The following is an 86,290-nucleotide window of genomic DNA, read 5'->3' as shown; positions in this document are numbered from 1 at the left end:
CCCCAAAGGGAGGCTTTGTTGCGGCCGGACGGCTAGAAATCCGCGCGCATGACCAGGCGCGGATCGTTGTCGCCGAAGTAATGAGGCTGATGTTCGACGACGACAAAGCCAAGCTGCTGGTACAGCCTGACCGCGGGATTATCGGGGTGAACCGTCAGTTTCGCGTGGCTGGCCTGGCGCGCCCGCAGCGCCTGCAGCAAGGCCTGCAGCAGTTGCTTGCCTACGCCTTGTCCGCGGCAATGCTCGTGGACCGCCAGCGACATGATCCAGAATTCGCCTTGCCCGCTGCCCGGCGCGCCGATGATGTAGCCGCCCAGTGCCCCGTCTTGCGCGCCCGGCGCGACGAAGAACAGGTCCGGCCACAGGTCGTGGGCCTGGCGGAAGAAAAAGTCCGGGTAGACGTGGTGGCCGAATACCGCTTGCTCGATCTGGAAGACCGGGGCGACGTCTTGGAGTTGCGCCGGGCGTGCCGTCATCTGAAAACATCCTCTTCTGTGGTGCGTTTGAGCGGGCAAGCCTACTGCAATGCCCGGCGCTTGCAAAGCGCGGGGCAAGAAAAAAGCCGCGCTGGGCGCGGCTTGGCGGGAGCGCGGCGGCTCACCACATCACTTTGACCTTGTCGCTGCCCAACCAGTCCTGCAGCGCCAGCAACAGCCCGTCGTCCAGCCGGACGCCCCAGGGCGGGGGCAGCATCAGGTCGCCGCTGGCCGCGCCGTTGTTGTAATGGATGCGCACCGGGCAGCCGGCGTCTTCGCTGCGGAACGGGTGCAGCTGGGCCTTGAGTTTGCTGACGTCCACCTTGCCGGCCAGTTTCAGCGACAGGCTGCGCGCGTAGCGGCTGCGCGCCTCGCCCAGCTCATAGACTTTGTCTGCGATGATGCGCAGGCCGCCGGAGAAGTTGTCCTCGCTGACCTTGCCTTCTATCACCAGCACCACGTCGTCTTTCAAGCGGCTGCGGTTGGCTTCGAAGCTTTCCGCGAACAGGCTGACTTCCAATTTGGTGCTGCCGTCGTCCAGCTGCACGAAGGCCATTTTGCCGCGGTTGCCCACTTTGACGCGGATGCCGGTGACGAAGCCGGCCAGCAACTGGGGCTCCTTGCGCGGGCTGAGCCGGGACAGCGGGGTCTTGATGAAGCCGCGGATTTCCTTGGCGTAGGCGGCGAAAGGGTGGCCGGACAGGTAGAAGCCGATGGCCAGCTTTTCTTCCGCCAGCTTGACCGCGTCGCTCCACGGCTTGATCTCGACCATTTCCACGCTGGGGGCGACGTCGTCGCCGAACATGTCGAACAAGCCGCCCTGATTGGCGTTGGCGTGCTCCTGTTCGGCGGCGTCCATCGCCAGCCCGACGTTGCCGAACAGCTTGGCCCGGTTGGGCTCTATGCTGTCGAAGGCGCCGGCGCGGATCAGAGCTTCGATCACGCGCTTGTTGACGATTTTCTTGTCGGTGCGGCTGCAGAAGTCGAACAAGTCCTTGAACGGCCCGGACTCGGAGCGGATCGCGACGATGTGGTCGACGGCGGCTTCGCCGGTGCCCTTGATCGCGCCCAGCGCGTAGCGGATGTGCTTGCGGTCCACCGGCACGAAGCGGTAGTAGCTCTGGTTGACGTCGGGCGGCAGGAAGATCAGGCCATTTTTGCCGTCCACACTGTCGTCGTAGAACACCTTGAGCTGGTCGGTGTTGTCCAATTCCGAGGACATGGTGGCCGCCATGAAGGCCGCGGTGTGGTGGGCCTTGAGCCAGGCGGTCTGATAGGAGACCACGGCGTAGGCGGCGGTGTGCGACTTGTTGAAGCCGTACTCGGCGAACTTGGCCATCAGGTCGAACAGCATTTCGGCGAGCTTGGGGTCGTAGCCCTTGGTGGCCGCGCCCTGGGCGATCTTGCCGCGGTGCTCGGCCATTTCCTCCGGTTTTTTCTTGCCCATCGCCCGGCGCAGCATGTCGGCGCCGCCCAGGGTGTAACCGCCGATGATCTGCGAGATCTGCATCACCTGTTCCTGGTAGACGATCACGCCGTAGGTCGGGTCCAGGCAGGCCTGCAGGTCCGGGTGGTAGTAGTCGACCTCTTGCTTGCCGGCCTTGCGCAGGATGAAGTCGTCCACCATGCCGGAGCCGAGCGGGCCCGGACGGTACAGGGCCAGCACAGCGATGATGTCTTCGAAACGGTCGGGCTTCAGTTTTTCCAGCAGCCGCTTCATGCCGTCCGATTCAAGCTGGAAGACGGCGGTGGTGTTGGCCTGCTGCAGCACTTTGTAGGCAGCGGCGTCGGTGAACTCGAGCAGATTGAGGTCGGTGTCGAAGCTGGGGTCCAGGTCTTTGATGTAGCCGACCGCCAGTTCGATAATCGTCAGGTTGCGCAGGCCGAGGAAGTCGAACTTCACCAGGCCCACTTTTTCCACATCGTCCTTGTCCAGCATGGACACCGGCACCGAGCCGTCGCCGCTAGCCTGGTACATCGGGCAGAAGTCGGTGATCTTGCCCGGCGCGATCAAGACGCCGCCGGCGTGCATGCCGATGTTGCGGGTCAGGCCTTCCAGCTTCTTGGCCAACTCCCACAGCTCGCGCAGCTCCTCCTCGTTTTCCAGCCGCTCGCGCAGCACCGGCTCCATTTCCACCGCGTCGTCCAGCGAGTATTGCTTGCCGGGCGCGGCGGGAATCAGTTTGGAGATGCCGTCGCAGAACATATACGGCAGGTCCAGCACCCGGCCGACGTCGCGCACCACGGCCTTGGCCGCCATGGTGCCGAAGGTGGCGATCTGCGACACCGCTTCGGCGCCGTATTTCTGGCGCACGTATTCGATCACGCGGTAGCGATTGTCCTGGCAGAAGTCGATGTCGAAGTCGGGCATGGAGACCCGCTCGGGGTTGAGGAAGCGTTCGAACAGCAGCGCGTAGGCCAGCGGGTCGATGTCGGTGATGCCGATGCTGTAGGCCACCAGCGAGCCGGCACCGGAGCCGCGGCCGGGACCCACCGGGCAGCCGTTGTTCTTGGCCCAGTTGATGAAGTCCGCCACGATCAGGAAGTAGCCGGGGAAGCCCATCTGGATGATGGTGTCGCACTCGATCTTCAAGCGCTCGTCGTAGCGCGGCCGCTCTTGGGCGCGCGTTTCCGGATCGGGATAGAGCTTGGCCAGCCGTTCTTCCAGTCCTTCCTGGGACAGATGCACCAGGTAGTCGTCCAGCGTCATGCCGTCCGGCGTCGGGAATTGCGGCAGGTAGTTCTTGCCCAGTTGCACGCTGATATTGCAGCGGCGGGCGATTTCCACCGAGTTTTCCAGCGCTTCGGGGATGTCGGCGAAGCGCTCCAGCATCTGCTCGGTGGACAGGAAGTATTGGTTTTCCTCGAAGCTGCGCGGCCGGCGCTTGTCGCCCAGGGTGAAGCCCTCGGCGATGCAGACGCGGGCCTCGTGGGCCTTGAAGTCGTCCGGGTCCATGAACTGGATGGGGTGGGTGGCCACCACCGGCAGGCCGGTCTCGCCGGCCAGCCACAGCGAGGCTTGCAGCGCGTGCTCCACCTGCGGGTTGTTCAGGCGCTGCAACTCCAGGTAGAAGCTGTCCGGGAAGCAGCTCTCCCAATATTCGGCGCGGCGGCGCGCCTCGTCGCGCTGGCCCATCAGCAGGGCCTGGCCCACGTCGCCCATGTGGGCGCCGGACAGGCAGATCAGGCCGCTGTTGTCGCCGTTTTCCAGCCAGGCGCGCTTGAGTTCGGCGCGGCCGCGGTACTGATTGTGGGTGTAGGCGTCGGCCAGCAGTTCGCACAAGCGCCCGTAGCCCTGGCGGTTCTTCACCGTCAGCATCAGGCGATAGGGTTTGTCGCGGTCATCCTCGTTTTCCAGCCAGACATCGCAGGACACGATGGGCTTGACGCCTTTGTCCCGGCAGCCCTTGTAGAACTTGACCATGCCGAAGATGTTCATCAGATCGGACATGCCCACCGCGGGCATATTGTCCTTGATGGCGCGCTTGATGGCGTCATCCAGGCGTACGATGCCGTCGGTGATGGAGAACTCCGAATGGAGGCGCAGATGGATAAAACGAGGTGAGTTCATCGCGTCATTTTACCTGCCGAGCGGTTGCGACACCATCGCCGGGCGCAATTGGCGGCGCTGGTATTTTGCTGCTATGCAGCATTAGAATGATGGCATCTAGGAGGAATCCCCATGGACTGCGACATCAAGAGCTTGCCGCCGGAGGCGGTCTACCCTTTGCTGGTGGGCAGCGTGCAGCCCCGGCCCATCGCCTGGGTCAGCACTCAGGACTTGCGGGGCGTGGCCAATCTGGCGCCGTTTTCCTTCTTCACCGTGGCCAGCGTGAAGCCGCCGGTGCTGGCGCTGAGCATTCTGACGCCGGCCAGCGGCGGCGAGAAGGATACCCTGGCCAATATCCGCGCCACCGGCGAGTTCGTTGTTAATGTGGTGCCGGAGCGCTTGGCGGAGGCGATGAACCTCAGCTGCGGCTCTTATGCGCCGGAGGTGGACGAGTTCGATCTGGCCGGCGTGAGCAAGGCGCGCAGCCGGCAGGTGAGGGCGCCGGGCGTGGAACAGGCGCCGCTGCGTTTCGAATGCGTGCTGAGCCAGTGCCTGGTGCTGGGCGAAGGCGCGGGCGCCGGCAATCTGGTATTGGGCGAGGTGCGCCACGTGCATGTGGCGGACGAGGCGTGGCGGGACGGCCGCGTGGCGAGCAAGGCCCTGGACTTGGTGGGCAAGCTGGGCGGCGACGAGTTCAGCCGCGCGAAGACGGCTTTCAGTTTGCGGCGGCCCGGCGCGTGACGGCGCTGCGGCTCTGGCTGACCAGTTCGTCCAGTAAGGCGTAGCGGCGCTGATATTCCGCGCGTTTCTTGCTGGCGATCTCGCTCAGGGGCTTGCGCGGCAGTTGCAGCGGCAGGCTGAAGAAGCGCTTGCAAGCGGTGGGCTGGGCGTCGAAGGTGTCCCAGAAGCTGTCGTAATCGGCGAAGAACTGGCGGCGATAGCGCCAGGAGCTGTAGATATGCTGCCATTTGCTGACGGCCAGCACCTGGTTAGCGCCTATTTCCTGGGCCAGCGCGACCAAGGCCTCAACCGCCAAACGCTTGGGAAACAGGCCGTGGCTTTGCTTGGTGAGCTGGTGCACGGCTTCCGCGCCATGGGGTTTGCGCGGGCCTTGCAGGCCGCCGATGATGATGGCGGTTTCGCCTTGATGGCGGGTGATGGTGAAGGTCAGCGTGGCGATGGCGATCCCTTCCTCCGAGCAGATCTGCAAGGACAGCTCGCCTTCTTTGTCGAAGCTGTGGCGGTGCGTCAGCACCGCCGTGATCGCGGCCTCGTTTTTGCCGAGCAGCGCGGCCAGCGGCAGACCGGCGTCGCTGAGCAGGCTGCGGTAGGCGGCGGGAGACACCCGCGTCGCCAGCGTCTGATAGTGTTCGCGCAGAGCCCCCAGCTTGCCGCTTGGGCCAAGAGCGCGGTACAGATAGGGGCGGTGCAGCTTGCAGGCCAGCCGCGGATTGGCCTGCAGATGGCGGCGCAGCGCGGGTTGGCCCCAGCTGTCCAGCCAGCGCAGCGTCCAGGGCAGGGTCAGCAGTCCGCGCAGCGCGAATTTGCAGCGATTCTTCCCTTCGTCGAATCCGTCCTTGCGGGAGAAGCGCCCGCTGGCCAGAGACCAGAATAAATCCACCGCGTTCAGCGCCGACATACCATAACCTCAAGAAAAAAAGGGTTAAGGCTACGTTATCGCGGCGCTGTGATTGTTAATGAATATGGGGCAAACTGTGACGAATTGTGACGATTTCGTCTGAAATTAAATACATTGTAATTATTTTCCCGTATCCAACAGCTGGCCCAGAGGTTGTTCCAGCCGATACAGGCGGAAGCGTTCCTTCGGGTCGCCCGGACGCTGGAAGCTCGCCATCGGCGTCAGACCGCGGAGAAAGGCCGGCAGCTGGTCGTGAAGAGACTGGACCAGCAACCAGCGGCAGTCTTTGGCTTGCGACGTGCTTTCCAGCCGCAGCGTGCGGTAATCGGCGTAGTAGTCCAGCAGCGCGCGTTGGGGTTCGCCCAGGCCGACGCTGGCGACGCATTCGCCTTGCCGGCCGATGTCGGCCAGGACAGGGCGCAGCGGGGCGAAGGTTTCGCGGTAGCGCATGCCGTGATCCAGCGCCGGCAGCCACAGCGTGGCCAGGCCGCCCCACAACAGCACGATGGTCAGGCTCCAGCGCCAGGCGAAGCCGGGCGCGGTATCGGCCGGAAAGCGTCGCCATAGCCAGGCTGCGCCGCCGGCGATCAGGCCGAAGGCCAGCCAGGTCCATGGATGCCACTGCGGGTGCCAATCGGTGAACTTGCGGTGTAGCAGGTGACGGGACCATTGTGCCGGTTCGCCGGTGGAAAGCACCCAGGCGACGGCGAGCACGAAGGCGCCAAGCGCCAGGCAGAGAAATAGGCTGAAGCCGGACAGCGCGCGCCAGCCGCGATGGGATTCGCCGGCGCGCAAACCGGCGATGGCCAGCAGCGCCAGCGGCAGCAGCAAGGGCATCGCATAGAGTTCGCGGGCGTCGCCCGCCAGCGACAAGACGGTCAGCGTCACCAGCCAGAGCAGCGCCGGCGCCGCCGGCCAGGCGTGGGTCCATTGTCGGCGGCCGCGCCACAGCCCCCACAAGGCCAGCGGCAAGACCGGGATGCCGTACCAGGGCAGGGTGCGGCCGTAGAACAGGCGCGGCGCCTTGGGGCCCAGATGGGCGCTGCCGTCGAAGCGGCCGAAGTTGTTCACTTTGAACCACAGCTGGAACAAGGCCGGGTCGCGCAAGTACAGGCTCAAGCCCCACAGCGCGGTCAGCGGCAGGCCGATCAGCGCGGCCAGCAGCAGGCCGCCGGCGTAACGGCGGTTGCGGTAATCCGGGTGCAGCGGCAGCAACAAGGCGGTCAGGCCCAGGCAGCCGGGGCCGAGCAGGCCCTTGCTCAGGAAGGCGACGCCGCCGCCCAGGCCCAGCAGCGCGCCGCCGAGCAAGGCGCGCCGGCGCAGCAGCACCAGTCCGGCCAGACCCCAGGCCACGCCGGCCAGCAGGGCGGTGTCCGTGATCATTTGATGGGCGCGCATCGGCAGGCCCAGGCAACCCAGCAGCAGCAAGGCGCCCCAGGCGGCGGCGCGGCGGCCGTACAAGGCGCCGGCGGAGACGGCGGTGCCGGCCAGGGCCAGCGCCATCCAGCCGCCGGCGGCCAGCCGCGCGGCGTCCGGCGCGCTGAGCCAGCCGCTGAACAATTGCATGGTGAAGGCGGCGCTGATGAAGAACAGCGGCGGCTTTTCCATGAAGGGCTCGCCGGCCAGCGTCGGCACGATCCAGTCGCCGGTCTGAGCGATATGGCGGATCAGGCCGAAGGTGTAGGCTTCGTCCGGCTTCCAGGGCTCATGACCCACCAGGCCGGGCAGCAGCCAGGCGACGGCGATGAGCAAGAACAGCCAGACGGGGATGGAAGGCAGGCCGGAATCTGCGGGCTGCGCGGCGTAAGGAGTGGAGAAACGCATGGAGTCCGCGGAAAAGTGGTCGTTAATTGTTATGGGAAAGGGGAGGGCGAGCCGTCCCGTTCATCACCTTGAGGCATGGCGACCGCGGGCTTCTGCCAGGAAGATCCGCGGCCGGACGGTAGAGTGTAGCGTTGTTTGCGCGCCAAGCAAACTTGAGCGCGGCCGCATCGGGGCGGGGGCGGTTTCAATTGTGCGGCGGGTCTTTAGGCCGCATCGAGTGCAGCGCGGACTTCTGCATTTCCAGGGCTTTGATCTGCATGCTCAGCATGCCCATATTCATGGTCAGCCAGCTTTCCACCACGCGCAATTCCGCCAGCTTGCGCTCGATCTCCTCCTCGCTCATCGGCGGCAGAAAGGGCTGCATGCCCGGCGGCGTGGCGGTTTGCCAGAACTGGCGGAATAGGGAGAAGGGGTCGTTGGGGTTGAATTCGTTGCTCATGAGCGGCTCCCTTGGCGAAGAAAAAACGGGCAAGCTGTGCTTGCCCGTTCAGTATATGCCTTAAATGCCAGGCAAACGCTTACTTGCTGTTCTGCGCGTCCACGGCGGCCAGGGCCACCATGTTGACGATGCGGCGCACCGAAGCGATCGGGGTCAGGATGTGAGCCGGCTTGCTCATGCCCATCAGGATGGGGCCGATGGTCACGCCGTCGGAGGCGGAAACGCGCAACAGGTTGTAGCTGATGTTGGCGGCTTCCACATTCGGCATGATCAACAGATTGGCCGAGCCTTTCAGCGTGCTGTCCGGCATGGCCTGGTTGCGGATGCTTTCCACCAACGCGGCGTCGCCCTGCATTTCGCCGTCGATCTCCAGATCCGGCTGCGCCGAGCGGATCTGGTCGAAGGCGGCGCGCATCTTCTGCGCCGACGCGCTGTTCAGCGTGCCGAAGCTGGAGTTGGACAGCAGCGCGGCCTTGGGCGCAATGCCGAAGCGCTTGATCGATTCGCTGGCCATGCGGGTGATGCTGGCCAGTTGCTCGGCGCTCGGGTCGGCGTTGACGTAGGTGTCGGCGATGAAGATGTTGCCGGTGGGCAGGATCAGCGCGTTCATCGCGCCGGCCACTTGCTCCGGGTTGTTGTAGCCGAGCACGGTTTCAACGATGTCGAAGTGCTGGCGGTACGGTCCGTAGGTGCCGCAGATCATCGCGTCGGCGTCGCCGCGGCGCACCATCATCGCGCCGATCAGCGTGGTGTTGCCGATCACGCGACGGCGAGCCTGCTCCTGGGACACGCCCTTGCGCTTGGTCAGCTGATAGTACTCTTTCCAGTACTCGGCGAAGCGCGGATCGGATTCGTTGTTGACGATCTCGAAGTCCTTGCCGGCCACCAGTTTCAGGCCCAGCTTCTGGATGCGCATGTCGATGACGCTGGGTCGGCCGATCAGGATGGGCTTGGCCAGGCCTTGGGTGACGATTTCCTGAGTGGCGTGCAGCACGCGCTCGTCTTCGCCCTCGGTCAGCACCACGCGCTTCTGGTCTTTCTTGGCCTGGGCGAACACCGGCTTCATGAACAGATTGGTCTTGTACACGAACTGGGCCAGTTGATCGGCGTAGGCGTCGAAGTCCTGGATCGGGCGAGTGGCCACGCCGGAATCCATCGCGGCCTTGGCCACGGCGGGCGCGATCTTGACGATCAGACGCGGGTCGAACGGTTTCGGAATCACGTATTCCGGGCCGAAGGACAGTTCCTGGTCGCCGTAGGCGGTGGCCACCACGTCGTTTTGCTCGGCCAGCGCCAGGTCGGCGATGGCGCGCACCGTGGCCAGTTTCATCTCTTCATTGATGGTGGTGGCGCCCACGTCCAGCGCGCCGCGGAAGATGAAGGGGAAGCACAGCACGTTGTTGACCTGGTTCGGATAGTCCGAACGGCCGGTGCCGATGATGGCGTCCGGGCGCACTTCCTTCACCAGCGGCGGCAGGATTTCCGGTTCCGGGTTGGCCATGGCCAGGATCAGCGGCGAGCGGGCCATGGATTTGACCATGTCCTGGGACACCAGCTTGGGACCGGACAGGCCCATGAAGATGTCGGCGCCGGCCATGGCGTCGGCCAGCTTGCGTTGGCCGTTGTCCTTGATCGCGTAGCGTTTCTTGGAGTCGTCCAGTTTCTCGTCGCGGCCTTCGTAGATCACGCCTTTGGAGTCGCAGACGGTGATGTTGTCGCGGTTCACGCCCAGCGCCACCAGCAGGTCCAGGCAGGCGATGGCGGCGGCGCCGGCGCCGGAGGCCACCACGCGCACTTGTGCGATGTCCTTCTCCACCAGACGCAGGCCGTTGAGCACCGCGGCGGCGGCCACGATGGCGGTGCCGTGCTGGTCGTCATGGAACACCGGAATGTTCATGCGTTCGCGGCACTTCTTCTCGATGTAGAAGCACTCGGGCGCCTTGATGTCTTCCAGGTTGATGCCGCCGAAAGTGGGTTCCAGCGAACAGATGATGTCCACCAGCTTGTCCGGATCCAGCTCGTTGACCTCGATGTCGAACACATCGATGCCGGCGAACTTCTTGAACAGCACGCCCTTGCCTTCCATCACCGGCTTGCCGGCCAGCGCGCCGATATTGCCCAGGCCCAGCACCGCGGTGCCGTTGGAGATCACCGCCACCAGATTGCCGCGCGCGGTGTATTTGTAGGCGTTCAGCGGATCTTCCACGATGGCGTCGCAGGCGGCCGCCACTCCGGGGGAGTAGGCCAGGGCGAGATCGCGTTGGGTGGTGAGAGGCTTGGTCGGGGCAACCTGGATTTTGCCCGGGTTGGGGTACTGGTGGTATTCCAGTGCGCTCTGGCGCAATTGCTCGTCCATTCTCTGGGACTCCTGAGGTTGATCTTTAGGTGGTTGGTTGGTGTAAGAGAGTAACTACACATTATACGGGCTTAAGGGCAGGCGGGGCTATCGCCTTGTCGGACAAAAAACGCGATGGCGCATGCCATCGCGTTTTCACGCCTGTCAGGCGGATGCTAATTCACCATGCCCAGCGCGCGCGGCAGCCATAGCGAGATCTCCGGAATGTAGGTGACGGCCACCAGGAAGCCCAGCATGGTCAGCAACCAGGGCCAGACCGCCACCGTCAGTTCGGTGATGCCCATCTTGGTGATCCCGGAAGCCACGTAAAGGTTCAATCCCACCGGCGGGTGGCACATGCCCACTTCCATGTTCACCGCGATCAGAATGCCAAAGTGGATGGGATTGACGCCCAGTTTCACCGCCACCGGATAAAGGATGGGCGCCATGATCAGCACGATGGCGGACGGGTCCATGAAGTTGCCGGCCGCCAGCAGCAGGATATTGGTCAGCAGCAAGAAGGCGACGATGCCCAGGCCCTGGCCGGTCATCCAGGCCGCCATCGCCTGCGGAATCTGCTCGGACGCCAGCAGGAAGGAGAACAGCACCGCGTTGGTGATGATGTAGAGCAGCATGGAACTCATGGACGCCGCGTTCAGCAAGACCTTGGGCACATCCTTCAGCCCCATGTCCTTGTAGACGAAGACCGCGATCACGAAGGCGTACACCGCCGCCATCGCCGCCGCCTCGGTGGGCGTGAAGATGCCGCTGTAAATGCCGCCTATCACCAGCGCGATCAACAACAAGCCCCAGACGCTGTCGCGGAAAGCCTGCCAACGCTCGCCCCAGCCGGCGCGGGGCAGGCGCGGGTAGTCGAACTTCTTGGCGCGGAACCAGGTGGTCAGGCCCAGCAGCAGGGACAGGCACAGGCCGGGCAGCACGCCCGCCATGAACAGCTGGCCCACCGAGGCGGTGCTGACGCTCATGCCGTTGGGGCCGGTGACATCCATGCCGGCGGTGGCGATGCTGTACATCACCAGATTGATCGACGGCGGAAACAGAATGCCCAGCGCGCCGGAAGTGGTGATCACGCCGGCGCCGAAGCGCTGCGGATAGCCCTGCTTGACCATGGCCGGCAGAATGATGGAACCCACCGCCACCACGGTGGCGACAGATGAGCCGGTGATGGCGGCGAACAGCGCGCAGGACACCACGCCGGCCAGGCCCAGGCCGCCGTACCAGTGGCCCACCAGCGTAGTGGCGAAGCGGATCATCCGTTTGGCCACGCCGCCGTGCATCAGGAAGTTGCCGGCCAGGATGAAGAAGGGAATGGCCATGATTTCAAACTTCTCGATGCCGGTGAACAGCTTCAGCGCCACCGAGGTGACCGGCACATCCGTCATGGTGAACAGGAAGGTCAGCACCGTCAGGCCCAGGGAGATGGAAATCGGCATGCCGGTCAGCATCAGCAGCATCAACAGGCCGAAAATGATCAAGGCGCTCATGGGCGGCCTCCGTGATGCATATCGTGGGGGTGCATATTGTCCAGCTGCTCGTCGCCGTCCAGGCCGTCCACATGGCCGTGGTCATGCTTGGGCAGCGAGCCGGTCCTGAGGAAATTCCAGGCCACTTGCAGGAAGCGGAAGCACATCAGCGAAGAACCACAGGGAATGGCCAGGTAGACCAGCCACATCGGCGCCTCCAGATCCGGCGAGGTTTGATCGGTGTGGGCGATGTCCCAGACGAAATCCGCGCCCATGACGGCGACGGTGCCGGTGAACAGCGCGCCGGCCAGCAGGCCGAAGACGATGAAACGTCCGCGTCGTTTGTCGCTGAGCCGGTTGATCAGCACATCCACGCCGACATGGATGCCGGTGCGCACGCCGTAAGCGGCGCCGAACTTGGCCATCCAGACGAAGAGGTAAATGGTCAGCTCCTGCGCCCAGGACATATTGATGTGGGCGAGCAGCGGTTGCAGAGTGGCGATGCCCGAACCGTAGCGGTGCAGCACCGCGGTAAAGGTGATGAGGGTGGCCGCCCCCATCAGGCAGGCGATCATCCACTCCTCAAGGTGATCGAGGAATTTCAACATATCTGTCTCCGCATGGAACAAGAGCATGCTTGAGGGCATGCTCTTGAACCGGGCTGGCTTTATTTGGCCGGATTGAAACCGGTTTCTTTATAGATCTGGTTTAGCAGATCCTGGCCAATGCGGCCGGCCATCTTGGCGTGGACCGGCGCCAACGCCTTTTTGAAGGCGCTGCGTTCCTGCGGAGTGGGGGTGTAGATCTGGGTTTTGCCGGAAGCCTTGATGCCGGCCAGCGCGCGTTCGTTTTCCTTCTTCGCGATATCGTTGGCGTAGGTGGACGCATCGCGGATCGCGCTGTCCAGCTGGGCGCGCACGTCGGCCGGCAGGCCGTCCCAGAACTTCTTGTTGACGATGACGGCGTAGCCGAGGAAGCCGTGCTGGGTCAGCGTCAGCTGTTTTTGCACCTCATAGGCCTTGCTGGTGTACAGATTGGACGCTTCCAGCTCGGTGCCATCCACCACGCCGGTCTGCAGCGCCTGATACACCTCGGAGAAAGCCATCACTTGCGGCAGCGCGCCCAGGGTGCGCATTTCCTCTTCCAGCACCTTGGACGACTGGATGCGGATCTTCAGGCCCTTGAGGTCGGCCGGGGTGCGGATGGGCTTGTTGGCGGAGAAATTCTTGAAGCCGTTGTCCCAATAGGCCAGGCCCTTGATGCCCTTGCCCTCCAGCTTGCCCAGCAACTGCTTGCCGATGGGGCCGTGCATCACCTTGTTGACCTGGTCGTAATTGTCGAACAGATAGGGCAGATCGAAGACCTCGAACTCCTTGACCCCCAGCGGACCGAACTTGGCCAGGCTGGGCGCCAGCATCTGAACCGCGCCCAGCTGCAGCGCCTCCAGTTCTTCCTTGTCCTTGTACAACTGGCTGTTGGGATACACTTGCACCTTGACCTTGCCCTTGGTGCGTTCCTCAGCCAGTTTCTTGAAATATTCGGCGGCTTTGCCCTTGGGGGTGTCCGGAGACACCACATGGCTGAATTTGATGAGGATCTCGCCGGCGGCGTTGGCAACGCCGGACAAGGCGAACGCGGCGCAGAGGGCCACGGCGGCAGTCTTCAGTTTCATTCTCTATCTCCATCGTACTTGTATAGTGTTGTATGGAATCCACCAATCCCTTGGCATTTTATGGCCGGCAAAAGCGATTTGGCCGGCGCCGTGGGCGGTTTTTCCTTATGCGCTGTCCTTGTGGACAGTCTGCTTGTTCCGTGTAAAGTAGGATTTCCTATTTCTTTCAACTATTAGGGACTTCCGCATTAGGGCTTTCCCTAGAATGCCATGCAGATAAAAAATTTATTGTCGCGCCGTTCCCCCGGCATGCTCTGGCTCAGCGCCGGCGCGCTGTTGCTGGCCCTGCTGTTGGCGCTGGGCAGCCTGTTCTACCTGGTTTACCGGGACTGGCGCGACGAGCAGCAAGACAATCTGATCCAGGAAGTGCTGTGGCTGGAGCAGTCCTTGCGCATGTATCTGGAAGGGCAGCAGGAATGGGCTGAAAATCTGGGCCGGGAAATCGAGGACGGCAATATCGACAGCCAGCGCTTTGCCCGGCAAGCCGCGTTTTACCTGCGGGGCAACCCGGAACTGCTGAGCATCGAGCAGGTGGACGTGGACGGCAGGGTGGTGCGCGACCAGCACGGCACCCGCCGCGACGGCAGCGTGCTGACCGGAGAAACCTTCGACGCGCTGTGGCGCGCCAACCGCCTGCTGCGGCCCAGTTACGGCGAACCCTATCAGGGCGGCGACGGCAAATACCGCTTCGATCTGGCCGTGCCCATCGTCCACGACGGCAAACCCCTGGGCGGGCTGAGGCTGGCCTACCAGATGGACCTGCTGTTGTTCAACCAGGTGCCGTGGTGGATCGCCTCCAAGAACTACATCAGCATCCAGGATTTGAGCGGCAAAATCCTGGCCAGCAAGTTCGATCCGGCGGAGCGTCCCGGCACCCTCTCGCATCAAACCAGCTTCGACCCGCCCGGCTACGGCCTCTATCTGCACGCGACCAGCTACCGCGCCGGCCTGGGGCTGACCCTGCCGGTGCTGTCCGGCCTGATCGCGCTGCTGGTCAGCGCGCTCTTGTACGCCGCCTGGCGCATCCGCCGCCACGTGCGCGAACGCGCGCACGCGGAACAGGCGCTGGCCAAGGAAGTGTCCTTGCGCCAGGCGATAGAAGACTGCATGAAAAGCGGCCTGGTGGCTTTGGAGGACGAAGGGCGCATTGTGCGCGTCAACCGCGCCTTCTGCGACATGCTGGGCTTCGGCGCGGACGAACTGGTGGGTCAGGCGCCGCCGCATCCGTTCTGGCCGGAGGACGACCACGCGGCCATGACCGCGGCGATCGCCGCGGTGCGCGACAACCGCCAGCCGGAAGAGGGCTTCGAACTGCGCTTTGCGCGCAAGGACGGCGAATTCATCGAAGTGCGGCTCTACGCCACCCCGCTGGTGGAAGCCGACGGCAGTCAGCGCGGCTGGATCGCCTCCCTGTTCGACATCACCGAGCGCAAGCGGCAGCGGCTGGCGCTCAACGCCTCCCATCAGCGCTTCCTCACCGTGCTCAACGGCCTGGTGGCCGGCGTCTGCGTGATGGAAGAAAGCGGCGGCCTGCTGCTGTACGCCAATCCGGCGTTTGCCCGGCTATGGCTGACGGTGGAGCCGGACGGCCCCTGCTGCGTGCTGCTGCCCGGCCTGCAGGAACAGCCGGAACAAGACGAGTACGGCCTGGAATTCACCACCGACGGCGGCGGCAGCTGGTTCCAGATGCACCGCCGCCGCATAGACTGGGTGAACGGCGAATCCGCCTGGCTGGCCATCCTGGCCGACGTCAGCGAAGACAAGGCGCGCGAAGGGCGGGAACTGGCGCAGCAGGAACGGCTGCAAAACACCTCGCGCCTGATCGCCATGGGCGAAATGGCCTCCACGCTAGCGCATGAACTGAACCAGCCGCTGACCGCCATCAACACCTACGCCGCCGGCGTCAGCCGCCGGCTGCCGGCGGAACTGGAACTGCCGGCCGGCGTGCGCGAAGCGATTCAGGAAATCGCCGGACAGGCCAAGCGCGCGGCCCAGATCGTCAGCAGCATCCGCGCCTTCGTCAAAAAGCACGAGCCCCAATTGCAGCGCGTGGAACCGGGGCCGGTGGTGCTGCGCGCCGTCGGCCTGGCGGAAGGCCTGGCGGTCAAAGCCGGGGTCAAGCTGCAGGTGGAACAAGACCCGGCAGGCTGCCTGCTGGACATGGACCCGGTGCTGATCGAGCAAGTGCTGCTCAATCTGATGAAAAACGCCATTGAAGCGATGCAGGAAGCGCAGACCAAGCGACCGCGGGTCAAAGTGCGCACCTCCATCGGCACCGCCTTCTGGCGGGTGGAAGTGGTGGACAACGGCCCCGGCCTGTCCGAGGCGATGAAGAGCAATCTGTTCACCCCGTTCTACTCCACCAAGCCGGAAGGCATGGGCATCGGCCTGAACATCTGCCGCTCCATCGTTGAATTCCACCGCGGCGAATTCGGCGCCAACAGCACCGTGGCCGGCGGCTGCGCGTTCTGGTTCACCCTGCCGCTGGCCAAGTGAGAGCCCTGCCTCCGCATGGGACAGAGAGGGCAGGCGGCGGACGGGGGCGGTGAAGGGCCGTTTTGAATAAGCCGCTGCCGGGCTCACGTCTGTTTCCCGGCGGCGGATTGGCTTATGCTGTGGCGGCGCGCCGGAATGTCCGCCGCGCCCGCCTTCCCGCATCCGACAGGAGCCCGCCATGTCCGTTTCCATGTACCAAGCCTCCGTCCCGGCGCTGATCCGGGGCCTGAACAATCTGTCCGCCATCCTGGACAAGGCCGCCGCCGACGCCGCCGCGCGCAACATCGCGCCGGACGTGCTGCTGAACGCCCGGCTGGCGCCGGACATGTTCGCGCTGACGCGCCAGGTGCAGATCGCCAGCGACAGCGCCAAAGGCTGCGCCGCGCGGCTGGCGGGCGTCGACGTGCCCAGCTACGCCGACGACGAAGCCAGCTTTGCCGATTTGCAACAGCGCATCGCCAAGACCGTGGCGTTTTTGCAGGGTTTTAACGCCGCGCAGATCGACGGCAGCGAGACGCGGGAAGTGGTGCTGAAAGTGCGCGGCGACGAAATCCGCTTCAGCGGACAGAACTATCTGCTGGGCTTTGTGCTGCCCAACTTCTACTTCCACCTCACCGCCGCCTACGCCATCCTGCGCCACAACGGCGTGGCGCTGGGCAAGATGGATTACTTGGGCGGCGTGTAAGAACCTGTTTACGATCTGCTGCGCGTCGGCGATACGGCGTTGAAACCAAGCTCAAAATGCTCATGTACCACGTGTACATTCCGCTTTTTCGCTCGTTTCCGCCTTGTCTCGCCTTAGCTCGCGAGATCGTAAACACGTTCTAAGTCTTGGGGGCCGCCGCCGCTCAGCCGCCGGCGGCCGGCGCCTCCGGCGTCAGGATGGTCTCCTGCGCCTGCTCCAGCTTCTCCGGATAGTCGCGGCTGTAGTGCAGGCCGCGGCTCTCCTTGCGCAGCAGCGCCGAACGCACGATCAGCTCCGAAGTCTGCACCAGATTGCGCAGCTCGATCAGATCGTTGCTGACGTGGAAATGGCGGTAATACTCGTTGATCTCCTCGGACAGCAGGCGGATGCGGTTTTGCGCCCGCATCAGCCGCTTATTGGTGCGCACTATGCCCACATAGTCCCACATCGCCCGGCGCAGCTCGTCCCAGTTGTGGGAAATCACCACCTCCTCGTCCGGGTCCGTCACCTGGCTGTCGTCCCAGTCCGGGATCTTGGGCAGCTTGATCTCCGGCGCGGCCAGGATGTCCGCCGCCGCCGCCTTGCCTATCACCAGACATTCCAGCAAGGAGTTGCTGGCCAGCCGGTTGGCCCCGTGCAGGCCGGTGCAGGCCACTTCGCCCACCGCGTACAGCGCGTCCACATCGGTGTGGCCGGTCAGGTCCGTAACCAGGCCGCCGCAGGTGAAATGCACCGCCGGCACCACCGGGATGGGCTGTTGGGTGATGTCTATGCCCAGCTCCAGGCAATGGGCGTAGATATTGGGGAAATGCTCGCGGATGAAATGGGCAGGCTTGTAGGAAATGTCCAGGTAGACGCAATCCAGGCCGTGCTTCTTCATCTCAAAGTCGATGGCGCGCGCCACCACGTCGCGCGGCGCCAGCTCGGCGCGCGGATCGTGCTCCGGCATAAAGCGGGTGCCGTCCGGCAGCTTCAGGATGCCCCCCTCGCCGCGTACCGCCTCGGTGATCAGGAAGGACTTGCTGTGCGGGTGATACAGGCAAGTGGGGTGGAACTGCATGAATTCCATATTCCCCACCCGGCAGCCGGCGCGCCAGCCCATGGCGATGCCGTCGCCGGTGGCGGTGTCCGGGTTGGTGGTGTACAGGTAAACCTTGCCGGCGCCGCCGGAGGCCAGGATGGTGTGCTTGGCGGCGATGGTCACCACCTGATCCGCCAGCTTGTCCAGCGCGTACACCCCATAGGCGCGGTTGCCGGGCAGGCCCAGCTTGCGCGAGGTGATCAGATCGATGGCGATATGCTCTTCCAGCTCCGTGATATTGGGGTGGGCCTTGATCTTCTGCCCCAGCGTGCTGGTCACCGCCGCGCCGGTGGCGTCCGCGGCGTGGATGATGCGGCGGTGGCTGTGGCCGCCCTCGCGGGTCAGGTGATAACCGGTGCGGTGGGTTTCATCCTTGGTGAAGGGCACGCCCAGCGCAATCAGCCAATCAATGGCTTCCTTGGAATGCTCGACAATGAAGCGCGTGGTCTCCTCATTGCACAGCCCTGCGCCGGCAATCAGCGTATCGCGGATGTGTTCCTCCACCGAATCCTCGGTGTCCAGCACCGCAGCGATGCCGCCCTGGGCGTAAGTGGAACTGCCTTCCAGCAAATCGCGCTTGGTAATCAGGCCCACCTTGCGGCTTTCCGCCAGGTGCAAGGCTAAGGTCATCCCGGCCAGACCGCTGCCGATGATCAGAACATCAAACTTGAGCATGATGAAATCCTGCAGGACGCAGAGTCGAAATGGATAGGCAGCGTAGCAGACTTCATGCTGGTGTGACAGATGGGGGAGGGGACGGATGGGGACTGGTCAAATCCAAGGGGATTAATGAGCCGATACGATAAAGGCCCAGGATGCCAGCGTTGTCGTCGCCATAGTGGAGCTGCGGGTAGATCGTTTTGAGTGGGCATGCCTTTGATTGTTGGAGGCTTGCTATGGGCTTTGGCAATATATTCTGAAGGTGTGACGGTATGCTCTGTTGTATATGATTTATGGAAAGAAAGTTACGCCAAAATCTTTAACGGGAACCAGCTCTACTCCGGGCTTGTGAAAGAAGTCCGCAATGCTGCTGTGTACAAGTAGCCAGCCCTCAGTCGTCGCTCCCATTTTGAAGAGTCTGCGTTCTGCGAGCGGTATTGAGTCAAGAGTGGCTTTGTCGAGATGATAACTAATCACTTCATAACGGATGTCATCAAAGCCGGTTAAGGGTTCTGGGGCGTAAAGAGATTTATTTCTGTCCCAGCAGTCCAGTTTGTTTGTGAAGGTCAAAAACCAATAGCTGTCATGGTGTACATTATTATGGTCTATGTAAATTGCCGGTTGTAATACAAGGTTGGGTATTTCAATGAGGGCAAGCTGCTTATATGTTTCTGCCTTAACGGCAATGTCAGAGCCGTGGAATAATATTTCTGGAGGCTCTTCATTAAATAAATGCTTGTTTTTATTGTTTGCCGCGCCATTGTTGAATTTTAATGGCAGGCTACTTAATGGTAGTGCTTCTGAGGTGTATGCAAGAGCTGCTGTTTCAGTGTCTGCTGAAAGGATAGGGCGATTGTTTGTGCTTTTATAGCTTATGAAGCAATACTCAGAATGGTAGTTTTTCATGGTCGTACGCTTAGTAGACTGATTTAGCTGCTCTGCGCCTACGGGGTGAGCAGATGGCCGGAGCGATAGTAGTGCACCGTTGCGGCTTTGTGCAGTAGGCCGGAGTCTGAACGGTTGGTCTCATGTTGCTTCCTACAGGCACTTTGACGGCACGCATAGATTCAGCATCGGCCAAGGGGATGCCGCAGAAGGCGACGGCGTCTTGCCTCCCGGCCCCAAGCACGTGATAATCCGGCCGTGCTGTGCATCAGCACCGGAATTAGCGTTCCGAACATCAGGGCGGACAGCCGCACATGCGGCATCTCATGTCCGGACACACTATTGATGCGTCTACTCTCAGGCGGGTCATGGTGGGAGCGTGCTTGCACGCGCCGGGTCCTTGATGCCGGTAACGCTAATCCTGCCATGTTCCCGCCGCCTCCGCTTAGCGTCGGAGGGCGGGCATAATGCTCATCAAGGAGTTGCCATGACTAGCGCCACTCAAACCCTCCACAGTCCATCGCTGTCAACTTTGCTGTCCCAGCTGAAAAGCTTGCGTCGGCAAAATCCCTCACTACACCCGATTGACCCGCTGTTGCCGCAGCTTGACGAATACGAAGAGCGCTTCCATCACAGCGCCCAACTGATCTGTCTGGAACTCGGCCAGGTCAGCCATGCCTTGAGCGCGCTGGTGGCCATGCTGGACCAACCCAACTTGGACACACTGGAGTGCGAGCAGCTGTATTGCCTGCTGGAGCCTTTCGCCCGCCGTTTGCAGCAGACCACGGTGCAAATGCAGGAACTGGCTTAACCCTTCCAAACGACCAAAGCCCCGGATGGGGCTTTGGGCTTATTACGGCTTGGGTTTAATTCGGTTTTTGTGCATCAGGCGGCCGCAGGACGATTTTGCCTTTTGCGCCAGCGGATTGATGTCGCCGCTACGATTCTCTGTGCCTGACTCCAGGCCTCGTAGTCCATTTCTAGCTTCGCGTCCTTGCGCGTCGGGCAATGCCCGTGGAGGGCTAGGTGGTTGGTGTGGTGGTGGTAGTACTCTGCTATCAGTTCGGAGGGGGCCGATGGTGACTTCAGGCCGGAGTTGTAGGGGCGGTACTGGCTCCAGCTTTGCGCTAGGACGTCGCGCACGGCTGTGGTGTGGACTTGGGCCGGCAGCACGAAGCTATCCGGTTCAAACAGATGGCCCGTCGGTCTGTCACGGACTTTGAAGGCTCGCAGGTCACCGTTCAAGTTGTGGTGAGTTGTTTGTTTGGTTAAGTATTGGTGACTCTGGGAATGAAGCTGGGTCTATTCACTTCATCAAAATTTAAACATTATTATAAGCTACTGAAACATACGATCCAAATCCGTAAAGCTTGTGGCTACCTTTGCCATATTACCAAAAAAAGGCTCCGCCGAGCAGTCGGCTTCATCGTTGTGATCCCAATAATAGACTTCCCCTTTATTGTTCCCGATGCAACTTAAAAGAAGCAAGCTTCCACCTGAGTCATGAGCAATAGGAATGTATCCAAGAGGGATACGACCTTTGTACATCGTTATTGCATAATCAAGGGTGCAAGAAGCTAATGGGGTAGAATGCGCATAAAAGTACTGTATGGAGATGCTTTTTGTTTTTATTTTTATGGCGCTCGGCTCTGGCTTGCCTCCATTGTATTTTGACAAAAACTCTAAATAATCTTGGGCTGGTGAAATGTCAAGTTTTCCAAAAAAATCTATCAAAGTGGTCGTCGATGGCCTTTCTTTAAAGTTATAAGCTTGGAGCATCTGCTGCTTTTTTCGCTTGTCGAGCTTTACTCCATGTTTGATCAGAAAATTCAGATCCTCTGAACTAATGCCAAGGGGTAGATATTGTGTCATTTTATCTCTTGTATTTGGTGTTGAGTGTCAGATGGATCGTATGGTTGCATTTACTTCATTAAAGAAAATTCTTGAAATTTAATATTTAACTTATGGGTTTGGCAGATTGTTTTGAATGATTCTGTTGTGAAAAAAATCTGTGGGTTGTTGATGTCTCTTATGATGAGGTCGTCTTGAGTGATTTTGGCATCTTTTTGGATTTGAATTTTATAATCGTCAACGCGCTCAAAAACTGCTTTCCTGTTTAGTATTATTCCGGCATGGGCATCAATTGTATGTGCACCTATTTTTATTCTGCAAGGGTGTATTTCCATTTGGGGGCTTATGACTTCGCCAATACTGTTAATGGCATGGTCTGAAAAAATTGGAAATGCCATTGTGGGCTCAAAGTAGTCGTAATTCTTTATGGTTTCTGGGGTGAAAAAAGACTGGGCCGTAACATTTAATGGGTGGCCATTTTTAAAATTATTACTTTCTATTCCAAGCATAAAATGATCTAAAATGACTCCGTTGGGGTCTTTCAGGTCTAGCAGAGCGTTTTCGCATTTCCCTGTGGTATACACACTATATATTTTCATCGCTTTGCTTTCGTGTTTTGACCTTTGGGGGATGGAAGGTGATGCGCAAGTTAGTTTTCCTGAATTTAGATCCACTCTTAATTTTAATTGTTCCCCAGATGCTTACTGTGTGGCCTTGACTGTGCCACACTTTAGTCTGTTACGGCCAACCCTGTTGGCCCCTTGAAATAACCCGTCCAATCTCCGGGTCATAGTTGCGGTGATGGTTGTAGTGCCGCCAGGATTTTTGGTACTGGCCTTGGAAAGGGGAGCGGATGCCGGTCTTTCTGGCGGCGTCGGTGATGATTTCCCTCGCTTGCCCCCAGGCCTGGTAGTCCATTTCCAGCGCCAGCGCGCCTTGTTCGCCGGTCAGCGCCTGCGGGGTGCCCTGGTGGTCTGTGTGGTAGGAGTACACCGCCGTCGGTTCGCTGGGTTCCGACGCGGGTTTGCACGGTTGGTCTAGGTCGGCGTCGTAGGGATGGCGCTGGCTTCAATGTGGCACTTTGATGTCTGTGCATAGCCCAGTGTGAACCAGGCTATTAGGCTTTTATCCCTGCTACTAACAAGCTTTTCGATTGAAATTTAAAAATCATGTTGATCAATATTTACGTGTGGCAAGAAACTTTCAAAGTTATTGGCGGGAAACTCGTTGGTGGGCTAAATTTATATTTCACAATTGCTTATTCTGCATCAAAGCCGAGCAACGAAAATGATATTTCTGAAATGAGTGGTGTTTTATAAGCAGTAAAGTTTTTGCAAATAATGGATAGCTGATGGTCGTGACTGTTCACAATGTAATGATGGTAGTCTTCTTTTGCTAAATCCTCATGCGACCATTCTTTGATGGATTTTATGTGTTCTGAGACCCAGTCAGAGTCGATGGCTTCGTATATGGATGACCTATATTCAAAATCATCAGGGAGGTAGGGTTTGGTTTTGCTATGTACTTGTGTTGCAATAACGTCGGTAAATTTGACGCATCCAGAGTGGTGTAGCTCTGGTTTGGTATCATCATCCCAGCATCGAAAAATTGCGTAAGCTATATCTCGTTGATGTACAGTAATGATGTGGAATTGAGGGTTTTGCCAAAACGGAAGCGCTATTTCAATAATTTTCATGAGTTTTTTAATTGTTCATGTTCTGTTTCTTATTTTGGTGAATTTAAAAGGCAACGGATTGAATAGGTTCTTTGGGGGGTAATTGATATTTGTGATGTTTGTTGAGTTTAAATAGTAATATCCCTTGCCAGATCGGAGAGGTGTAAGGCGGTTTTGTATATGCTCTCCGACATTGCTGTTTGTTTTTTCTCATTTTTATGCCAGTCCGCGCTTGTTATCAGGCTGGCTTGCATGTCAATAAGAACATTTACAATCGCCATCGGCAAATATTTTTTGCCTTTATAGTTTGTAATTAACTGGTTTGTGCTGCTAATGGCTTGGTTGATTTCTATGTCTGTGATGCCAGTATTTGATCTGGAATTTAATATTAAGGTGGTGATGTGATCAATCCAAACCTCATCTATGTTGGCCATGGACTTTCCTCGATGCTAGCATGCACAAAACATCTGTTCGCGCGTATGGGGTGTTCGGTGCTAGGTAGCACTCAAGCATAGAAATGCGTTGATGTAATTTTTCAAATCGAAATCTATTTAAATGGCTGTTGGCCTATTTTGTCGGTGCGTTAACTTTTAAATGTACTTGTTTTTCCAAGTGATGATGTCAGGGGCGCCATCCCTTCCCTTGGTTGTAATGCTTTCTACTTGATTATCATCAGTGTAGTGTAAGTCATAACGGATAGGGTTTTGATGTCTGGATCCCAGTACGTAAATATGCTCGACTAAATTTTTTTCATTAAAGGAGAATGCCTTAAAACCGTAGTCGCCCCGTGTTGATATGCCTACGCTTACTTCTAGATCACTGGATAGTTTTTTAATTGCTGTCAGAGAAACAAGCTCGGGCTTTTTGCCTGGCTTGTCAGTGAAATCATAATGATGCGTTCGGCGAATAATGATTTCAGAGTTTTTATATGATACGAGGTTTGCAGTTAGCCTTACAAAGTCAGGGTCTTCTTTCTCAGAGTCTATTGTTAGAACAAGCCTGTCATCGATGAAGCCTGCGCTTTCAACGCCATTTTTTCTAGCTTCTAATGGCGATGTGAACTTCTTCTGTAGCGGTTTTCCCGGGTTTTCTTCTAAGAGCTCTTTGAAGAAATGTTCTGGAGTATAGAGTATGCCGCGGGAGTACTTCCATTCTGTGATATTGCTTACTAAGTGAACGGTAGCGTTAAGTGCATCTGTGTCGTTTTTTAATGAGGCTAGTTCCCTGGTTATATTTTGCCTCGTACTGATGGTGTGCTCAATGCCTGGAAAAGTGTTCTTCATGTCTACGAAGAAAAGACTTTTGGTGGTGACATTAATTAATGGCCTAAAGGTAAATTATTTTTCCAGTTGGTCGAATAAAGTCGTCTTCACGACTCTTTGAGTACCCGCAAGGGATTTTCCCAGATTTGTATATGTCAAATAGACGACTAAAAAGCATTTTCTTTATGCCAACACGCTTTGTGAAGTATCCCTCAATGATGATGTGTACGATGTCATATCCGATATCGTCATTGAGATTTTTTAATCCATGTGTGTCTTCGAATGGCTTCAGTTTTGGTTCTATTTTTTCGTTAAAATATTGACGAGCTTCTTTAGCGACTGTATTCCATTCCTGATACTGATTTTGGAATTTTTTGTTGAGCATTGTGCTTAGTTGTGCTGCGGCTTCTGCTCTAATGTCCTCCCACTCTTCTGAGTGAATCGATTTTTCAAAAATGGCAACTCCTTTGCACAGGGTCGCATCGATGTTGATATCTGCTTCTTCTGTGTTGAAGCTCTCAAAAAAAGATATCGTATCTAGTGTTTGAAATAGGGTTTGAAGTATTTCTTTTTTCATTATGAACACTTTCTCTGATTTATTCTTCCAGGGATTCTCGGTACCTGCATGCCCCCCAGCTGTCCATATTCAACACGCTGTTTTGCTGCGGATTTTACGGCATCGTTAACTTGCTTATCTGCTAGGCCTGCTGAGCGTAATGAGGTTTGCAGGGCTTTGCTATACTCTAGGTTTGTTGGAATTTGCCCATATTTTGCTCCCCCCTTTCTATATTGGTCCCAAAATTTTTCAAGAGACTGGTGGGCTCGGTAGTGACTGGACTTGCAATCGCAGAAAGCATTGCCTTTCAATGCAATCGCACAGCCTTCATTTGTTGGGATTACATCTCTATAAGCAGCATCTTGATTTAGATGGTGTGACTGAGTGCTGCCAGCCGCATTTTTCAGGTCGCCGTGTCTACCTAGAGTTCCTTCTGCTACAGCAGGCCCTCTACGGCGCAAACCAAATGGGTCAATCCATTCTATTGGGTTTGGGGCATAGCTGTGGGTATTTATATCCCCCATCAACCCAATCGGATCCCTCGAAATAAACCGCCCAATCTCCGGATCATAGTAGCGATAACGGTTGTAGTGCAGCCCAGATTCTTCATCCTGGTACTGGCCCTGGAAACGGAAGGGGTTGCGGATGCCGGCCTTGTTGGCGGCGTCGGCGATGATTTCGCGCGCTTGCCCCCAGGCCTGGTAGTCCATTTCCAGCGCCAGCGCGCCTTGTTCGTCGGTCAGCGCCTGCGGGGTGCCCAGGTGGTCGGTATGGTAGTAGTACACCGCAGTCGGTTCGCTGGGTTCCGGCGCGGGTTTGCGCAGCGGGTCCAGGTCCGAGTCATAGGGGCGGTGCTGGCTCCAGCGCGGCACTTTGACGCCGCGCACGGCTTCGGTGTGGACTTGGGCCAGCGGCACGAAGCTGTCCGGTTCAAACAGATAATGCACCGCTTGTTCGTCGCGGGTTTCAAAGGCCAGCACGTCGCCGTCCCAGCCGTAAAGCGTGGTCTGGCCGGCCTGGGTTTTGGCGATGCGGCGGCCCAGCGGGTCGTAGTGGTAGTCGGTGTTCTGGCCGTCCGGCGCGGTCAGGCGGGACAGGCGGTTGTGGCTGTCCCACTCCAGCTTGGTGAGCGCGCCGTTGACGCGTTTTTCCACCAGGTTGCCGCGGCTGTCGTAGCGGTAATGGCGGCCGGCATATTGGCTGAGCAGGTTGCCCAGCAGGCTGTTGTCCTGGTGGCCGTCGGCGGCCGGGGCGTTGTCCAGCAGGTTGCCGGCCGGGTCGAAACGGAAGCTTTCCACGCCCTTGGGAGTGGCGGCTTCCAGCAGGCGGCCCACCGGGTCGTAGCGGTAGTTGAGCTGGCCGGCGCGGCTGTCCGCGATGCCGGTGAGCTGGCCGGCGACGTCGTACTGGTATTGGCGGTTCCACTGGGTGGAGCCCATCAGCCGCTGACTGGTCAGGCGGCCGGCCTTGTCGTAGCTCTGGTGCTGTTGCAGCGCATTGCCCAGCACGCGCTGGGTTTCGCGGTGCAGCTTGTCGCGCTCCAGATTGACGATGTCGCGCTGGCCGAACAGCAGGCCGTGCACGTGGCCGCTGCCGTAGCTGAGGATGTCGACGCGGCGGCCGTCCGGGCGCACGCTGGCGACGCGGTTGCCCAGCGGGTCATGCTCATGCTGCCAGCGGTAGGTTTCCTTGACGCCGGCCACGCTGTAGCCGTGGTGTTCTTCTATGACATTGCCCACCGGGTCGTAAATCCAGCGCAGGCTGGCGTAGCGGTTCTTGGCCTGGTACAGCCGGCCGGCGGGGTCGTAGCCGAAGCTTTCCAGGCTGCCCGGCGCGCTGCGCTCGATCAGGCGGCCGGCGCCGTCGTAACGGTAGAGGGTGGCGACATCGCCTTCCTGTTGTTTTTCCAGCTGGCCGGCGGCGTTGTAGTGATAGCGGGTGGGGCTGCCGTCAAAACCGGTTTCCGAAATCAACTGGTCGCCGGCGTCGTATTCGAACAGATACTGGCGGTGGTTTTCATTGCGCAGCGCGGTCAGACGGCCCAGCTTGTCGTATTTGTAGGCCAGGCTGTGGCCGTTGGCGTCGGTGCGGGTTTGCAGCCGGCCGGCTTTGTCGTAGTCGTAATGGGTGGCGCGGCCCAGCGGGTCGGTGAGTTTGAGCAGGCGCGCTTCGGCGTCGTGCTCCAATTGCGTGGCCTGGCCGTCCGGCTGGACGATGGCTTGCAGCGTGCCGTTGGCCGCGTATTGGTAGCGGGTGGCGCTGCCCATCGCGTCGATGATCAGCTGCGAGCGGCCGCGTTCGTCGTACTGCCACTGGGTGGCGCTGCCGGAGCAGTCGGTATAGCTCTGCAGCAGGCCATCCGGGCGGTAGGCAATCTGCTTCTTGCCGCCCTTGGCGTCGGTGATGGCCACCGGCAGGCCCTGCTCGTTGTAGGCGTATTTGGTTTTGTGGCCCAGCGGATCGGTTTCCTCGATCAACTGGCCCTTGTCGTCGTAGGCGCGCAGCCATTTTTCGCCCAGCGGATCGGTGATCTCCACCAGATTGTCCTGGGCGTCGTAGGCGAAGGCCACTTCGCTGCCGTCGCGGCGCTCGTGCAATACCAGATTGCTCTTGTCGTCGTAGGAGAAGCTGTCTTGCGAGCCGTCCGGGTAGATGTGGTTGACCAGGTTTTTCTGGGCGTCGTAGTCGAACCATTCTTCCTTGTGGTCCGGGTAGATGATGCGGTAGTTGTAGCCCTTGTCGTCGAAGTAGTACTCGGTGGTGCGGCCGTAGGCGTCGGTGACGTAGGTGAGGTCGATGTTGTCGTCCCAGGCCAGGCGGATGTCCTGGCTGCCGTCGTCGGCGTATTCGCGCACGGCGCGCGCGTCCAGGTGCTTGCCGTCCCACTCCAGATGGATGCCGCGGCCGGTGCGGTCGGTGTAGCGGGTCAGCAGGTGGTGCTGGTACTGGTAGCTCCAGCTTTGACCGTTTTCATCGCTGGCGGCCAGCAGGTCGCCGGCGTCCGCGGGCAGCGGGCCGGCGTCGTCGTATTGGTATTGCGCCAGCGTGCGCAGCGGCAGGCCGGTTTCCGGGTTTTGCAGGCTGATGCGGACAATGCGGCCGCGCGCGTCGTGGCTGAGGTCCGCCACGTAGCCGGCGCTGCTGAGCAGCTGGATCAGCCGGCCGTCGCGGAAGTTCATCGCGATGCTGTTGCCGGCGCGGTCCTTGATCAGCGCCAGGCGGAAGCTGTCGCCGTGGCGTTCGTATAGTTGCACCAGATCGTGGCCGTAGGTCTGGGAGATCAGGGTGTCGGATAGGCGGCTGAGGGTGAAACCTTCCAGCTCGTCCTTCAGGGATTCGCCCACCGGCAGCAAGGGGTAGTCCAGCGTGCGGCAGCTGTCGTCGTGGAGCTTCAGCGCTTCGCCTTCGATGTCGAAGCGCGCGCCGTAAGCCACGCCCCAGCGTGCGCCCAAGTCGCCGCGGGCGTCGTTGCCGTCGAAGTTGGAGCGATATTGCCGGGTCCAGATGATGGGCAGCACGCCGGGCAGGCTGAAGTCGGTATGTTGCAGCGATTCTTCGCCCAGCACATAGCCGATGCTGTTGGGCGAGGCGGCGCAGGCGCATTTGGGCGGCGGCTTGATCTTGCCCTTGAAGCGGCTGGTGACCTCCTGATAAAGCTGCTGGGTGCCTTTCTTGGCCTTGTTGGTGACTTTGTTGGCCACCGCGGCGGCCTTCTTGGGCAGGTGCTTGAGGAAGGCTGCCAGCAATTTGTTCAGCAAGGGCTTCAGGTGGCTGGAGTACATGGACAGCAGCTTGGCGGTGAGCTGGCCGGCCCAGGCCAGCAGGGTGCGGCCCAGGCTCAGCATCATGCGGGCGGCGGCGCTGCCTTTCAGCGCCATGTCTATGCCTTTGGCCGCGGCCACGGTCATGCCGGCGGCGGCTTCTTTCTTGGCGCTGGCGGCGGCGCGGTTCAGCGCGTCCAGTTCCGCGCCCACCGATGCCCAGAAGCCTTGCTTATTGGTTTTCTCCAGATGGTATTTGACCGGCGCTTGCGGCACGTGTTGTTTGACGTAGCCGCTGAAGTTGCCGGAGCCCAGGCTGATCAGCAGATTGGCCAGGTCCGAGATGATGACCTTGCCCTTGCCGCCGCAGGTTTCCAGCGTGCTCTGCATTTTGCTGTCTACGTGCTTGACCCATTGGTCCGGCATATTGCGGAAGTCGGCCGGCAACATATTGGCCACTTTTTGGGTCAGCGAGGCGGACAGCTCCATTTTCAGCCAGTCGCCGCCGGCGCGGCGCACGCTGCTGGCGCACAGCTTCAGCGTGGGGCGCGCGCCCATTTTGAACAGGCCGCCTGCGGCCGGCACCACGCCCACCAGATCCACGCCCAGAAACAGCCAGTCGAAGACGTCGACTTCCTGTTTTTTCTTGCTCTTTTCCGACATCTCCATCAGGTCGACGATGACGTCGCCCACCGAGATCAGGTTGCCGACAATGGGCACCGCGCTGCCTATGGTCTTGAGGCTGTCCACCGACAGATGCCCGTCGCTGATGCTTTGCAGCCATTGATCGAAGGTCTTGCCGGTTTGCTGGATGACCTGGGCTGCGTTTTGCGGCGTGCCGTTGATTACGGCGACGGGTTTGGCTTGGGCTGCGGTGCTCATGTCGGAGGAGGGCTCTTAAACGATATTCTTGATCATGCCGACGGCGGCGGGGAGGGATGCGCCGGAGGCAAGTTGTTTGATGTCGCGCGCTTGTTGCAGCGCGGCCTGGGCTTGGGAGGCCATGGCTTTGGCCTGGTCCACGGCGCCTTTGGCCTGGGCCAGGTTTTGCGCCAGGCCGGCGGCGCCGGGCGGCAGCGCCTTGCCTACCAGGCTGCCCAGCTGGCTCATGGCCTGCTGCTGCACCGCGGCGCCCATTTTTTGCAGCGCCGCTTCCGGCTGCGGCACAAAGGGGAAGATGTCCGCCTCGCTCTTGTGCGGACGGCCCAGGAATTGCACTTGGGCCGGCCCGGTGGGCAGGCCGTTGACCATGGCCTTGCCGGCGGCGTCCAGCACGCCGCTGTGCTTGATGCCCAGCGCGTCGGTGAGCACGAATTTGCCCTGGTCCATGGAGTAGCCGTTGGCGAAATCGTGAATCACTTGCAGATTGCCCATGCCCGGCTTGTTGAAGGTAGGCGTGGGCGTGCTGAGGCTGGCCGGGCCGGTGAGCGCGTGGCTGGCGCCCTTGACGCTGACTTCGCCCGGGCAGTGCACTTCGATATTGCCGCCCTTGAGCCGGATATAGCCGCCGCCGCTGGTGAGCAGGATTTCCTGGCCGGCGGCGATTTCCACCTTGCCCTTGCAGGCGGTGACGGTCACATCCTTGTCCGCTGTCACCTCGATGCTGTCGCTCTGCGCTTGAACCTGTACCTTGCCCTTGGCGGCAATCAGCTTCAGCGCGATCTGGTCCTTGACCCCGGTGACGAACAGGCTGATGTGCTGACCTACATTGTGAATCCAGCGACGGCCCGAGGTTTGGTTGCTGTCCCGCTGCGCCACCAGGTCCAGATTGGTGCCGGCGGCCACGGTCTGGCTTTGCTGGCTCAGGCTGGCGATGCCGGCTGGGGCCGATAGCACGATCAGCGGTTGTTGGCCGGCTTGGTCCTTGGCGGTTTTGCCGTCCGGCGGCGGCCCGCCCCCTCCCTGTTCGCCGCGCGGAAAGCGGCACCTAAATCAATATCCGCGTAGCGGATTCAACAGATTAATCATTAAAAAACGCTGCACCTGCCATATTCGGCTCAGCGAAGCGTTCACAGTCCCCCACTCAGCCGCCAGCGGTACGCGCCTGCCAGGCCGGATCGCTGGCGAACCGCTCCACCAGAAAATCCAGCATCGCCCGCAAGGTGGCCGGCATCTGCCGGCGCGAAGCGTAAATACCGTAAATGCCCAACTCCTGCGGCTGGTACTCCGGCAACAAGGCCACCAGCTGACCGCTGGCGATCAGCGGCGCGGCGGAATACAAGGGCTGCAAGGCGATGCCCGCGCCGGCCGCGGTGGCGGACAACAAGACCATGGACTCATTGGCGCTCAGATTGCCGCTGACCGGCACCGCCAACTGCTCGCCGTGACGCTGGAAACGCCACAAGCTCTTGCCGAAATAGGAATAGGTCAGACAGTTGTGCAGAGACAAATCCTCCAGCCGCTTGGGCGCGCCGTGGGCGGCCAGATAGGCGGGAGAGGCGCAGATTACCGACGCGCAACTGGCCAGCGGCCGGGCGATCAGACTGGGGTCCAGCGCATTGGTGATGCGGATGGCCAGATCGATTCTTTCTTCCACCAGATTGACCGCGCGGTTGCTGATCTGCAGATCGATGGCGGTTTGCGGATAGCGGCGCAGAAACTCGGTCACCGCCGCCGCCAGCGCGTCCTGAGCCAGAGACTGCGCGCAGCTGATGCGCAGCAGGCCCTGCGGCTGACCGGGGTCCGCGCTGTTGGCCGCCGGCATCTGCCCGGCGATTTCCAACATCTGCCGGCAACGCGCCAGCGTCTCCTCACCGGCCGGAGTCAGGCTCAGCCGCCGGGTGGTGCGGTGCAGCAGCCGGGTGCCGGCCCATTCCTCCATTTCCGCCAGATAGCGGGTGATCATCGCCCGCGACATGTCCAGCGTATCCGCCGCGGCCACCAGGCTGCCGCGTTCGGTAATGGTCACAAACACTTGCGCCGCGGTGATCCTATCCATGATTCGCTCGATTCATGCAACCAACCATTGCTTATTATCCGGTTTTTGATTCGAAAATAGCAATCTATGATTCACATCAGGCTTGCTACCAAGCCGACCGATCTCAAATTCACCAAATGGAAACCATCATGATCCAACACCGCATTTCCGGCAGCTTTGTAGCAGGCGCCCTGTTGATGTCCGCCGCCTTCGCCCAAGCCGACGCTTTGAAAGTCGATGTCTACAACCCCGGCGCCAAGAGCCTGTTCCCGGTGTCCTCGGAATTGGTCACCGGCAAGAGCGAGGCCGTGCTGATCGACGCCCAGTTCCAGCGCAACGACGCCGAGGCCCTGGTGGCCAAGGTCAAGGCCAGCGGCAAGAAGCTGACCACGGTGTTCATCTCCCATCCGGACCCGGACTTCTACTTTGGCCTGGATGTGATCAAGGCCGCTTTCCCGGACGCCAAGGTGCTGGCCACCGCCGCCACCATTGAAGCGATCAAGGCTTCCAAGGACGGCAAGATGGCCTACTGGGGCCCGATCCTGAAGGACAACGCGCCCAAGACCGTGATCGTGCCGGAACCCATCCAGGGCGACACCCTGAAAGTGGACGGCCAGAAACTGCAGGTCATGGGTCTGAAAGGCCCGACTCCGGACCGCACCTATATCTGGGCGCCGTCGATCAAGACCGCGATGGGCGGCGTGCTGACCTACGGCAATATGCATGTCTGGACCGCGGACACCCAAACCCCGAAAGACCGCGCCGACTGGCAGAAGTCGCTGAAAAACCTGCAGGCGCTGAAGCCCAAGGTCGTGGTGCCCGGTCATTTCCTGAACAACGCGCCGCATACCCTGGCTTCGGTGAAGTTCACCAGCGACTACCTGAAAACGCTGGAAGCAGAACTGCCCAAGGCCAAGAACTCGGCCGAGCTGGTGACGGCGATGAAGCAGCGTTATCCGAAGCTGGACGGCGTGGCGGATCTGGAACTGAGCGCCAAGGTGCTCAAGGGCGAGATGAAGTGGCCGCAATAAGGCTCTGAGGGCAGCCAGCGAAAGTCCTGATGCTGCGCGGCGCCGACTTGCCGTACTCCATGTACTGCCGGCGTCGGCGCGCCTTGCCTCAGGATTCGTTTGCCGCCCTTGATGCTTTCTACGTCTGATGATTTGAATGTATGGCCGCCCGCGTCGCGGGCGGCGCAAGAAAGGAAACCGCCATGTCCGGCATTATTTTGCACACTATTTTCGATCCGCTCTGCGGCTGGTGCTACGGCGCCGCGCCCTTGCTGGAAGCCGCGCGCGGCGTGCCGGGCCTGACGGTGGCGCTGCACGGCGGCGGCATGATGGTGGGCGCCAATCGCCGCCGGGTCAGCCCTGAGTGGCGCCAATTCGTGCTGCCGCACGACCGCCGCATCGCGGAAGTCTCCGGCCAGCCTTTCGGCGAAGCGTATTTCGACGGCCTGCTCAAGGACCACGGCGCGGTGATGGATTCCGCGCCGCCCACCACCGCCGTGCTGGCGGCGGAGGAAGCGGCCGGCGGCGGGCTGGCACTGCTGCATCGCATCCAGCGCGCCCACTTCGTGGAAGGCCGTCGTATCGCGGAATTCCCGGTGCTGGCTGAACTGGCCGCCGATATCGGCCTGGACGCGGAGGCTTTCGCCGCGGCTTACCATCGCCTGGAAGGCTCGGCCACCGACGCCCACTTCGAGGAAAGCCGCCGGCTGTTGGCCCAAGTGGGCGGCCAGGGCTTCCCCACGCTGGCGCTGGAGGAAAACGGCCGGCTGACGGTGTTGGACCTGGGCGCTTATCTGGGCCGGCCGGACGCTTGGCGCGCCCGCCTGAGCCAGGCCGCGTCCAGCGCGGCGCCGGCCGCGGCGGAGACGCTGGCTTGCGGGCCGGACAGCTGTGTGTTGCCGCAATGAAGGAAGGGCATGAGCAAACTGATTTTTGGATGGAACACCATGAACGCTAATCAAACCCCGGGCCAGGGCCACCTGAGCAATGTGGACATCGTCCGCGCCACCTATGAAGGCGATTCCGAGGCCAATGGCCGCAATCTCTTGGCCGCGCTGGCGCCGGACGCGGAATGGACCGAAGCCGCCGGCTTCCCTTACGCCGGCACCTATGTCGGAGCGGAGTCCATCGTCAAGAACGTGCACGAGCGGCTGGGCCGCGAGTGGGAAGGCTACCGCGCGGCGGTGGACAGCTTCTACGACGCCGGCGAGCATGTGATCGCCCAGGGCTTCTACCACGGCGTTTACCGCGCCACCGGCAAGGGCTTCGTCGCCTCTTTCGCCCACATCTACACGCTTCGCGACGGCAAGATTGTCAAGTTCGTGCAGATTGTGGACAGCGCCAAGGTGCTGGAAGCGATGTCGCTCTGAAAACCAGGTCCGCCAATGAAAAAACCGCCAGCCGGTAACGGTTGGCGGTTTTGTTTTGCGTACAGCAGGCGCTCAGGGGCTGATGGCGAAGAACACGAAGGACGCGAAGATCACCAGGTGGACGATGCCCTGCAAAATGGTGGTGCGGCCCACCGCCAGCGACATCGAGCTGACCAGCAGGGTCAGCACCAGGAAGATGGTTTCCTTGTTTTCCAGGCCCAGGATCAGCGGCTCGCCCATCGCCACGAAGATCATCGCCACGGTGGGAATGGTCAGGCCGATGGAGGCCAGCGCCGAGCCCAGCGCCAGGTTGAGGCTGGTCTGCACCCGGTCCGCGCGCGCGGCGTTGGCGGCGGCCAGGCCTTCCGGCAGCAGCACCAGGGCGGCGATGATGATGCCCACCACGGCGGCCGGCGCGCCGGCGGCGGCCACGAAGCCTTCGATCGACGGCGACAGCAGCTTGGCCAGGCTGACCACGCCCACCAGGCAGACCAGCAGCAGCGCCAGGCTGGTCAGCGTGACTTTGACGGACGGCGGCGGCGCGTGCTCGTCCTCGCTGCGGCTGCCTTCCAGCAGGAAGTAGTCGCGGTGGCGTATGGTCTGCACAAAGACGAAGGCGCCGTACAGCACCAGCGACACCACGCCGGTGAAGGCCAGTTGCGAGGAGGAGAGCAGCGGGCCGGGCTCGCTGGTGCCGTAATTGGGCAAGACCAGCGCCAGCACGGAGATGGCGGCCAGCACGGTCAGCGCCACCTTGGCGCCGCTGAGCTGGAAGTTCTGTTCGCGATGGCGCAGGCCGCCCAGCAGCAGGCAGATGCCGACGATGCCGTTGCAGGTGATCATGATGGCGGAAAAAATGGTGTCGCGCGCCAGCGCCAGCTTGCTTTCGCCGCCGGCCAGCATGAAGGAGACGATCAGCGCCACTTCGATCACCGTCACCGCCAGCGCCAGGATCAGCGTGCCGAACGGTTCGCCCACCTTGTGCGCCACCACTTCTGCGTGATGGACGGCGGCGAAGACGGTGCCGGCCAGCAAGACGGCCAGCAAGGCGGTGAACAGCGCGGAGGCGGCAAAGGTGGGCGCTGCCACGATTGCGGCCCAGGCGACAAGCGGGGCGGCGACGGTCCAGCGGGGAATGGTGGTCAGAGACATTGTTTTCCTTGTTATTGACGGGTTGGAGTCAAGCCGCGGCGCGGGCGCCGACAGACGGGTGCTATCACTATACGAATCGGCCCGGGATCCCGCGACCCCTAAGAACCTGTTTACGCTCTGCTGAGCGTCGTGAGACGTCACACGGCGAGTGCGCCTTCGAAATGCTCGTGTACCCCTGTACATTCCGCTTTCTCAGCCGCAAGGTCTGGTCCCGCCTTAGCTCGCGAGATCGTAAACACGCCTTAAGAAGCTGTTCAACGCCTTGTCTGAGACGTGGAGCAGGCTTTAAGCGCGGCGGGGCGCGGCCGGGGGCCGAAGCGGGGGGCAAGAGCAAGGAGGCGCGACGTGCGCGCGAAGGATATAGACAATGGCAATTGGAACCGGTTCGCCAATGTCTAAAAAAAATGGCCGGAAATCCGGCCATTGGTTGAGAACGGAGGCGATCAGGCTGCGGTCGCCGGCTTCTCTTCGCGTTTCAGCCGGCGCAAGGCGCTCCACAAGGCCAGCGCGGCGGCCGTGCCCAGCAGCAGATTGACCAGCGGCATCGCCAGCCAGACGCCGTCCAGCGCCAGCCACAGCGGCAACAGCCACAAGGCCGGCAGCAGCAACAGGGTCTTGCCTATGGTCAGCAGCAGCGCCGCCCGCGTCATCGCCATCGCCTGCAGCGCGAGAATGCCGATGATCACCAGGCCGTCGAAGGGCATGGCCAGCAAGTGCAGGCGCAGCGCGTGGCTGCCGGCGGCGATCAGCGCCAGGTCTTCGCTGTTGTACATGCGCACGATCAGGGTGGGGAACAGCTGCACCGCCGCCAGCGCGGTGAACCCCAGCAGCAGGGTGACGCGCAGACCGTAGCGCAGCGCTTCGCGGGTGCGTTCCGGCCGGCCGGCGCCGGTGGAGTGGCTGAGCAGCGGCTGCAGGCCCACCGCCAGCCCGTGCACCACCAGGGTGAACAAGGCCTCGCTGTAGCCGGCGGTGGCGTAGGCGGCCACGCTCAGGTCCGTGCCCCAGCGCAGCAGCTGGAAGTTGTGGGCGAACATCAGCAAGGCCAGATTGAACTCCATCAGCAGGCTGGACAGGCCCAGCGCCAGGACGGGGCCGCAGCAGCGCCAGTCCAGCCGCAGGTGCGTCAAGCGCAGACGCAGCCGCGCGTGGCGGGTGAAGAAATAGCCGAGGCCGCCCAGCATCACCACCGATTCGGACAGCAAGGTGGCCTGGGCCGAGCCGGCCAGGCCCAGCTTGAACACGCCGACGAACAGGTAATTGAACACCACGTTCAGCAGCGAGCCTATCACCATCAGCAGCGTGGCCAGTCGCGGGCGGCCGTCGTTGCGCAGCAGATAGATGGCCACCATCTGGCCCATGGTGAACAGCGCGCCGCCCAGCATCCATTGCAGGTAGTTGCGCGCTTCCGCCATCACGATAGGCTGCTTGTCGGCTTGCAGCCATTGCAGCAGGGTGTCCAGATAAGTAAGGCCCAGCAGCGGGATGGCCAGGCTGATCAGGGCCAGCAGCGCCAGCGCCGCCAGCAGGGTGGAGCGCGCGCGATTATAGTCGCCGCCGCCTTGCAAAATGGCGATGCGGGTGGCCGCGCCCATGCTCAGCATGGCGCCCAGGCCCACTTGCATCATCACCAGCGGGTAGGCCAGCGAGATGGCCGCCAGGCCGTGGCTGCCGACGAAGTGGCCGACGAAGATGCCGTCTATGACCACGTAAAGGCCGGTGGCCAGCATGCCGGCAAGGGAGGGAATAGCGTATTGCCAGAACAGTTTGGATACTGGCAACGTGTCCAGATCGCGGTGGTTTGTTGTTGTGTGTGACATGGGTAGTGCCTAAGAAGAGTTTCAAAAGATCGAGGGACGCCAGGCCGGCACGCCTTGCCTTGAGCGCGCCGAGTGTCGTCCGTTTAATTAATCAATCACGCTTGATTAATTAATCCTTTGAGGTAGCATCTGGGGAAAAGTTCAGAGGCGGATATGGCCAGGAAAACCAAGGAAGAATCGCAAAAAACCCGGGACGCGATCCTGGACGGCGCGGAGCGGGTGTTTCTGCGGCAGGGCGTGGCCAACGCCACCATGGCGCAAATCGCCGACGAGGCGGGGGTGTCGCGCGGCGCGGTCTACGGGCATTACGACAACAAGATGGAAGTGTGCCGGGCCATGGTGGACCGCGTGTTTGAACTGGATGCGCTGCGTTTCCCGGCGGAGCGGGCGTCGGCGGGCGAGACCCTGGTGGCGGTGGGCATGTATTACCTGCGCCAGTTCCACGAACCGGGGCCGGCGCAGCGGGTGACGGAGTTTCTGTACCACAAGTGCGAGCGCAACCGGGAGAACCGCGGCATCCTGCGCCGCCGCGAACTGATGGACCGCGCCACCATGCACTATGTGCGCCGCCAGCTGCGGCGCGCCATCGCCCAGGGCGAGCTGCCGCGGGATATCGAGGTGGGCATCGCCGCGGAGTTCCTGGTGCGCTTGTTCGAGGGCATGTACGGGATGCTGGACGGCGGCAAGGCGCCGTTTGCGGCCTGCGAGCGCATTCTGCGCGCGGCCTGGCAGAGCGTGGCGACGGTGGCGGCCTGGCGGGGCGGGGCCTGAGAAGCCGTTCGATGTCTGCTGCGCGTCGGCGGGATGAATAGATAAAGGGCGTTGAAACCGGCTTCGAAATGCTTACGCACTCCGCTCCTTCAGCGGTTTTCGCCTTGTCCCGCCTTAGCTCGTGAGACCGTGAACCCGTTCCGGGAACCCGTGCGAAGTCCGTCGCGCGACGGCCTGGTCAGGGGCTGGCGGCCCAGGCGGCCGCGCCCATGGTCGCCGCGGAGGGCGGCGTCCGCAGCCGCAATTGGCGCGGACTGAGGCCGAACATTTGCCGGCACAGCCGGGTCAGCGCGCTTTGATCGGAAAAGCCGCAGCTGGCGGCGATGTCGGCCAGCGGCCGGCCGCTGTGCTGGATGGCGTGGCAGGCGGCTTCCATCCGGGTGCGGCGGATGAATTCGCCGACGCTGGCCTGGAACACCCGCTTCATGCGGCGGTCCATCTGGCCGACGCTGAGGCCGGACAGATCGCACAGCTCCTCCAGGTGCAAGGGGCGGTCGAAATGGGTCTGGATGTGATCGACGCAGGCGGCGAAGCGCTCGTCCAGCAGTTTTTCGCGGGTCAGTTCGGTCAGGTCTTTGGAGATGCAGACGAGTCCGAGCAGGCGGCCGTCCGGGTCGTGCAGCGATTGCTTGTTGGTCAGGCACCAGCCGGGCGCGCGGTCGTGGTAGATGGTGAGGTCCAGCCGGTTGCGCACCGGCCGCCGTTCAGAGAACACCTGCAAATCCTGGCTGCGGTAGCGGTTGGCCATGGCGCTGGGAAACAGTTCGTGCGCGGTCTTGCCTTCCGCCTGCCATTTGTTGCGCAGCGCGCAACGGCCGACGCAGCCCTCGCTCAAGGCCAGGTAGCGGCTGTCCAGGTCCTTGACCGCGAACACCACGTCGGGCAACTGATCGAACAAGGCCGCCATCGCCTGCATGGCGTTCAGATCGCTGACGATGTAGGGGCGTTGCGGCGGCATGGACATGGCGGGCGGCCTTTTAAGCGGTTTACGGTGTGTTGCGCTCCAAGGAAACAGCCGGCCGCCTGAGGCGGACCGGGCTATCCAATCTTGATGTCATTCATTAAGCATTGTTTGAAAACAAAATGCATTAATTCAACCCATTTTGCAAGTCCGCCGCGGAAGGGCCGCGGCGGCTTGGCTTGGCGAGGCGGGCGCCGGGCTTTGAACCGGCTTGGGAGCCTGCTCACGGTCTCGCGAGCGAGGGCGGGGCAAGGCGAGAACCGCCGAGAAAGCGGGATGTGCAAACGGCACATGAGCATTTCAAAGCCGTACTCACCGCGTAAGGCCCCGCGCCGCAGATCGTAAACGGACTCTTAGTCGTAGCTGGCGCTGACCGTGACGTTGGCGAAGGGCTGACGCGCCTGCAGCGTCAGGTAGTACCAGCGGCCGGTTTGCGGCGCGGCGATGGCCACGCTTTCCTCATTGCCGGCGACGGCGGACGCGTAGTCGTAATTGCCGGGCGTCGGGTAGCGGTCCAGCGCCACGTAGAGATCGACGTCGCCGCTGCCGCCGCTGGTCCACAGCTTGAGGTTGCGCGCGCCGGCCGGCAGCAGGATGGTGGCGTAAGCCGCGCCGGACGCGGAGGCGGAAAGGCCGCCGATAGAGCAGTTCTTGCCCAGATAGCTGGGCGAGGCCTCCTTGCACGGCGGCAGGCCGGGTTCGGACGGCAAGGGCGGCTGGCCGGCGGTGGTGGCGCTTTGCGCCCAGCTGGCGAACTCGGCGTCGTAGCGGCTGCCTATCAGCTGGATCTGGCTGCGGTAGCCGTTGTAATCGCCGCTGCGGAAGCGGGCGAGGAAGCCGTCCACGTCGCCGCTGTGGCGCTCCATCATGAAGCGGGTGGCCATATAACCCCAGCGATAGGCGCGGGTCACGTAGTCCGTCATGTCGTAGGTGTTGCCGAAGATCTGGCTCAAGGTGTAGTTGCCGCTGCGGGCGGCGTCGATGGCCGGCTGGTTGCCGTTGCCCAGCGACAGGTATTCGGCCAGCCCTTCAATCCACCAGACCGTGGGCAGACGGGTGCTGGCGCCGAAGTCGCCGTACATGTCGAAGCGGCCGTCCAGGTAGTGGATGTATTCGTGCTCCAGGTTCCAGACTTTGAAGGCGGGGCGCAGCCAGGAGGCTTCGTGGGCGATGAAGCGGGCCTGGTTGACGGCCGCGGCCGGGTCGCCTTCCAGATACATGCCGCCGTTGTCGGTGCTGATGCCGTAGATGATGGAGGCGTATTTGGCGTAGTTGTTGTAGTCGTCGAACACCACCACTTCCAGCGAGCTGTTGTTGTCGTTGGCCACCGGCTGCTTGCGGGTCTGCAGCATCTGATGGAAATAGGACTCTTCTTTTTGCAGCAGCGCGCAGGAGGACTGCAGTTGCTCGGCGCTCATTTCCTGGGCGCGGATGCGGATGCTGGCGCTGCAGGTGTAGCGGTTGACCAGGATGGCGTCGGCGAGCCGGGTTTCGAAATTGCAGGTGCCGTAGTCGGCGCAGTTGGCGGCGTCGTAATACTTGACCGCTTCGGCGGCGGCCAGCCACAGCTCATTGTCGTTGCCGCTCATGCTGCTGCCGGACAGTATGGCCTGGGCTTGCGGCTTGATCGCCGGCTTCAGCGCCGGGTATTGCATGAAGCGCAGCCCTTCGCGGGTGGCGTCGCCCAGCTGGAAGGCGCTTTCGGTGCCGAGCAGGCTGCTCTTGTTGGCCAGGGCGAAGCGGATCAGCGCCGCCGAATAGCTGCCGTCGTTCTGCAGCAGCGGCGCGGCGTTGGCGCGGCCGTGGGCGTAGAAGAACACGGTCAGCGCGCCGGTGAAGCCCTGGTTGGCGGTGGTTTCGCGCAGGGACTGGGCGGCGTTGGGCTGGCTGGCGCTATTGGTGTAGCGCTGCACGATGGCGCGCATGCTGGGCAGGTAATAGGCCTCGTCCGCCATATTGGTGATCAGCTTCATCACCTCGCCGGCGGTGGTGGAGGCCTGGGCGTTGGCGGAGAACAGCGCGTTGCCGTCGGCCAGTTGCTTGATGCCGGGACGCAGCACGGCGAGCAGATTGGGGTCCAGCGCCGGCAAGGCGCCGCCGCTGGCCAGGTAGTAGCCGGCGCGCAGATAGAGGGTGAGGTTGACCAGGGCCATGGAGCCGGCGTTGTAGGCGGCGGCCTCCTGAGCGAAGCGGCCGGCGACGGCGTTGAGATTGGCCGCGCTGTAAAGCGTGGCGGCCAGCTTGCTGTCCAGCGAGAACAGGCCGTAGGTGCAGGTGTAGTCGGGCAGGCCGGCCAGGTAGTTGGCCAAGGCCGCGCCGCTGTAGCCGGCCATGGCGCCGACATCCGGGCATTGCGCGACGGCGGCGCGTCGGATCAGCTTGCTTTTGGGCTTGCCGATCACCGTGCGCTCGTCCGGCAACTGGTAGCGGGATTGAGCGTCGCTTGGCGGACGCTGTTGCCATTGCCGCGGCGGCGGCGCTTGTTTCGGCCGGGCTTGCGCCTGGTGCGGTGCTTTTTGCAGCTTGGGCGCGGCCAGCGCCGGCTGCGCCAGCAAGGCGGCGGCCAGGCTCAGGCACAGGGCGGCGAGAGAAAGGGTCTGCATGGCTTGTCTCCGTATGTCGGGGCGTGTCCCCGATGGCGAGATCATGCCAATGGCACGGCGCGCTTTCTTGGCGCGCTTGAGCGTCCGCGCGCGCAGATTTGCCAAATCCGCGGCTGGAGACGGCGCGTCGGCGGAGGGGATTGCGCGCAGGTGATTGACGCCGTCGCCGCGGAGCTATATTATCCGCCTCTCTCTGGAGGGGTTCCCGAGCGGTCAAAGGGATCAGACTGTAAATCTGACGGCTCTGCCTTCGAAGGTTCGAATCCTTCTCCCTCCACCAGATTCAACAAAAAAGCCAGGCTCTGCCTGGCTTTTTTGCGTTCCGCCGTCTCACAAGCCGAGGTGGCGCGCGTGGAAGCGCAACTGCTCCTCGATCAGGCTGGCGACGAAGTAATAGCTGTGGTCGTACTCGGCGTGGCGGTGCAGTTCCAGCGGGTAGCCGCAGTCCCGCGCCGCCTTCTCCAGCGCCTCAGGTTGCAATTGTACGTCCAGAAAGCTGTCGGCCAGACCAATGTCCACGCGCAGGGGCAGCTGCCGCGGCGCGTGCTTGAGCAGCAGGCTGGCGTCCCAGGCTTCCCAGGCGGCGCGGTCTTCGCCCAGATAGGCGGCGAAAGCCTTCTGCCCCCAGGGCGCGTTGACCGGGTGGCAGATGGGGCTGAACGCCGATGCCGAGACATAGTCCTGCGGCCGCTTCAGCGCGCAGATCAGCGCGCCGTGGCCGCCCATGGAGTGGCCGGCCACCGCGCGCAGCCCGGTGACGGGGAAATTGGCCTCGATCAGCGCCGGCAGTTCCCGGCTGACGTAGTCGTACATCCGGTAGTGACGGTCCCACGGCGCCTGGGTGGCGTTCAGGTAGAAGCCGGCGCCCTGGCCCAGATCGAAAGCTTCGTCGTCCGCCGCCTCCGCGCCGCGCGGGCTGGTGTCCGGCGCGACGATGGCCATTCCCAGTTCCGCGGCCACGCGCTGCGCGCCGGCCTTTTGCATGAAGTTCTCGTCGGTGCAGGTCAGGCCGGACAGCCAGTACAGCACCGGCACGCGCCGGTTGGCGCCGGCCTGCGGCGGCAAGTAGACGGCGAAGCGCATCCGGCAGCCCAGCGTCGTCGAATCATGCAGATACTGCCGATGCCAGCCGCCAAACGATTTGTTGGCGCTGATGTTTTCCAGGTTCACGCGGCTCTCCGGCTCAGTAATGGATCACGGAACGGATGCTCTTGCCCTCGTGCATCAGATCGAAGGCTTCGTTGACGCGCTCCAGCGGCATGGTGTGGGTGATGAAGTCGTCCAGGCGGAATTCGCCCTTCAGATAACGCTCCACGTAGTCCGGCAGCTCGCTGCGGCCGCGCACGCCGCCAAAGGCGGAGCCGCGCCATACCCGGCCGGTGACCAGCTGGAACGGGCGGGTGGAGATTTCCTGCCCGGCGCCGGCCACGCCTATGATCACCGATTCGCCCCAGCCCTTGTGGCAGCACTCCAGCGCCGCGCGCATCACCTTGACGTTGCCTATGCATTCGAAGGAGAAGTCGACGCCGCCGTCGGTCATGTCCACGATCACGTCCTGGATGGGCTTGTCGAAATCGTTGGGGTTGACGCAATCGCTGGCGCCCAGCTTTCTGGCCAGTTCGAACTTGCTCTCGTTGATGTCGATGCCGATGATGCGGCCGGCGCCGGCCATGCGCGCGCCGATGATGGCGGACAGGCCGATGCCGCCCAGGCCGAAGATGGCCACGCTGTCGCCGGCCTTGACCTTGGCGGTGTTGATCACCGCGCCCATGCCGGTGGTGACGCCGCAGCCCAGCAGGCAGACCTCTTCCAGCGGCGCGGCCGGATTAACCTTGGCCAGCGAGATTTCCGGTAGTACCGTGTATTCGGCGAAGGTGGAGGTGCCCATATAGTGGTAGATGGGCTTGCCGTCCTTGGAGAAGCGGGTGCTGCCGTCCGGCATCAGGCCCTTGCCCTGGGTGGCGCGGATCTTCTGGCACAGATTGGTCTTGCCGGACAGACAGAATTTACACTCGCGGCATTCCGGGGTGTACAGCGGGATCACGTGATCGCCCACCGCCACGCTGCTGACGCCGGGGCCGACGGATTCGACGATGCCGCCGCCTTCATGGCCCAGGATGCAGGGGAACACGCCTTCCGGGTCTTCGCCGGACAGGGTGAAGGCGTCGGTGTGGCAGACGCCGGTGGCCACCATTTTCACCCGCACCTCGCCGGCGCGCGGCGGCTGCACTTCCACTTCTTCTATGCTCAGCGGCTGGCCGGCGGCCCAGGCCACGGCGGCCTTGCACTTGATGATGTCCTGGCTCATGAGCCCTCCTTGGTGTTGGATAGCCGCCGCGGGCCATAGGCCGGGCGACGGCAAAACTTTGATTGTATTTCTCGTGTTTGAATAGATAATCGTGGCAATTGGTAAATGATTTTTTCCGAGGTGGAATAATGCTGGGTTGGGAAGGCATCTGCGAATTCGTCAGCGTGGCGGAACAGGGCAGTTTCACCAAGGCGGCCCTGGCGCTGGGCATTTCCGTCGCCCAGGTCAGCCGCCAGGTCACGCAGTTGGAGCAGCGCTTGGGCGCCAAATTGCTGTACCGGACCACCCGCCATCAGGCGCTGACCGAGATCGGCGCGTTGTATCTGCGCCACTGCCGGCAGCTGCTGGATTCGCTGGAGGAGGCGGAACAGGCGATCTCGCGCCATCAGGCGCAGCCGCAGGGCAAGCTCAAGCTGACCGCGCCGCTGGCTTACGGCCAAAGCCATATCGCGCCGCTGTTGACCCGTTTCCTGCAACGCCATCCGCAGCTGGAGGCGAGCTTGAACCTGTCCAACCAGGTGCTGGACCTGGTGCAGGACGGTTACGACCTGGCGATCCGCATCGGCCATCTGAGCGACTCCACGCTGATGGCGCGGCGGCTGGCCTCGCGCCGGCATCATGTCTGCGCGGCGCCGGCCTATCTGGAGCGCTGCGGCGCGCCCTTGGAGCCGGCGGACCTGGAGCGCCACAACTGCCTGTCTTTGAGCGGCGAACACTGGCATCTGCTGGACGGCGGCCGCAGGCGGCAGGTGCGGATCAAGGGCAGCCTGCGCTGCAACAGCGGCCACGCGCTGGCGCACGCGGCGCGGCTGGGCCTGGGGCTGGCGCAATTGCCGGATTACTATGTCGCCGCCTATTTGAGCAGCGGCGAGCTGATCGAGGTGCTGGCCGATTACCGCGAGCCGGAAGAGGGCATCTGGGCTTTGACGCCGCATAACCGCCAGCTGTCGCCCAAGGTTCGGCTGCTGATGGACTTTCTGGCGGACTCCCTGACCGACGATCCGCTGGCCTTGCCGGAATAGCCGGCCGCTTTCGCGGTTGCCAAGCCCGGGCGCAGTGGCAATAATCGCGCATTCGATTTTTAGGCGGGAGCGCGGAAATGTTGGCGATTGGCGAATGCAGGGTGGAGCGGCTGGTGGTGCACCGGGTGGGCAATGCCGCGCGCGGCGAGGGCGCGCGCCTGTCCGAGCGGGCCAGCTCCGTGGACGAGGAAGTGTCCTCGCTGTTGCTGGGCGGTTATCTGAAGAACATTGTGTCGGACAAGCGCCAGCATCAGTTTTTCCATGAGTCCGACCTGAATCTGAACGAAATCTACCATTACACCCGGCAGTTCTTCCGCGGCGAGCTGGATTTCCTGGCGGTGTCCCAGCGTATCGCCAAGCATTTGTACGCACGTTCGCAGCACCCCAACATCAATGCCGGCGACCTGTTGGTGATCCTGTTTTCCGGTCTCAACGACGGCGATCGCGAACTGCGCGCGCTGGGGGTGTTCAAGTCCGAAATCCGCGACGACTTCCTCACCGTGGTGGAGTCCGGCGACGTGTTCGACATCAGCCACGCGTCCGGCATCAATCCGCGCTTGATCGACAAGGGCGCGCTGATCCTGGAGCACGGCCCCACGGTCTACGCGGTGGACCGGCTCAGCCGCGAGGCCAAGTTCTGGCTGGACGATTTCCTGAAAGCGATGCGGGTGCCGGACAAGGCGTCCAGCAGCAAGATGATGGCCAGCGTGGTGGAGCAGCTGTCGGAGGAGATAGAGGACCCGCTGCAACAGGCGCGCTTCAAGGATGAATTCCTCAATCTGGTGAGCAGCGAGGAAGACGTGTCGGCCCGCCAACTGGCCAGCGCCGCCGAGAAGTTCGTGCCGCGCGAGCAGGTGGACCAGGCCATGGGCTCCGCCGCCGAATCCTACGGCTTCGCGCTGGACGAGGAGGCGAAGCTGCCGGCCAAGGGCATGGCGCGGCAGCTGGAAAAAACCCTGTCCAAGTACGGCGTCGGCCACGGCATCAGCGTGCTGCTGCCCACGGGCATCACTTTGAAGAATATCCAGTCGCAGAACGACGGCGAGGGCGAGTTGACCCTGACCCTGCGTCTGAACAAGCGCGGCTGACCGCCCGCGGAGTCTTGCCGCGCCGGGCTAGAGGTCCGGCGCGAAACCGTCCGCCAGATTTCAGGCCAGCGAGCGTTGCCGCTTGGTCCTGCGCTAAGCTGTTCAAAGCCCGCTGCGCGGATAAAGCCTTGCACGGCGAGTTCAGCTTAGCCATGCCCATTCCCTCCTTGTGATTCCGCTTGCTGCGCCATAAGGCCTGGTCTCGCGCTTGCTCGCAGGCGCTTATTGTTTCCCTTTCCCAATCCATTGCCGGCCGCGTTTGACCATGCCGCTTGGAGTCCGCGTGCGCGTTTGACGCTTTCCATTCGTGATGATGCCGGTTTTTAATGTTTAATTGATTCCTGTTTTTATATTGTAAATATATTTAAAAAACAAAAATGACAATTGGATTTGTTTTTAAGATAAATCCTATATTTGATTTCAGCGGATTTTCTTATCATGGCGTCTACAAGCCCTAAATAGAACGGCGTGATTCAGTTTGATTCCACACCCGAGCAGGCGTCTCCGGAACGATGACCATAGGACGCGCGGGTGTGCTGCGCGCTGTGAATTGAACCGATATGGCCGGCTCCTTGAATGACGGCTCTTGCTTGGCGATGTCAATTAAGCGGGCAGCGGCAGCGTGGTTTCCCGCCGCTGCCGGGCGAGGGCGGAGAAGCTTGCCGGACCGGGTTTTCGGCCTTGAATGATTTTTTTAGATTCATTGACCTTGGCCGCGTCCTTCCGGCAATGTGCCGCCACATTGTCATTATCGAATTAGCTAAAGCAAGTCCGGAAATTAAGCTGATCAATCGTATGCTTTTTGGGATGTTGAAACGTGACAGCGCGCCAACGCGGGCGTGGCGGATATTCAGCTGTCGGTATTCCAAATGGTAGGGAATCCATGGAAAATCTTAATGTCATGGTGGTGTCCGGATCATCGCGGGACAATGAGCGCCTTCAGCGCATGCTGTCGCAGGCCGGCATTCGCAATATTCGCCATTGCGGCCATATTCGCGAGGCGGAACAGCAATTGCTGCGCGAGCCGGTGGATTTGCTGGTGTGCGATATTCAGATGCCGGACGGCGGCGGCGCCGAATTGATCGCCAAGGTGCATGCCGGCGTGCGTCGCGGCGAACTGGCCGACGCGCCCATGCTGTTGTGGCACAGCGCCGCGGGCAAGCTGTTGCAGGAGTCGCACGTCAGGCTGGCGCGCGAGGCCGGCTTCAACTACGTCTGGGCGGCGCATCCGACCATGGACGACGGCGAATGCGCGCAGTTTTTGCGCCAGGTTGAACTGGCGCGCGCGGCCATGGCCGAGGCGGCCAGAGTCAACGGCGTGCCGGGGCGCTTGGGAACCCGGCCTTTCAGCGAGCAGGAGGTGATCGAGGCCTTGTGCTCCAAAGGCAATATCTCGATAGACCTGCAACCGCAGGTGCGCTTGAGCGACGGGGTGGTGGTCGGCGCCGAGGCGCTGGCGCGCTGCATGCACCCGACGCGGGGCAATATCCGGCCATCGGTGTTTCTGCCGGTGGTGAGCAAGCTGGGGCTGGATCTGTTGCTGTTCTTCCATGTGCTCAGCGGGGTGATCTCCACCCAGCAGGCGCTGAACGCGAAGGGCGTGCGCTTGCCGATTTCCATCAACGCGTCGGCGGCCACCCTGGCGTCGCCCAATCTCGTGCGCGAGATCACCATGCGCTGGGACAAGACCAAGCTGGAACGCTCGCTGCTGGTGATCGAGCTGACGGAAAACCTGGAGCCGGAAATCGGACTCGATTTGATGGTGGCGCTGAACCAGCTGCGCGCCAATGGTTTCGACATTGCCTGCGACGATTACGGCATAGGCATCTCCTCGCTGAAGATGTTGTCCGCCATGCCGTTTTCGTCCTTGAAGCTTGATCAATTATTCGTCGCCTCGATGCTGGAGAGCTCGCGGCATTATGAAATCGTCCGCTCCTCCATCCTGCTGGGCAAGGAGTTGAATCTGCAGGTGGTGGCCGAGGGCGTGGAGAGCACGCGCCACGTCAAGGCCTTGCGGGAGATGGGCTGCGAGACCGGCCAGGGCTTCGGCCTGTACCGCCCGATGGCGCCGTCGCGCTACATAGAGCTGGCGCGGCAGGTGCCGGAGGAGTGGAGCGCGCGCGGCGCGGGCGATTAGGCGCGGCCCCAAGGCGTTCCGCCGGGACAGGGGATGCGGCGGGAAGCGAATTGGTCAACTTTAACGAGAACGGCATGAGAAAAAGAATATCGCTGATGATTCTGGATGACCATGACGTGGTCAGGGTGGGGCTGGAGGCCAAGCTCAAGCAATACCCGGAGTTCGAGATTGTCGGCAGTTTCGCGCAGAGCACCCAGTTGCTGGCGGTTTTCCGCAAGCGGCTGCCGGATGTCTTGTTGATGGATTTCTCCCTGGGCAGCAACGAGGTGGACGGGCTGAACCTGATTCAGTCCATCAATGTCCGTTATCCGGAGTGCAAGGTCCTGGTGCTGTCGTCGGTGGACCTGGTGGGAACGGTCAATCTGATGCTGCGCGCGGGCGCCAGGGGTTTTTTCAGCAAGTCGCAGCCGGTGGACGCGCTGGCGGGCGCCATCCACAGCGTTTATGCCGGGCGGGTGTACCTGACCGTCAAGATGATGAGCGAGATGAATCTCTTGCTGTCGGGCGACATCAAGCTGGAGGAGGGGCGGACGCTGGACCCGTATGCGCGTTTGTCGCCGCGGGAGCGCGAGGTGGTGCGCTGCTGTCTGGACGGCATGAGCACCAGCCAGATCGCGGAGAAGTTCTCGCGCAGCATCAAGACGGTCAGCACTCAGAAAAAAGCGGCTTTCCAGAAACTGGGCATCAATACGGACAGGGAGTTGTTTTTATTGAACTCCAAATTGGAGTAGCGGTGCGATTTCAACATTTGAGCGGCCTGCTCGTCCTGTGCGGCGTTTTGTCCGCTTGCGCCGACCAGGGCAGCAAGATCCCGCTGAGCCGGGAGGAAGAGGCCTGGGTCAGCCGGAATCCGGTGGTGGACGTGTACGTGCTCAGGTCCAAACCGGCGGCCAAGCGCAAGAACAGCAACGTCCATTACAAGGGGGTCGAGGCTTTTTTCCTGCAGTACGTCAGCGAGAAAAGCGGTTTGCGCTTCAATATCGTGCAAGTGCATTCGGCGCAGGCCCTGATCGAGGCCAGCGGCAATGGGCGGGCGATGATGCTGGCCAGCATCAATCAGGACGCGATCGGCGAACTGAACCTGAACAAGAATTACTACTTCACCCAGCCGTATTCCTCGCAGCCCTTGATGGCGATCACGCGCCGCGACTACCCGGTGGTGTTCGACCACGACAATCTGCACGGGCGCAAGCTCGCCTTCATCTTCAACGACAACTCGCGCTCCTGGTTGCTGGGCGATCACGCCAACCCGGACCTGGTGGCGGCGGAGACGCCCACTCAGGCCTTGCTGGCGATCCAGGACCGGAGGGCGGACATCGGCCTGGTGCCGGAAAGCTATGCGCGCTTCCTGCTGAATTATCGTTTCCCCGATCTGAGCAGCTCCGGCGCGCTGCCCGGCTATTACGCCATTTACCGAATGGGGGTCAGCAAGCACCAGCCCTTGCTCTACGCCATCCTGCGGCGCAGCCTGGACACGATGTCGGCCGACGACGTCGACGCCGCCCGCTCCGCCTGGGAGGAGCAAGTGGCGCCGCGGCCGTCCGTCTCCAGCGTGTTCAGGAGTTACGCCGGCGAAGGCACCCTGCTGGTGCTGCTGTTCTTCGTCCTGCTGCTGGTGATACGCACCACTACCTTGCTGCTGCGCAAGGCGAGGACGGGCGAAGCGGCCAAGAGCGAGTTTCTGGCGGTGGTCAGTCATGAAATCCGCACGCCGATGAACGCCATCATCGCCGCCGGCGAACTGCTGCAGACCATGTCCTTGGGCGAGAAACAGCGGGAGCTGGTGCTGCAATCCAATCTGGCGGCCAGCAGCCTGCTGCAACTGCTCAATAATATTCTCAACGCCTCGCGGCTGGACGCGGGCCAGGAAAGCCTGGACCCGTCCTTCGTCAACGTCGGCTCCATTCTGGAAGACCAGGTCAGGCTGTACGCCTTGGCGGCCAAGATGAAGGGACTGGAGCTGCGCTACGTCCATGCACTGCCGGAGCGCGCCTTCTGGCTGGACGCTTCGCATTTGCAGCGGGTGCTGCACAATCTGATGTCCAACGCGATCAAGTTCACCGACAAGGGCACGGTCACGCTGAAGGCGGACTTGCGCCGCGGAAAATCAAGCCGCAAGCGCGGCGTGCTGGTGTGCCAGGTGATAGACACCGGCATAGGCGTGCCGCTGGCGGCGCAGAAGAATATTTTCGACGCTTTCGTGCAGGCGGATTCCGTCGCCACCCGCAAGTTCGGCGGTTCGGGGCTGGGGCTGAGCATCTGCAAGCGCTTGGTGGAGTTGATGCAGGGGCGCATCACGTTGGACAGCGACGGCGCGTCCGGGACCATTCTCACCATCAAGCTGCCGGTGCGTTTGGGGCCGGCGCTGGTCAAGGAGGCGGCGGAGGAAGAAGCCTCCGGCCCGCCGCAGGCGGTGGGGCAGGGGCAGCTGGTGCTGGTGGTGGAAGACCATCCGGCCAATCAGCTGATGATTTGCGAGCAGCTGCGCCAATTGGGCTGCCGCGCCACGGTGGCCAGCACCGGCATGAGCAGCTTGTCCATCCTGAAGGAACACCCGGAGGTGCGCTTGATCCTGATGGACTGCAGCCTGCCGGACATCAGCGGTTACGAGGCGACGCGGCGCATCCGCGCATGGGAGCGCGAGGAGGGCGGCGCCTTGCTGCCCATCGTGGCGATTTCCGCGGCCAATGACGATCTGCACCGGGAACGGTGCATGGACAGCGGCATGAACGGCGTGCTGGTCAAGCCCCTGAGGCTCAGGGATTTGCAGCATATCTTGCTCATGTGGCTGCCGGACGCGGCGCCGGTCTCCGAGGCCGTCGAATCTCCGCCCCAGGTCAGCGGTCTATGGCAGATGTTCATCGAGCATAACGAGCGCGATTACCGCCAGGCGGTGCGGGCGGTCCAGCACGCTCACTGGTCCACGGCCAGCCAGCATCTGCACCGGATCTCCGGCGCGGCCTTGACCATGGAGCAGCGCGAGCTGGCGGAATTGGCGCGGGAACTGGAGGGCATGCTGTTGCAGGGCGGCGCGGAAGGCTTGGACGAACGCATGGACGCTTTGCGCGCGATGCTGGACCAACTGGCCGCGCAGACGCCGCCGGCCGGGAAATGAAACCGGGCGGCGGCTGGGTGGGCTATCGTTTCAGCCCTAAAAGATAGAGCACTGGTTCTTAGGCTTGCAGCGCCAGCGTGCCGCTGCGGCCGGGAATCTCTCCCATCACCACGCGACCGGCGGGCAGCGCGGCCGCGTCCAGGCTGCTGAACAGCTCGATGCAGCTGCACAGCTGATAGCCCTGGGCTTGCCAGCCCACCAGCAGATGCTCGAAGGTATAGCCCAGACGCAGGCCTTCCAGCTCGGCGTGCAGGGTGTACACATGGCCGGTGGCCGGCGCTTCTTCGGTCAGCGCCAGGATATGGTGATGGACGTTGTCGGCGGTGAGGCCGTCCAGGCCTATCAATTCGTCCAGCGTCGGCAGCGTGGTGGGCAGCTGCGGCACGCCCAGGGGCTGGCCGGCGGCGTCCACCGGCTGGAAGGGGTGGCTGCCGCGGCCGTCGGACGCGTAAAGCATGCCCAGTTCGCGCTCATAGGCCAGCGCCGCGTCGTTGATCTGCCAGCCGGCCGCGCCGTGGGTGCGCGCCGGTTCGCCGAAGATCTGTTCGAAGCGCTCGGCCGCCTTGCGCATTTCGGCGCGGGTCCAGGCGGCGTCCTTGCCGGCGACGTAATCCTGCCACTTGATGTGGTCCCAGGTGTGAATGCCGACCTCGAAGCCCTGCGCGCGCACTTCGCGCATCAGTTCCGCCTCGCGCTTGCCGATGTCCGGGCCGGGCAGCACGGTGCCGTAGAGCAGGGTGCGGATGCCGTAGTGCTCCACCACCGAGGTGCGCGACACCTTGGACAGGAAGCCGGGACGGAACACCCGCTTGATCGCGCGGCCGGTATGGTCCGGGCCCAGGCTGAACAAAAACGTGGCCTTGGCGTGATGCTGCTGCAGCATGTGCATCAGCCGCGGCACGCCGTCGCGGGTGCCGCGCCAGGTGTCGACGTCGATTTTAAGGGCGAGTTTTTTCATGGGGTATCTCTGAAACCGGCGCCGGGCTTTCTATCTCGCCTGGCGCCGGGAGCCGCTTACTCGGACAGGTCGCGGCTGGCGGCTACTTGGTCGCGGTAGTAGTCGTAGATGCCGCGCAGCGCGTCGGCCATGGTCACGCTCGGTTTCCAGTCCAGGTCCGCCATGGTGTTGGCGATCTTGGGCACGCGGTTCTGCACGTCCTGATAGCCTTTGCCGTAGTAAGCGCCGGAGGTGGTTTCCTCGATCTTCACCTTGTCGGCGTTCAGCTGGTATTCCGGGTAGACGCGGGCCAGGTCCAGCATCATCGCGGACAGTTCGCGGATGGAGTAGTTGTTGGCCGGGTTGCCGATATTGTAGATCTGACCGGAAGCCTTGCCGTCCTGGTTTTCGATGATCTTCATCAGCGCGCTGATGCCGTCGTCCACATAGGTGAAGGCGCGCTTTTGATGGCCGCCGTCCACCAGTTTGATGGTCTCGCCGCGCACGATGTGGCCCAGGAACTGGGTGATCACGCGGCTGGAGCCTTCCTTCGGCGTGTTGATGTTGTCCAGGCCGCCGCCGATCCAGTTGAACGGACGGAACAGGGTGTAGTTCAGGCCTTCCTGCATGCCGTAGGCGTGGATCACGCGGTCCATCAGCTGTTTGGAGCAGGAGTAAATCCAGCGCGGCTTGTTGATCGGGCCGCAGATCAGCTCGGAGTTTTCCGGGTCGAACTCTTCGTCATGGCACATGCCGTAGACTTCCGAGGTGGACGGGAACACCAGGTGTTTCTTGTACTGTACGCACTGGCGCACGATGGGCAGGTTGGCTTCGAAGTCCAGCTCGAACACGCGCAGCGGATTGTTCACATAGGTGGATGGGGTGGCGATGGCCACCAGCGGCAGCACCACGTCGCACTTCTTCACGTGGTACTCGATCCACTCCTTGTTGATGGTGATGTCGCCTTCGAAGAAGTGGAAGCGCGGATGGTCTTTCCACTCGGCCACGCGGTCATCGTGCATGTCCATGCCGTAGATGTGCCAGTCGGTGGTTTCGATGATGCGCTTGGTCAGGTGGTGGCCGATGAAGCCGTTGACGCCGAGGATCAGTACTTTTTTCATTGAGATTTCCTTCATCGCCCCCCGGAAGGGAGCTGTGATTTGCATGTGTATTCCGTGAGTCCGCCGCCTCAGGCCAGCGTCAGCGTCAGTGTCGTCGCCGGATCCAGCGCCGCGCCGTCCAGCGTGGCGGACAGTACCTTCAGGCGGCCGCCGTCCACGGCGTCCAGCCACAGCGCGCCGTGTTCTGAGTGTAGCCGGGCCGCTTGCAATTGCTGGCCATGGCCGCCGGCGCGCAGGGTTTTCCAGATCACCAGCCGTCCGTCTTCGGTGTCGGCGAAGGCGCCCGGGAACGGGTGGGTCAGCGCGCGCACGAAGTTGTGCAGCTGGGCGGCGCCGGCCCGCGGATCGATGCGGCCGTCTTCCGGCTTGCGGCCGCCGAAATAGCCGCCCTGGCTCAAGTCCTGCCGGCGGAACTCGGTCTGACCGGCGAGCAGGGCCGGCAGGCTGCGGGCCAGCACCATTTCCGCGGCCACGGTGACCTTGGCGAACACTTCGTCGGCGTTGTCGTCCGGCAGAATGGGCACCGCCATCTGGTCGACGACGGGGCCGTTGTCCGGTTTGACGTTCATCACGTGCAAGCTGGCGCCGGTTTCGGTTTCTCCGTGGATGATGGCCCAGTTGATCGGCACCCGGCCGCGGTATTTGGGCAGCAGCGAGCCGTGCATATTGAAGGCGCCGCGCGCCGCGGATTCCAGCAGCGGGGCCTTCAGCATGTGGCGGTAATAAAAAGAGAACAGGAAGTCCGGCCGCGCGGCCTGCACTTGGGCCAGCGTTTCCGGCGTGTTCGGGTCGTCCGGGGTGATCACCGGAATGCCGTAGTCGCGGGCGACTTGCTCCACGCTGGCGAACCAGATGTTTTCCTTGGGATTGTCGCGGTGGGTGACCACCAGCGCCACTTCCACGCCGCCGCCGATCAGTGCCTTCAGGCAGCGCACGCCGACATTGTGATAAGCGAAGACCACGGCTTTCATGGCTTGTCCTTTTGCTCCAGCACCGCGCCGATCACATAGCGCGGCCTGTCCCGCACTTCCTGGTAGATGCGGCCGATGTACTCGCCAAGCAGGCCGATGCCGAACAGCGCGATGCCGATCAGCAGGAAGGCGATGGCGAACAGGGTGAACAGGCCGCCCACTTCCGGTCCGACGATGAGGCGGCGCAGCACCAGATAGACCACCAGCACGCCGGAGCCGGCGGAAACCAGCATGCCCAGCAGCGAGAACAGCTGCAGCGGCACGATGGAGAAGCCGGTCATCAGGTCGAAGTTCAGGCGGATCAGGCTGTACAGCGAATACTTGGATTCGCCGGCGAAGCGCTCTTCATGGCCGACGGTGACTTCGGTCGGGTTCTGCGCGAACTGATAGGCCAGCGCCGGGATGAAGGTGTGCAGTTCGTTGCACTGATTGATGGTGTCGATGATGCGGCGGCTGTAGGCGCGCATCATGCAGCCCTGGTCGGTCATCTTGATGCGGGTCAGCTTCTCGCGCAGGCGGTTCATCGCGCGGCTGGCCAGATGGCGCCACAGGCTGTCGTTGCGCTGGCGGCGGATGGAGCCGACGTAGTCGTGTCCCTTGTCCATTTCCGCCAGCAGCAGCTTGATGTCCTCCGGCGGGTTCTGCAGGTCGGCGTCCAGCGTCACCACCCGCTCGCCGCGGCTGTATTCGAAGCCGGCCAGGATGGCGCGATGCTGGCCGAAATTGCCGTTGAACAGCACCACCCGGGTCACGTCCGGGCGCAGGTCGAACTGCGCGGCGAGCATGGCCGGGCTCTTGTCGCGGCTGCCGTCGTTGACGAAGACGACTTCATAACGCACGCCCAGCGCGTCCAGCGCCGGGTAGAGGCGGTCGAACAGCGCCGGTAGCACGTCCTGCTCGTTGTATACCGGGATGACGACGGAAAGATCGATTACGCTTTTCATAATGTTTTATACGCTCAGCACGGGCTTCAGCACGCCGCTCACGGCGGCGCACACGCGTTCCACGTCCTCGTCGGCCATGGCCGGGAACAGCGGCAGGGTGACGGTGCGGCGGCCGATGTCTTCCGCCACCGGGAAGTCGCCCGGCTGGAAGCCCATCTCGCGGAACAGGGTGAACAAATGCATGGCGGGGTAGTGCACGCCCACGCCTATGCCCAGGTCTTTCATCCGGGCGATGAATTCGCCGCGGTCCATGCTCATCCGATCCAGCGGCAGCAGCGGCTGGAACATATGCCAGTTGCTCTGGGCCATGTCCTCCAGCGGCAGCTCGCAGCCCAGCTCGCGGTCGAAATGGCGGAAATACAGCGCGGCCAGTTCGCGGCGGCGGGCGTTGAAGCCTTCCAGCCGCGGCAGTTGGCCCAGGCCGATGGCGGCGGCGATGTCGGTCATATTGGACTTGCCGCCCAGCACGTCCACGTCCATGCCGCCGTCGGCGTGGCGGGTCACGCCCTGCAGCCGCAGCTTCTCGAACAGGCGCGCCTCGTTCTCGTCGTTCAGCACCAGGCAGCCGCCTTCGCCGCTGGTCATGTTCTTGTTGGCGTGGAAGCTGAAGGACACCAGGTCGCCGTCGCTGCCGATGCGGCGGCCGCGCCAGTTGGCGCCCATGGACTGGGCGGCGTCCTCCACCACGCGCAGACGGTGGCGCTTGGCGATGTCGTACAGGCGGTCGCGGTCCACCGGCAGGCCGGCCAGGTCCACCGGGATGATGGCGCGGGTGCGCGGCGTGATCGCTGCTTCCACCAAGTTCAGATCGATATTGCGGCTGGCGCGGTCGGCGTCGACGAACACCGGCTTGGCGCCCACCTTGAGAATGACGTTGGCGGTGGCCACCCAGCTCAGCGGGCAGGTGATCACCTCGTCGCCGGGGCCGACGCCGGCCACCTGCAAGGCCATTTCCAGCGCGGCGGTGGCGGAGGCCACCACCCGCACCGGGCGGCCGCCGACATGGGCGGACAACTCGGCTTCCAGTTGGCGGGACTTGGGACCAGTGGTGATCCAGCCGGAGCGCAGCACCTCGCCGACGGCGGCGATGGTGGCCTCGTCGATGTCCGGGCGGGTAAACGGTAGAAAATCCATATTCAAACCCTGAAAATTAGCCACGGAAGCACACGGAGATGCACGGACAAAAACAGTCATTCAAATTCGTTTTGCGCCATTGAATCTTGTCGGCTGCTGAGCGGGCGTTTTATTTTCCGTGTCATTCCGTGTGTTTCCGTGGCAAAAATAAGCCTTAACTACGTGCCACCAGCACCACGCCGATGATGATGACGCCGATGCCGATCAGTTTCTGCGCGCTCAAGGCCTCGCCGAACAGCCAATAGGCCAGCAGCGCGTTGACCACGTAGCCGATGGACAGCATGGGATAAGCGATGCTGACCTCTACCCGCGACAGCGCCATGATCCAGACCACCACGCTGACCACGTAGCAGGACAGGCCGCCGACGATGGGCAGATTGGTGGCCAGCGACCAGCCTATCGGCAACACGTTGGCGGCGGAAAAGTCAAAGTGGCCGATTTGGCGCACGCCGGCCTTCAAGCATAGCTGGGCGGCGGCGTTGAGCAGCACGCCGAGCAGAATCAGGCCGAATTCGATCAACTTCATATTAGAAGGGGTCCAAAGGTTGGCGGTTTCACGGCTTGGCCACGACGAGGCGGCGCGGATCTTGGTAGACCACCCGCATCGGCAGGCCCTGGGCTTGCAGTTCCTGATAGGTGGCGGGGTTGGTCATCGCCAGCGCGCGCGGCGCGGCCTTCCAGGCGGCGACGAATTGTTCCAGCCGCGGCATCCAGCGCTGCGGCTCCTGACCCTCGCCGAACTCGAACTCGTCGACGAACTGCACCAGGGTGACCGGGCGGCCCAGGTAGAAGGGGAAGGTCTGATCGTAATAGCGCACCGAGAACACCGGGGTGTCCTGCCCCAGATAGGGCTGAATCTGGCGCACGATTTCCTTGCTGCCCTTCAGCCGGCCGTAGCTGTCGTGGCCGGCGGCGGCGACGCTGACGGCGAGCAGGCTGCCGAAGGCCAGCCAGCACAGCGCGGCCAGTTTGCGCTCGCGGCCCAGCAAACGCCAGGCGACGACGGCGCAGACCAGGAACAGCAGCGCGGCGGCGACGACGAAATGGGCGAAGCCGTGCAGCACGTCGAGGGGGATGTCCTCGGATGCGAAACGGTCGACGAAGGGGTAAAGACCAAGCGCGGCCAGCCACAGCAGCAGCGCCGGCAGCAGGTGCTTCTTCAGCGCGGCGGCCGGTATGCGCAGCAGCGTGGGCGCCAGCAGCAGCGCCAGCGCCGGGAACAGCGGCAGGATGTAGGACGGCAGCTTGGAACTGGACTTGCTGAAGAAGGCGAAGATGAAGACCGACCAGATCAGCAGCAGGCGGCCGGCGCGCAGCCGCGCGCCCGGCTCGCGCCAGCCGTCGCGGCACAGCGCCGGCAGCAGGCTGGTCCAGGGCAGCAGGCCCAGCAGCAGATAGGGCACGAAATACCACGGCGCGCCGGTGCGCTTGTGCTCGGTGGTGAGGAAGCGCTCCAGGTGCTCGCGGATGAAGAAGAAATGCGCGAAGTCGGGATTGCGCTGGGACACCAGGATGAACCAGGGCGCGGTCAGGAGCAGGAACAGCGCCAGGCCGCTCAGCCAGTGCATGCGTTTCCAGAAGCCCCATTGCCAGTTGAGCAGGCTGTACAAGACCAGGGTGGCGCCGGGGATCAGCAGGCCGATCAAGCCCTTGCTCAGCGTGGCGGCGGCCATCGCCGCCCAGGTCAGCCACATCCAGTGGCGCGTTTCGCGCGGGCCGGCGTCGTCGCGCTGGGCCAGCAGGAAGCCGCACAGCGCCACGGTCAGGAAAAAGCTGACGCCCATGTCCAGAGACAGGAAATGACTGTTGGCCACGATCCAGGCGCAGCTGCCGGCGGCCAGCGCCGCGTAGCGGCCGGCGTCGACGCCCCACAGCCGGCGCGCGGTGAAGCCGCACATCGCCACCGTCAGAAAGCCGGTCAGGCCGGGCCAGAAGCGGGCGGCGAACTCGTTGACGCCGAAGGCGGCGAAACTCAGCGCGCCCATCCAATATTGCAGCGCCGGCTTTTCGAAATACAGCAGGCCGTTCAGCCGCGGCGTGATCCAGTCGCCGCTGTGCAACATGAACAGCGACAGCGTGGCGTAGCGGCCCTCGTCGGCGTGAATCAGCCCGCGGTAGCCGAGGGAGCCGAACCAGACGACGGCGAACAGCAGCCACAGCGCCGGCTCCAGCCAGGGACGGGCGGCGGGGCCGGAGAGCCCGGCCGAAAAATGGGGTTGATTCATGCGGAACGGATAGTCATTGGATTATTATGGACAGCTGCGCAAGGATACCCGATTTCGCCGCCCTTGTGATTGGCTAAACTCATGTGCGGGCTGGAGAAAGCGGCGGCATCCGGCTTGGCCGCGGCGCTTAGGCCAGCCAGTCGCGCGGGGCCAGAAAGCGCTCGGTCAGCGCCGCTTCCGGGCTGCCCGGCTCCGGCTGATAATCGTACTCCCAGCGCGCCAGCGGCGGCATCGACATCAGGATGGATTCGGTGCGTCCCCCGGACTGCAGACCGAACAGGGTGCCGCGGTCCCAAACCAGGTTGAATTCAACATAGCGGCCGCGGCGATAAAGCTGGAACTGACGTTCGCGGTGGCCCCAGCTATCGCCTCTGCGGCGCTCGACGATGGGCAGGTAGGCGTCGGTGAAGCCCTTGCCCACCGCCTGCATGAAGCGGAAACAGGAGTCGAAGCCCCAGGCGTTCAGATCGTCGAAGAACAGGCCGCCGACGCCGCGCGCCTCTTGGCGGTGCTTCAGGAAGAAATACTCGTCGCACCAGCGCTTGTAGTCCGGGTAGACCTGTTCGCCGAAGGGCCGGCACACATCGCGGGCCACGCGGTGCCAGTGCACCACATCGGCCTCCACCGGGTAGAACGGGGTCAGGTCGAAACCGCCGCCGAACCACCATACCGGCGTTTCCCCTTCTTTTTCCGCGATGAAGAAGCGGACATTGGCGTGGCTGGTGGGAATGTGCGGGTTTTCCGGATGGATCACCAGCGACACGCCCATAGCCTGGAAGCCGCGGCCGGCCAGCTCCGGCCGGTGGGCGGTGGCGGAGGCGGGCAGCGCGTCGCCGTGGACATGGGAGAAATTGACGCCGGCCTGCTCGAACAGCGCGCCCTTGGTCAGGACCCGGCTGCGTCCGCCGCCGCCGCCCGGACGCTGCCAGGCGTCCTCGACGAATTGAGCGCCGCCGTCGGCCTGCTCCAGCGCCGCGCAAATGCGGTCTTGCAGGTCCAAGAGAAAGGCTTTGACATCATTGACGCGCGGCTGGCTCATCGCAGTATCCTGAAGGCTTGAAATGGGCTGCATTGTAGCAGACGGGGCGGCGCGCGCAGGCGCGCCGCCCGGGCTTTGAACATGGGAGACGCGCATCGTGATTGATCTGTATACCTGGGGCACGCCCAATGGGCGCAAGATTTCCATCATGCTGGAAGAACTGGAGCTGTCATACGCCGTGCACACCGTGGATATCGGCAAGGGCGAGCAGTTCGCCGAGTCCTTTCTGGCCATCAGTCCCAACAACAAGATTCCGGCCATCGTCGACAGCGAGGGGCCGGATGGCCGGCCGCTGGCGATGTTCGAGTCCGGCGCCATTCTGCAATACCTGGCGGAAAAGCACGGCCGCCTGCTGCCGGCGGCGGGCGCGGCGCGCTACGAGGCGCTGCAATGGCTGATGTTCCAGATGGGCGGCTTCGGGCCCATGCTGGGGCAGGCTCACCATTTCCTGCGCTATGCGCCGGAAAGCCTTCCCTATGCGCAGAAGCGCTACCACGACGAAGCCTTGCGCCTGTACGGCGTGCTGGACCGGCAGTTGGCCGGGCGGGATTACGTCGCCGGCGAGTACGGCGTCGCCGATATCGCGCTCTATCCGTGGGCGGCGCGCCATGATTGGCATCTGGTGGATCTGGCGGCGTTTCCGCGGGTAAGCGATTGGTTCCAACGCGTCGGCGAGCGGCCGGCGGTGCGGCGCGGCATGGCGGTGCCGGCGGCCTGAAACGCAAAACCAGCCGCGGACACAGGGGCCGCGGCTGGCGATGGAAGGGCGTGGCAAGGCTGAGATTAGAAGTGGTAGCTGATGCCGGCCTTCAGCACGCTGGTGCCGGACGTCTTGACCACGCTTTGGCCCGCTATCTGGAAGTCATCGCCGGCGATGTATTCGTATTCGCCACGCAAGGACAGGTTTTTGTGCAGTTGATACTGCGCGCCGAAACCAAGACCCAATCGGGTGTCGTTGAAAGTTTTGTTGACAACGTGGTCGATCTTGAGCGTGGTGTGCACGTTGTTCAGGCTGGCCTTGCCGAAAACTTCCAAATCCTGGGTCACCGGCAGAATGCCCAATACGGCGATGCGCTCGGCCTTGTTGGCGACGGAGCCGTTGCCAACAAGGCCGAGGGCGGAGGCGTTGGCCGTGGATTTTCCGAAATCGGCGTAGGACAGTTCGGTAGCCAGGTATTGGTTGAAGCGGTAACCGGCGCCCAGTTCCCATACCGTGCCGGCGGCCTTGGCGTCTTTCAGGGCGATGTTGCGGTTGCCGGACTCCGGCTTGGAGAAGTTGTAACCAGTGTTGCCGAAGACGTAGAAGCCCGGATCGGCTGCATGCGCGGACAGAGCTGCCAGGCTCAATACGGAAGCGGTGATTAGTTTTTTCATTTTTGCGACTGTTTGCTTTGTTGATAACTACAATATTGTGCGAATAAGAAGCAAGTCAGTCTGTTGAGCTTGTAAGCGCTCTTTGTGTGGAAGGTAAATGATTTGTGTAACAGTCTGTAACAAAACAGGGTGGGTGGCTGAAAGAAAAGATGCCCGCCGAAGCCGGCGGGCACGCAAAGTCACACAAAGGGAAGAGAACGGAACCGTTGCAAGACCGGCTGGGGGCCGATCCGGCTCGTGCAAACAGTTTGCTTCAGCCGGTCCTCGTCTTCCATTGTCGCTGTGTTCTGGCTTGATGACGGTTGATGACGGGGCGGCCGGGAAGTTTGCGCAGCTGTTAAATTCAATGTTTAGTTGTGATTGCTTGCAACTTTAGTTGAAGAAGGGGCGGGCGCGGCTGGCGCAGGCAAGAAAAAAGGCAAGCCTGAGGCTTGCCCTGATGGCAGCGACGCGGCGTTCAGGCGGCGGCGAAGACGGCCCAGTCGGCGTGTTCAGCGGCGGCGGCCCGGGCTTGGGCGCGCTGGTTGAAAAACTTCAGGCTGCGCTTGAGCACCTCGCCGCGTTCATTGTCCACCATCACCATGTGGTAGCTATTGGACAAGGGCATGAAGTCGACCTTGCCGCCCAGATAGCGCTGCAGGTAGCGGGCCGAGCGCGGGCTGGTGATGTCGTCCTCGTCGGCATGCACGATCAGCGTCGGGCAGGTGATCTCTTCCAGCCGCGACATCAGCTGGCGGCGCAGCCCATCCACTTGGCGGATGCAGGCCAGCGGGATGTAGGCGTAGTGGAAGCGTTCGCCGCGTTCGAAGCGCTGCTGGATGGCCTTGCGGATGCGGGCGTTCTTGATGCCGAAGGGTTCGACTTCCGGCACGCGCATCTTCTTGGCCAGGCCGGGAATGCGGTAGACGATGTGGCGCGCCCAGGTCAGCTTGGGCAGGCTCCAGCCGTCCAGGAACAACGGCGGCGCGTACAAGGCGAGGCCGTCCTGATGGTTTTCCAGCCGCGCCACTTCCAGCGCCACCAGGCCGCCCAGGCAAACGCCGGCCAGATGCACCACCTTGTGGCGTGTCTTCAGTTCCAGGTATTCCTTGCGTATGGTTTCCACCCAGTCCTGCCAGCGGACGGACAGCAGATCTTCCGGCTCGCCGCCATGTCCCGGCAACAGCGGGGTGTGCGTGACGATGTCCGCCTCCTCCAGCGTGCGTCCAAGCGCGCCAAGGTCGTATGCGCTGCCGCCCAGACCGTGTACCAGCAGGGCGGCCGGTCGTGAAGAAACCATGGGAAATACCCGAATCCAAGTTGAGATGCTGGCATTATCCCGGCGCGGCGGCTTGGGGTCTGTTGGCTTCCTGTCCCCGCTTTGTGACGGCGCGTGACCCCATTCAGATTGCTTAACAAACTGCGGCTTTACTTTTCGCCGGCGCCGGCGTTCTTGGCCGCCTCTTCAAAGTCTCGCGGGCAAGAGCGAGACAAGGAAGAAGCGGAGAAGCGGTCGATGCGTATTCTGAAGCCGTGCTCGCCGCGTGAGGCCCCGCGGATCGCAAGCGGGCGCTGAGCCGCTCTTAGAGCCGCTAACTAAACCGCGCAGCGCAGGATCAGGGGTTGGTTTAGCGGGGCTTATTGCTGTGGTTGCATGATGCGCAGAGTAAAGCGCGCGCCGCCCAGTTCACTGGCGCTCACGCTGGCCTGGCCGCCGTGGTGTTCGGTGATCAGCTTGACGAAGGACAGCCCCAGGCCATAGCCGCCGGTGGCGCGGTCGCGGCTGCGGTCCAGCCGCAGGAAGGGTTCGAACACCTTGTCGCGTTCAGCCTCGGGAATGCCGCAGCCGTCGTCGTCGACATGAATCAGCAGCTGGCCGGAAGCGTTGTGACACACGGTCAGCCGGACCTGAGCGTTGGCGTATTTGAAGGCGTTGAGCAGCAGGTTGCGGCTGGCCACATACATCAGCTTGCGGTCGAACGCGCCGTTGCCCAGCGCGCAGTCCAGCTCCAGCGCGATGCCCGGCGGTTTCAGCGGCGTCACCAGGTCGACCAGATCGTCGAACCAGTCGTAGAGGTCCACGGTTTCCCAGTGCAGCGGCACTTCGTTGCGGTTGAGCTTGGCGAACTCCATGCTGGTGTTGAACAGCTCCTCCAACTCCTGCATATCGCGCTCCATGCCTTCGCGGTAGCGCCGCCATTCCTGTTCGTCCTCTTCTTCCTCCAGCATGGTCAGACCGAAGCGCAGCCGCGCGATCGGGGTGCGGATCTCGTGGGCGATGGCGTGGGACAAGGCCTGACGGGTTTCCATCTGCCGCTCCAGCCGCGCGGCCATGCTGTTGAAGGCCAGGGACAGGGGGGCCAGCAGCCGGCTTTTGGACGGTTGGGCGCGGGCGCTGAAGTCGCCGTCGGCGAACACCTCCGCCTTGCGGCGCACTTCCAGCAAGTCCTTCCACAGCGGGCGCAGGCTGAAGTAGATCAGGGTGCCCAGCGTGGAGCCGGTCAGCAGAATCCACAACAGCAGGATTTCCATGTCTTCGCTGATCCAGCTGCTGTTGCTGGCTGGGGCTTCCAGCGGGCCCAGCAGCAAGAGATGCGGATCATGGGGCAGCGGCACGTAGAGCAACTGGCTGTCGAAATCCAGATAGGGGCGGCCGCCTTGCAGCGCGGCATGGCCTTCCGGTTCGAAATCGTCGGGAGGATGGGCGATCAGTTTGACCGGATAGCTGAAGGCGCGGGCGATGTCGGCGAGCTTGCGGTCCCAGTCCCGATGCGGCGTCTGAGCCAGCTGCTCGCGGATCAGGCTCACGGTGCCGTTCATGAATTGCAGCTTGCCGTCGCGGTCGCTGTTCTCGTACAGCTTGGTGACCAGGAAGCCGAAGCCGATGATGATGATCAGCTCCACCAGCATGGTGGCGAAGAAATAACGGGCGAACAGGGTGCCCAGCGACGGCTTGAGCCAGCCGCGCAAACGACGAGTGCTCATGCCTTATTCCCAGTCGCTGCGTGAGAACAGATAGCCTTTGCCGCGCACGGTCTTGATTCGGGCCGGCGCGTCGGGATTGTCGCCCAGCTTGCGGCGCAGCCGCGAAATGCGCGCGTCGATGGAACGGTCCAAGCCGTCGAAGCCGATGCCGCGCAGTTCGCTCATGATGTCGTCGCGGGACAGCACCTGGCCGGCATGGGAGGACAACAGCCACAGCAGGTCGAATTCGGCGGTGGTCAGATCGATCAGCTCCCCGTTCAGCGTGGCTTCGCGCGTGGCCTGGCTGATGCAGAACTGGCCAAAGGTGAAGCTGTCTTCGTCGCCGGCCTCGCCGTCGGCCTGCGCCCCCGGCCCGCCGCGGCGCAGCAGCGCGCGCACCCGCGCCAGCAAGCGGCGCGGCTCCACCGGCTTGGCCAGGTAGTCGTCGGCCCCCAGTTCCAGTCCCAGGATTTCGTCCACGTCCTCGTCGCGCGCCGTCATGATCAGCACCCGGCCGTTATAGCGCGGGCGGATTTCACGGCAGACGTCGAAGCCTTCCTTGCCCGGCAGCATGATGTCCAGGATCACCAGGTCCGGCTTTTCTTCCAGGATGATGGCCGGCGCGGTGTCGCCGCGGCCGTGCTGGGAGATGCGATAGCCGTGCTTGCTCAGATAAGCGCCTATCAATTCGGCTAGTCTCACGTCATCTTCGACGATGAGAATATGGGGGGTATCGCTGTTCATGTCCGTCGACGGGATTTCGGTGGTTCAAATCAAAATATTAGCACGCGAGGTTTGCCAGCGACTTTAGCATTATCGTGACTGCTATTCGTCATAAACTATCGATAGTTTTTACAAATGATTTGGCCTGCTTGATTTTCCGGCGCTATCAATCCAGAATCGGTCAGGCACAAAAAGCCGGCCGTGGCCGCCGTTGCCGCCAGGGACCGATAAATTAAAACGGGATAAAGAGAATAGGAACTTGCCATATGCAACAGATAAGAGAATGGGCCGTGTGGCTGGCCGTCGCCCTGGCGGGCGCGGCGGCCTTCGCCGTGGTGGCCCTCAATCGCGGCGAGCCGGTCAACGCGGTCTGGCTGATCGTGGCGGCGGTGTCTGTCTACTCCATCGCCTATCGCTTTTACGGCCGCTTCATCGCCCACAAAGTGCTGGAACTGGACGCTCGCCGGCTGACCCCGGCGGAAAAATACAATGACGGCCTGGACTACGTGCCCACCAATAAATGGGTGTTGTTCGGCCACCACTTCGCCGCCATCGCCGGCGCCGGGCCGCTGGTGGGACCGGTGCTGGCCGCGCAGATGGGTTATCTGCCGGGCACGCTGTGGATTCTGGTCGGCGTGATGCTGGCCGGCGCGGTGCAGGATTTCCTGATCCTGTTCCTGTCGGTGCGCCGCGACGGCAAATCGCTGGGCGAGATCATCCGCACCGAACTGGGCGCCATCCCCGGCGTCATCGCCTCCATCGGCATCCTGATGATCATGGTCATCCTGCTGGCGGTGCTGGCGCTGGTGGTGGTCAAGGCGCTGACCGGCAGCCCGTGGGGCACCTTCACCATTGCCGCCACGATACCGATCGCGCTGTTCATGGGCGTTTACACCCGCTACATCCGGCCGGGCAAAATCGGCGAAATCTCCGTCATCGGCTTCATCCTGCTGATGCTGGCCATTGTTTACGGCGGCGACATCGCCAAGAACGAAACCCTGGCGCCCTTGTTCACCCTGAGCGGCACCACGCTGGCCTGGACGCTGATCGGCTACGGCTTCGTCGCCTCGGTGCTGCCGGTATGGCTGTTGCTGGCGCCGAGGGACTACCTGTCCACCTTCCTGAAAATCGGCACCATTGTCGGCCTGGCCATCGGCATCATGATCGTGGCGCCCAATATGCACATGCCTGCGGTGACCAAATTCATCGACGGCAGCGGCCCGGTGTTCGCCGGCAATCTGTTCCCCTTCCTGTTCATCACCATCGCCTGCGGCGCGGTGTCCGGTTTCCACGCGCTGGTGGCTTCGGGCACCACGCCCAAGATGCTGGAGAACGAAACCCACGCCCGCATGATAGGCTACGGCTCCATGCTGATGGAAAGCTTCGTCGCCATCATGGCGTTGATCGCCGCCTGCGTGCTGGATCCGGGCGTGTACTTCGCGATGAACAGCCCGGCGGCGGTGATAGGCAAGACCGCGGAAGAAGCCGCCCAGGTGATTTCCAGCTGGGGCTTCCTCATCACGCCGGACATGTTGACCCAGATGGCCAAGGACGTGGGCGAGAGCACCATCCTGTCCCGCGCCGGCGGCGCGCCGACCTTGGCGGTGGGCATGGCGCACATTCTGTCCAATGTGATAGGCGGGCCGGCGATGATGGCCTTCTGGTATCACTTCGCCATTCTGTTCGAAGCCCTGTTCATCCTCACCACCATCGACGCCGGCACCCGCGTGCTGCGCTTCATGATCCAGGATCTGCTGGGCCTGGTGGTCAAGCCTATGGCCAACACGGAGTCCTGGGCGGCCAACTTGATCGCCACCGGCCTGGCGGTGACCGGCTGGGGCTACTTCCTCTACCAGGGCGTGGTGGATCCGCTGGGCGGCATCAACACCTTGTGGCCGCTGTTCGGCATCGCCAACCAGATGCTGGCCGGCATCGCGCTGATTCTGGCCACCGCGGTGCTGATCAAAATGCAGAAAACCCGCTACATCTGGGTCACCGCCGTGCCCACCTTGTGGCTGCTGGTGGTGACGTTGACCGCCGGCTGGCAGAAGCTGTTCCACGCCAGTCCCAAGATCAGCTTCCTGGCCCACGCGGACAAATTCTCCGCCGCCGCGGCCAAGGGCGAGGTGCTGGCGCCGGCCAAGAATATGGCGCAAATGCATCAGATCATCTTCAATGACTATGTGGACGCCACCTTGACGGCGCTGTTCATGGCGGTGGTGATCGCCATGCTGGCGTTTGCGCTGAACGTGATGCGCAAGTCCCTGGCGGTGAAATGGTCCACCGCCAAGGAGGTGCCGGCCATGTTCCGGGAGGAGGGCGCGTGATGGGCAAGCTATGGCAACAATGGGCGAAAACCGCCCGGCTGATGGTGGGGGTCAAGGATTACGACGCTTACGTCGCCAGCCGCCGCCGCTTCGATCCCAAGGCGGAGGTGATGAGCCGCGAGGCTTTCTTCCGCCGTTGTCAGGATGAACGCTATGGCGGCAAGAGCATGAAGAAGTGTCCGTGCTGAGTTCTAACGGTTAGTCATACTTGATAGCGCCCGGCTTGGCCGGGCGTTTTTCATTGCATGCGCGGGCGCGCTCCGTGGAAATTGTGTTTCTATTTTTTTGGCATTTTTTTGTGGATTTTAAATCCAAATTGGCTTGAGTTTTAGGCGTGGGTTATGCTGAGCGCCCTTTCCACTAGCCCGGCTGCGTATGCGAAATGCGCGCCGTTGATGGACGATATGAGCGATTCCACGTTTGCAAGCCCGATTCTTGACCGTCTGCTGGCGGGCGGAGTGATTGACCAGGCGATTTACGAAGCCGCGCGCGACAAACTGCGCGAGCAGGACGCGGAGCCCTTCTCCACCTTGGGCGGAGGCCTGGACTGGTTGGAAGAGGAGGAAGTGCTGAGCTTTGAGCAAATGATTGAAATCGAAGCCAAGGCGGATGCGGACGAAGGTTTCACGTCCAATGCGGTGCGCAGGCAGGCGGTGGATGAATACAACCAGGATCTGGAGCTGGAATTGGCGCTGCTCCAGCGACAAAAGGCGACGACATGGCGCGGGAAGCTGGCTTGGGGGCTGGGCGGCGCGGCGCTGATCGGCGTGGCCGGCTGGTACTTTCTGACACCACCGCTGGTGCCGAGATGCGAAGCGTCCATGGTGAAGAAAAGCATACGGGCCTCTTTGATGTCTGAGAAGTTGCACCAGATATCGTCAAAGCTCAGCGCGAGTGCGCCGGAAACCATCAATCTGCGAAATCTCAAGTTGGAGCAGGTCAAGGAGCTGGGATACATCAAGATGGAGCGCGCCCGTGGCTGCGTGGCGGTTCTGGTGGCGGATGAGCAGCAGCGCGCGCCCATCGCCTACGAGGTACAGGGAAAAGACGACGCTATCCATGTAAAGGGAAGCGATGAACGTGTGCTGCGCACACGTTATGCTCAGTTGGACGCGGATGGTATGTTGCCGGAGTTGGGCAAGCCTTTGGGCCGGCTGGGCGTGAGGCAGGCGCTGCAACAAGGCGTGCTCGATTTTCGCAAGCTGGGTGGGCCAGGTGTCGACCCTTTGACCCGTGCGCTGGGTGCGTTGGGGAAGCCGGAATTTGCGCTCGGTGAAGTACTGCCCTTGAGCGACTGCGTGCAAGGCGCAGGCGGCGTCTGGAACTGCAAGTTGATGGTTCAGTATCGCGACCCATTCATGACGATGATCGGCAAGAAGGGCCGTTTGTTATTGGAAGGCGAGTTCAGCTTTGTCCGGGACGGCAAAGGCTGGCGCCCGGCGGACAACTTCAAGAGACAGTTCACGACGGCCTTGGTTAAAAGCCAGCAGAAGGTTATGCAGGGGCAGTCACGCGAGCAGGCATGGGAGTGATAGGGAGTGCGTTGGAAGGAGGCTGAACAGGAGCAGAGCTGAGGCCTGGTCGTAATACAAGCCACTGCCACCGCCCGCGCGTAAGCCGGGCGGTTTTGTTTTGGCTTGGGATGGGCTCCGACCGCGATTTCATTGTCCTATCCTTTGGCATGTCGCAAAATAATGTCATTATTAACCACATGTGGAAAAGCCATGTCAGAACCTTCCGCTTACACCGCTTACAGTGACAAATGGCAGATGCGCTTTGCCTTCTTCGACCTGCACGGCGCGCCAAATAGCGCCAGTTACAAGGAGGCGTTCAAAGCCTTGTCGTTTGGCGACCGCCTTAAGGTGCAGATGAATTTCATCGCTTTTTTCTTCTGGCCAATCTATTACCTGGTGCTGGGCTTGTGGAAGAACATGCTGTCCTTGTTGGGTGTGGCGCTGCTGATCAACCTGTTCCTCGTCTTGCTGGATGTGCCTGAGTCGATCACCCGCGGGCTTGGTTTCGGCTTTAGCGCGCTGGCTGGCATGTCGGTGAATTATCTGTATTACCAAAAGAAGGTCAAAGGCTATAAGGGGTGGAACCCTTTCCGTGGCTTGTTCTAAACCATGATGGCCGCTCAGTGAAAAAAACCGCCCGGCGCAAACCGGGCGGTTTTGATTTTGCGCGAGCGGCGTTTAGTGCAGCAGATGGCTGACGCCGAAGTTGATCAGGCCGCCGCCGACGATCAACCAGCCAAACAGGATGGACGCCAGCAGCATCGGTTTGGCGCCGGCCTGACGGATGGCGGAGAAATGGGTGGTGATGCCCAACGCGCCCATCGCGGCGGCCAGCAGCAGATTGTCCAGGGAGACGATGGCGTTGACCCATGCGGCCGGCAGCAGATTGAAGGAGTTGAAGGCGGCCACGCCCAGGAAGGCGACGGCGAACCAGGGGATGGCGATGCGGCCCTTCTGCTGACGGCTGCCGTGCGGCTTGGCGGCCAGCCAGCTGGACAGGGCGATCAGGAAGGGCGCCAACATCATCACCCGTATCATCTTTGTGATCACCGCGGTGGTCATCGCCGCCTCGCTGACCGATTTGCCGGCGGCAACCGCCTGCGCCACTTCATGGATGGTGGAGCCGGCGAACACGCCGTAGCTGAACTCGGAAATGCCCAGATGGCTGGTCCACTGATACAGCATCGGCCACAGGAACATCGCCACGGTGCCGAACACCACCACGGTGGCGACGGCCACCGCCACTTTTTCCGCGTGGGCCTTGAGCACCGGCTCGGTGGCCAGGATCGCGGCCGCGCCGCAGATGGAGCTGCCGGCGCCGATCAGGATCACGCTTTGCTCGTCCATGCCCAAATACTTGCGGCCGATGCGGAAGGCCAGCAGGAAGGTGGTGCACAGCACCAGGGTGTCGATCAGCACGCCGGCGAAGCCGACGGCGGCGATGTCCTGGAAGGTCAGCTTGAAGCCGAACAGGATGATGCCCAGGCGCAGCAGCTTCTGCTTGGAGAACTGGATGCCGTGGTGGCTGGCGCCGGCGAAGTAGCGGTAGACGGTGTTGCCTATCAGCATGCCGCCCAGGATGGCGAGGGTGAGGGCGGAGAAGCCCAGATGTTTCATCGCCGGCAAATCCGCGGCGTAGAGCGCGGCGACGGCGAGGGCGATGGCCAACGCCAGGCCCGGCATGATTTGGCGAAGGTTTGTCATAAGTAAATGCCTGTTTGGTCTATGGCGGATGAGGCTAACGATACGCCCCTCGTTTTCAGTAGAGAAACGGATAAAATGGATATATGTCAGTAGCAAAATCAATATAAGGAGGGGGTATGGCCTTGAAGCTGACCCTGCGCGAGCTGGAGGTCTTCGTCGCGGTGGCCGAATACGGCACCGTCACTCAGGCGGCTCAACAGGTGGCGCTGACCCAGTCCGCCGCCAGCCAGGCGCTGGACAAGCTGGAAACCGGCCTAGACGTGCGCTTGTTCGACCGCATCGGCAAACGGCTGAGCCTGAACGAGCATGGCCGGCTGCTGTGGCCCAAGGCGCGGGCCATGCTGGACGCGGCTCAGGACATGCAGAGTCTGTTCAACGCCGGGGCGATGTCCTTGAAGATAGGCGCCAGCAGCACGGTGGCCAACTATCTGCTGCCGCAGCAGCTGGCGGCCTTCCGCGCCGCCTGGCCGCTGGCGCGCTTGGAGCTGGACGTGGCCAATACCCGCGACATCGTCGACGCGGTGGCGGCCTTGCGGGTGGACTTCGGTTTCATCGAAGGGCCTTGCCATCACCCGGATCTGGTCGCCCAGCCCTGGAGACAGGATGAGCTGGTGGTGTTCGCCGCCGCGGATCACCCGCTGGCGCGGGGCGAGGCGGCGCGCCAGGACCTGGCGCAAGCGGAATGGATTCTGCGCGAAGCCGGCTCCGGCACGCGCGAGGAGGTGGATCGGCTATTGCTGCCGCACCTGGCCATGCTCAACGTCAGCATGGAGTTGGGCCATTCCGAAGCAATCAAGCACGCGGTGGCCGCCGGCCTGGGGGTCAGCTGCCTGTCGCGGCGGGTGGTGGCCGATCTGTTGCAGACCGGCGCGGTGGTGGAGCTGAACGCCGGCCTGCCGGTGCTGACGCGCACCTTGTACCAGGTGCAGCACCGCGATAAGACGCTGACCCGCGGCATGGCCGCGTTCCAGAACATGACGATGGCGGCGCTGCTGGCCTGAACCCCATCAGGGCTTGGCGCCGGTCCCCAGTCCGGTCAGCGCGCGGATGTATTGCGCCGGGAAGCGGCTGCGTTCCAATTGGCCCTGTGACGAACGATCGCAGATCGACAACAACCAGGCGCAGGCGAAGGCCGCGCTCATGGAAAACAGCGCCGGGTTGGCGTAGGGGAAGATCGGCCGCGGATGGCCCAGGATATCCACCCACACCATGGGCCCCAGCGCCAAGAGCGCGATGGCGGACGTCAGGCCGGCCAGGCTGCCGGCCACCGCGCCGCGGGTGGTGAGCCGGGGCCAGAACATCGCCAGGAACAGCACCGGAAAATTCACCGAGGCGGCAATCGCCAGCACCAGGCCGGACAGGAAGGCGATGTTCTGCTTCTCGAACAACAAGCCCAGCAGAATGGCCAGCAGTCCGATGACCAGCGTGGCCAGCCGCGACACTCGCATTTCCTCGGCGCTGCTCACCTTGCCTTTGCGCAGCGCCACCGCGTACAGGTCGTGGGACACCGCCGACGCGGCCGACAGGGCCAGGCCGGCCACCACGGCGAGAATGGTGGCGAAGGCCACCGCCGACACCAGGCCGAGGAACAGATTGCCGCCCACCGCCTGGGCCAGGTGCACCGCCACCATATTGGCGCCGCCGACAATGCCGCCGTCTGCGTCGCGAAAGCCGGCGTCGCCGCCGACGATGAGGATGGCACCAAAGCCCACCAGGATCAGCAGCAGATAGAAATAGCCGATGAAGCCGGTGGCGTAGAACACCGATTGGCGCGCGGCGCGGGCGTCGGCCACGGTGAAGAAGCGCATCAGCACATGCGGCAGGCCGGCGGTGCCGAACATCATGCCCAGCCCCAGGGAGACGGCGTCCACCGGATTGGATACCAGGCCGCCCGGCGCCAGGATGGCCTGGCCGCGGAGCTCGGCGGCGGCGGCGAACATGGCCTCGCTGCTATAGCCGAAGCGCCGCCAGACCATGAAGGCCATGAAGCTGGTGGCGGATAGCAGCAGCACCGCCTTGACGATCTGCACCCAGGTGGTGGCCAGCATGCCGCCGAACATCACGTACAAGACCATCAGCGCGCCGACGATGATCACGGCGCTCAGGTAGCTGGCGCCGAACAGCAGTTCGATCAGCTTGCCGGCGCCCACCATCTGCGCCACCAGATAGAGCAGCGCCACCGTCAGCGTGCCGCAGGCGGCGGTGATGCGCACCGGGGTCTGGCTCAAGCGGTAGGACACCACGTCGGCGAAGGTGAAGCGGCCCAGATTGCGCAAGCGCTCGGCGATCAGGAACATGATGATGGGCCAGCCGGCCAACACCCCCAGCGCATAGATCAGGCCGTCGTAGCCCTTGCTGAACATCATCGCGGAGATGCCGAGGAAGGAGGCGGCGGAGATCATGTCGCCGGCGATGGCCAGGCCGTTTTGCAGGGGAGTGACGCCGCCGCCGGCGGTATAGAAGTCCGAGGCGGAACGGGTGCGACGGGCGGCCCAAGCGGTGATGAACAGGGTCAGCGCCACAAACAGCAGGAACATCAGGATGGCGTTCCAGTTCAAGGGCCGTTGCGCGCCGGACTGGGCCCAGGCGGGGCCGGCCAGCGTCAGCGCCAGCATGGCGACAGGGATTCTCATGGCCGGCACTCCTTCAGCACTTGTTCGTTCAGCGGGTCCAGCCGCTTGTTGGCCTGGCGCACGTAAATCCCGGTCAGCGCAAACGCGGCCAGGATGATGGCGACGCCCACCGGCATGCCCACGGTGGTGACGCCGGCACCTATGGGCTGGGCCAGCCACTGCGGCGCGAAGGCCAGCACCAGGATGAAGCCGTAATAGAGCAGCAGCATGACGGCGGTCAGGCTCCAGCCCAGCCGCGCTTTGCCGCGGGCCAGTTGTTGAAAGGCGGGATGATTCAGAATCGCTTGCTGTTGTTGCGGGCTCATGGCGCGGCTCCTTAACCAGCGGCTTACGATCAGCTGCGCGGCGTGGAGCGTTAGCCGGCGAGCGCCGCGCAAGAACGCCGGCGCATTCCTGTTCTTCCGCGGCAAGGCCTTGTCTCGCTCCGGCTTTCCGGATCGTAAACGCGCTTTTGACGATGGCGGGTGGCGCCCCGGCCGAGACCGGGGCCGGGGCTCAGACGAAGCTGCGGGTTTGCGCCACGCGGAAGCGGTTGGCGACGAAGGCGCTGTCGGACAAGCTGGCGTTGGCCGCCGGATTGCCGCCGCTGCCGTGGAAGTCGCTGAAGGCGGCGGACTGATTGACCATCACCGCGCCGGTGAAATTGAGCGCCAGCGACACGCCGGCGTTTTCCGCCGCCTGTCGGGCCAGCGCCTGCACCTGCTGGTCCGTGCTGTAGACCGAGAAGCTCAGGGCGCCGTGGCGGCGCATGCTGTCTTCCGCCTGGCGCAGCGCGGCGGCGCTGTCCGGCGTCTGAATCAGGAAGCTGATCGGCCCGAAGTGTTCCTGCTCGTAAACGGCGCGGTCCTCCATCGTCAATTGGCGCAACAGCGGGGTGCGCACCTCGGCTTCCGGGTATTGCGGGTGGCTCAGCCTCCGGCTGTCCAGCGCCGGCCGGCCCAGCGCGCGCGCCGCCTCCAGCCTTTGGACCACGCCGGGGTTCTGAAGCGCGCCCAGCAGTTCCACCGCCTTGGCCGGCTCCGCGCACAGCGCTTCCAGCGCCGCGCACAGGCCTTCCACCGTTTGCTGGTAGGACAGCTTGCCTTCGGGCGTGTGGATGCCGTCGGCCGGGATGAAAATATTCTGCGGTGCGGTGCACATCTGGCCGCTGTACAGCGCCAGCGACAGCGCGAGGTTGCGGCACAGGCCGGGGAAATCGGCGGTGGAGTCCAGCACCACGCAGTTGACGCCGGCTTTTTCGGTGTAGACCTGAGCGTGGCGGCACTGGCTCTCCAGCCACTCGCCGTGAGCGCTGCTGCCGGTGAAGTCGATCAGCTTCACCTCCGGCCGCTGCGCCAACAGGCTGGCCAGCGGCTCGCCGTGCTGGTTCGCCGCCAGCAGCACGGTATTGGGATCGAAACCGGCCTCGGCCAGCACTTCGCGGGCGATGCGCACCGTCAGGGCCAGCGGCAGCACCGCGCCGGGATGCGGCTTGACGATGACGCTGTTGCCGGTGGCCAGGCTGGCGAACAGCCCCGGATAGCCGTTCCAGGTGGGAAAGGTGCTGCAGCCTATCACCAGGCCGACGCCGCGCGGGATCACCTTCCAGCTTTTCTCCAGCACCAGCGGTTCATGTTTGCCCTGCGGCTTGCTCCAGCGGCAGTGTCCGGGAATGGCCGACATCTCGCGCCAGGCGTAGGTTACGGCCTCCAAGGCGCGGTCCTGCGCATGCGGGCCGCCGGCCTGGAAGGCCATCATGAAGGCCTGGCCGGTGGTGTGCATCACCGCGTGGGCGATCTCGAAGCTGCGGCGGTTCAGCCGCTGAATGATTTCCAGGCAGACGCCCACCCAGGCCTGCGGGCCGGCTTGCCGCCACGATTGCAGCGCCGCGGTGGAGGCGCTTAGCAAGGCGTCGGCGTCATGGCGCGGATAGCGGATGCGCAAAGCGCCGCGATAGGGAGAGCGTTCGCTGCCCACCCAGCCCTGGCCGGCCGGCAGGCCGTCCAGCTGGAAGTCTTGTTGCAATAAAGCCTCAAACGCCGCCTGGCCGTCCGCGGCGGCGGTTTCGCCATAAGTTCTGGGGCTGGGCATTTCCGGGTGCGGGGACCAGTACTGGCGCTCGCTCAAGGCCTGCAGGGCCTGGTCCAAGGTGGCTTGATGCTGCTGGAACAGAGGGTGAGACATGGACGTTCTCCTCGGGCGGAGGGATGAGAGGCCGGCCTGCGCCATGTCAGCGGCAAGCCGGGCACGGTAACAACAGTTTCAGCGCACTGTCATTGATGTGGGTCAGCTTATAATTGATTTTCCGGTCGGTCAATGATAGCGTTTGCCGAAGTGGCGGTTTGGCCAGTTGAGCCAAGGCCGCGCCCAAAGGGGAGGCGAGCATGCAGGCAGCGGAAACGAGTATTGAGGTGAATCTGGAGGCCGGAGTGGCGACCGTGACGCTGAACCGGCCGCAAAGGCTGAACAGCTTCAACCCCGCCATGCACCAGGCCTTGGCGGCGGCCTTGGACCGCCTGCGCGACGACGCCGAGGTCCGGGCGCTGGTGCTGACCGGCGCCGGCCGCGCCTTCTGCGCCGGCCAGGATCTGAGCGACCGGGCGCCGGAGCCGGGACAGCCGCCGGCGGATCTGGGCTTGTCCATCGAGGCTTACTACGCGCCGCTGGTGCGGCGGCTGCGCGATATGCCCAAGCCGGTGATCGCCGCGGTCAACGGCGTGGCGGCCGGGGCCGGAGCGAATATCGCCCTGGCTTGCGATCTGGTGATCGCCGCCCGCTCGGCGAGTTTCATCCAGGCCTTCAGCAAGATCGGTCTGCTGCCGGACGCCGGCGGCAGTTACTGGCTGCCGCGTTTGCTGGGCCAGGCGCGGGCGATGGGGCTGGCGCTGCTGGCCGAGCCCTTGCCGGCCGAGCGTGCCGAGCAATGGGGCTTGATCTGGCGCTGCGTAGACGACGAGGATTTTCCCGCCGCGGTGCGGCAGCTTGCCGAGCAACTGGCCAGCGGGCCGACGCTGGCCTACGCGCGGATCAAGCAGGCGCTGCAGGCGGCCGAGGGCAACAGTCTGGAGCGGCAACTGCAATTGGAGCGCGACACGCAGCGGGAGCTGGGCTTCAGCGCCGATTACCGCGAAGGCGTGGCGGCTTTTCTGGGCAAGCGGCCGCCGCGCTTTGGAGGACGATGACCATGAAACCGGACAAGGAACAGCGCGTGGCGGTGATAGGCGCCGGCGCGATGGGGCGCGGCATCGCCGCGGTGGCCGCTGCGGCGGGGCATGAGGTCTATCTCTACGATCAGGACGCGGCTGCGGCGGCTGCGGCGCCGGATGCGATCGCCGCGGACTGGGCCGGCCTGGTCCGGCGCGGCAAATGGAGCCAGTCGCAACTGGACGCCGCGCGCCGCCGGCTGCGGCCGGCCTCCTGTCTGGAGGAGCTGGCCGACGCCGCCTTGGCGATAGAGGCCATCGTCGAACGTCTGGACGCCAAGCAGGCGCTGCTGCGTCAGTTGGACGCCCTGTTGCCGGCCGCCGCCATCCTGGCCAGCAACACCTCCTCTCTGTCCATCACCGCGCTGGCGGCGGGTCTGCGTCATCCCGAGCGGGTGATCGGTCTGCATTTCTTCAATCCGGCCACGCGGATGAAGCTGGTGGAAGTGGTGAGCGGACTGGAGACCGCACCGGCTTTGTCGGAGCGTCTGTGCCAGTGGATGCGCGCTTGGGGCAAGACGCCGGCGCCGGCCGCGTCCACTCCCGGCTTCATCGTCAACCGGGTGGCGCGGCCTTTCTACGCCGAGGCTTTGCGGCTGCTGCAAGAAGGCGCTTGCGAGCCATCCACATTGGACGCCTTGCTGCGCGAAGCCGGCGGCTTCGCGATGGGACCTTTGGAATTGATGGACCTGATCGGCCATGACGTGAATTTCGCGGTGACGCAGTCGGTGTATCAGGCGATGCAGCAGGACCCGCGTTTCCGGCCGTCGCCGCTGCAGCAGGAGTTGGTCACGGCCGGCCGCCTGGGCCGCAAGAGCGGTCGCGGCTTTTACGATTACGGCCAGGCCTTGCCGGCGCCGGACGCCGCGCCGCCGCAAGCGGCGCCCGCGGCGCTGCGCGTGCATGGCGGCTTGGGCGCGGCCGAACCCTTGCTGGCGCGCTTGCGGGCCGGCGGCGTGCGTGTGGAACGCGAGCCGGGGCCGGAGCAGGGCTGGCTGGACTGGGACGGTTTGCGGCTGGCCCTGTCCGACGGCCGCAGCGCCACCCGCCGCGCCGCGGACAGCGGCCACGCCGGCTGGGCGGTGTTCGATCTGGCTCTGGATTACGCCAGCGCGCCGCGGCTGGCGCTGGCCGTGGCGGACCAGGCCGCGCCGGAGGCGGCGGCGCGGGCGGAGGGCGTGTTGCAGGCGGCCGGCCTGCTGGTGTCGCGGATGGACGACGCCGCCGGCATGGCGGTGCTGCGCACCGTGGCGATGCTGGCCAACGAGGCGGCCGACGCGGTGGGGCAGGGCGTGGCCGCGGCGGACAGCGTGGATCAGGCGATGTGCCTGGGCGCCGCTTATCCCCGCGGTCCGCTGGCCTGGGCCGATAAGCTCGGTGCGGACTATCTGGCGCAGACATTGGACGCTTTGCACGCGCACTACGGCGACGATCGTTATCGCGTCTCACCGCTGCTGCGGCGGCTGGCCTTGTCCGGAGGACGCTTCCATGACTGAGACAGAAGCCGCTCGGCAACTTGCCGAGAACAGCGCGCTGGCGATGCTGAGCCAGGATCGGGCGTCGGCCAGCCTGGGCATGGAGCTGCTGGACGTGGCGCCGGGCCGGGCCCGGCTACGCATGCGCGTGCGCGACGACATGCTCAACGGCTTCCAGCTATGTCACGGCGGCCTGCTGTGCGCGCTGGCGGACACCGCTTTCGCCGTCGCCTGCAATAGCTGGGGGCCGAGGACGGTCGGCGCGGCCGTCAGCGTGGAGTATCTGCTGCCGGCCCGCGGCGGGGACTGCCTGCTGGCGGAGGCCGAGTGCCTGCATCAGGGGGCTCGGCAAGGTCTTTACGATGTGCGGATCAGCAATCAGCGCGGCGAAACCCTGGCCCTGCTGCGCGGCCGCTCGCATCGGAGCGGAGAGCGGGCCGAGTAAAAGGCCGCATGCCGTTTTTTGTTTCTCAACGCCCGTCCAAGGAGCGCAAGCCCGCCGTCTTGTCCAGCCAGCAGCAATTGGCCGCAGAGCCAGCCCCGAACCCACACAGGAGAAGCACCATGCCCGTCACCCGCCCTATGTCCAGCGAGCTGGACGCGATGGAAACCGCCAGCCGCGACGAACTGTCCGCCTTGCAGCTGCAGCGTCTGCAATGGACGCTGCAACACACTTACGACAATGTCGCGCCCTTTCGCGCCAAGTGCGAGCAAGCCGACGTCCATCCCCGGCAATTGCGGCGGCTGGAGGATCTGAGCCGCTTCCCGTTCACCAGCAAGGCGGATTTGCGCGACAACTACCCGTTCGGCCTGTTCGCGGTGCCGCGAGACCAGGTGTCGCGCATCCACGCCAGCAGCGGCACCACCGGCCAGCCCACGGTGGTGGGATACACCCGCAACGATATCGAGGCCTGGGCCACGGTGGTGGCGCGCTCCATCCGCGCCGCCGGCGGCCGGCGCGGCAGCATGGTGCACATCGCTTACGGTTACGGCCTGTTCACCGGCGGGCTGGGCGCGCACTACGGCGCGGAACGCCTGGGCTGCACCGTGGTGCCGATGTCCGGCGGTCAGACCGAGCGCCAGGTGCAGCTGATCCAGGATTTCCGCCCGGACATCATCATGGTCACGCCGTCCTATATGTTGAACATCCTTGATGAAATGGAGCGCCGGGGCATGGATGCGGCGGCCTGCTCCTTGCAGGTGGGCATCTTCGGCGCCGAGCCGTGGACCGGGCAGATGCGGCAGGAGATCGAGCGCCGCGCCGGCATAGACGCGGTGGACATTTACGGCCTGTCCGAGGTGATGGGGCCGGGCGTGGCCAGCGAGTGCGTGGAAAGCAAGGACGGCCCGGTGATCTGGGAGGATTTCTTCTACCCGGAAATCATCGATCCGCACAGCGGCGAAGTGCTGCCGGACGGGGAGGAGGGCGAATTGGTGCTGACCTCGCTGACCAAGGAAGCGATGCCGGTGATCCGCTACCGCACCCGCGACCTGACCCGGCTGCTGCCGCCCAGCAGCCGTTCGATGCGGCGCATCGGCAAGATCGTCGGCCGGTCCGACGATATGTTGATCATCCGCGGCGTCAATGTGTTTCCCACCCAGATCGAGGAAGTGATTCTGCGGCAAACGGGGCTGGCGCCGCACTTCTATCTGGAGGTCGACAAAGACGGTCACCTGGACAGCCTGGCGGTCTTCGTCGAGCGCGAGCCCAGCGGGCCGGCGCGCGACGACGCCAAACAGCTGGCGGCGCGGCAGTTGCAGCACAGCATCAAGAGCCATGTCGGCGTAACGACCACAGTGCAGGTGGTGGAGCCGATGACGATAGAACGCTCGGTGGGCAAGGCGCGGCGGGTGGTGGACAAGCGGCCGCGCGACTAGGCGACGAGGGGCAGGTTGCGTTAATGCTTGTATTTTAATTGAACGACCGGTAAATTAATTAATATGCTGTTTCAGCGCGCCGGACATCCGCTTCCGGCGATGCTCACCTAGGAGGATGCGCCATGTACACCCAAGCCCTGGATCAGCCGGACATCGCCGCGGCGGCGGCTGAGCCGTCGCTTCAGCAGCAGGCCTTCGACGCCAAGCTGCAGGCGGACGACAAGATAGAAGCGCGCGACTGGATGCCGCTCGCCTACCGCAAAACCTTGCTGCGGCAGATCTCCCAGCATGCGCATTCCGAAGTGGTGGGCATGCTGCCGGAAGGCAACTGGATCGGCCGTGCGCCCACGCTCAAGCGCAAGGCCATTCTGCTGGCCAAGGTGCAGGACGAGGGCGGGCACGGCCTTTATCTGTACGCGGCGGCGGAAACCCTGGGCAGCCCGCGCGACGAAATGGTGGCGACCTTGCTGTCCGGCCGCGCCAAGTACTCCAGCATTTTCAATTACCCCACTGTGTCCTGGGCCGACATCGGCACCATAGGCTGGCTGGTGGACGGCGCGGCGATCATGAACCAGATTCCGCTGTGCCGCTGTTCCTACGGCCCGTACGCCCGCGCCATGGTGCGCATCTGCAAGGAAGAAAGCTTTCACCAGCGCCAGGGCTACGATCTGCTGCTGACGATGATGGGCGGCAGCGCGGAGCAGCGGGCCATGGTGCAGGAGTCGGTGAACCGCTGGTGGTGGCCGGTGCTGATGATGTTCGGCCCGCCGGACCGGGATTCGGTGCACAGCGCCAGCAGCATGCAATGGGGCATCAAGCGCATTTCCAACGACGATTTGCGGCAGAAGTTCGTCGACGCCATCGTGCCCCAGGCCGAAGTGCTGGGCATCACGCTGCCGGACCCGGCGCTGGTTTGGAACGAGGCGCGCGGTCATTACGACTTCGGCGAGCCGGATTGGACGGAGTTCAAGCGGGTGCTGGCGGGCGACGGCCCCTGCAACCGCGAACGCATGGCCGCGCGCGTCCGCGCGCATGAAGAGGGGGCCTGGGTGCGCGCCGCCGCCCAAGCCTATGCCGACAAACAGGCGGCGCGTGCCGCCGCCTGATCAGGAGCCATCATGTCCGAGCCTAACGCCTGGCCGCGTTTCGAGGTCTTTGTCCTTGGCCGCAACGCCTTGCAATACAAGCACTCCAGCAGCCTGCACGCCGCCGATGCGCGCCATGCGCTGCTGCTGGCCAGAGACATCTATTTCCGCCGCCAAGAGGGCATCAGCCTGTGGGTGGCGCCCAGCGCCCGCCTAAGCGAGAACGGCGAACCGCCGTCTGCGACGGAAGCCGCGGAGCCGCAGCAGTACGAAGTGTTTCTGCAACTCAAGCCGGGTCTGGATCATCTGCACGTCGCCAGCCTGTTGGCCGCGTCGGCATCGCAGGCCTTGGAGCGGGCGGAGCGGGCCTTCGGCGAGTTCCCGCCCGGCGCGGTCTGGGCGCTGCCCAGCGCGGCGCTGAGCTGCAGCGAGCCGGACGAACGCGAGATGCTGTTCGAACCGATGGCCAGCAAGACTTATCGCTTGCCCACCTTCTTCCAGTTGCCGGAAGCCGTGAACCATATGTGAGGAGTACGCGATGTCTGTGCAGATGCTTGTGCAAACGCAGCCGCCGGCGACGGCGGACCTGATCGAATACGCGCTGCGGCTGGGCGACAACACCTTGTTGCTGGGCCAGCGCCTGGGCGAATGGTGCGGCCACGCGCCGGAGTTGGAAGACGATATCGCGCTGAGCAATATCGCGCTGGATCTGATAGGCCAGTCGCGCTTGCTGCTGAGTCTGGCCGGCGAATGGGAGGGACGGGGCCGGGACGAGGACGCGCTGGCCTATCTGCGCGACGCGCCGGCGTTCCGCAACCTGACCTTGCTGGAGCTGCCCAACGGCGACTTCGGCCAGACCGTGTTGCGCATCGCCCTGTTCAGCGCCTACCAAGTGGCTGTGTGGCGGGCCTTGCGCGGCGGCGGCGAAGCGCGGCTGGCGGCGATCGCCGGCAAGGCGCTGGCGGAAAGCCGCTACCACCTGCGCTACGCGGCGGAATGGGTGGTGCGGCTGGGCGACGGCACCGACGAATCGCGGCGGCGCATGCAGCGGGCGCTGACGCATTGGTGGCCGTATCTGGCCGAGATGTTCGACGAGGACGCGCTGGAGCGGCGCCTGGACGGCGTCGCGCCGCAAGCGGCTCTTCTGCGGAAGGAATGGGAGGCGCTGATGCTGCCGGTGCTGGCGGAAGCCACGCTGCGGCCGCCGGCGGACACCGAATATCGTTCCGGCGGCAAGCGCGGCGAACACAGCGAATCCTTGGGCCATGTGCTGGCGGAGATGCAGTTCCTGCAGCGCGCCTATCCCGGAGGGCGCTGGTGATGCGCGCCGCGCGGCTGAGCGTGGCGCAAGCCTGGCGGGTGCTGGACCAGGTGCCGGACCCCGAGGTGCCGGCGGTGTCGCTGTGCGATCTGGGCATCGTGCGCAAGGTGGCGCGGGTGGGGGAGGATCTGGAGGTGACGCTGACCCCCACTTATTCCGGCTGCCCGGCGACCGAGGCCATCGCCGCCTCGGTGCGGCAGGCCTTGGGTCAGGCGGGCGAAGAGCGGGTGGTGTTGCGCACCCAGCTGAGTCCGGCCTGGAGCAGCGACTGGATCAGCGCCGACGGCCGCGAAAAGCTGCGCCGTTACGGCATTGCGCCGCCGGCCTGCGCAAGGGCGGCCGAGGACGACTGGCAGCCGCTGCGCTTCCAAACGGCGGCGCCGGCCTGCCCGCAATGCGGCTCCGTCCGCAGCCGGCGGCTAAGCCAGTTCGGCTCCACCGCCTGCAAGGCGCTCTACCGCTGCGAGGCCTGTCTGGAGCCATTCGAGTATTTCAAGCCGATCTGAGTCCACTGAGGGACCGGAGTAAGGAGACCGGGATGAGACTAGCTTTCCATCGCCTGCGCGTCGTCGAACGTCGCCAGGAAACCGACGACGCCATTTCGCTGACCTTGGAGCCGCCGGCGGAGTTTAAGGAGCGCTTCCGCTTCACCCAGGGCCAGCACCTGGTGTTTCGCGAACATATCGACGGCGTGGAGCAGCGGCGCACTTATTCGCTGTGCTGCGGCGCGGACGAAGGCATTTTACGGGTGGCGGTGAAGCGGGTGGAGGGCGGCGTATTCTCCAGCCACGTTCATCGGCATTGGCAGCTTGGGCAGGAGGTGGAAGCGATGCCGCCGGAGGGGCGCTTTTTCACGCCGCTGGCGGCGGAGCAGCGCAAGCATTATCTGGGCATCGTCGCCGGCAGCGGCATCACCCCCTTGCTGTCCACTTTGAAAACCACCTTGCGGCGAGAGCCGCACAGCCGTTTCACCTTGCTGTACGGCAATCGGCGGCGCGGCGGCATTCTGTTCGCCGACGAGCTGGCGGCGCTGAAGTCGCGCTATCCGGCGCGCCTGGCGGTGTATCACTTCCTCAGCCGCGAAGCGCAGCAGCCGGAGCTGTTTCACGGCCGTCTCGACGGCGAACGGCTGCACAGGGCGCTGGCCGCGCTGCTGCCGGACGGCGCGGTGGACGAAGCCTTCGTTTGCGGCCCCAACGATATGATTGATCAGGCCTGCGCCTGCCTGGAGCGCGTGGGGCTGGCCGCCGGACGCATCCATTACGAACGTTTCGGCGTACCGGGGCGCGGCGTGGCCAAACCGGCAGCGGCGGCCGAGGACAATCCGGCGGCCAGCGTCACCCTCATCATCGACGGACAGCAGCGCCAACTGGAACTGAGCGCCGGCGAGCGCATCCTGGAAGCGGCCACCGCGGCCGGGGTCGACCTACCTTACTCTTGCCAAGGTGGGGTATGCTGCACCTGCCGAGCCAAGGTGCTGTCCGGCCGCGTGTCCATGGACAAGAATTTCGCCCTGGAAGCGGCCGAGGTGGAACAAGGCTTCGTGCTCGCCTGTCAGGCGCGTCCACGGACCCAGCAAGTGGTGCTCAGTTTTGATGAGCGTTGACGGTTGCTTGTCTAGAACCGCTGGCAAGCCCCGGTTTGACCGGGGTTTGCCTGGCGGCTCGTAGTCATCGGGGAGGTTCGCTGGTGCCGCGTCTGGTCTTTTCATTCAACCGATATGCGGATATGGCCAGAACAAAATCTCCCAATTACGAGGCGCAGCAACAAAACATACTGGAGAACGCTGCCCGCCTGTTTGCCGAGCAGAGTTTTCCCAGTGCTTCGATAGCCCAACTGGCTGAGCTGTGCGGCATGTCCAAGCCGCTGCTGTATCACTACTACCGCGACAAATCGCATCTGCTGTTCGACATTGCCGACACCTATGTGGATAGGTTGGTGGGCATCGTCGACGAGGCGGCGCGGCAAGCGCTGCCGGCGGACGCGCATCTGCGGCTGCTGATCGAGCGCTTCATGGAGGAGTACGCGTTCTCGCGCCATTACCACATGGTCTTGGTGCAGGACGTCAAATTCCTGGGCGAGGCGGACCGGCTGAAGGTGAAGGCCAAGCAGGCCGGCGTGGTGTCCGCCTTTGCCGAACTGATCGCCCGCTTGCGGCCGGAGCTGCCGGCGACGGAGGTCAAACCGGTGACGATGACCTTGTTCGGCATGATGAACTGGACCTTCACCTGGTTCCGCGCGGACGGCGCGGTGGACCGGCAGGGCATGGCGCGGATAGTCAGCCAGTTGTTTCTTCACGGGGTGTATGGATGTGGAGAGGGAACTGACCATGAGCGAGCATCTGAGGGAGCGCCGCGCTGAGCGGATCTGCCACCTGGAAATTCACCGGCCGGCGCAGCTCAATGCGCTGAGCCCCGAGCTGATGCGGGAGCTGGAGTCCGCGCTGGACGCGGCGGACGGCGATCCCGACATCAGCGTCATTCTGCTGTCCGGCACCGAGCAGGCCTTCGCCGCCGGCGCCGACATCGGCCGCATGGCCGAATGGGATTATCAGCAAGTCTTTCTCGACGATTACGTAAGCCGGCACTGGGAGCGCGCGCGCGGCGTGCGCAAGCCGCTGATCGCCGCGGTGCGCGGCCTGGCGATAGGCGGCGGCTGCGAGCTGGCGATGATGTGCGACGTGATCATCGCCGGCGAGTCCGCCCGCTTCGGCCAGCCGGAAGTCAAGCTGGGCACCCTGCCCGGCATGGGCGGCACCCAGCGGCTGCCGCGCGCCATCGGCAAGGCCAAGGCGATGGAATGGTGCTTGAGCGGTCAGCTCTATAGCGCCGATGAAGCCGAGCGCGCCGGCCTGGTGTCGCGGGTGGTGGCGGACGCCGACGTGCTGGCGACGGCGCAGGCGCTGGCCGCGCGGATGGCGGGCTACTCGCTGCCGGCGCTGATGCTGATCAAGGAGTCCTTGAACCGCGCTTTCGAATCCAGCCTGGCCGAAGGCCTGCTGTTCGAACGGCGCGCCTTTCACGCCAGTTTCTCGCTGGCCGACCAGAAGGAAGGCATGCAGGCCTTTCTCGACAAGCGGCCGCCGCAGTTCCAACACCGTTGATCCAGGAGGTTTCCCATGCCCCATGCCTATATCTGTGACGGCATTCGCACCCCGTTCGGCCGTTACGGCGGCGCGCTTTCCGGCGTGCGCGCCGACGATCTGGCGGCGCTGCCGCTCGCCGCGCTGATGCGGCGCCATCCGCTGGACTGGTCCTGCCTGGACGAGGTGATTCTGGGCTGCGCCAATCAGGCCGGCGAGGACAACCGCAATGTGGCGCGGATGGCGGCCTTGCTGGCCGGCCTGCCGCAGTCCGCGCCGGCGATCACGGTCAACCGCCTGTGCGCGTCCGGACTGGACGCGGTGGGTCTGGCCGCGCGGGCGATCGCCGCAGGCGAAGCCGAACTGGTGCTGGCCGGCGGCGTGGAGAGCATGTCGCGCGCGCCCTTCGTGCTGGGCAAGGCCGAGAGCCCGTTCGCGCGCAATGCGCGGATAGAGGACAGCACCATAGGCTGGCGCTTCGTCAACCCGGCGTTTCAGCGTCAGTTCGGCATCGACTCCATGCCGGAAACCGCGGAAAACGTCGCGCGCCAGTTCAAGGTTTCCCGCGCCGATCAGGACGCCTTCGCACTGCGCAGCCAGCAGCGTTACGCCGCGGCGCGCGAGCGCGGTTTCTTCGACGCGGAGATCCTGGCCTTGGAGCTGCCGCAGCGCAAGGGCGAGCCGCTGCGGGTGATCCGGGACGAACACCCGCGGCCGGCCACCACGCTGGCGGAGCTGGCGCGGCTCAAGGGCGTGGTGGCGGACGGCTCGGTCACCGCCGGCAACGCCTCCGGCGTCAACGACGGCGCGGCGGCGCTGCTGCTGGCCAGCGGCGCCGGGCTCAAGCGTCACGGCCTGCGTCCGCGGGCGCGGATTCTGGGCATGTGCTCGGTGGGGCTGGAGCCGCGCATCATGGGCATGGGGCCGGCGCCGGCGGCGGAAAAGCTGTTGCGGCGGCTGGGCCTGAGCGTGGCGGATATGGACGTGATCGAGCTGAACGAGGCATTCGCCTCGCAATCGCTGGCGGTGATGCGCCAACTGGGCTTGGCCGACGACGACGCCCGGGTCAACCCCAACGGCGGCGCGATCGCGTTGGGCCATCCGTTGGGCGCCTCGGGCGCGAGGTTGGTCTTGACCGCCTTGCGTCAGCTGGAGGCCAGCGGGGATAGGCTAGCCTTGTGCGCGATGTGCGTCGGCGTCGGTCAGGGCGTGGCCTTGATGCTGGAACGAGTTGAGGGAGAGGGGTGATGGACGAACTGGTGCTGTTGGATTATCCGGCCGCAGGCGTGGCGCGGCTGCGCCTGAACCGCCCGCAGGCGCTCAATGCCTTGAATACGGCGCTGCGGCGGGAGTTGGCGCGGCGTTTCCAGGAGCTGGCCGCCGCGGCCGACGTCAGGGCGATTCTGCTGTGCGGCGACCATCGCGCTTTCGCCGCCGGCGCGGACCTGACCGAGATGGCAGACTGCGGCAGCATAGAGCTGATGCAGCGCCAACTGCACAAGCTATGGCAGGCGATTGCCGACTGTCCCAAGCCGGTGATCGCGGCGGTGGCCGGCTATGCCTTGGGCGGCGGCTGCGAGCTGGCGATGCACGCCGACATCGTCGTCGCCGCCGAATCCGCCCAGTTCGGCCAGCCGGAAGTCAAGGTGGGGGTGATGCCGGGCGCCGGCGGCACCCAGCGGCTGCTGCGGGCGGTGGGCAAGTTCCGCGCGATGAAGCTGCTGTTGACCGGCGAGCGCATCGGCGCGGCGGAGGCGCTGGCGATGGGCCTGGTCAGCGAGGTGACGGCGGACGAGGCGCTGGAAACGCGCGCGCTGGAGCTGGCGACGCAGATCGCCGCGCTGCCGCCGCTGGCGGTGGAGCAGATCAAGGAAGTGGTGCTGGCCGGCGCCGACGCGCCGTTGGCGACGGCGCTGATGCTGGAGCGCAAGGCGTACCAGCTCTTGTTCGCGTCGCGGGATCAGAAGGAGGGCATGCGGGCGTTTCTGGACAAGCGCGCGGCGGTGTTCCGCGGCGAATAAAAAAACCGGGCGGCAATGATCTTGCCGCCCGGTCCGCTTTACTTGCTTAGAA

At 63.2% G+C, this 86,290-nt stretch carries 74 protein-coding genes, 1 tRNA gene and 1 pseudogene; 33 read left to right on the top strand and 43 right to left on the bottom strand.

Annotated elements, in window-relative coordinates:
- Positions 1-32: 32 nt before the first annotated feature.
- Complete coding sequence (locus DB032_RS18915; RefSeq protein ID WP_107800826.1) at positions 33-476, bottom strand: N-acetyltransferase; 444 nt, start codon at positions 474-476, stop codon at positions 33-35.
- A gap of 121 nt (positions 477-597) precedes the next feature.
- A complete protein-coding gene (gene dnaE / locus DB032_RS18910; RefSeq protein ID WP_107800825.1) occupies positions 598-4,047 on the bottom strand; it encodes a DNA polymerase III subunit alpha in 3,450 nt (1,149 codons plus the stop codon).
- A gap of 111 nt (positions 4,048-4,158) precedes the next feature.
- Between dnaE and DB032_RS18905 the strand changes: the two genes are divergently transcribed.
- Positions 4,159-4,767 carry a flavin reductase family protein gene (locus DB032_RS18905; protein WP_107800824.1) on the top strand — a complete coding sequence of 203 codons (609 nt, stop codon included), beginning with the start codon at positions 4,159-4,161 and terminating at the stop codon, positions 4,765-4,767.
- Here DB032_RS18905 and DB032_RS18900 read toward each other — a convergent pair.
- From DB032_RS18900 to DB032_RS18870, 7 genes are all read right to left on the bottom strand, one after another.
- On the bottom strand, positions 4,742-5,665 hold the full coding sequence (locus DB032_RS18900) for a VirK/YbjX family protein (protein WP_107800823.1): 924 nt from the start codon (positions 5,663-5,665) through the stop codon (positions 4,742-4,744). The genes DB032_RS18905 and DB032_RS18900 overlap by 26 nt on opposite strands.
- Before the next feature lie 120 nt (positions 5,666-5,785).
- Positions 5,786-7,489, bottom strand: coding sequence for a glycosyltransferase family 39 protein (locus tag DB032_RS18895; protein WP_107800822.1), 1,704 nt, complete (start codon positions 7,487-7,489; stop codon positions 5,786-5,788).
- Between the two features lie 184 nt (positions 7,490-7,673).
- Positions 7,674-7,928 carry a PhaM family polyhydroxyalkanoate granule multifunctional regulatory protein gene (locus DB032_RS18890; RefSeq protein WP_107800821.1) on the bottom strand — a complete coding sequence of 85 codons (255 nt, stop codon included), beginning with the start codon at positions 7,926-7,928 and terminating at the stop codon, positions 7,674-7,676.
- A 79-nt stretch (positions 7,929-8,007) separates the two neighbouring features.
- Complete coding sequence (locus DB032_RS18885; protein WP_107800820.1) at positions 8,008-10,284, bottom strand: NADP-dependent malic enzyme; 2,277 nt, start codon at positions 10,282-10,284, stop codon at positions 8,008-8,010.
- A gap of 155 nt (positions 10,285-10,439) precedes the next feature.
- Positions 10,440-11,768 carry a TRAP transporter large permease gene (locus DB032_RS18880; RefSeq protein WP_081548523.1) on the bottom strand — a complete coding sequence of 443 codons (1,329 nt, stop codon included), beginning with the start codon at positions 11,766-11,768 and terminating at the stop codon, positions 10,440-10,442.
- Positions 11,765-12,355 (bottom strand): TRAP transporter small permease, encoded by a 591-nt coding sequence (locus DB032_RS18875; RefSeq protein WP_107800819.1) that lies wholly within the window; start codon positions 12,353-12,355, stop codon positions 11,765-11,767. Before DB032_RS18875 ends, DB032_RS18880 begins: the two co-directional genes overlap by 4 nt.
- Before the next feature lie 59 nt (positions 12,356-12,414).
- Positions 12,415-13,419, bottom strand: coding sequence for a TRAP transporter substrate-binding protein (locus tag DB032_RS18870; protein WP_107800818.1), 1,005 nt, complete (start codon positions 13,417-13,419; stop codon positions 12,415-12,417).
- A gap of 210 nt (positions 13,420-13,629) precedes the next feature.
- Between DB032_RS18870 and DB032_RS18865 the strand changes: the two genes are divergently transcribed.
- A complete protein-coding gene (locus DB032_RS18865; protein WP_233246740.1) occupies positions 13,630-15,915 on the top strand; it encodes a PAS domain S-box protein in 2,286 nt (761 codons plus the stop codon).
- A gap of 178 nt (positions 15,916-16,093) precedes the next feature.
- Positions 16,094-16,600 (top strand): DUF1993 family protein, encoded by a 507-nt coding sequence (locus DB032_RS18860; RefSeq protein WP_081548533.1) that lies wholly within the window; start codon positions 16,094-16,096, stop codon positions 16,598-16,600.
- Positions 16,601-16,763: 163 nt separating this feature from the next.
- Here DB032_RS18860 and nadB read toward each other — a convergent pair whose 3' ends face one another.
- Together nadB and DB032_RS23885 are read right to left on the bottom strand one after the other, a co-directional pair.
- Positions 16,764-18,356: an L-aspartate oxidase gene (nadB, locus tag DB032_RS18855; RefSeq protein ID WP_107800816.1), complete on the bottom strand. Its 1,593-nt coding sequence runs from the start codon at positions 18,354-18,356 to the stop codon at positions 16,764-16,766.
- Positions 18,357-18,632: 276 nt separating this feature from the next.
- Complete coding sequence (locus tag DB032_RS23885; RefSeq protein ID WP_146176728.1) at positions 18,633-19,247, bottom strand: hypothetical protein; 615 nt, start codon at positions 19,245-19,247, stop codon at positions 18,633-18,635.
- Between the two features lie 466 nt (positions 19,248-19,713).
- Here DB032_RS23885 and DB032_RS18850 point away from each other — a divergent pair, with 466 nt between their 5' ends.
- Positions 19,714-20,037: a hypothetical protein gene (locus DB032_RS18850; protein ID WP_146176727.1), complete on the top strand. Its 324-nt coding sequence runs from the start codon at positions 19,714-19,716 to the stop codon at positions 20,035-20,037.
- Positions 20,038-20,564: 527 nt separating this feature from the next.
- Here DB032_RS18850 and DB032_RS18845 read toward each other — a convergent pair.
- The 10 genes and pseudogenes from DB032_RS18845 to DB032_RS18820 all read right to left on the bottom strand — a co-directional run bounded on the left by DB032_RS18845 (position 20,565) and on the right by DB032_RS18820 (position 31,269).
- Positions 20,565-21,098, bottom strand: coding sequence for an SMI1/KNR4 family protein (locus DB032_RS18845; protein ID WP_107800814.1), 534 nt, complete (start codon positions 21,096-21,098; stop codon positions 20,565-20,567).
- 50 nt (positions 21,099-21,148) lie between these two features.
- Entirely contained in the window at positions 21,149-21,676 is a 528-nt protein-coding gene (locus DB032_RS23880; protein ID WP_146176726.1) for a hypothetical protein, read from the bottom strand.
- A 139-nt stretch (positions 21,677-21,815) separates the two neighbouring features.
- On the bottom strand, positions 21,816-22,070 hold the full coding sequence (locus DB032_RS18840) for an RHS domain-containing protein (protein WP_107800813.1): 255 nt from the start codon (positions 22,068-22,070) through the stop codon (positions 21,816-21,818).
- Between the two features lie 265 nt (positions 22,071-22,335).
- A complete protein-coding gene (locus DB032_RS23875; protein ID WP_146176725.1) occupies positions 22,336-22,773 on the bottom strand; it encodes a hypothetical protein in 438 nt (145 codons plus the stop codon).
- A 107-nt stretch (positions 22,774-22,880) separates the two neighbouring features.
- Positions 22,881-23,186, bottom strand: a complete 306-nt coding sequence (locus DB032_RS18835) for a hypothetical protein (protein ID WP_107800812.1) — start codon at positions 23,184-23,186, stop codon at positions 22,881-22,883.
- A 156-nt stretch (positions 23,187-23,342) separates the two neighbouring features.
- The gene (locus DB032_RS23870; protein ID WP_146176724.1) at positions 23,343-24,035 is read right to left on the bottom strand and encodes a hypothetical protein; all 693 of its coding nucleotides are present in this window, start codon (positions 24,033-24,035) and stop codon (positions 23,343-23,345) included.
- Positions 24,036-24,078: 43 nt separating this feature from the next.
- Positions 24,079-24,591, bottom strand: a complete 513-nt coding sequence (locus DB032_RS23865) for a hypothetical protein (RefSeq protein WP_146176723.1) — start codon at positions 24,589-24,591, stop codon at positions 24,079-24,081.
- Positions 24,591-29,213, bottom strand: coding sequence for an RHS repeat-associated core domain-containing protein (locus tag DB032_RS18830; protein ID WP_107800811.1), 4,623 nt, complete (start codon positions 29,211-29,213; stop codon positions 24,591-24,593). The genes DB032_RS23865 and DB032_RS18830 overlap by 1 nt, the downstream gene beginning before the upstream one ends.
- 15 nt (positions 29,214-29,228) lie before the next feature.
- Positions 29,229-30,215 (bottom strand): annotated as a pseudogene (locus DB032_RS18825) (DUF2345 domain-containing protein); the annotation flags it as partial.
- Positions 30,216-30,354: 139 nt separating this feature from the next.
- A complete protein-coding gene (locus DB032_RS18820; protein WP_107800809.1) occupies positions 30,355-31,269 on the bottom strand; it encodes a LysR family transcriptional regulator in 915 nt (304 codons plus the stop codon).
- A 128-nt stretch (positions 31,270-31,397) separates the two neighbouring features.
- Here DB032_RS18820 and DB032_RS18815 point away from each other — a divergent pair, with 128 nt between their 5' ends.
- The 3 genes from DB032_RS18815 (at position 31,398) to DB032_RS18805 (ending at position 33,628) form a co-directional block, all read left to right on the top strand.
- On the top strand, positions 31,398-32,279 hold the full coding sequence (locus DB032_RS18815; RefSeq protein ID WP_107802004.1) for an MBL fold metallo-hydrolase: 882 nt from the start codon (positions 31,398-31,400) through the stop codon (positions 32,277-32,279).
- 182 nt (positions 32,280-32,461) lie between these two features.
- A complete protein-coding gene (locus DB032_RS18810; protein WP_107800808.1) occupies positions 32,462-33,166 on the top strand; it encodes a DsbA family protein in 705 nt (234 codons plus the stop codon).
- A gap of 39 nt (positions 33,167-33,205) precedes the next feature.
- Positions 33,206-33,628 (top strand): nuclear transport factor 2 family protein, encoded by a 423-nt coding sequence (locus DB032_RS18805; protein WP_107802002.1) that lies wholly within the window; start codon positions 33,206-33,208, stop codon positions 33,626-33,628.
- Positions 33,629-33,700: 72 nt separating this feature from the next.
- Here DB032_RS18805 and DB032_RS18800 read toward each other — a convergent pair whose 3' ends face one another.
- Together DB032_RS18800 and DB032_RS18795 are read right to left on the bottom strand one after the other, a co-directional pair.
- Positions 33,701-34,780, bottom strand: coding sequence for a calcium:proton antiporter (locus DB032_RS18800; RefSeq protein ID WP_107800807.1), 1,080 nt, complete (start codon positions 34,778-34,780; stop codon positions 33,701-33,703).
- 443 nt (positions 34,781-35,223) lie between these two features.
- Complete coding sequence (locus DB032_RS18795) at positions 35,224-36,561, bottom strand: MATE family efflux transporter (RefSeq protein ID WP_158274357.1); 1,338 nt, start codon at positions 36,559-36,561, stop codon at positions 35,224-35,226.
- 192 nt (positions 36,562-36,753) lie between these two features.
- Here DB032_RS18795 and DB032_RS18790 point away from each other — a divergent pair, with 192 nt between their 5' ends.
- Positions 36,754-37,371, top strand: a complete 618-nt coding sequence (locus DB032_RS18790) for a TetR family transcriptional regulator (protein ID WP_107800805.1) — start codon at positions 36,754-36,756, stop codon at positions 37,369-37,371.
- Between the two features lie 178 nt (positions 37,372-37,549).
- Here the strand turns inward: DB032_RS18790 and DB032_RS18785 are convergent, their stop codons facing one another.
- Entirely contained in the window at positions 37,550-38,335 is a 786-nt protein-coding gene (locus DB032_RS18785; RefSeq protein ID WP_233246739.1) for an AraC family transcriptional regulator, read from the bottom strand.
- 350 nt (positions 38,336-38,685) lie between these two features.
- Positions 38,686-40,935: a M9 family metallopeptidase gene (locus tag DB032_RS18780; protein WP_107800804.1), complete on the bottom strand. Its 2,250-nt coding sequence runs from the start codon at positions 40,933-40,935 to the stop codon at positions 38,686-38,688.
- Between the two features lie 195 nt (positions 40,936-41,130).
- Between DB032_RS18780 and DB032_RS18775 the strand changes: the two genes are divergently transcribed.
- Positions 41,131-41,215 (top strand) — tRNA-Tyr (locus tag DB032_RS18775).
- A gap of 50 nt (positions 41,216-41,265) precedes the next feature.
- Here DB032_RS18775 and fghA read toward each other — a convergent pair.
- A complete protein-coding gene (gene fghA, locus DB032_RS18770; protein WP_199226038.1) occupies positions 41,266-42,099 on the bottom strand; it encodes an S-formylglutathione hydrolase in 834 nt (277 codons plus the stop codon).
- A 19-nt stretch (positions 42,100-42,118) separates the two neighbouring features.
- Positions 42,119-43,231: an S-(hydroxymethyl)glutathione dehydrogenase/class III alcohol dehydrogenase gene (locus DB032_RS18765; protein ID WP_370445221.1), complete on the bottom strand. Its 1,113-nt coding sequence runs from the start codon at positions 43,229-43,231 to the stop codon at positions 42,119-42,121.
- Between the two features lie 140 nt (positions 43,232-43,371).
- Between DB032_RS18765 and DB032_RS18760 the strand changes: the two genes are divergently transcribed.
- The 5 genes from DB032_RS18760 (at position 43,372) to DB032_RS18740 (ending at position 50,605) form a co-directional block, all read left to right on the top strand.
- The gene (locus DB032_RS18760; protein ID WP_107800801.1) at positions 43,372-44,265 is read left to right on the top strand and encodes a LysR substrate-binding domain-containing protein; all 894 of its coding nucleotides are present in this window, start codon (positions 43,372-43,374) and stop codon (positions 44,263-44,265) included.
- Positions 44,266-44,342: 77 nt separating this feature from the next.
- Positions 44,343-45,353 (top strand): nucleoid-associated protein, encoded by a 1,011-nt coding sequence (locus DB032_RS18755; RefSeq protein WP_227105359.1) that lies wholly within the window; start codon positions 44,343-44,345, stop codon positions 45,351-45,353.
- Positions 45,354-46,236: 883 nt separating this feature from the next.
- Positions 46,237-47,490 carry an EAL domain-containing protein gene (locus tag DB032_RS18750; protein ID WP_107800800.1) on the top strand — a complete coding sequence of 418 codons (1,254 nt, stop codon included), beginning with the start codon at positions 46,237-46,239 and terminating at the stop codon, positions 47,488-47,490.
- 74 nt (positions 47,491-47,564) lie between these two features.
- Positions 47,565-48,221, top strand: a complete 657-nt coding sequence (locus DB032_RS18745; protein ID WP_146176722.1) for a response regulator transcription factor — start codon at positions 47,565-47,567, stop codon at positions 48,219-48,221.
- A 2-nt stretch (positions 48,222-48,223) separates the two neighbouring features.
- On the top strand, positions 48,224-50,605 hold the full coding sequence (locus DB032_RS18740) for an ATP-binding protein (protein ID WP_158274356.1): 2,382 nt from the start codon (positions 48,224-48,226) through the stop codon (positions 50,603-50,605).
- A 58-nt stretch (positions 50,606-50,663) separates the two neighbouring features.
- Here the strand turns inward: DB032_RS18740 and DB032_RS18735 are convergent, their stop codons facing one another.
- From DB032_RS18735 to hemF, 8 genes are all read right to left on the bottom strand, one after another.
- The gene (locus tag DB032_RS18735) at positions 50,664-51,563 is read right to left on the bottom strand and encodes a 4-deoxy-4-formamido-L-arabinose-phosphoundecaprenol deformylase (protein WP_107800797.1); all 900 of its coding nucleotides are present in this window, start codon (positions 51,561-51,563) and stop codon (positions 50,664-50,666) included.
- 56 nt (positions 51,564-51,619) lie between these two features.
- Positions 51,620-52,663 carry a bifunctional UDP-4-keto-pentose/UDP-xylose synthase gene (locus tag DB032_RS18730; RefSeq protein ID WP_107800796.1) on the bottom strand — a complete coding sequence of 348 codons (1,044 nt, stop codon included), beginning with the start codon at positions 52,661-52,663 and terminating at the stop codon, positions 51,620-51,622.
- A gap of 68 nt (positions 52,664-52,731) precedes the next feature.
- Positions 52,732-53,634 carry a formyltransferase gene (locus DB032_RS18725; protein WP_107800795.1) on the bottom strand — a complete coding sequence of 301 codons (903 nt, stop codon included), beginning with the start codon at positions 53,632-53,634 and terminating at the stop codon, positions 52,732-52,734.
- On the bottom strand, positions 53,631-54,578 hold the full coding sequence (locus DB032_RS18720) for a glycosyltransferase (RefSeq protein WP_107800794.1): 948 nt from the start codon (positions 54,576-54,578) through the stop codon (positions 53,631-53,633). Before DB032_RS18720 ends, DB032_RS18725 begins: the two co-directional genes overlap by 4 nt.
- Positions 54,579-54,584: 6 nt before the next feature.
- Entirely contained in the window at positions 54,585-55,712 is a 1,128-nt protein-coding gene (locus DB032_RS18715) for a DegT/DnrJ/EryC1/StrS aminotransferase family protein (RefSeq protein WP_107800793.1), read from the bottom strand.
- Between the two features lie 154 nt (positions 55,713-55,866).
- A complete protein-coding gene (locus DB032_RS18710; protein WP_107800792.1) occupies positions 55,867-56,238 on the bottom strand; it encodes an SMR family transporter in 372 nt (123 codons plus the stop codon).
- A gap of 28 nt (positions 56,239-56,266) precedes the next feature.
- Positions 56,267-57,937: a glycosyltransferase family 39 protein gene (locus DB032_RS18705; protein WP_107800791.1), complete on the bottom strand. Its 1,671-nt coding sequence runs from the start codon at positions 57,935-57,937 to the stop codon at positions 56,267-56,269.
- A 127-nt stretch (positions 57,938-58,064) separates the two neighbouring features.
- The gene (hemF, locus tag DB032_RS18700) at positions 58,065-58,976 is read right to left on the bottom strand and encodes an oxygen-dependent coproporphyrinogen oxidase (protein WP_107800790.1); all 912 of its coding nucleotides are present in this window, start codon (positions 58,974-58,976) and stop codon (positions 58,065-58,067) included.
- Between the two features lie 97 nt (positions 58,977-59,073).
- Between hemF and DB032_RS18695 the strand changes: the two genes are divergently transcribed.
- A complete protein-coding gene (locus DB032_RS18695) occupies positions 59,074-59,694 on the top strand; it encodes a glutathione S-transferase family protein (protein ID WP_107800789.1) in 621 nt (206 codons plus the stop codon).
- A 65-nt stretch (positions 59,695-59,759) separates the two neighbouring features.
- Here DB032_RS18695 and DB032_RS18690 read toward each other — a convergent pair whose 3' ends face one another.
- The 4 genes from DB032_RS18690 to DB032_RS18675 all read right to left on the bottom strand — a co-directional run bounded on the left by DB032_RS18690 (position 59,760) and on the right by DB032_RS18675 (position 64,037).
- A complete protein-coding gene (locus tag DB032_RS18690) occupies positions 59,760-60,350 on the bottom strand; it encodes an outer membrane beta-barrel protein (protein WP_107800788.1) in 591 nt (196 codons plus the stop codon).
- 457 nt (positions 60,351-60,807) lie between these two features.
- A complete protein-coding gene (locus DB032_RS18685) occupies positions 60,808-61,629 on the bottom strand; it encodes a carboxylesterase (protein WP_107800787.1) in 822 nt (273 codons plus the stop codon).
- 338 nt (positions 61,630-61,967) lie between these two features.
- A complete protein-coding gene (locus DB032_RS18680) occupies positions 61,968-63,314 on the bottom strand; it encodes an ATP-binding protein (protein ID WP_107800786.1) in 1,347 nt (448 codons plus the stop codon).
- A gap of 3 nt (positions 63,315-63,317) precedes the next feature.
- Positions 63,318-64,037, bottom strand: a complete 720-nt coding sequence (locus tag DB032_RS18675; protein ID WP_081549203.1) for a response regulator — start codon at positions 64,035-64,037, stop codon at positions 63,318-63,320.
- A gap of 245 nt (positions 64,038-64,282) precedes the next feature.
- On the opposite strand from DB032_RS18675, the gene DB032_RS18670 reads away from it, so the two are divergent.
- From DB032_RS18670 to DB032_RS18655, 4 genes are all read left to right on the top strand, one after another.
- Positions 64,283-66,343, top strand: coding sequence for a carbon starvation CstA family protein (locus DB032_RS18670; protein ID WP_107800785.1), 2,061 nt, complete (start codon positions 64,283-64,285; stop codon positions 66,341-66,343).
- Positions 66,343-66,531, top strand: coding sequence for a YbdD/YjiX family protein (locus tag DB032_RS18665; RefSeq protein WP_107800784.1), 189 nt, complete (start codon positions 66,343-66,345; stop codon positions 66,529-66,531). Before DB032_RS18670 ends, DB032_RS18665 begins: the two co-directional genes overlap by 1 nt.
- A 153-nt stretch (positions 66,532-66,684) precedes the next feature.
- Complete coding sequence (locus DB032_RS18660; protein WP_107800783.1) at positions 66,685-67,875, top strand: hypothetical protein; 1,191 nt, start codon at positions 66,685-66,687, stop codon at positions 67,873-67,875.
- A 192-nt stretch (positions 67,876-68,067) separates the two neighbouring features.
- Positions 68,068-68,463 carry a DUF2628 domain-containing protein gene (locus DB032_RS18655; protein ID WP_107800782.1) on the top strand — a complete coding sequence of 132 codons (396 nt, stop codon included), beginning with the start codon at positions 68,068-68,070 and terminating at the stop codon, positions 68,461-68,463.
- A 72-nt stretch (positions 68,464-68,535) separates the two neighbouring features.
- Here the strand turns inward: DB032_RS18655 and DB032_RS18650 are convergent, their stop codons facing one another.
- The gene (locus DB032_RS18650) at positions 68,536-69,561 is read right to left on the bottom strand and encodes a YeiH family putative sulfate export transporter (RefSeq protein WP_107800781.1); all 1,026 of its coding nucleotides are present in this window, start codon (positions 69,559-69,561) and stop codon (positions 68,536-68,538) included.
- Positions 69,562-69,677: 116 nt separating this feature from the next.
- Here DB032_RS18650 and DB032_RS18645 point away from each other — a divergent pair, with 116 nt between their 5' ends.
- A complete protein-coding gene (locus tag DB032_RS18645) occupies positions 69,678-70,562 on the top strand; it encodes a LysR family transcriptional regulator (protein ID WP_107800780.1) in 885 nt (294 codons plus the stop codon).
- A gap of 6 nt (positions 70,563-70,568) precedes the next feature.
- Here the strand turns inward: DB032_RS18645 and DB032_RS18640 are convergent, their stop codons facing one another.
- The 3 genes from DB032_RS18640 to paaN form a co-directional block, all read right to left on the bottom strand.
- Positions 70,569-72,194, bottom strand: coding sequence for a cation/acetate symporter (locus tag DB032_RS18640; RefSeq protein ID WP_107800779.1), 1,626 nt, complete (start codon positions 72,192-72,194; stop codon positions 70,569-70,571).
- The gene (locus DB032_RS18635; protein WP_107800778.1) at positions 72,191-72,499 is read right to left on the bottom strand and encodes a DUF485 domain-containing protein; all 309 of its coding nucleotides are present in this window, start codon (positions 72,497-72,499) and stop codon (positions 72,191-72,193) included. Before DB032_RS18635 ends, DB032_RS18640 begins: the two co-directional genes overlap by 4 nt.
- Before the next feature lie 190 nt (positions 72,500-72,689).
- Positions 72,690-74,357 carry a phenylacetic acid degradation protein PaaN gene (gene paaN / locus DB032_RS18630; protein ID WP_107800777.1) on the bottom strand — a complete coding sequence of 556 codons (1,668 nt, stop codon included), beginning with the start codon at positions 74,355-74,357 and terminating at the stop codon, positions 72,690-72,692.
- Between the two features lie 200 nt (positions 74,358-74,557).
- Here paaN and paaG point away from each other — a divergent pair, with 200 nt between their 5' ends.
- The 13 genes from paaG to DB032_RS18565 all read left to right on the top strand — a co-directional run bounded on the left by paaG (position 74,558) and on the right by DB032_RS18565 (position 86,238).
- On the top strand, positions 74,558-75,355 hold the full coding sequence (gene paaG / locus DB032_RS18625) for a 2-(1,2-epoxy-1,2-dihydrophenyl)acetyl-CoA isomerase PaaG (RefSeq protein WP_107800776.1): 798 nt from the start codon (positions 74,558-74,560) through the stop codon (positions 75,353-75,355).
- A gap of 2 nt (positions 75,356-75,357) precedes the next feature.
- Complete coding sequence (locus DB032_RS18620) at positions 75,358-76,872, top strand: 3-hydroxyacyl-CoA dehydrogenase (protein ID WP_107800775.1); 1,515 nt, start codon at positions 75,358-75,360, stop codon at positions 76,870-76,872.
- On the top strand, positions 76,865-77,296 hold the full coding sequence (gene paaI / locus DB032_RS18615) for a hydroxyphenylacetyl-CoA thioesterase PaaI (protein WP_107800774.1): 432 nt from the start codon (positions 76,865-76,867) through the stop codon (positions 77,294-77,296). The genes DB032_RS18620 and paaI overlap by 8 nt, the downstream gene beginning before the upstream one ends.
- Before the next feature lie 119 nt (positions 77,297-77,415).
- Entirely contained in the window at positions 77,416-78,729 is a 1,314-nt protein-coding gene (gene paaK / locus DB032_RS18610) for a phenylacetate--CoA ligase PaaK (RefSeq protein WP_107800773.1), read from the top strand.
- A gap of 122 nt (positions 78,730-78,851) precedes the next feature.
- Positions 78,852-79,835: a 1,2-phenylacetyl-CoA epoxidase subunit PaaA gene (gene paaA / locus DB032_RS18605; RefSeq protein ID WP_107800772.1), complete on the top strand. Its 984-nt coding sequence runs from the start codon at positions 78,852-78,854 to the stop codon at positions 79,833-79,835.
- Between the two features lie 12 nt (positions 79,836-79,847).
- The gene (locus tag DB032_RS18600) at positions 79,848-80,342 is read left to right on the top strand and encodes a 1,2-phenylacetyl-CoA epoxidase subunit B (protein WP_158274355.1); all 495 of its coding nucleotides are present in this window, start codon (positions 79,848-79,850) and stop codon (positions 80,340-80,342) included.
- A 10-nt stretch (positions 80,343-80,352) separates the two neighbouring features.
- Positions 80,353-81,135: a 1,2-phenylacetyl-CoA epoxidase subunit PaaC gene (gene paaC, locus DB032_RS18595; protein WP_233246738.1), complete on the top strand. Its 783-nt coding sequence runs from the start codon at positions 80,353-80,355 to the stop codon at positions 81,133-81,135.
- Entirely contained in the window at positions 81,135-81,641 is a 507-nt protein-coding gene (paaD, locus tag DB032_RS18590) for a 1,2-phenylacetyl-CoA epoxidase subunit PaaD (protein ID WP_107800771.1), read from the top strand. Before paaC ends, paaD begins: the two co-directional genes overlap by 1 nt.
- Before the next feature lie 32 nt (positions 81,642-81,673).
- Positions 81,674-82,741 carry a 1,2-phenylacetyl-CoA epoxidase subunit PaaE gene (paaE, locus tag DB032_RS18585; protein WP_107800770.1) on the top strand — a complete coding sequence of 356 codons (1,068 nt, stop codon included), beginning with the start codon at positions 81,674-81,676 and terminating at the stop codon, positions 82,739-82,741.
- 122 nt (positions 82,742-82,863) lie between these two features.
- Positions 82,864-83,496 (top strand): TetR/AcrR family transcriptional regulator, encoded by a 633-nt coding sequence (locus tag DB032_RS18580; protein ID WP_107800769.1) that lies wholly within the window; start codon positions 82,864-82,866, stop codon positions 83,494-83,496.
- Positions 83,465-84,238 carry an enoyl-CoA hydratase-related protein gene (locus DB032_RS18575; protein WP_107800768.1) on the top strand — a complete coding sequence of 258 codons (774 nt, stop codon included), beginning with the start codon at positions 83,465-83,467 and terminating at the stop codon, positions 84,236-84,238. Before DB032_RS18580 ends, DB032_RS18575 begins: the two co-directional genes overlap by 32 nt.
- A 15-nt stretch (positions 84,239-84,253) precedes the next feature.
- Positions 84,254-85,465 (top strand): 3-oxoadipyl-CoA thiolase, encoded by a 1,212-nt coding sequence (gene pcaF / locus DB032_RS18570; protein WP_107800767.1) that lies wholly within the window; start codon positions 84,254-84,256, stop codon positions 85,463-85,465.
- Positions 85,465-86,238, top strand: coding sequence for an enoyl-CoA hydratase-related protein (locus DB032_RS18565; RefSeq protein ID WP_107800766.1), 774 nt, complete (start codon positions 85,465-85,467; stop codon positions 86,236-86,238). The genes pcaF and DB032_RS18565 overlap by 1 nt, the downstream gene beginning before the upstream one ends.
- Positions 86,239-86,290 lie beyond the last annotated feature (52 nt).

The organism is Chromobacterium sp. Panama, from assembly GCF_003052555.1.
GTDB lineage: Bacteria > Pseudomonadota > Gammaproteobacteria > Burkholderiales > Chromobacteriaceae > Chromobacterium.
This window is presented reverse-complemented; position numbering and strand designations above follow the sequence as displayed.

What these genes read in the sequence shown, in the direction of transcription:
- DB032_RS18565 (WP_107800766.1), top strand. Translation starts at nt 85,465, where the DNA reads ATGGACGAACTGGTGCTGTTGGATTATCCGGCCGCAGGCGTGGCGCGG.
- paaI (WP_107800774.1), top strand. Translation starts at nt 76,865, where the DNA reads ATGACTGAGACAGAAGCCGCTCGGCAACTTGCCGAGAACAGCGCGCTG.
- DB032_RS18640 (WP_107800779.1), bottom strand. Translation starts at nt 72,194, where the DNA reads ATGAGAATCCCTGTCGCCATGCTGGCGCTGACGCTGGCCGGCCCCGCC.
- DB032_RS18865 (WP_233246740.1), top strand. Translation starts at nt 13,630, where the DNA reads ATGCAGATAAAAAATTTATTGTCGCGCCGTTCCCCCGGCATGCTCTGG.
- DB032_RS18575 (WP_107800768.1), top strand. Translation starts at nt 83,465, where the DNA reads ATGAGCGAGCATCTGAGGGAGCGCCGCGCTGAGCGGATCTGCCACCTG.
- pcaF (WP_107800767.1), top strand. Translation starts at nt 84,254, where the DNA reads ATGCCCCATGCCTATATCTGTGACGGCATTCGCACCCCGTTCGGCCGT.
- DB032_RS18690 (WP_107800788.1), bottom strand. Translation starts at nt 60,350, where the DNA reads ATGAAAAAACTAATCACCGCTTCCGTATTGAGCCTGGCAGCTCTGTCC.
- DB032_RS18905 (WP_107800824.1), top strand. Translation starts at nt 4,159, where the DNA reads ATGGACTGCGACATCAAGAGCTTGCCGCCGGAGGCGGTCTACCCTTTG.
- DB032_RS18755 (WP_227105359.1), top strand. Translation starts at nt 44,343, where the DNA reads ATGTTGGCGATTGGCGAATGCAGGGTGGAGCGGCTGGTGGTGCACCGG.
- DB032_RS18830 (WP_107800811.1), bottom strand. Translation starts at nt 29,213, where the DNA reads ATGAGCACCGCAGCCCAAGCCAAACCCGTCGCCGTAATCAACGGCACG.
- DB032_RS18655 (WP_107800782.1), top strand. Translation starts at nt 68,068, where the DNA reads ATGTCAGAACCTTCCGCTTACACCGCTTACAGTGACAAATGGCAGATG.
- DB032_RS18845 (WP_107800814.1), bottom strand. Translation starts at nt 21,098, where the DNA reads ATGACACAATATCTACCCCTTGGCATTAGTTCAGAGGATCTGAATTTT.
- DB032_RS18915 (WP_107800826.1), bottom strand. Translation starts at nt 476, where the DNA reads ATGACGGCACGCCCGGCGCAACTCCAAGACGTCGCCCCGGTCTTCCAG.
- DB032_RS18670 (WP_107800785.1), top strand. Translation starts at nt 64,283, where the DNA reads ATGCAACAGATAAGAGAATGGGCCGTGTGGCTGGCCGTCGCCCTGGCG.
- DB032_RS18645 (WP_107800780.1), top strand. Translation starts at nt 69,678, where the DNA reads ATGGCCTTGAAGCTGACCCTGCGCGAGCTGGAGGTCTTCGTCGCGGTG.
- DB032_RS18685 (WP_107800787.1), bottom strand. Translation starts at nt 61,629, where the DNA reads ATGGTTTCTTCACGACCGGCCGCCCTGCTGGTACACGGTCTGGGCGGC.
- DB032_RS18810 (WP_107800808.1), top strand. Translation starts at nt 32,462, where the DNA reads ATGTCCGGCATTATTTTGCACACTATTTTCGATCCGCTCTGCGGCTGG.
- DB032_RS18860 (WP_081548533.1), top strand. Translation starts at nt 16,094, where the DNA reads ATGTCCGTTTCCATGTACCAAGCCTCCGTCCCGGCGCTGATCCGGGGC.
- DB032_RS18790 (WP_107800805.1), top strand. Translation starts at nt 36,754, where the DNA reads ATGGCCAGGAAAACCAAGGAAGAATCGCAAAAAACCCGGGACGCGATC.
- DB032_RS18580 (WP_107800769.1), top strand. Translation starts at nt 82,864, where the DNA reads ATGGCCAGAACAAAATCTCCCAATTACGAGGCGCAGCAACAAAACATA.
- nadB (WP_107800816.1), bottom strand. Translation starts at nt 18,356, where the DNA reads ATGCTCAAGTTTGATGTTCTGATCATCGGCAGCGGTCTGGCCGGGATG.
- DB032_RS23880 (WP_146176726.1), bottom strand. Translation starts at nt 21,676, where the DNA reads ATGAAAATATATAGTGTGTATACCACAGGGAAATGCGAAAACGCTCTG.
- DB032_RS18710 (WP_107800792.1), bottom strand. Translation starts at nt 56,238, where the DNA reads ATGAAGTTGATCGAATTCGGCCTGATTCTGCTCGGCGTGCTGCTCAAC.
- DB032_RS18745 (WP_146176722.1), top strand. Translation starts at nt 47,565, where the DNA reads ATGAGAAAAAGAATATCGCTGATGATTCTGGATGACCATGACGTGGTC.
- paaC (WP_233246738.1), top strand. Translation starts at nt 80,353, where the DNA reads ATGTCTGTGCAGATGCTTGTGCAAACGCAGCCGCCGGCGACGGCGGAC.
- DB032_RS18620 (WP_107800775.1), top strand. Translation starts at nt 75,358, where the DNA reads ATGAAACCGGACAAGGAACAGCGCGTGGCGGTGATAGGCGCCGGCGCG.
- DB032_RS18675 (WP_081549203.1), bottom strand. Translation starts at nt 64,037, where the DNA reads ATGAACAGCGATACCCCCCATATTCTCATCGTCGAAGATGACGTGAGA.
- DB032_RS18665 (WP_107800784.1), top strand. Translation starts at nt 66,343, where the DNA reads ATGGGCAAGCTATGGCAACAATGGGCGAAAACCGCCCGGCTGATGGTG.
- DB032_RS18835 (WP_107800812.1), bottom strand. Translation starts at nt 23,186, where the DNA reads ATGGCCAACATAGATGAGGTTTGGATTGATCACATCACCACCTTAATA.
- DB032_RS18760 (WP_107800801.1), top strand. Translation starts at nt 43,372, where the DNA reads ATGCTGGGTTGGGAAGGCATCTGCGAATTCGTCAGCGTGGCGGAACAG.
- paaD (WP_107800771.1), top strand. Translation starts at nt 81,135, where the DNA reads ATGCGCGCCGCGCGGCTGAGCGTGGCGCAAGCCTGGCGGGTGCTGGAC.
- paaE (WP_107800770.1), top strand. Translation starts at nt 81,674, where the DNA reads ATGAGACTAGCTTTCCATCGCCTGCGCGTCGTCGAACGTCGCCAGGAA.
- DB032_RS23875 (WP_146176725.1), bottom strand. Translation starts at nt 22,773, where the DNA reads ATGAAAATTATTGAAATAGCGCTTCCGTTTTGGCAAAACCCTCAATTC.
- hemF (WP_107800790.1), bottom strand. Translation starts at nt 58,976, where the DNA reads ATGAGCCAGCCGCGCGTCAATGATGTCAAAGCCTTTCTCTTGGACCTG.
- DB032_RS18815 (WP_107802004.1), top strand. Translation starts at nt 31,398, where the DNA reads ATGATCCAACACCGCATTTCCGGCAGCTTTGTAGCAGGCGCCCTGTTG.
- DB032_RS18730 (WP_107800796.1), bottom strand. Translation starts at nt 52,663, where the DNA reads ATGAAAAAAGTACTGATCCTCGGCGTCAACGGCTTCATCGGCCACCAC.
- DB032_RS18635 (WP_107800778.1), bottom strand. Translation starts at nt 72,499, where the DNA reads ATGAGCCCGCAACAACAGCAAGCGATTCTGAATCATCCCGCCTTTCAA.
- paaA (WP_107800772.1), top strand. Translation starts at nt 78,852, where the DNA reads ATGTACACCCAAGCCCTGGATCAGCCGGACATCGCCGCGGCGGCGGCT.
- DB032_RS18805 (WP_107802002.1), top strand. Translation starts at nt 33,206, where the DNA reads ATGAACGCTAATCAAACCCCGGGCCAGGGCCACCTGAGCAATGTGGAC.
- DB032_RS18820 (WP_107800809.1), bottom strand. Translation starts at nt 31,269, where the DNA reads ATGGATAGGATCACCGCGGCGCAAGTGTTTGTGACCATTACCGAACGC.
- DB032_RS18890 (WP_107800821.1), bottom strand. Translation starts at nt 7,928, where the DNA reads ATGAGCAACGAATTCAACCCCAACGACCCCTTCTCCCTATTCCGCCAG.
- DB032_RS18650 (WP_107800781.1), bottom strand. Translation starts at nt 69,561, where the DNA reads ATGACAAACCTTCGCCAAATCATGCCGGGCCTGGCGTTGGCCATCGCC.
- DB032_RS23865 (WP_146176723.1), bottom strand. Translation starts at nt 24,591, where the DNA reads ATGAAAAAAGAAATACTTCAAACCCTATTTCAAACACTAGATACGATA.
- DB032_RS18725 (WP_107800795.1), bottom strand. Translation starts at nt 53,634, where the DNA reads ATGAAAGCCGTGGTCTTCGCTTATCACAATGTCGGCGTGCGCTGCCTG.
- DB032_RS18680 (WP_107800786.1), bottom strand. Translation starts at nt 63,314, where the DNA reads ATGAGCACTCGTCGTTTGCGCGGCTGGCTCAAGCCGTCGCTGGGCACC.
- paaG (WP_107800776.1), top strand. Translation starts at nt 74,558, where the DNA reads ATGCAGGCAGCGGAAACGAGTATTGAGGTGAATCTGGAGGCCGGAGTG.
- DB032_RS18735 (WP_107800797.1), bottom strand. Translation starts at nt 51,563, where the DNA reads ATGAAAAAACTCGCCCTTAAAATCGACGTCGACACCTGGCGCGGCACC.
- DB032_RS18850 (WP_146176727.1), top strand. Translation starts at nt 19,714, where the DNA reads ATGACTAGCGCCACTCAAACCCTCCACAGTCCATCGCTGTCAACTTTG.
- DB032_RS23885 (WP_146176728.1), bottom strand. Translation starts at nt 19,247, where the DNA reads ATGAAAAACTACCATTCTGAGTATTGCTTCATAAGCTATAAAAGCACA.
- DB032_RS18660 (WP_107800783.1), top strand. Translation starts at nt 66,685, where the DNA reads ATGCTGAGCGCCCTTTCCACTAGCCCGGCTGCGTATGCGAAATGCGCG.
- DB032_RS18600 (WP_158274355.1), top strand. Translation starts at nt 79,848, where the DNA reads ATGTCCGAGCCTAACGCCTGGCCGCGTTTCGAGGTCTTTGTCCTTGGC.
- DB032_RS23870 (WP_146176724.1), bottom strand. Translation starts at nt 24,035, where the DNA reads ATGAAGAACACTTTTCCAGGCATTGAGCACACCATCAGTACGAGGCAA.
- DB032_RS18900 (WP_107800823.1), bottom strand. Translation starts at nt 5,665, where the DNA reads ATGTCGGCGCTGAACGCGGTGGATTTATTCTGGTCTCTGGCCAGCGGG.
- paaK (WP_107800773.1), top strand. Translation starts at nt 77,416, where the DNA reads ATGCCCGTCACCCGCCCTATGTCCAGCGAGCTGGACGCGATGGAAACC.
- DB032_RS18750 (WP_107800800.1), top strand. Translation starts at nt 46,237, where the DNA reads ATGGAAAATCTTAATGTCATGGTGGTGTCCGGATCATCGCGGGACAAT.
- paaN (WP_107800777.1), bottom strand. Translation starts at nt 74,357, where the DNA reads ATGTCTCACCCTCTGTTCCAGCAGCATCAAGCCACCTTGGACCAGGCC.
- DB032_RS18885 (WP_107800820.1), bottom strand. Translation starts at nt 10,284, where the DNA reads ATGGACGAGCAATTGCGCCAGAGCGCACTGGAATACCACCAGTACCCC.
- dnaE (WP_107800825.1), bottom strand. Translation starts at nt 4,047, where the DNA reads ATGAACTCACCTCGTTTTATCCATCTGCGCCTCCATTCGGAGTTCTCC.
- DB032_RS18705 (WP_107800791.1), bottom strand. Translation starts at nt 57,937, where the DNA reads ATGAATCAACCCCATTTTTCGGCCGGGCTCTCCGGCCCCGCCGCCCGT.
- DB032_RS18895 (WP_107800822.1), bottom strand. Translation starts at nt 7,489, where the DNA reads ATGCGTTTCTCCACTCCTTACGCCGCGCAGCCCGCAGATTCCGGCCTG.
- DB032_RS18715 (WP_107800793.1), bottom strand. Translation starts at nt 55,712, where the DNA reads ATGGATTTTCTACCGTTTACCCGCCCGGACATCGACGAGGCCACCATC.
- DB032_RS18780 (WP_107800804.1), bottom strand. Translation starts at nt 40,935, where the DNA reads ATGCAGACCCTTTCTCTCGCCGCCCTGTGCCTGAGCCTGGCCGCCGCC.
- DB032_RS18875 (WP_107800819.1), bottom strand. Translation starts at nt 12,355, where the DNA reads ATGTTGAAATTCCTCGATCACCTTGAGGAGTGGATGATCGCCTGCCTG.
- DB032_RS18800 (WP_107800807.1), bottom strand. Translation starts at nt 34,780, where the DNA reads ATGTCTCTGACCACCATTCCCCGCTGGACCGTCGCCGCCCCGCTTGTC.
- DB032_RS18785 (WP_233246739.1), bottom strand. Translation starts at nt 38,335, where the DNA reads ATGTCCATGCCGCCGCAACGCCCCTACATCGTCAGCGATCTGAACGCC.
- DB032_RS18870 (WP_107800818.1), bottom strand. Translation starts at nt 13,419, where the DNA reads ATGAAACTGAAGACTGCCGCCGTGGCCCTCTGCGCCGCGTTCGCCTTG.
- DB032_RS18720 (WP_107800794.1), bottom strand. Translation starts at nt 54,578, where the DNA reads ATGAAAAGCGTAATCGATCTTTCCGTCGTCATCCCGGTATACAACGAG.
- DB032_RS18880 (WP_081548523.1), bottom strand. Translation starts at nt 11,768, where the DNA reads ATGAGCGCCTTGATCATTTTCGGCCTGTTGATGCTGCTGATGCTGACC.